The sequence below is a fragment of the Nocardioides sediminis genome (assembly GCF_003047295.1).
GTDB classification, from domain to species: Bacteria; Actinomycetota; Actinomycetes; order Propionibacteriales; family Nocardioidaceae; genus Nocardioides; species Nocardioides sediminis.
Genome location: NZ_PZYZ01000004.1, coordinates 57,672 through 168,332 on the forward strand (window position 1 = coordinate 57,672; position 110,661 = coordinate 168,332).

Consider the following 110,661-nt stretch of genomic DNA (forward strand, 5'->3'; position numbering starts at 1 on the left):
GCCAGCGCCGCCGTCCCCGGCCTGCTCCCGCCCGCCCGGGTCGAGACCGAGTGGGGGGTCGAGCACTTCCTGGACGGCGGCATCGTCAACTCCATCCCGGTCGGCCGGGCGGTCGCCCTGGGCGCCACCCGCGTCTTCGTGCTCCAGGTCGGCCGCGTCGACCGCCCGCTGAGCGTGCCCACACGGCCGTGGGAGGTGGCGCGGGTCAGCTTCGAGGTCGCCCGGCGGCACCGCTTCACCCGCGAGCTCGCCGAGATCCCCGACGACGTGGAGGCACACGTGCTGCCCGCCGCGGGTACCTCGGCCAAGGACGACTCGATGCTCGCCTTCCGCGACTTCTCCTCGGTCCAGCGGCGCATCGACGCGTCGTACGACGCCGCGCTGGCCTACCTCGACGAGCACGTCACGACGGACCCTGCATGACCTGGGTGCTGCGGCGCATGGTGCTCGCGCCGACGCTCGTCGGCCTCACCGCCCTGCTGTGGGTGACCATGCCGCTGTGGGTGATCGGCGCGGCCGCGGTCTCGCCGGTGCTGCCCGGCCGCTGGCGGGCGCTGCGGCTCTTCTGGGTGGCCTTCCTCTACCTGACGGCCGAGTCGCTGCTGCTGCTCGTGCTGCTCGGCCTGTGGCTGGCGTCGGGCTTCGGGTGGCGGATCCGGTCGCCGTACTTCGCCGGCATCCACTACGACCTCGTGCAGTTCACGCTCGTGGGGTTCTTCCGGGAGGCGCGGCGGGTGCTCGCGCTGCGGATCCGCACCGACGGGCCGGCGCCGGACCGGCACCCCGACACCCCGATCCTGGTGTGCTGCCGGCACGCGGGCCCGGGCGACTCGTTCACGCTGATGTACGCCCTGCTGCACTGGTACGGCCGCGAGCCGCGCGTCGTGCTCAAGGACACCCTCGCCTGGGACCCGGCGATCGACGTGATCCTGCGCCGCATCCCGTCCAGCTTCATCTCGCCGAACCCGGCGGCCGGGGAGGACCTCGAGTCGCAGATCGCGGCGCTGGCCAGCGGGCTGGACACCAACGATGCGTTCGTGATCTTCCCCGAGGGCGGCAACTTCACCCCCGCCCGCCGGGACCGGGCGATCGCCCGGCTGCACAAGCTGGGCCTACACCAGATGGCCGAGCGCGCCGAGCGGATGACCAACGTGCTCGCCCCACGCCCCGGTGGCTTCCTCGCCGCGCTCGACGCGGCCCCGGGGGCGGACGTGGTGATGGTCGCCCACACCGGGCTCGACCACCTGCTCACGGTGGGCGACCTGTGGCGGGAGCTGCCGATGGACAAGACACTGGTGATGCGCTGGTGGGAGGTCCCGCGCGCCGAGATCCCCGCCGGCCGCGAGGAGCGGATCGAGTGGCTCTACGGCTGGTGGGAGCACATCGACGGCTGGATCGAGGACAACCGGCCGGTCGCCTGACCGCGGATCCGGCCGGCCGGGTCGAGGTTGGCGCGCGTTCCCGTGGTTTCGCGTGCGCTGCAGCGTGGCCGAACCCACGGAATCACCGGGCGCCCGGTGATTCCCGGCCGGACAGGCCCCGAAAATGCGACGAGCCCCGGACCAGCAGGTCCGGGGCTCGTCGGTGGTGAGGGCTGTGGTCAGTCCCGCTTGCTGTCGGGGATCTCGTCGACCTCGACGACCTCGGCCGGGTTGTCCGGCGTGGTCACGTCGTGCGGGGTCTCACCGGCGTCGCTGAGGGCCTCGCCCGGGTCGCCGCCGCCGGGGTCCTCCACGGTCACCGGGTGGGTGGGGTCGGTCATCGCGGAGTCCGAGGACTCGGCGGCCTCCGCGGCGGTCGGGGTGGACGGGTCGAGCGGCGTCTTGATCGGGTCGGTGAGCGGGTCGCCCGCCGGACCGCTCTTGGGCAGCGGCGACGTCGTCGACGGCGCACCACCGGTGCTGCCCGCCGGAGGCGCCGGGGTGTAGCTCGACTGCCAGTTGTCCTTGGCCGACTGGGACTGGCGCAGCTTGCCGAACACGGCCGCGCCGACGGCGAGCAGGCCGGTGACCAGCAGGAACGTCTTGAGCTTGCTGCGCTTCGGCTCGGGCTCCTGCCGGAGCTCGGCGACCTTGGCCGCGGCCAGGTCACGACCTTCGGCGGCCTTCTCGGCGGCCAGCGCGGCACCCGCGGCGGCCTTTTCGGCGGCCAGGGCCCGGCCCTCGACCAGCACCGGGACGGCGCGGTCGCGGGCGTCCTGGATGAGCGGCACCGCGCGGTCGCGGGTGTCCTGGAGGAGGGGTACGGCGCGGTCGCGGGCGTCGGTCACCAGCGGCACGGCCTTGTCCCGCGCGTCGCTGATGGCGGGCGCTGCCTTGTCACGGGCGGTCTCCAGCGCGGCCTCGAGCTGAGGGATGACGGTGTCGGCGACGGACTCCACGTAGTCGTGGGCCCGATCCATGATCGACTTCTTCCTGCCGATGCGCATGCGTGGCCTCCTTGTGAGTTGTGCACCCATCTCACCATGCCGCCCGAAAGCACCGACAGCCCCGTCCGGGTGAAGGACGGCGGTGCGGGACCACGTGGCAGGATCGACGGCGACACGTGCACGACGTCCACGCGGCGTACGCACTCCTGACACGCGAGAGGCAGACCATGGCTGACCCCAAGGCCACCCTGAAGACCACCAAGGGTGACATCGTCATCAACCTGTTCCCGAACCACGCTCCGGAGACGGTCGACAACTTCGTGGGCCTCGCCGAGGGCACCAAGGACTACAACACCGGCGACGGCAGGACGGGCCCGTTCTACGACGGCCTCGGCTTCCACCGCGTCATCGAGGGCTTCATGATCCAGGGCGGGTGCCCGCAGGGCACCGGCACCGGCGGCCCGGGCTACACGTTCAAGGACGAGATCCACCCCGAGCTCGTCTTCGACAAGCCCTACCTCCTGGCGATGGCCAACGCCGGCCCCGGCACCAACGGCTCGCAGTTCTTCATCACCGTGGGCGCCACCCCGTGGCTCAACCGCAAGCACACGATCTTCGGCGAGGTCGCCGACCAGGCCTCGCGCGACGTCGTCGACGCGATCGCCACCGCCCGCACCGGTGCGATGGACCGACCGGCCGAGCCGATCACCATCGAGTCGGTCACGATCGAGCGCTGAGGCACCCACCCGCATGACCCAGCCGACCTCCGGCGAACCCGCGGCCGGCGTCCCGACCTGTTATCGGCACGCCGGCCGCGAGACCTGGATCCGCTGCCAGCGCTGCGAGCGGCCGATCTGCCCCGACTGCATGCGGGACGCGGCGGTGGGCTTCCAGTGCCCCAGCTGCGTCGCCGAGGGTGCGAGGTCGACGCGCAGCATCCAGGCGCCGTACGGCGGCAAGCGCTCGGCCAACCCCGCGCTCACCTCGATGGTGCTCATGGGCATCAACGCGGTGGTGTGGCTGGCGATCCTCGTGACCGGCCGGGCGCGCAGCGAGCTCGTCGACCTCCTCGGTCTGCGCACCGACGGCGCCTGTGCCCCGGGTGACAGCTACCTCTACGACCTGTCGCGCGCCGCGTGCGACGCCGTGGGCGGCCAGTTCCTCCCCGGCGTGGCCGACGGCGCCTGGTGGCAGCTGGTCACCAGCCAGTTCACCCACGTGCAGCTGTGGCACATCGCGGGCAACATGCTCGCCCTGTGGTTCCTCGGCCCCCAGCTCGAGGCCGTGCTGGGCCGGGCCCGGTTCCTGGCCCTCTACCTGGTCTCCGGGCTCGCCGGGTCCGTGGCCGTGCTGTGGCTCTCCCCGGAGCTGGGCCTGACCGTCGGAGCGTCCGGTGCGATCTACGGGCTGTTCGGCGCCATCGCCGTCGTCGCCCACAAGGTCGGCGGCGACCTGCGCAGCCTCTTCGGGCTGCTGGCCGTCAACCTCTTCATCACCTTCGCCGTGCCCAACATCTCCTGGCAGGGGCACCTGGGCGGACTCGTCGGCGGCGCGCTGATCGCCGCGCTGATGGTCTACGCCCCCCGGTCGCACCGCGCCGCCATCCAGTGGGGCGGCCTCGCCGCGCTGACGACGCTGCTCGTCGCGCTCGCGCTGGTCCGGGTCCTCGCCGTCGCCTGACGTCCCCCCTGCCGGCCCGCGTCCAACGAGACGGCTGCCGGGGTGTCGGACGATCGCCGGGACGTCCGACGGGGTGGCCGCCGCGGTGTCGGACGCTGCCCGGGACCCGTCGGGCCGGGCGGTGTCGGCGCGGGGAGGTATGACGTTCTGCGGTACGTCGTACGACGTGGCGGCCATCGATGCCCTGACGCATCACGTCCGCGCGCCCCGGGGTGAATGACACCGGTGGGGATTAGCCCGTTCGGCTCCCTCCACAAGTGTGGAATCACCTGTGGAGAACTACACGCATGTAGTTCTCCACAGGTTGCTCCCCAGCTGGGGACAAATGACGCCGGCGCCGACCCCCGAACGGGGGCCGGCGCCGGCGTGCGCGCGGAGGGCCGGAGGTCACTCCCAGCGGGTCGCGAAGGTGAACCCGACCGCCATGAAGGCGATGCCGACGGCGAGGTTCCACTGGCCGAGGTCGTTCATGACCGGCAGGGCGGACAGGTCGTCGGAGAAGACGTAGAAGGTGCAGATCCACAGCAGGCCGACCAGGAAGCAGCCCAGCATGCCGACGACGACGCCGCGGCCACGGCCCAGCGGCGTGGACGGGTGTGCCGAGACGGCGAGGCCGAGCATCAGCGCACCGAAGCCGATCACGTAGTTCCAGTCACCGAGGTCGGCGATCGCCTTGGGCGACCCCTCCTCGGCGGGGAAGACCGTCGGGTCGGGACGCACGCCGAGGTAGTAGTAGATGATCCAGCCGATGCCGGCCGCGATGAGCAGCAGGGCGACGATGAACCGCACGGAGAAGACCTTCGACGGGCTGTCGACGAACGTCTCGCTGGACTTGGGCACGACCACTCCTCATGGCTCACGAACTCAGGCGGCGAGCACGTCGGGCGCCCACCGGGGGGCTAGCGTAGTCGCCATGTCCGCCCCGACCGACCCGCGCCCCGACGCGGCCCGCGACGACGCCCCCGACGTCGACGCCGTGCGCGCCCGCCGGCGCACGCTCGCGTGGCGGATCGGGACCCCCGCGATGTTCGTGCTCTGCGGAGCGCTCTTCGCGGTCAGCGCCGACCAGAGCGACGGGATCGACCTGCGCGGAGGCAGCTACACCGACCTCGCGTCGGTCGTGCAGGCCGAGCGCGAGGACACCAACGAGCTGACCGACGAGGTCGCCGACCTGACCGCCGAGATCGAGACCCTCACCGCCGGGCTGGGGGACCGCACGGTCAACCGCTACCAGGACGAGATCGACACCCTGGTCGACCCGGCCGGCCTCACCCCGCGCTCCGGGCCGGCGGTGCAGGTGACCCTCACCGACGCCCCCGCCGACATCATCGCCGCCACCGAGCGCAACCAGAACGACCTGGTCGTGCACCAGCAGGACATCCAGGCCGTCGTCAACGCCATGTGGCGCGGCGGGGCCGAGGCGGTGACCCTGCAGGGCCAGCGGGTCATCTCGACCACGGGCATCAAGTGCGAGGGCAACTCCGTGACCCTGCACGGCGTGCCCTACTCCCCGCCGTACGAGATCGTCGCCGTCGGCCCGCAGGCCGAGATCCTCGCCTCGCTCGAGTCGGACCCGGACGTCTCGGTCTACCGCGAGTACGCCGCCGACCCGACCGGCGGGGTCGGCTACGAGGTGGCCACGGAGGAGCGCGTCACCGCGCCGGGCTACGAGGGCCTCCTCGACCTCACCTACGCGACCCCGATGCCCACGCCGAGCCAGCAGGCCGGCTGAGCCAGGGCCGGTTCGTCAGGCCGGTCCAGCCAGTCAGGCCGGCCGAGTCAGGGCGTACGCCGCGGGGCGGGCGTCGTGGGCTCCTCCGTCGGCACCGTGGGCGTCTCCGTCGGCACCGTGGGCGTCTCGGTGGGCGCCGGCGGGGTCTCCGTCGGGGTCTCGGTCGGGGTCTCCTCGGGCGGGGGCTCCTCGAACGCCGACACGAAGATGATGACCGTGTCGCCGCGGTCGGCCTCGCCCCCCGCGCTGGGGAACTGGTCGACCACGGTCCCCTTGGGCTCGGTGGAGGCCGCGTCGGTGCGGACCTCGACCTCGAAGCCGGCCTGCCGCAGCGTGCGGGTGGCCTCGCCCTGCTTGAGACCCCGCACGTCCGGGACCGACTCGGGCCCGTCGGACACCGAGAGGGTCACGGTCGTGCCCTCGGCGACGGACTCCCCGGCGGCGGGGTCGGTGGAGATGACCTGCCCCTTGGGCTCGTCGGACTCGACCTCGGTGGCGGTGACCTTGAGGCCCGCGGCGCGCAGGGCGTCGCGGGCGGCGGCGCGCGGCTGCCCCACGACGTACGGCACCTGCACCTCCGGCTTGCCCAGCGAGACGACGATGTCGACGTCGCTGCCGGGGTCGACGTAGACGTCGCGGCTGGGGTCCTGGCGGATCACCTCGTCGGTGGGCGCGTCGTCGGACGTCTCCCGGGTGACCTCGCCGACGGAGAGCCCGGCCTCGCCGATCGCCAGCCGCGCCTGCTCCTCGGTGAGCCCGACCAGGGCGGGCACCTGCTCGCGCTGGACCTCCTCCTCGAACATGCTCGGCAGGAGGAACGCCGCGCCGGCGATCGCGGCGATCACCAGCAGGCCCAGGAGCACCATCATGCCGGTGCGCCCGCGCTGGCGGTCCTCGCCCGGCGTCGGGGCGGGACCCGCGGCGGGGAGGGTCGTGGTGGCCGCGGCCACGGGCGGGACCACCTCGGTGGGCGCCGTCGGGGGAGGGATGGCCTGGACGGGGTGGCCCGCGAGGTAGCGCTCGATGTCCTGCCGCATCGCGGCGGCGCTCTGGTAGCGGTCCTCGACCCGCTTGGCCAGCGACTTCAGGACGATGGCGTCGATCTCGGGGTCGAGCTCCTGGTCGTGGTCCGACGGCGGTGCGGGCTGCTCGCGCACGTGCTGGTAGGCGACCGCGACGGGGCTGTCGCCGATGAACGGCGGGCGTCCGGTCAGGAGCTCGTAGAGCAGGCAGCCGGTGGAGTAGACGTCCGACCGGGAGTCGACGGTCTCGCCACGGGCCTGCTCGGGGGAGAGGTACTGGGCGGTGCCGACGACGGCGGCGGTCTGGGTCATCGTCGAGGAGGCGTCGGACACCGCGCGGGCGATGCCGAAGTCCATCACCTTGACGTCGCCACCGGGCGTGAGCATCACGTTGCCGGGCTTGATGTCGCGGTGGATGATGCCGGCCCGGTGGCTGTAGTCGAGGGCGGCGAGCACGTCGCTGGTGATCTCCTGCGCCCGCTCGGGGAGGATCTTGCGGCCCTCGCGCAGGATGTCGCGCAGCGTCCGGCCCTGGACGCACTCCATGACGATGTAGGGCTGGGCGACGTCCGAGCCGTCGGTGGCCATCTCCTCGCCGGTGTCGTAGACCGACACGATCGAGGGGTGGTTGAGGGACGCCGAGCTCTGGGCCTCCCGCCGGAACCGGGCCTGGAAGGTCGCGTCGCTGGCCAGGTCCGTGCGCAGCCGCTTCACCGCGACGGTGCGCCCGAGCCGGGTGTCGCGCCCCTTGCGCACCTCGGCCATGCCGCCGCGGCCGAGCAGCTCACCGAGCTCGTAGCGGCCGCCGATCACGGTCGGCTGGTTGCTCATCGTCGCCCTCTCACTGCTCTGGTCCCGGTCACGGTTCTCGTCGTGCTCATCAGGTCGGACTGTCGGTGGGGGTGGTCGGTGCGGTGGTCGGCTCGAGCGGTGCCTCGGTGGGCTCCTGCGTCGGCTCCCCGGTGGGTGTCCCGGTGGAGGTCTCCGTGGGTGTCTCCGTCTCCGTGGGGGACGGCTCGGTGGTGGGTTCGGTGGCGGTCTCCGTGGGAGTTTGCGCCGGCTCCTCGGTCTGCGTCTCGGCGGGCTCCTCCGACGGGGCCTGCGTCGGCTCCTCCTGCGGGGAGGGGCTACCGGTCCGGGTCGGGGTCTCGCGCGGGGGCGTGTCGTCCGTGGTCGTCCCGTCGTCGCCGAGCGCCTGGACCAGGACGAGCGCCACGACGAGCAGTGCGACACCGAGCAGGGCCAGGGGGACCCAGCGGGGCAGCCCGCCGCGGGGGCGTCGGCCGTCCCCGTCCCCAGCCGACGAGCCTCCGGCGGCAGCGGCGCCGACGGCCGGCGTGGCAGCCGCGGCCGCGGGCACCGGAGCGATGACCTGGGTGCGGGTCGGCTCCTCGTCCGCCGGAGCGGAGGGACCTGCGACGACCGGGGCGACGACCGTGGCCCCGCCGGCTGCCGCGGCGCCCGACGGGTCCCGCAGCGCGGCGGCGAGGGCCGCGCCGTCGGCGTACCGCTCAGCGGGGCCCTTGGCCATCGAGCGGCGTACGACGGCCGCGAGGTCGCCCGGGACCGAGTCGGGGAGGTCGGGCACCGGCTCCCGCAGGTGCGCGATCGCGGTGGCGACGGGCGTGTCGGCGAGGAACGGCTTGCGGCCCGCGAGGCACTCGAAGGCGACCACACCGAGGGCGTAGACGTCGGAGGCGGCGGTGGCGCGCTTGCCCTCGGCCTGCTCGGGCGAGATGTAGGCAGGGGTGCCCAGCACCTGCCCGGTCTCGGTGAGGGACATCCCCTGGGCGGCGCGGGCGATGCCGAAGTCGGTCACCTTGGTGCGACGGTCCGGGGTGACGATCAGGTTGCCGGGCTTGACGTCGCGGTGCACGATCCCGGCCGCGTGCGCGGCACCGAGGGCGTCGGCCGCCTGGGCGAGCAGGTCGCTGACGACCGCGGGGTCCATCGGTGCGTCCGGGCGGAGCAGGTTGGAGAGCGGCTGCCCCTCGACGAGCTCCATCACCAGGAAGGGCCGCGGGGTGGTCGAGCCGTCCACCGGCGCCGCCTCGCCGAAGTCGAAGACCCCGGCGATCCCGGGGTGGTGCAACGACGCGGCGTGTCGGGCCTCGGTCTCGAACCGGGTGCGGAACAGCGCGTCGTCGGCGTACTCCGGCTTGAGGACCTTGATCGCGACCGGACGCGAGAGCACCGTGTCGGTGCCGCGCCAGACCTCCCCCATGCCGCCGGTCGCGATCCGCGAGGTGAGCGCGTAGCGGTGGGCGTCGTCGGCGAAGCGCTCGGGGGCGGGGCCGTTCGACGGGCCGGTGGGAGGAGTGGTCACGGGTTGAGCACCGCCTCCATGACCGCCTTGGCGATCGGGCCACCGAGGGTGCCGCCGGCGATCTCCTCGCGGGCGGTCTCGCTGGCCTGCACGAGCACCGCGACGGCGACCTTGGGGTCGTCGGCGGGCGCGAAGGAGGTGAACCAGGCGTAGGGCGGGCGCGACTCCGTCGACTGTGCGGTGCCGGTCTTGCCGGCGACCCGGATGCCGGGGATCGCGGCGGCGTAGGCCGTGCCGTCGTCGACGGTGGCGACCATCATGTCGGTCAGCTCCTCCGCGGTGCTGCCCGAGACGGCCCGCGAGAGCTCGGACGCCTCGGTCTTGTCGAGCAGCGACAGGTTGGGCGCGCGCACCTCGTCGACGGTGTAGGGGCGCATCACGACCCCGTCGTTGGCGATGCCGGCCGACACCATCGCCATCTGCAGGGGCGTGGCGGTGACGCTGGCCTGGCCGATGCCCGACAGCGCGGTCTGCGGCTCGTCCATCTCGGGGTAGAGCGAGGCCGCCTGGCCGGGGAGGTCCTCCAGGGAGGTGGAGTTGAAGCCGAACTTCTCGGCCTGCTCCATCATCGCCTCGTTGCCGAGCTCGTCGGCCAGCGACAGGAAGGTCACGTTGCACGACACGGACAGCGCCTGGGTCATGGTGATCCGGTTGCCGCCGCAGTTGCCGCCGTCGTAGTTGCCGACCCGGGTCGTGGACTGCGGCAGCTGGTACGACGAGCCGCCGGGGACCATCGACTCGGCGTCGTAGTCGCCGGACTCGATCGCCGCGGCCGCGGTGACCAGCTTGAAGGTCGAGCCGGGAGGCAGGGTCGTGCTGGTCCCGCGGTTGATGAGCGGCTCGGCGGGGTCCTGCTCGAGCTGCTCGTAGGTCTCCTCCACCGACCCGAAGTCGTGGGAGGCCAGGGTGTTGGGGTCGTACGTCGGGTTGGAGACCATCGCGAGCACCTTGCCGGTGGACGGCTCGATGGCCACGACGGCCCCCTGCACGTCCTCGCCGAGGGCCCGCAGCCCGTCGAAGGCAGCGGTCTGCGCCTCGGGGTCGATGGTGAGCTGGACGTTGCCGCCCTTGGGGTCGGTGTTGCTGAGCATGTCGACCAGGCGGGTCACGAAGAGCCGCGAGTCGTCGCCGGAGAGCACGTCGTTCTGCGAGCGCTCGATGCCCGTCTGGCTGTAGTAGGAGAAGTAGCCGGTGAGCGGGGCGTACTTGAACGGCTGCGGGTAGGTGCGCTGGAAGTCGTACTGGTCGTCGCTGGGCACGCTGCGCGCGACCGGGTCCTTGCCCACCAGGATCGCCCCCCGCTCGCGGGAGAACGCCGCGGTGATGACGCGACGGTTCTGCGGGTCCTCGGTGAGCTCGCCGGAGCGGACGTACATCAGGTAGGTCGCGTTGAGCATCAGCGCCAGGAAGAGGACCAGGCAGAAGAGCGAGATCGTGCGGATCGGCTTGTTCACTTGAGCTTCACCACCTGGGTGGACTCGCTGTCGGAGCCGGCGTCGGTCGCGGACAGGCGAGGGACGGGGCGCCGGGCCTGGTCGGAGATGCGCAGCAGCAGCGCGATCACCACCCAGTTGGCCACCAGCGAGGACCCGCCGTAGGACAGGAACGGGGTGGTCAGGCCGGTCAGCGGGATGAGGCCTGTGACGCCGCCGACGACGACGAACACCTGGAGCGCGAAGATGCTGCCGAGGCCCACCGCCATCAGCTTGCCGAAGCCGTCGCGGGAGATCAGGGCGATCCGCAGCGCCCGCTCGACGATCAGGCCGTAGCAGAGGATGACGGCCAGGACGGCGGTCAGTCCGAGCTCCTCGCCGATCGCCGGGACGATGAAGTCGGACTCGGCGTAGGGGATCCGGCAGGGGGCGCCCTCGCCGAAGCCGCGGCCGATGAGGCCGCCCCAGCCCATGCCGAACAGGCCCTCCACGAGCTGCCCGGACCCGGGGTTCTGGTCGTAGTAGGCCATCGGGTCGAGCCAGATGTTGACCCGGTTCTGGACGTGGCCGAAGGCCTGCCAGCCGGCGAACGCACCGGCGGCGAACAGCGCGGTGCCGACCACCAGCCAGCCCGGCCGCTCGGTGGCGACGTACAGCATGATCAGGAAGATCCCGAAGAACAGCAGCGAGGACCCCAGGTCACGCTGGAAGACCAGGATGAACATGCTGACGGCCCACATGCCCAGGATCGGGCCCAGGTCGCGGCCGCGAGGCAGGTCGATGAACAGCACCCGGCGGCCGGCCAGCGCCAGCGCGTCGCGGTGCAGCACGAGGTAGCCCGCGAACGCGATCACCAGCAGCACCTTGGCGACCTCGCCGGGCTGGAAGCTGAACGGGCCGACCGAGATCCAGATCTTGGCGCCGTTGACCGTGTTGCCGATGAACGGGACCATCGGCAGCAGCAGCAGCACGATGGCCGTCAGGCCGGTGGTGTAGGTCAGCCGCTGCAGCAGCCGGTGGTCGCGCAGCAGCGCCAGGGTGGCCACGAAGAGCACCACGCCGAGCGTCATCCAGATGAGCTGCTGGCGCGCGAAGGTGTCGTTGTCGATGCACTGCGCCGTGTCGTCGAGGTCGAGCCGGTGGATGACGGCGAGGCCGAGCCCGTTGAGGGCGGCCACGAGCGGCAGCAGGACGGGGTCGGCGTACGGCGCGAACAGGCGGATCGCGACGTGGGCGACGACGATGAGCGCGGTCAGCCACCCGCCGTAGCCGGCGATGTCGGCGGGGATGGTGCCCTCCATCCCCAGACCCACCGCGGCGTAGGCGCCGATGCCGACCGCGAGGGCGAGAAGGAGCAGGAAGAGCTCCGCGCCCCGGCGCTGCCGGTGCACGAAGTCCATGAGGCTGTGGTTCTGGCTCATCTCAGCCCGCGTCCTGGGTGGTGGGCACGTCCTGACGGGCGGCGTAGTTGTCGACGGTGGCCCGCGCGTCGTCGAGGTCGCTGGCCTCGATGCCCTCGGCCACCTGCTCGGCGTCGATCTCGCTCAGGTTGGAGATGTCGACGTCGGTGACCTCGTAGGGGTGGGAGATGTCGATGCCGGGGATCTCGGCGTTGAGGCCCCGGAAGATCGTGACCTTGCTGTCGGACACGCCGACGTAGAACTGCTGCTGGCTCCAGGACCAGGCGGCGGCCAGGCCGACCCAGACGAGCCCCACCAGCACCGCGAGCGCCAGCAGCCGCTTGAGCCAGGTGTGGCGTGCCGGCGGGCGGGGGGCGTAGCGCCGGGCCTCCGGGTCGATCGGGTCGGAGGGGATGACGTGCATGTCCGAGGGAAGGTCGGCAGGGACCGGCTCGATCTCGCCGGTGTCGCCGGACCGGTGGCCGCGGAACAGGCCGCGACCCGCGACCCCTCCCGTCCCCTTGCGCGGCAGGTCGGCGGCCGCGCCGACGAGCAGCGGCTGCAGCTCGGGGTCGGGCTCGGTGTCGACGACGTCGGCCACCACGCAGGTGATGTTGTCGCTGCTGCCGGCCTCCAGGCTCGCCCGGACCAGCTCGACGGCGGCGTAGTCGGGGGTGCCGGTGGCCAGGATGTCGGCCATCCTGGCGTCCTCGAGCGTGCCGCAGGCGCCGTCGCTGCACAGGAAGATGCGGTCCCCGAGCTCGAGGGGGACCTCGAAGAGGTCGGGCTCCTCGTGCCGGACGCCGTCGAGCGCCTTGAGGATGAGGTTGCGGTGCGGGTGAACCCGCGACTGCTCCTCGGTGATCCGGCCCTCGTCGATGAGGCTCTGCACGAAGGTGTGGTCGTGGGTCAGCTGCCGCAGCTCGCCGTTGCGGAACAGGTAGCCCCGGCTGTCACCAAGGTGCCCGACGCCGAGGCGGCTGCCGTCGAAGAGCGCCACGGTGGCGGTCGTGCTGGTGCCGCTGAGCTCGGGGTCCTCCTCGACGAGCTCGCCGATCCGGTCGTCGGCGCGGTGGATCGCGCCGGCGACCAGGGCGAGCAGGTCGTCGGTCGGCTCGGTGTCGAGCTTGCGCAGCTGCTGCACCGCGGTGCTGCTGGCCAGGTCGCCGCGGGCCGCGCCGCCGACGCCGTCGCAGACCGTGAGCAGCCAGGGTCCGGCGTACCCGGAGTCCTGGTTGTCACGGCGCACGCGACCGACGTCGGAGATGGCGGAGTACGCCAGGCGCAGCGGTCCGGTCATGGGAGGGAGGTCCCTACTTCCGCAGCTCGAGGATGGTCTTGCCGATGCGCACCTGGATGCCGAGGCCGATCGTGGTCGGCTGGGTGATGCGGACCGAGCCGACGTAGGTGCCGTTGGTGGAGCCGAGGTCCTCCACGAACCACTCGTCACCGCTGGACGCCACCCGCGCGTGCCGCGTGGAGACGTAGTCGTCGTCGAGCCTGATCGCCGCGTCGCTGCCGCGGCCGATGAGCAGCGGGGCGTCCTCGAGCTCGGCGCGGGCCCCGGCGTTGTCGCCCTCGACGACGAGGAGGTGGGTCGGCGAGCCGCGGCGACGGGTCGGGGGCTTGGACTTGCCGCGGGTCGGGGCGGCGGCGCCGCGGGCCGTCTCCGGGACGCGTGCGCCGAACATGTCCGAGCGGATCACCGAGATCGCCGACAGCACGAAGATCCACAGGATCGCGAGGTAGGCGAAGCGGATGAGGAACAGGGTGAGCTCGGACATCAGCCGCCCTCGGTGACGCGGACCGTCATGGTGGTGTGCCCGATCTTGACCTCGGTGCCGTCGCGCAGGCCGGCGCGGCCGACCTTGCTGCCGTTGACCAGCATGCCGTTGGTGGAGCCGAGGTCGACGACCTCGAGGTCGTCGCCGTGGACCATGAACTCGACGTGCCGCCGGCTCACGCCGGGGTCGTTGATGCGCAGGTCGGCCTCGGTGCCGCGGCCGACCACGAGGCCGGGGGCGCGCAGCGGGTGGCGGGTGCCGTTGACCTCGAGCATCGCTCGGGCCGCGCGGGTCCGGGTGCGCTGGTCGTTGTCGGTGACGCTCGCCTCGGCGCGGCTCAGGATGCGGAACCGACCCGTGGTCAGGTCGTCGGCGGCCTCGAAGTCGACCTGCACGGGCCCGGTGAAGACGTAGCCCTGCGCGTCGGCGTGGTCCTTGAGCTGGTCGACGAGCTCGCGGCCCATCGCGTCGTCGTACCCCTGGAGGCGCTCGAGGTCGACGCCGGCGAGCTGGACGAGGAAGCGGTTGGGGACCAGGCGCCGGTCGCGACTCATGATCTGGGCGTTGTTGTCGCACTCGCGCTGGAGGGCAGCCGCGATCTCGACGGGCTGGACCGCGCTGCGGAAGGCGCGGGCGAAGGCCCCGGAGATCATCTGCTCGAGCCTGCGCTCGAAGCGCTGCAGTGCGTTCACGTCGTGCGCCTCCTCTCGACGGCCGTCGGGTCCGGACGATCGTACTGTCAGGGCACCGACGCCCTGCGCACCGCCGCAGCGGGGGACCGCGATTGTGACCGCCCTGCGGGAGTGGGTTAGCCTTTCCCTCGCTTCACGCGCGAGTGGCGGAATAGGCAGACGCGCACGGTTCAGGTCCGTGTGTCCGAAAGGACGTGGGGGTTCAACTCCCCCCTCGCGCACCACCATCAACGGCTGGCCCCGGGTCTTCGGATCCGGGGCTTCGTCGTTCTCCGCAGGCGTACCGTGACGAGGTCGCAGCACTGACGTCCCGGAGCAGACATGACCCTCTCGCCCAGCTACCGACTCCTGCGGGTCGCCCTCGTGGTGTTCGGCACGGTGATGGCGCTGCTCTACCCGCTGGCAGCGGTCTGGCCCTCGGGATGGGCGTGGCACGACGGTGCTCCGCACGAGTCCCGCTACTTCATGATGATCGTGGGCCTGTACGCGACCCTGGGCCTGTTCCTCGTCGTTGCCGCGCGGCGGCCCGAGGCGCACCTCAGCCTGATCTGGTTCACCGTGTGCTCCAGCGCCGTGCACGCGGGCATCATGGCGGTGCAGGCCGTCAGCTCGGCCCACCACCGAGGGCACCTCTGGGGAGACGTGCCCGCCCTGCTCCTGGTGGCGGTCGTGCTCACCGTGCTCGTACGGGCCGCAGGGCTCAGGCCCGACGGGCCAGGGACGATCGGCCCGTCAAGCACTGGACGAGGGCCCTAGCCGGGGGGCCGCACCTGGGGTCATCTGGAGAGATGGAGGTCGTCCAGGGGCGGGTCGTGCTCGGGCTGTTCGCTGCCTCGACGCTGCTCCTGTCCGTCGGTGTCCTCCTGTGGCTGCTGGAGAGCCATGGCGCCGCCGAGGTGTCGTGGGTCGTCGGCACGGCCGTCGGCCTGGTCGTCGCCCTCGTCTCGACCGCCGGTGCCGCGCGGCGGCACCGGCCGACGGTCGACGTCATCGCCCTGCTCGCCCTGGGTGGAGCGCTGGCTGTCGGGGAGTACTTCGCCGGCGCCATGATCACCACGATGCTCGCGACCGGCCAGCTGTTGGAGTCCCGTGCCGAAGCGCGCGCGCGTCGCGAGCTGGGCCTGCTCCTGGAGCGCTCGCCACGCACCACCCACCGGAGGGGCGCCGACGGGCTGGTGGAGATCCCCGTCGACCAGGCCGTGCCCGGAGACACCCTCGTGGTGCGCACCGGGGAGGTGGTCCCGGTGGACGGCCGGCTGCTCACCGCGGCCACCCTCGACGAGTCGGCGCTGACCGGGGAGCCGCTACCCGTGGACCAGCCGGCCGGCGGCATCGTGCGTAGCGGGGCGGTCAACGCCGGGACGGCCTTCGACCTGGTGGCGACCGCGACCGCGGCCGAGTCCACCTACGCCGGTCTGGTTCGCCTCGTCGAGCAGGCGCAGGCGTCGTCCGCGCCCTTCATCCGCCTTGCCGACCGGCTGGCGGTGGTCTTCGTCCCGCTGACCCTCCTTCTTGCCGGCGGCGCATGGGCACTGGCCGGCGACCCGGTCCGCGCCGTGGCCGTGCTGGTCGTCGCCACCCCGTGCCCACTCCTGCTCGCGGCCCCGATCGCCTACATCTCCGGGCTCGCACGAGCCACCCGCATCGGGGTGGTCATCAAGGGTGGCGGGATCCTGGAGCGCCTCGCGGCTGCTCGCGTCATCATGTTCGACAAGACCGGAACCCTGACCCGCGGCCGGCCCGAGCTCGTCGGCGTCGTCACGGCGGACGACGACCTCACCGCCGACGAGCTGCTGCGCCTGGCAGCATCGCTGGACCAGATGTCCCCGCACGTCCTCGCCACCGCGATCGTCTCGGCCGCCACGGCACGCGGGCTGGTCCTGGTCCTGCCCACCCACGTGGTCGAGCACCACGGGTCCGGGGTCCGGGGCGTCGTCGACTCACGCGAGGTCGCCCTGGGCAAGCGTTCCTGGGTCGTTCCCGAACCGGCCCCGAGCTGGGCGCAGCGAGTACGGCGCCGCGCCAGCCTGGACGGGTCGATGACCGTGTTCGTCTCCGTCGACGGCCGGCCGGCCGGGGCGTTCCTCCTCGAGGACGTGGTCCGACCCGATGCGCCCCGGATGATCCACGGCCTGCGTGAAGCCGGGATCCGGCGCGTGGTCCTCATCACCGGGGACCGGGAGGACAGCGCCGAGACCGTGGGCCGGATCGTCGGGACCGACGCCGTTCGTGCCGACTGCAGCCCCGCGGAGAAGCTCGCGCTGATCGAGGCGGAGCGTGCGGAGGACGTCGTGATGATGGTCGGCGACGGGGTCAACGACGCCCCGGCGCTCGCCGCCGCCGACGTCGGCGTCGCCCTGGCCGCACGCGGCTCGACCGCCTCCTCGGAGGCGGCCGACGTGGTGCTGACGGTGGACCGGGTGGACGCCCTCGCCGACGCCATCCTGATCGCCCAACGGTCCCGTCGCATCGCCCGGCAGGCCGTGGGCATCGGGATGGGTCTGTCCCTGGTCGCCATGGCCGCAGCCGCAGCGGGCTTCCTGCCCCCGGCGGTGGGCGCCGTGCTCCAGGAAGGCATCGACGTCCTGGCGATCGGCCTGGCCCTCCGGGCGGTGCTGCCCGGTCGGACCCACACCGTGGTCCTCCCTCCGGCGGACGTGACCATCGGCCACGAGCTCCTGGCCCAGCACGAGGCCTCCCTCCCGATCGTGGAGGAGATCCGGGCCGTCGCGGACCAGGTCAGCACCCAGGAACCGGACGTCGCTCCGGTCCGCCGGCTCCTGGTCCGGCTGCGCACCGACCTCCTGACCCACGAGCGCGCCGACCAGTCCCAGCTGGTGCCCCTGGTGGCCCGCGCCCTCGGCGAGACCGCGACGCACGCGCTCACCCGGACCCATGCCGAGATCGAGCACCAGGTCGCGCGACTGGCACGCCTGCTCGACGACATCCCCGGGGACAGCGCCCGACCGGAGGACCTGGTCGAGGTCCGCCGACTGCTCTACGGCCTGTACGGCGTGCTGCGCCTCCACAACGCGCAGGAGGACGAGACCGCACACAGCCTGCTTCCCCCGCGACCGACCGTGCCCCGCGACGGGCGACGTCCGGGAGGTGGAGACGTCCCGTGATCCCCACCCGCCGCAGCCGACGCCGGGCGCTGGCGCTGCTCGACCAGCTGCGTGACGAACGCGGCCGGCAGGTGATGCTGGTGTCGCACTGCCTGCTCAACCAGAACACCCGCTATGCCGGCGGCGCGACCCGCCCGGCCGCGATCACCGAGGCGGTCGACGAGCTCGTCGGCGCCGGCTACGGCCTCCATCAGCTCCCGTGCCCCGAGCAGCGCGCCTGGGGCGGTGTGCTCAAGAGGCACAGCCTGGGGCTCCACCACTCCGAGGGCCGACCACTCTTCGCCGTGCGAGGCGTGCTGCTGGGAGCATTCGCGGCCTGGACCCGCCTCAAGTACAGGCGCCTGGCGCGGCAGGTCGTCCGGGACGTGGTCGACTACCGGCGGTCGGGCATCGACGTGGTCGGCATCGTCGGGATCGGCGCATCACCGTCCTGTGGTGTCACGACCACCCTGGATCTCCACGCGTCGCTGGACGTGCTCGCCGCCTGTCCGGCCGCCGCACTGACTCGCGACGTCATGAACGAACAGGCCGTCCTGGGGTGCCGCCGACCCGGCGAAGGCATGTTCATCCAGGCGCTGGACCGTCGACTGGCACGTCGACGAATTCGCCTGGACGCGTTCGAGCACGACCTCGCCCGCGAGCTGCGAGGCGAGCCCCAGACTCTCCTGACCTCCCGACCCGCACGGACGCTGGGTGCCCCGCCGGGTTGACCTCGGGCGGGGGGATCAGTGGTCGTGGTCCTCCTCGACCAGGTCGACGACCTCGCGACCCGGCGAGACCGAGCCCGGGGTGAGGACCGGACCGTCGGTGCGGGCCTGGTAGCGGCCGCGGTACTTGGTCAGGCAGCCCTTGGACGCGCCCAGTGACCTGAGCCCGGCGAGGTCACCCGCCTCGTAGCGCGAGTAGTAGCCGCCCACGTTGGGCGACCGGTTGCCCGGGTGCATGATCTGGACGTCGTCGGCGAAGTGGTCGAGGCCGAACGCGTGCCCGAGCTCGTGGATCAGGACGAGGCCCATCGGCTCGGTCGTGGGATGGTCCATGACCATCGGGTACTCCGCGCCGTAGGCCATGTTCATGGTCACGCCCGGCTTGGCGATCCGCCAGGTCGGCCGCTTGCTCTTCTTCAGCTGGGCGATCGGGGCCCGGCCGGTCCCACCGACGCCGACCGCGCCGACCAGCGCGGGGTCGAGGTCCTGGTGGGACCACGCGATGACCAGGTCGGTGCCGCTCGGGTGGCGGTCACCGCGGATCGGGACGGCCGTGGTCGTGCCGACGTACTTGGACTTGAAGCCGGTGGCCCGCTCGAGCAGCTTCATCGCCTCCAGCGTGACCGGCACCGCGCCGGGACCTCCAAGGCCGGGGTTGATCCGGTACTTGATGGTCTCGCAGGGGTTCCAGCGGAACGTCAGGCCCTGGCCGGAGAAGGGGAGGTACGCCGAGGTCGAGCCGCGCGGGGTCCACGGGACGCCGACGCTGAACTTCTTGGCCTTGAACGCCTTGGCGCCGAAGCGCTTCTTGCGGGGGACCAGCACGCGGAGCGTGTGCGCGCCGTACCAGTCGAAGGAGCCGGTGAACGTGTACTTGCCCTTGCGCTTGGTCTTCGTCTTGTCGATGGTGTGCCAGCCGTCGGCCCACTTGACCTGCAGCGCGACCTTGCGTCGCTTGGGCCCGGAGGCCTTGCCCTTGATGGCGTAGCCGGAGGTGCCGGCGATCCAGCTGGTGGTGCCGTAGGACACCTTGCCCTTGGTGCGCTTCGCCGCGGAGGCCGGCGAGGCGGCGAGGCTGGTGAGGATCAGGGCGAGCGCGGCGAGGAGTGCCACGCCTCCCAGGCGAGATCGGTGCGTCATGAAGTCCCCTCGTGGTGGTCTCGATCTCCTGCCTTGTGCCACCGGTGCGCGTCGCGCAAACCCCGCGGGCCGATACTGGTCGCCATGTCCGGACCAGCCGACGCCGCCAGGAGGCTGGTGGCGGACCGCCGACGCCTCAAGAACGTCCTGGTCGTGGGCTTCCTCGTGGTGCTGCTCAACCTGCCGCTGGCCCTGTCGTGGTGGACCAACCTGCGCGTCGAGAGGGCCGGGGTCGACGTCACGACGACGGTCACCGCCGCCCGCAACCTGGGCACCGGCGAGGAGCCGCGGTGGTGGGTCAGCTGGCGCTTCCCCGAGGAGGTCGACCCCGAGCAGGGCACCTGGGCCGCCGAGGTCGACCGGACGACCTGGGAGGACGCCGAGCGCACCGGCACGCTGACGGTCCGTGTCCTGGAGGGCGAGCCCTCGCGCCACACCGCGGAGGGAGAGGTACGCAGCCTCGCCGGGCTGTGGACCACGCTCGTCGCCGACGCGGTGCTGCTCGCCGTGCTGCTGCTCGTCCGGCGGTCCCGCCGCCGACCCATCCGGAGCGGCGAGGAGTCCGAAGGAGGGACATGACCTCCCTGGGCGACTTCAAGGCCACCGGCATCGACGGCACCGAGACCGACCTCGCGGCGTACGAGGGACAGGTGGTGCTCGTCGTGAACACCGCCTCCCAGTGCGGGTTCACCCCGCAGTACCAGGGGCTCCAACGGCTCCAGGACGAGTACGGCGACCGCGGCTTCACCGTGCTCGGCTTCCCGTGCGACCAGTTCGGGGGCCAGGAGCCCGGCACCGAGGCGGAGATCGCGTCCTTCTGCGAGCGGAACTACGGCGTCGACTTCCCGCTGTTCGCCAAGGTCGACGTCAACGGCGACGAGGCGCACCCGCTGTTCACGTGGCTGCGCCAGGAGAAGTCCGGGCTGCTCGGCGGTGCGGTCAAGTGGAACTTCACCAAGTTCCTGATCGGCCGCGACGGCCGGGTCGTCGACCGCTTCGGACCCACCACCAAGCCGGAGAAGATCGGCGCCGACATCGAGCGGCTCCTCTGACGCCGTCTCACGGCAGCGAGGTGACTTGCCCGTAACCTCCGCGGGGGGAGAGGGTCGTCCCCATGGCCGCCACCGCATCGTCGTACTCCATCACCATGCGGTTGCACACCGCGCCGGACCACGGCGTCGTGGGCACCGTCGCGACGACCATCGCCGAGGGCGGCGGCGTGGTCACCGCGATCGACGTCGCGGAGTCCCGCCACGACCGCCTCGTCGTCGACGTGACCTGCTCGGCCTCCGACGAGACCCACTCCAAGGAGCTCGTCCACGCCGTGGAGGGCCTCGCGGGCGTCGTGGTGCACAAGGTCAGCGACCGTACGTTCCTGCTGCACATCGGCGGCAAGATCTCGGTCGAGTCCAAGGTGCCGCTCCGCACCCGTGACGACCTGTCGATGGCCTACACCCCCGGCGTCGGCCGGGTCAGCATGGCGATCCACGACAACCCCGACGACGTCCGCCGGCTCACCATCAAGGGCAACTCGGTCGCCGTGGTCACCGACGGCTCGGCCGTGCTGGGCCTCGGCAACATCGGCCCCGGCGCCGCGCTCCCGGTGATGGAGGGCAAGGCGGCGCTCTTCAAGCGGTTCGCCGACATCGACGCCTGGCCGATCTGCCTGGCCACCCAGGACACCGACGAGATCGTGCGTGCCGTCGAGATGATCGCCCCGGGCTTCGGCGGCATCAACCTCGAGGACATCGCGGCGCCGCGCTGCTTCGAGATCGAGCGCCGGCTGCGGGAGTCGCTGGACATCCCGGTGTTCCACGACGACCAGCACGGTACGGCGATCGTCGTGCTCGCCGCCCTGACCAACGCGCTGCGCTGCGTCAAGAAGGACCTCGGCACCGTGCGCATCGTGGTCTCGGGCGCCGGTGCCGCCGGCACGGCCATCGTCACCCTCCTGCTCGCCGCCGGCGCGGGCGACGTCGTGGTGGTCGACCGCGAGGGCGCGCTGTCGGCGGACGACTCGACCCTCTCGCCCGCCCACCGGGAGCTCGCCGCGGCGACCAACCCGCGTCGTGCCACCGGCAGCCTGCACGACGTGCTGGTGGATGCGGACGTCTTCATCGGCGTGAGCGCGCCCGGGATCCTGGCGCCCGAGTGGATCGACGACATGGCCGACGAGGCGATCGTCTTCGCCCTGGCCAACCCCGACCCGGAGGTCGACCCGGCCGAGGCCGGCAAGCGGGCCGCCGTGGTGGCCAGCGGCCGCTCGGACTACCCCAACCAGATCAACAACGTGCTGGCCTTCCCCGGCGTCTTCCGCGGCCTGCTCGACGCCCGGGCGGAGGACGTCAGCGTGGACATGCTGCTCCGCGCGGCCGACGCCATCGCGCGGGTGGTGACCGACGAGGAGCTGCACGCGGCCTTCATCATCCCCAGCGTCTTCCACCCCGACGTCGCCAAGAAGGTCGCCGCCGCGATCAGCGGCAAGGAGTCCTGACCTCGACGCCGAGGGGGTGCGGGTCACTAGGGTGTCCTGACGCCGGCTGACCGGCCGGCGCCCACGGGGAGGACCACATGAGCAACGACGGCACCAGCACGCCCGACGACCCCTACGGCACCGGGCCCACCGGTGGCCAGCCGCCGGCGCCCGGGCAGCAGCCGGGACAGCAGCCGGGCCGGCCCGACTACGGCCAGCCCGACTACGGGCAGCAGGGCCAGTACGGGCAACCGCAGTACGGCCAGCCGCAGTACGGCGAGCCCGCGGCGTACGGGCAGGGCGGGTCGCCCTACGGGCAGCAGCCCTACGGCGCGCCGCAGCCGCCCGCCGAGCAGCCCGGCTCGATCCGCACGGCGGTCATGCTGATGCGCGTCGGGGCGCTGCTGTCGCTGCTCAGCCTGCTGACGACCTTCCTCTTCCGTGACCAGATCCGGGACCAGGTCGAGCAGACCCTGGAGGACCAGGGCACCACGATCACCGCCGACACCGTCGACGCGGCCGTGGCGGTCGGCACGGCGTTCGCCGTCTTCTTCGGCCTGATCGGTGTCGGGCTGTGGCTGTGGATGGCGTGGGCCAACGGCCGGGGCAAGGGCTGGGCGCGGATCGTGGCGACGGTGCTCTTCACGCTGTCCGCCGTGTCGTTCCTCTTCTCCTTCACCCAGCCCCAGCCGCTGCTCAACACGGTCCTCGGGCTGGTCAACCTGGTGCTGGGCGCCGCGATCGTCTTCCTGCTCTGGAAGCGCGAGTCGAGCGCCTACTACGCCGCCATGTCCGGCGCGCGGGCGCGCTGAGCCCGCCGGTCAGGCGCTGACCCGACGGGGCCACCAGAAGCGGTCCCCGAGGGTCAGCGCCAGCGCCGGGACCAGCACCGTGCGCACGACCAGCGTGTCCAGCAGCACGCCGATGCAGATCACCGTGCCCAGCTGGGCGAGGACCACCAGGGGCAGGACGCCCAGCACCGCGAACACCGCGGCGAGCAGGATGCCCGCGCTGGTGATGACCCCGCCCGTGGCGGTCAGCGCGCGCAGCATGCCCTGGCGGGACCCGTGCTCGGCCGCCTCCTCGCGGGCCCGCGTCACCAGGAAGATGTTGTAGTCGACGCCGAGGGCGACCAGGAACAGGAACGCCAGCAGCGGCACCCCGGAGTCCAGTGCCTCGAAGCCCAGCGGCCCGGTGAAGAGCCACCAGGACACGCCCATGCTCGCGGCGTACGTCGCCAGCACCGTCGCCACCAGCAGCACCGGCGCCACGACCGCCCGCAGCAGCAGGAGGAGCGCGCCGAGCACCAGTGCCAGGATGAGCGGGAGGATCAGCTGCCGGTCGCGCTGGGCGCTCTCGCCCTGGTCGATGGCGGTCGCCTCGGTGCCGGTGACGTGCGTGTCGTCGAAGGGCTCGACCGCCTCGCGGATGGCCAGCACGGTGTCCTGCGCCTCGTCGCTGCTCGGCTCGGCGGTGAGCACGGCGTCGATCTGCGCGATACCGTCGCCCTCCTGGCTGATCGCGGCCGTGCCGACGCCGTCGACGCCCTCCACGGCGGAGAGGACCTCGTCGGGGGTGTCGCGGGTGAGGACCTGCGCCGGGTCGGACACACCGGCCGGGAAGGACTCGCCGATGCGCTCGGAGGCGGAGATCGCCTCGGGCTCGACGAGGAACTGGTCGGCCTGGTCGAGGCCGGTGTCGATGCGGAAGACACCGACGGCCATCACGGCGAGCAGCACCAGGGTGCCGGTGACGAAGGCCATCGGGCGCCGGGCCACGCGGGCGCCGACCTTGTGCCAGAGGGAGTCGGTGTCGACCAGGGCAGGCTCCCCGACGTGCGGGACGCGTGGCCAGAAGACCCACCGGCCGAAGAGCACCAGCGCCGCGGGCAGGACGAGCAGCACGAAGGCCGCTGCGATCACGATGCCGATGGCGCACGCGAGGCCGAGGCCGCGGGTCGTCGGGACGACGGAGAGCAGCAGGGTCAGCAGGCCGAGCACCACGGTGGTGGCGCTGGACAGGACGGCCTCGGCGGTGCGGCGTACGGCGACGCTCATCGCCACGTGCCGGGACTCGTGGCGGCGCAGCTCGTCGCGGTAGCGGGAGATGAGCAGCAGGGCGTAGTCGGTGCCGGCGCCGAACACGAGCACCGAGAGGATGCCCACGGTCGACTCGTCCCAGGCGACGTCGAGCACGGCCATGGCCTGGGTCGCCAGCACGGCCGCGAGGCGGTCCGCGAGGCCCACGACGGTGAGGGGGATCAGCCACAGGATCGGGCTGCGGTAGGTGATGAGGAGCAGCAGGGCCACGACCCCCGCGGTCACCAGCAGCAGGTTGGTGTCCGCACCCTCGAAGACGGCCGCGAGGTCGGCCTCGACGGCCGCCGGTCCGGTGACCTGGCTGGTCACCCCGTCCGGACGGTCCGCCTCGAGGGTGGCGCGCAGCTCGGTGACCTTGTCGGAGTTGTCGGTGGCGGAGGTCGACTCGACGGGTACGACGGCGATGGCGGCGGTGCCGTCCTCGGCCACCGTCACCGGGCCCGTCGGTCCGGCGGGGACGGCACCGAGGGCCTCGGCCTGCCGGCCGAGCTCGGCGGCGGCGTCGCGGGGGAGCTCGCCCTCGTCGCTGGTCCACAGCACCACGGCCACCGACGCGTCCTCCTCGGGGAGCGCGTCGCGCAGCTCGGTGCCCAGCGTGCTGTCGTAGCCCTCGGGCAGGTTGTCCAGGCTGGTCCGCTCACGCTCGCCCTCACCGAGGCCGACGATCAGCGCCGCGGCGACGAGGAGGGGCAGCAGGGCGACGAGCCACGCCGTACGACGGCGCAGCAGCGGCGAGACCCGGGACGCCCGCTCGTCCGCACGGTCGCGGTCGCGGTCCCGGTCGCGTGGAAGGGTGGAGGTGGACACGACGATCTCCTTGCTGGCACGGGCGTGGAATAATCGTTCAGAACCTTAGTCGCTAAGTAGGTGAAACAAAATGCCGGACTCCCGGCCCGAGGTCGCACCGGCCACCGCGTTCGCGGACGCCTGGCAGCAGACCGGCAGCCTCGACGCGCTGCGCGAGCTCACGGACGCCGCGGCGCGGGTGCGGCCGGTCGTCGCCCGGCAGGCGCGGCTGAGCGAGTCGGAGCTGTCCGCGCTCGAGCACCTCGTGCGCGGACCCCTCGGCCCGGCCGAGCTCTCGCGGCTGCTCGAGGTCAGCACCGCCGCGGGCACCGGCATCGTCGACCGGCTGGCCGGCCACGGCCACGTCACCCGGGAGCCCCACGAGGGCGACCGGCGCCGGACGCGGGTGATGGTGACGCCGTCCGGGCGCGAGGAGGTGCTGCTGCGGCTGATGCCGATGTTCCGGTCGTTGCAGCGGCTCGACGAGTCCTTCGACGAGCACGAGCGGGCGATCGTGGAGCGCTACCTGCGGGGCGCGACCGAGGCGATGCGGGCGGTGACCGACCCGCCGACCGACCCGCCGACCGACCGGCCGGCGGACGGACCGGCGTGAGCCTCGCCGGGGCGCTGTCATGATCGCGGCATGACCGACGACACCACCGCTCCTGAGCGGTCGCCCGGTCCGGCCTCCCTGGGACCGGTGGCCGCGGGGGCCCTGGTCTTCGGCTCCTCGGCGGCCGTCCTCGTGGTCGAGCTGGTCGCGCTGCGCCTGCTGGCGCCGTACCTCGGACTGACCCTCGAGACCAACACCGTGGTCATCGGCCTGGCGCTCACCGCGATCGCCGCCGGCTCGTGGTGGGGTGGGCGGCTGGCCGACCTGGCGCCGGCGCGGCGGCTCATCGGGCCGCTGCTCCTGGTGTCGGGCGTGACCGTGGCCGCCACCCCGTTCCTGGTGCGCGGCGCCGCCGAGGCGTCGGACGGGTCGGCCCTCCTGCTGGTGGCCGGGCTGTCGGTCTTCGTGCCCGGGGCGCTGCTGGCGGCGATCACCCCGGCGGTGACCAAGCTGCGGCTGGCCACCCTGGAGGAGACCGGCACCGTCGTGGGACGGCTCTCGGGGATCGGCACCGTGGGTGCCGTGGTCGGCACGGTGGTCACCGGGTTCGTGCTCATCTCCCGGGTGCCGGTCACCGGGATCATGGTCGGGCTGGGGCTCGTCCTGGTCGTCGCGGCGGTCGCGGTGGAGGCGCGCCTGCGGGTGGTCCGCGGGGCCGCCGGCGCGTCGCTGGTGCTGGTGGCCCTCGGCGGGGTCGGCGGAGCGGTAGGCCCGGGCGGCTGCGACGTCGAGACGACGTACCACTGCGTCGTGGTCTCCGAGGACCCCGAGCGGCCGTCGGGACGGGTTTTGGTGCTCGACGGCCTGCGTCACTCCTACGTCGACGTCGAGGACCCGCGCCACCTGGAGTTCGACTACGTGCAGGCCATCGCCTCGGCGATCGACACGGCGCTCCCGGCCGGGCAGCCGGTGGAGGCCTACCACCTCGGGGCCGGCGCCCTCACCGTGCCGCGCTACCTCGACGAGGTCCGGCCGGGCTCGCGCAGCGTCGTCTCCGAGATCGACCGCGGGGTGGCCGACGTGGCCGTCGAGCGGGTCGGGGTCGAGACCGGCGAGGCCGTGCAGGTCCGGGTCGAGGACGGTCGCCTGGGACTGCGGCGGCTCGGTGACGACACCCGCGACCTCGTGGTGGGGGACGCGTTCGGCGGGGTGAGCGCGCCCTGGCACCTGGCGACCCGCGAGGCCGTCGCCGAGGTCGACCGGGTGCTGCGCGCCGACGGGGTGTACGTCGCCAACCTCATCGACCACGGCGCGCTGTCCTTCGCCCGGGCCGAGCTGGCCACCCTGGCCGGGACCTTCGAGCACGTCGCGCTCGCGGCCGAGCCCGCCACCGTCACCCGGGCCGAGGACGCCGGCGGCAACCTGGTCGCCCTCGCCTCGGACCGGCCCCTGGACACGGCCGCGTGGCAGGACCGCATCGACGAGCGCGGCACCGGCTGGCGGGTGATCGCCGGACGCGAGCTGGCGGCGTGGGTGGACGGGGCCGGGGTGCTGACCGACGACCTCGCGCCGGTGGACCAGCTGCTGACGCCCTACCCGACGCGCTGAGGCCTCACGCCTCCGTCGCCGCCCGGGTGGCGACCAGCGCGGCGCCGATGATGCCGGCCTTGTTCTGCAGCGTCGCCGGGACGATCTCGGTCCCGATGTCGATGAGCGGGCCGAACTTGTCCCAGCTCTTGCTCACCCCGCCACCGACGACGATCAGCTCGGGGGAGAAGAGGCGCTCCACGGTCCGGTAGTAGGTGGTGAGGCGGCCGGCCCACTCCTCCCACGACAGGTCCTCGGCCTCCCGGGCGCTGTTGGCCGCCCGGGACTCCGCGTTGTGTCCCTCCACCTCGAGGTGGCCGAGCTCGGAGTTGGGCACCAGGACGTGGTCGTGGATGAGGGCCGAGCCGATGCCGGTGCCGAGCGTGGTGACGATGACCAGGCCGCGGTGGCCGCGCGCCGCGCCGTACTCGACCTCGGCCAGGCCGGCCGCGTCGGCGTCGTTGACGACGTGCACCTCGCGGCCCAGGGCCTCGGTGAAGACGGCGTCCGCGTCGGTGCCGATCCACGAGTCGTCGATGTTGGCGGCCGAGCCGACCACGCCGTGGTGCACGACGGCGGGCACGGTGACCCCGACCGGCGAGGTCGAGACCGGGAACCGAGAGACGAGCTCGCGGAAGACGGCGGCGACCGCCTCCGGGGTCGCGGGCCGGGGCGTGGCGATCTTGGCGCGGTCGGCGGCGAACGCGCCGGCGTCCAGGTCGACCGGCGCACCCTTGATGCCGGTGCCGCCGAAGTCGATGCCGAGGGGGAGGTCAGTCATGGGCCAACCCTGCCCCAGCGGGTCGGTCCCCTCAACGGCGCCTCCCGGCCGGTCCGTTCAGTCGCCCACGAACGCGAGCAGCCGGGCGTGGAACGCCTCCGCGGCGGCGGCGTCGTACTCCCCTCGCAGCGACGGCTCGTTGAAGAGGTGCCCGGCGCCGGGGTAGGTGAAGAACTCCGGCTCGACACCCGCCCTCTTCATGTCGGCGGTGAACTCGGCGCGGACCTCGGGGCCGTCGTCGAAGGCGTCCTCCTCGCCGACGTGCTCCTGCACCGGTACGCCGGACGGCCACTCGCCGCCGCCGACCCACTGCAGCGGCATGGCACTGCCCATCACCACCACCCCCCGGGCGTCCTCGGGGCGCCGGAGCGCCACGTGCTGCGCCAGCGCGCCCCCGGCGGAGAACCCGACGGTGACGAAGGGGCCGTCCACGACACGGGACCGCCGCAGGGCCTCGGCCTCCAGCGCCTCGCCGTCGAGCGACTGCCGGTGCGCCATGGCCGGCTCGTAGGAGTCGAAGGTCCGCCCGTCGAGCAGGTCGACGACCTCGACGCGGTGCCCGGCCGCGCGGAGCCGCTCGACGGTGTCGGTGATGCCGGGGCGCACACCGAGGACGGAGGGAAGGACGAGGATGTCGGTCATGGCGCCCACGCTAGGGCGCCGCGGGGCCGCGGAAAACCACGAGCGGACGCGTCCCGTCCTCTGTCACCGTGGCGGCATGACGAACTCGTCCGGACCTCCGAGGCTCGGCGTCCCGCGCCACCTCGAGGGGCTCCGGGAGGCGGTGGTCGCCCTCGTCCGGAGCGCCGAGCGCGCCGGGCTGCGCGCGTCCGTGCCGACCACGCCCGACTGGACCGTGCGGCGCCTCGTCGCCCACCAGGGCATGGTGCACCGCTGGGCGGCCGCGACGATCCGGGGCGCCACCGCCGATCCGGACGCGTGGGAGCAGGAGGGCATCGACGCCACCGACCCGCTGGAGTGGCTGGAGGACGGCGCGATCGACCTGGTCGGGGCGATCGCGCAGGCGCCGGAGGACCTGGAGGCGCCCGTGTTCCTGCGGGACGCGCCGCCGCCGCGGGAGTTCTGGGCTCGGCGCCAGTGCCACGAGACGACGATCCACGCGGTCGACGCGTTGGCGGCCGCGCTCGGCCGGTTCCCCCGCGCGGCCGACGCCGGCTGGATCGCCGAGGAGGTCGCGCTGGACGGGATCGACGAGCTGCTCACCGGCTTCGTCACCCGACCCCGGTCCCGGCTGCGCTCCCCGGAGCCGCACCGCATCGTCGTACTCCCCGAGACCGGTGACCGGGGCTGGACCGTCGACGTCGGGCCCACGCCGGCCGTGACGACTCGGCTGGGTCCCGGCGAGCACCCCGACGGTGACTCGCTCCTCCGCGGCTCGGCCGTCGCGCTCTACCTGACGCTGTGGAACCGCAGCGACGAGGTCACGCCCTGCTCCGACGACGACTGGGACGCCACCTGGCGCGGCGGGGCCGGCATCACCTGGGCCTGAGGGACAGGTTTACAACCGCGCACCGCTTGTCAAGGCGCTTTACAGATCCTATGGTCTTGTAAACCCTCGACGGAAGGTGTCGACCATGAGCCCCGAGCAGTCGTCCGCCGGCACGGTCCCCCCGGGATCGACCGACGGCTGGACGGACAAGAAGCGCTACCTGTGGCTGATCGGGCTGGTGGTGCCGAGCCTGGCGTTCCTCGGCATCGGGCTGCACCGACTCACCGGCTGGGACGTGTGGTTCTGGCTGGGCCCGATCGTGATCCTCGGCGTCGTCCCGGCCATCGACCTCGTCGCCGGGCTCGACCGCTCCAACCCGCCGGACGACGTGATCGAGGCGCTGGAGAAGGACCGCTACTACCGCTGGATCACCTACCTCTTCCTGCCGATCCAGTACGCCGGGTTCGTCGGCGCGTTCTGGCTGCTGGCACACCCCGGGGCGGTCGGCGGCCTCGACACGCTCGACAGGATCGGGCTGGCGGTCTCCATCGGGTGCATCGGCGGAATCGGCATCAACACCGCCCACGAGCTCGGCCACAAGAAGGAGGCCAACGAGCGCTGGCTCTCCAAGATCGCGCTCGCCCAGGTCGCCTACGGGCACTTCTACATCGAGCACAACCGCGGCCACCACGTCCGCGTCGCCACCCCCGAGGACCCGGCCAGCAGCCGGCTCGGCGAGAGCTTCTACGCGTTCTGGCCGCGCACGGTCCTGGGATCGCTGAGGTCAGCCTGGCGGATCGAGAAGCGGCGCTACGCCCGCCGGAAGCAGCACCCGTTCCGGATCGGCAACGACGTGCTCAACGCGTGGCTGATGACCGCCGTCCTGTGGGGCGCGATGGTCGCGTGGCTCGGCGCCGGGATCGCGCCCTACCTCCTCCTCCAGGCCGTCGTCGGCTTCTCGCTCCTCGAGGTCGTCAACTACATGGAGCACTACGGGATGCTGCGCCGACGCGTCGGCGTCGGCGAGCGCCGGCGCTACGAGCGGGTGCTGCCGAGCCACAGCTGGAACTCCAACAACATCGCGACCAACGTGCTGCTCTACCACCTCCAGCGCCACAGCGACCACCACGCCAACCCGACCCGGCGCTACCAGGCGCTGCGCGACTTCGAGGAGTCGCCGGTGCTGCCGACCGGGTACGCCGGGATGATCGTGCTCGCCGTCGTCCCCGCGATCTGGCGCCGGGTGATGGACCCGCGCGTGGTCGCGCACTTCGGCGGCGACGTGAGCCGCGCCAACATCAGCCCGCGCCACCGGGAGCGCTACCTCGAGCGGTACGGCGCCCTCTCGGTCCACGTCGCCGGGGAGCGGGAGGACGTCGCGCCGGGACTCGTCGAGGAGGTGCTCGCCGCGCGCTGCCCCGGCTGCGGCTACACCTACGAGGTGGCCGCCGGCGACGAGCACGAGGGCTTCCCTGCAGGCACGGCGTGGGCCGAGGTGCCCGCTGACTGGTGCTGCCCCGACTGCGGGGTCCGCGACAAGGCCGACTTCGTGCCCGTCGACCCCAGCCGCGAGGTGGCCCCTACATAGACTCAGGCCCATGCCCACCCTGCGCGACCGGATCGTGTCCTCTGCCGTCGCGATGACCACCGAGGTGGGGTGGGCCAAGGTCACCATGGGCCGGCTGGCCGCGGCGTCCGGGGTGAGCCGGCAGACCGTCTACAACGAGATCGGCACCAAGGACGCGCTCGCCGAGGCGATGATCCTCGCCGAGCTCCAGCGCTTCCTCTCCGCGGTCGACGACGCCTTCGCCAGGCACCCCGGCGACATCGCCGAGGCGATCGAGGCGGCGGCGTACGACGTGCTGGTCCTGGCCAAGGACAACCCGCTGCTCAAGGCGGTGGTCAGCGCCACCCACGGCGCCGACACCGAGCTGCTGCCGCTGCTGACCACGCACGCCGGCACCCTGCTCGCGACGGCCAAGGCGGTGATCGAGGAGCGGATCGAGGCCTTCGAGCTCGGCCTGCCGCCGCAGCGGGTGGCCCCGGCGATCGACATGGTCGTGCGGGTCGTGCTGAGCCACATCATGCAGCCGTCCGGCTCACCGGGGGAGACGGCCGCCGACCTGGCGTGGATCTCCCGGCAGGTGCTCGGGGTCTGATCGGCCTCCGGTGCCCTAGCCTGCAGGGCGTGGGGGCGCCATCGGTCGAGTGGGGTACGCCGCGTGGCCGCGCGGTCGTCGCCGCCGCGACGCTCGGCTCGGGGATGACGTGGCTCGACGGCTCGGCCGTCAACGTCGCCCTCCGCACCATCGGCGAGGACCTCGACGCCTCGCTGGCGCAGCTGCAGTGGATCAACAACGGCTACCTGCTCATGCTCGCCTCCCTGATCCTGCTCGGCGGCTCCCTCGGGGACCGCTTCGGCCGGCGCCGGGTCTTCGTGGTCGGCACCGTGGTCTTCGCCGGCGCCAGCGTGCTGTGCGGGCTGGCACCCAACGCAGAGGTCCTCGTCGTGGCCCGGATCCTGCAGGGCGTCGGCGGCGCGCTGCTGACCCCGGGCAGCCTGGCGATGATCCAGGGCTCCTTCCGCCCCCGCGACCGGGCCAAGGCGATCGGCGCCTGGTCGGGGCTCGGCGGCGTGGCCGGGGCGGTGGGTCCGTTCGTCGGCGGCCTGCTGGTCGACCAGGCGAGCTGGCGCTGGATCTTCCTCATCAACCTGCCGCTGGCCGTGCTCACCGTGGTGATCGCGGTGCGCTGGGTGCCGGAGACGCGGGACCCCCACGCCCCCACGACCTTCGACTACACCGGCGCCGTGCTGGCCTCGCTCGCGCTGGGCGGGACGACGTACGCGCTCATCGAGTGGGGCGGGGCCGGCGCGCCGTGGGCAGCGGCGGCGGGCGTCCTCGCGGCCGTGGCCTTCGTCGCGCTGGAGCGCCGGGAGACGGCGCCGATGGTCCCGCCGGCCCTCTTCCGCGACCGCACGTTCAGCGCGAGCAACGCGATGACCTTCCTGGTCTACGCCGCCCTCGGCGCCGTGCTGTTCTTCCTCGTCATCCAGCTGCAGACCGTGAGCGGGTACGGCGCCCTCCAGGCCGGGCTGGCGACCCTGCCGATCACGGTGTGCATGCTCCTCCTGGCCGCCCGCGGCGGCGAGCTGGGCACCCGGCTCGGCCCGCGGATCCCGATGACGGCCGGGCCGCTCGTCATGGCCGTCGGGACCCTGCTGGTGATGGGGGTCGACGCCGACGTGAGCTACTGGGTCGACGTGCTGCCCGGCCTCACCGTCTTCGGCCTGGGGCTGGCGCTCATGGTCGCGCCGTTGACCGCCACGGTGCTCGCCGCCGCCCCCGACGACAACGCCGGCATCGCCAGCGGCATCAACAACGCCGTCGCCCGCGCCGGCTCCCTCATCGCGGTCGCCGCGCTGCCGGTCGCCCTCGGCCTCGGGGGCGACGCGTACGCCGACCCGGTCGCCTTCGACGCGGCGTACGGCGACGCGATGCTGGCCTGCGCGGCGCTCCTCGCGCTGGGCGGCCTGGTCTCGTGGTTCACGATCCCGCGGCGGCTGCCGGGGTGACCGGCCGGCGACCGGCAGGACTGGGACGGCGGCCATACCCTGAGACCCATGGGAGGGGAGCCATGACGCGAGTACGCCGCCTGCGCGGCGCAGCAGCGTCCGTCGCGCTCGCCCTCGCCCTGACCACCGCCTGCACCACCGGCGACCCGGTCGACGCCGCCGGCGAGCCGGAGGGGACGAGCAGCCCCGGGACCCGCCCCGCCGGCGAGACGACCGCCACCGACACGCCCGCCCCCGTCGCCGACCCCGATCACGCGGTCGACCCGCCGGGGAGGCGGACCGGCACCCTGGTCGGCCCGGACCTGCGCATCTACTCCAAGGAGCCCCTGAGCGACGAGCTGGTCGAGCGGATCGAGGGAAACCGCCGGGTCGAGCGCGTGGAGCGGATCTCGCTGGGTGACTTCGGCGTGCCGAACGGCGTCATCACCGTGGCGGCCGTCGACCCGGCGACCTACCGCAACTACACGCCGTACGCGAGCGCGGAGCTCCAAGAGGTCTGGGACCGGGTCGCCGGCGGCGAGCTGGCGATCGACAAGGCCGTCGGGCGCCGGCTGCAGGACGACGAGGGCTACCTCAAGCTCGGCAACGACAAGGACGCCGCCGAGCTGCACATCGGGGCCTTCGCCCCGCAGGTGCCGCAGGTCGACGCCGTGGTCAACGAGAAGTGGGGCGAGGACCTGGGCATCGAGTCGGGCAACGCGCTGCTCGTCCACACCGGCATCCACTCCCCGCGCGAGGTCCGCAAGGACCTCGTCCGGCTGGTCGGGGACGACGCGTCGGTGACGATCCTCGGACCCAACCTCAACCCGGGTGCCACCCAGACCGCGGTGCTCACCGGCGGCTCGGTGGCGGAGGCGGTCGGCACGTTCCGCTACACCGTGCTGGGAGCGGGGAGGATCGCGCCCGAGCAGTCGTGGGTGGACGCCAACATCCGCACCGAGCCGGTGCCCGTCCTCGGCTCGATGACCTGCCACCGCGTGGTCTTCCCGCAGCTGCGGGCCGCCCTGCTGGAGATCCAGCAGCGCGGCCTCGCCGACGAGATCAACCCCGACGAGTACGCCGGGTGCTTCTACCCGCGCTTCATCGCGGGCACCCAGCAGCTCTCGCTGCACTCCTTCGGCATCGCCTTCGACATCAACGTGCCGGGCAACCAGCGCGGCACCGTCGGGGAGATCGACCGCGACGTGGTGAGCATCTTCAAGCGTTGGGGCTTCGCCTGGGGCGGCGACTGGAGCTGGACCGACCCGATGCACTTCGAGATGAACGCGATCGTCGACCCCGAGTAGCCGGCGCTCAGTCGCGCAGCGGGTGCGCGACCTCGTCGGCGGGGAGCCGCGCCCACAGCACGGCGACCACGGCGACCACCACGGGCACGGTGCCGGCGATGAAGAAGGTGTTGCGCAGGCCGATGGCGTCGGAGACGGGGCCGGCGAGGGCCATCGAGACCGGCATCAGCGAGACGCTCACGAAGAAGTCGAGCGAGGCGACCCGGCCGAGCAGGTGCGGCGGCACCCGGCGCTGGAGCAGGGTGCCCCAGATGACCATCGGGAAGGAGAACAGCGCGCCCATCACGAGCGCGGCGGCGACGACGACCCACACCGACTCGGCCAGCGCGATCACCACGAAGGGCAGCGCGCCGACGCCCCAGCCGAGGTTCATCACCGTCAGGTAGCGGCGCGGCATCCGCACCGACGCCATCGCCAGCGAGCCGAGGGCGCCGCCGATGCCGAAGGCGGCCAGCACGTAGGAGTGGTCGCTGGGACCGCCGCCGAGCCGGTCCTTGACCAGGAACGGGATGAGCACCTCCAGCGGGCCCATCATCACCAGGATCATCAGCGAGGCGAACAGCAGCGTCGCCAGCAGCCACGGCGTGCGGACCATGTAGGAGAAGCCCTCGCGCATGTCGGCGACGGCGGCCCGCACCGGGTGGCCGGCGTGCGCCTCGTCCAGCGTGCGGCGTACGGGGGTCGAGGGGACCCGGCCCAGGAAGACCAGCGCCAGCGCGGACGACACGGCCGCGACGGTGAAGGCCGCCCCGGGCGAGGCCGCGGCGACGACGGCGCCGGCGACGGCCGGGCCGATCGCCTGGCCGATCGTGGGGCGCACCATCCCCTCGAAGCCGTTGACCGCCTGGAGGTCGGACTCGGGGATGAGCGCGGGCAGCCACGCGGAGTAGGCGGGGTAGTAGAAGGCCATGCCCATGCCGGTCACGAAGGTGACGCAGGCGAGCATCCACACGGCACCGAGGTCGGCCGCCGAGAGGAAGGCGACCAGCGCCATGCCGGCGGTCTCGACGAGCGCGACCACGAGCAGGATCGTCTTCTGCGGGACCCGGTCGGCCACGACGCCGGCCAGCAGGGCCGGGACCAGCACGCCGACGGCGCTGGCGGTCATCACGGTGGACAGCTGCCCGGGCCCGCCGTCGAGGCGGATGACCTCCCAGACGAGGGCGACGATCCACACGCCGCTGGCGAACGAGCTCGCCGCGAGTGCCAGCGCGAGCCAGCGATAGGCCGGGGTCCGGAAGGGCGTGAGGGCGCGCGGCAGCCGCCGGCCGACCTGCTGGTCGCCGACCGTGTCCTGCACCTGGTCGATCAGCGGGTCCGGCATGTCGCACAGTCTGACGGGAGGCACCGGCAGCGGACCACGCATTTCTTGCTGCACTGATTGCTCACGACCGGATGCTCGGCCCTCACGTGCACGTGAGGTCAAGGGGGATTCGTGCCCGGCGCCCAAGGACCGCGCGGGGCCCGCCCGCTAGCCTCCACGACCATGCGCGCAGTCCAGGTCGTCACGCCCACCGGTCCCCTCGACGTCGTGGTCAACGACGTCCCCGAGCCGACGCCCGGCCCCGACGACGTCCTCGTCGAGGTGCACAGCGTCGGGGTGTCGTTCCCCGACCTGCTGCTCAGCCGCGGCGAGTACCAGATGAAGCCCGAGCCGCCCTTCACCCTCGGCGTCGACTTCGCCGGCGAGGTCCTCGACCCGGGCAGCAGCGACCTCGCCGTGGGCCAGCGCGTCGCCGGCGTGTCCGGCTGGGGCAACGCCGCCGAGCGCGTGGCCTCGCCGAAGGCCTGGACGTTCCCCCTGCCCGACGTCTCGTCGTACGACGAGGGGGCGGCGCTGCCGATGAACTACCTGACCGCGCAGTTCGCGCTCCGGGACCGCGGCGGCATCCGTGAGGGCGAGACCGTGCTGGTCCACGGCGCCGCCGGCGGCGTCGGCACCGCGACCATCCAGGTCGCCAAGGGCTACGGCGCACGCACCATCGCCGTGGTCAGCACCGAGGAGAAGGCCGAGGTCGCCCGGGCCGCCGGCGCCGACGACGCGGTGCTGGTCGACGGGTTCAAGGACCGGGTCAAGGAGCTCACCGGCGGCCGCGGCGTCGACATCGTGCTCGACGTCGTCGGCGGCGACCTCTTCACCGACTCGTTGCGCTCCCTGGCCGAGCTGGGCCGGCTGCTGGTCGTCGGGTTCGCCGCCGGCCAGGGCATCCCGGAGGTCAAGGTCAACCGGCTGCTGCTCAACAACGTCGACGTCCGCGGCGTCGGCTGGGGCGCCTACGCGATGACCCGCCAGGACTTCATGCAGCGGCAGTGGGCCGAGCTGGTGCCGATGATCGAGAGCGGGGTGGTCCGCCCGCCCGTGGGCGCGACGTACGCCCTCGAGGACTTCGGGCAGGCGCTCGTCGACATGGACGAGCGGCGCACGCTGGGCAAGAGCGTCGTCCGGGTGCGCTGACCCGGTCCGGACACGCGGGCCGGGCTCGGTCGTCGGCCGCCGCGTTGACGGCGCCGGTTAGGGTCGGCTCCGTGAGCACCCTCGACGACGCCCGCCCGGGCATGAACCCTGACATCCGTCCCCAGGACGACCTGTTCGGCCACGTCAACGGGCGCTGGCTCGACGAGACCGAGATCCCCAGCGACCGCTCGAGCTGGGGTCCCTTCGTCCAGCTGGCCGACGCCGCCGAGCAGCAGGTGCGCGACATCATCACCTCGCTCGCCGAGACGCCGGCCGACCGGCTCGACGAGGACGCGCGCAAGATCGGCGACCTCTTCGCCTCCTTCATGGACGAGGAGCGGATCGACCGGCTGGGCACCCGGCCGATCCAGCCGCTGGTCAAGGCCGTCGAGGGCCTGCGCGACGTGCGCGACCTCGCCGCCTTCCTCGGCGAGTTCGAGCGCATCGGCGGTGCCGGCCTCTTCGGTTCCTACATCGACACCGACGACCGCAACTCCGACCGCTACCTCTTCCACATCACCCAGGGCGGGCTCGGCCTCCCGGACGAGAGCTACTACCGGGAGGACAAGTTCGCCGAGGTCCGCGAGGCGTACGTCGCCTACCTGACCAGGCTCCTCGGGCTCGCCGAGACCGAGTGGCTGGGCGACCCGGCGGCGGCCGCGCAGACGATCCTCGAGCTCGACACGCGCCTGGCCAAGGGCCACTGGGAGCGCGCGGAGACCCGCGACGTCCAGAAGACCTACAACCTGATGACCCTCGACGAGGTCAAGGAGCTCGCCCCGGCCTTCGACTGGGACGCCTACGTCACCAACCTCGGCGGCAGCAGCGAGACGATCGCCGAGTCCTGCGTCCGGCAGCCCTCCTACCTCGCGCACATGTCGACGGTGCTCGAGGAGGTCGACATCGAGCAGTGGCGTCCCTGGCTGCTCTTCCACGTGCTGCGCTCCGCGGCGCCGTACCTCCCGGACGCGTTCGTGCAGACCAACTTCGACTTCTACGGTCGCACCCTCAACGGCACCCCCGAGCTGCGCGAGCGCTGGAAGCGCGGTGTGGCACTGGTCGAGGGCGCCATCGGCGAGGCCGTCGGCAAGGTCTACGTCGAGCGGCACTTCCCGCCGGAGTCCAAGGCGATGATGGACGAGCTGGTCGCCAACCTGCTCCAGGCCTACCGCGTCTCCATCGAGGCGCTGGACTGGATGACCGAGGAGACCAAGCAGCGGGCCTACGAGAAGCTCGACACCTTCCGGCCCAAGATCGGCTACCCGGAGAAGTTCCGTGACTACAGCAACCTGCGGGTCAGCCCGGACGACCTGATGGGCAACGTGGCGGCGTCGGCAGCGTTCGAGACCGACCGCGAGCTGGCCAAGATCGGCTCCCCGGTCGACCGCGACGAGTGGTTCATGCTGCCGCAGACCGTCAACGCCTACTACAACCCCGGCACCAACGAGATCTGCTTCCCCGCGGGCATCCTGCAGAAGCCGTTCTTCAGCCCCGACGCCCACCCCGCGGAGAACTACGGCGGCATCGGCGCGGTCATCGGCCACGAGATCGGCCACGGCTTCGACGACCAGGGCGCGCAGTACGACGGCGCCGGCAACCTCAACGACTGGTGGACCGCGAACGACAAGTCCGCCTTCGAGGTCAAGTCCAAGGCGCTCATCGAGCAGTACGACGGCTTCGAGCCGCGCGCGCTGCCCGGCGAGAAGGTCAACGGCGCGCTGACCGTCGGCGAGAACATCGGCGACCTCGGCGGCCTCACCATCGGCCACAAGGCGTTCGTCATCGCTGCTCAGGCGGCGGGCGGCGAGGCCTCGGTCGAGGACCGGCGCAAGGTGTTCCTCAACTGGGCCTACTGCTGGCGCACCAAGCGGCGCAAGGAGCAGGAGCAGCAGTACCTCACCATCGACCCGCACTCGCCGCCGGAGTTCCGCGCCAACATCGTGCGCAACCTCGACGAGTTCCACGAGGTCTTCGAGACCGGGCCCGAGGACGGGCTGTGGGTCGAGCCGGACCAGCGGGTCCGCATCTGGTGACCGTGTCGTCGCCGTACGGCGTCCGCGGGCGGCGTGCGGCGACGGATCGGCCGGTCACGGACTGGCGCGCGCCCCTATGCTGACCTCCATGCGAGAGAAGGTCACCATCGACGGCGGGATCCTGGTCGGACACGACGGATCGAAGGCCTCGAGCGAGGCGGTGGCCTGGGCCTCCCGCCACGCCGCGCGGCTCGGCGTGCACCTGCACGTGCTGCGGGCGTGGAGCCTCACCAACGCACCCCGGCCGGCGAGCATGAAGCCCGGCTACGTGCCGCCGGAGAAGGACTTCGAGGAGGCGGTCCTCGCGCAGCTCGCCCGCGACGTGGAGGCGCTGCACCTGCCCCCCGACTGCACGGTGGACCTGCACGCCGCCCACGGGCAGTCCTCGGCCAAGCTCCTCGAGGCGGCCGAGGGCGCCGAGATGCTCGTCGTCGGACGCCGGGGCGCCGGGGGCTTCCGCGGCCTGCTGACGGGTTCGACCGCCGACCAGGTGGTGCGGCACTCGCCGTGCCCCGTTGTGGTCGTGCCGGTCAAGAACGGCGACTGACCCCGCGGTGGCCGGGCTCGACCTCAAGCCGGGCCACGACCAGGCGTCGTACGCCGTCCGCTGCGAGTGGGGGCCGGTCGGCGCCACGGCCGTGCCCGCCGACGTCGCGGTGGTCGTCGACGTGCTGTCCTTCACCACCACGGTGGCGGTCGCGGTCGAGAGGGGGATCGACGTCCTGCCGTTCCGCTGGCGGGACTCCCGCGCCGTGGAGCACGCCGCGTCCCGCGACGCGCTGCTGGCCGTCGGCCGTCTCGAGGCCCGCGAGCAGGCCGGGCAGGTGAGCCTCTCCCCGGCCGCGATGGCCGGGGTGCGCGACGTGGAGCGGGTCGTGCTGCCCTCGCCCAACGGCTCGACGATCACCTGGGCCTTGGCCGGCACCGGCGCCCGGGTCGTCGCGGGGTCGCTGCGCAACGCCGCTGCGGTGGCCGACCACCTGGCTCCGCTGCTGCGCGGGGGCGCCACCTGCGTCGTCGTACCGGCGGGGGAGCGGTGGCCCGACGACACCCTGCGTCCCTGCGTGGAGGACCTGTGGGGCGCCGGCGCGATCCTGTCCGCGCTCGCGGACCGCGGGGTCGAGGGACTCAGCCCCGAGGCCCGGGCGGCGACGCACGCCTGGGCGGGCGCCCGGCTGCCGGTCGACCTGCACGACTGCGCCGGGGGACGCGAGCTGGCGGCGGCCGGGTTCGCCGACGACGTGTCGATGGCGGCGGAGGTCGACGCCGCAGACGTCGTGCCGGTGCTGGAGGGCGAGGTCTTCAGGGACGCCCGCCACTGACCGGGACCCGCGTCCCCGATCCGGGCGACGTACGTCGAGAGCCCCCACGAGCCGCGCCGGTCGCCCTAGGATCGTCGCCGACAAGGGGGGAGTCGGCGCCGTGATCCAGGTCCTCGGGCCGCTGCAGGTCCTGCGCGACGGCGCACCGGTCGAGATCGGCTCGCCCCGCCACCGCGAGGTGCTGGCCGCCCTGGTGGTCGACGTCGGCCGGGTGGTGTCGACCGAGGCCCTCCTCGAGCGGGTCTGGGGCGACGTCGGCCGCGGCGCCAGCACCTCCAACCTGCACGCCGTCATCTCCCGGCTCCGCGCCCGGCTCCGGGTCGAGGACGGCGCGATCGGCATCGCGACGGCGTCACCGGGCTACCGGCTCGACGCGCCCGGTGCGGTCGACGCCCTCGCGTTCCAGGAGCACGTCGCCGCGGCCCGGCGGCGCGTGGCGGCGGGGGACCCGGCCGGGGCGCGTGCCGCGCTCGAGGCGGGGCTCGCCCTGTGGCGGGGCCCGGCCTACGCCGACGTGCCGCTGCCCTTCGCCGAGGTGGAGGCCGCCCGGCTCGACGGCCTCCGGCTGGCCGCCCTCGAGCTCGTCGTCGAGGCCGAGCTCGCGCTCGGGCTGCACGCCGACGCCCTGGACCGGCTGCCCGCCCTGGTGGCCGACCACCCCCTGCACGAGGCCTTCCGCGGCCAGCTCATGCTGGCGCTCTACCGCGCGGGCCGGCAGGCCGAGGCGCTGGACGTCTACGCCGAGGTCCGCGAGCGGCTGTCCGAGGAGCTGGGCATCGACCCCGGCCCCGAGCTGCGCGACCTCCAGGTACGGATCCTCGCCCAGGACCAGGACCTCCTGGCGCCGGAGGCGGGAGCCGCGCCGGGCGGCGTACCGGTGTCCGCCGACCCCGTCGCCGGCTCCGCGGACGCCGGTCCGGACGCGTCGTGGCACTCCGAGGTGGTGGTGCCCGCGGACCGGCTGGTGGGCCGCGAGCACGCCGTCGACTACCTGCGGGACCTCCTCGCCACGTCCGCGCAGCGGCTGGTGACCATCACGGGCGTCGGCGGGGTCGGCAAGACGCGGCTGGCCCACGCCGTCGCCCGCGCCTGCCGCCCCGACTTCCCCGACGGGGTCGCGGTCGTGTCACTGGCGCCGCTCGCGGACCCCGAGCTGGTCCTGCCGGCCGTCGGGCGCGCGGTCGGGTTGAGCGCGGTGGAGGGGCTCGACCCGGTGGGCGTCGTCGCGCAGCACCTGCGGGACCGCCGGACGCTGGTCGTGCTCGACAACGCCGAGCACCTGCTCGACTCGGCCGCCGGGATCGCCCGGCTCGTCGCGCTCTGCCCGCGCCTGAGCGTCGTCGTCACCAGCCGGACCACGCTGCGCGTGCGAGGCGAGCTGCAGTACCAGCTGACGCCGTTGGCGGTCCCCGGCGACGGGGAGGACCCGGGGCTCGTCGCCGAGGCGCCGGCCGTGGCGCTCTTCGTCGACCGGGCTCGCGCGGTGCAGCCGGGGTTCGGGCTGGACGCGGACAACGCGGCCGCCGTCGCCGGGATCTGCCGCAGGCTCGCGGGCATCCCGCTCGCCATCGAGCTGGCGGCGGCCCGCTCGCACCTGATGTCCCCGGCGGCCGTGTGGGAGCACCTCGACCGGGTCATGGCGGGCTCCGGCGCGCGCGACCTCCCGCCACGCCAGCGGACGATGCGGGCCGCGATCGACTGGAGCTACCAGCTCCTCGAGCCCGAGCAGCAGGCGCTGTTCCGGCGCCTCGCGGTCTTCTCCGACGGGTTCACCCTCGACGCGGTCGAGGCCGTCGCCGGCGGCGCACCCGGGCCGACCGGTGACGCCGACGTCCTCGCGCTGCTCGAGGAGCTCGTCGCCCACTCGCTCGTCCTCCGCGACCCCGACCACCCCGGCGTCGTCCGCTTCCGCCTGCTCGAGCCGGTCGCCCAGTTCGCCGCCGACCTGCTCGCCGACGACGAGGAGCAGGCCGTCCGCGACGCGCACCTCCACCACTTCCTGCGCCTCGCCGAGGACACCGAGCCCGGCTACCGCGGGACCCGCACGACCGAGGCGCTGACCGTCACGCAGCGCGAGCACGCCAACCTCGTCGCCGCGCTGGAGTGGGCGCTGGCGTCCGGCAGGGGCGACCTCGCCGGGAGGATGACCTGGGCGATGTGGCTGTTCTGGTGGCTGCGCGGCCACCTGCTCGAGGGGCGGCGGCTGGTGCAGGCCGTGCTCGCCCAGGAGCTCCCGGACCCCGTCCGGGTCCGCGCCCACGCGGTCATGGGGGCGATGACGTTCGCCCAGGGCGACACCGTCCTGGCCCGGCACTGGTGCCGCGGTGTGGTCCTGGCCCGCCGGATCGGGGACCTGGAGGGCGAGGCCCACAACCTCGCCGGTGAGGGCCTCGTCGCCCTCGCGGAGGACCACCTCGACGAGGCCGAGGTGCGCTTCGTCGAGACGGTGCGGCTGACCGAGGAGGCCGGACTGGCCGGCGAGTGGCTGTGGACCCTCGCGCACGTCTGGCAGGCGACGGTGCGCCTGCTCCTCGGCTTCCCCGGGCACGCGGTGCCGCTGCTCGAGCGCGCGCTCGAGGCGGCCCGGCGCCGGGACGACCCCCTGGCCATCTACATCGCCCTGTTCACCTCCGTCCAGGTCCGGCTGGTCGACGGCGACCTCGTCACCGCCCGCGCCCAGCTCGCCGAGGGCGTCCGGCTGAGCGTGGACACCGGCGACATGGCCAACCTCGCCTACTTCCTGGAGGCGCTGGCGGTGGTCGAGGCCCGCGAGCAGCACGCCCACCGGGTGGCCCTGCTGCACGGCGCCGCGCGGCGGCTGCGGGACACGGTCGGGGCCAACGTCTACGGCTACTACCAGCCCGACGAGCAGGCACTCGCCGACGCGCTCGCGGCCTCCCGCGACGTCCTCGGGGCGTCGTACGACGACGTGGTCGCGCAGGGACGTGCCCTCACGGTGGAGGAGACGGTCGCCCTCGCGACGGACCCCGCGACCGACTAGGTCGGGGCCCGGGCGGCGGTGGGCCGCGGGCGGGCGGCTCCCGACGCTGGAGGCCGGCGCGGCACGAAGGGCCGCAAGGACGCCGCGAGGCCGGCCGAGCTGCGGCAAGGCAACCGCAGGGCGACCGCAAGGCCGCCACGGCAGCGTGTGTGCTCCCGACGGACCTGTCGGGAACCACGACCGCCGGGAGACGCCCATGACCACCGACAGGACGGCCGACACGTCCGCGGAGCCTGACGCCACCTGCTGGCTGCCCGCCGGGTGGACCCACCCGGCGCACGTCCCGGTCGGAGCGGGGCACCACCTCCGACCGCTCCGCGCCGGAGACGTCGACCTCGACCTCGTGGCCGTGCTCGGGTCGCGTGAGCGCCTGTGGTCGGTCTACGGGCCCGCCTGGGGCTGGCCGCCGGCCGGCCTGACGCGCGAGCAGGACCTCGACCAGCTGGTCCGCCACGAGGCCGAGACCCGGGAGCACGAGTCCTTCAACTACGGGCTCTTCGACCGGGACGAGACCCGGCTGCTGGGCTGCCTCTACGTCGATCCACCGGAGAAGGTCGGCGCCGACGCCGAGATCTCCTGGTGGGTCGTCGACGAGCTGGTCGGCAGCCCGCTCGAGGCCGAGCTCGACGCGCTGGTCCCCGCTTGGATCGCCGCCGACTGGCCCCTGACGCGACCGCGCTACGTCGGCCGCGACCTGTCCTGGGACGACTGGCTCGACCTGCCCGACGCGGTCCCCGGGGGCGCCCCTGGGTGACACCCGGCCAGCGTCCCCGCACGACACCAGCACGACACCCCAGCCACGAAAGGCACCGCCATGAACAAGCTCCACCTGGCCCTGGTCGCGATGCTCGCCATCGCGCTCGGCCTGCTCTCACCGGCCCCGGTGAGCGCGACCACCACGACGTGGAACGACGGCTTCCACGACGAGGACCAGATCATCGACTGCATCACGAGCAAGCCCTCCACCGGCGTCAGCGCCAACGTCGGCTGGTCCTCGCCCTCCGGACAGGTGCCCAAGGTCGGCGAGAAGTTCTACCTGCGCGGGTACGTCGGCCTCGTCGGCCTGCCGTGCAGCGGCAAGGTCGGCATCCTGCCGGAGATCCTCGTCCCGGCCGGGATCGAGTTCGTCGAGGAGGACGTCCGCTGGGACCTCACGCCGGCCGGCCAGCAGCAGGTGCTGACCACCGACCCGCTCGCATTCGACCACGGGGCGAACGGCGGCATCCTGATGGGCAACGCCGACTACTCGCCGTTCACGCTGCGCCAGGGCGACGTGCTGGAGTTCCAGTTCCCCGTCCGGGCGACCCGGGAGCTCAAGGGCCCGGCCACCCAGCAGCCGCAGTGCCAGTCGCGCCTCGACGGTGACGCGCCCTGCCCGATCAACCAGGCCGGCGACCACCTCCAGATCGCCTTCACCGTGACCGGGCACGGCGGGGACAAGTACTACGTCACCCCGTTCGTGGGCCTCTTCGCCTCGCCGTCGAGCACCCCGACGCCCACGACGCCGGCACCGACGACGCCCACCAGCCCGGCGCCCGCACCGGCCCCCGGCGGCTCCCAGCAGCCGGGTGCCGCCCAGGGCAAGGCGGCCTCGACCACCACCGCGACGTGGCGTGCCTCGACCGCCCGGCGCGGCAGGGCCAAGGTCGTCGTCGCCTCGGCGACCGCGCCCACCGGCAAGGTCGTGGTCCGCGACAAGGGCCGCACGATCGCCCGTGCCACCCTGCAGGCGTCCCACCAGGGCCGGATCACCGTGCGGCTGCCCAGGCTGCGCAAGGGCAAGCACGTCCTGGTCGCGCAGTACCTCGGCTCGCCGACGGTGGCGGCCTCGTCCTCGGGCAAGCGCACCCTCCGGCTGCGCTGAGGCACCTCGTTCCGCAGCACCGCCCGGACGCCGTGACGCGTCCGGGCGGTGCTGGTGGGGCTTGGGACTACTTCACCTCCGAGCGGAGGACGGCCCGCAGTCCGACCAGGGCGGGGAGGACGAGCCACAGGACCGCGGTGACGGCGACCTGGGCCCACTGCTCGCCCTGGGGCGGGCCCTCGAAGAGGAACGACCGGGCGAGCTCGGCGTCGACCCACGGCTGGACGTCCACGAAGTCCGGCTGGTTGGTGGCCAGGATGCCGAACAGGGTGGGGAGCACGAGCGTCATCACGAAGTAGGTGACGAGCGCGGCCGGCGAGCTCCGGAGCAGCATCCCCAGCATCGTCCCGGTCAGCAGGCACAGCAGGCTGCCGATGACGATGGTGCCGAACTGGGCGGCCGAGAGGTCCCACACCAGGTCGGTGCCGGTGATGGCCGTGCCGACGACGTTGCCGACGACCCCCACGACGAGCGCCACCAGCATGGCCCCGACCCCGACCAGGACCGACGAGACGGTCTTGGCCAGCAGCACCCGTCCGCGGTGCGGCACCAGGGTGAAGGTCGTCAGCCCGGTGCGCTGGCTCCACTCGCCGGTGATCGAGAGGATCGCGATGATCGGCAGCACGATGGTCATCGGGAAGCCGATGGCCGCGGCGAAGGTGTTGTGGGTCAGCTGGTCGTCGGGGGCGAACAGGATCGTCCCGACGGTGGCGAGGACACCCACGATCACCAGGCTGGCCATCAACCAGAACCCGGAACGGGTGTTGAACATCTTGCGCAGCTCGACGCGGACGACGCGCCCCAGGGGGATGCCGGGGACCGGTCGGTGCTGCTCGTGCACGCCGGTGACGGCGGCGGTGGTGGTGGTCATGCTGCTTTCCTCTCTCGGTTCTTGCCTTCTCGCTGGTGGTCGGCGGTGAGCTCGAGGAACATGTCCTCGAGGCCGCCCTCGGTGTGCCGCAGCTCGGTGAGGACGACGCCCGCGGCGAACGCGACCTGGCCGATCCGCTCGGGCTCGCCGTCGGTGGCCACGGAGCCGTCGTCGGACACGGTGGTGTCCATCCCGGCGGCGTGGAGGGCCGCGCGCAGCGCCCTGGTGTCGGTGGCCCGGGCGACGCTGCCCACACCGCGCAGGAGGTCGGCCTTGGACCCCTGGCAGACGATCCGGCCGCGGCCGATCATGACGATGTCGTCGGCGATGACCTCGACCTCGCGGAGCAGGTGCGAGGACAGCAGGACCGTCCCGCCGCCGTCGGCGAAGTCGCGCAGCAGGTCGCGCATCCAGCGGATCCCGGCCGGGTCGAGGCCGTTGGCCGGCTCGTCGAGGACGAGCACCCGCGGGTTGCCGATGAGCGCGGTGGCGAGCCCGAGCCGCTGGCGCATGCCGAGCGAGTAGCTGCCGACGCGACGGTCGGCCTCGGTCGGGCTGAGGCTGACGAGGTCGAGCATCTCCTCGACCCGCCGGCCCGGCACGCCGGTCGTCCAGGCCGCGATGGTCAGGATCTCGCGGCCCGTGCGCCCGGCGTGCTGGGCGGACGCGTCCAGCATCACGCCGACGTCGAGGCCCGGGTTGGGCAGGTCGGCGAAGCGGCGGCCGGCGATGGTTGCCGTACCGGTCGTGGGCTTGGTCAGGCCGACCATCATCCGCATGGTCGTGGACTTCCCGGCCCCGTTGGGGCCCAGGAAGCCGGTGACCCGGCCGGCCTCGGCGGTGAAGTCGATGTGGTCGACGGCGACGGTCGAGCCGTACCTCTTCGACAGGTTCTCGACGGTGATCATGTGGGTTCCTCTCGTTGGTCGGGGAGTGCCTCCGACGCTAGGTACGGCGAGGGGTCGGCCGCGTCGTCGCGAGGTCGCGACCGCCGTGCGAGGAACGGACGACGGCGGGTCGTCCTCAGGTAGGACCCCGGGTGTCGGGACGACGCCGTCAGGACGCGTCGAAGAGCCCGGTCTGGTAGGCGAGCACGATCGCCTGGGCGCGGTCGCGCAGCCCGAGCTTCTGGAGCAGCCGGGTGACGTGCGTCTTGACCGTGGTGTCGCTGATGAACAGCTCCCGGCCGATCTCGGCGTTGGAGAGCCCACGGGTGATGAGCTCGAAGACCTCGAGCTCGCGCGAGGTGAGGGTCGAGACCTCCGGCGGGGGGACGCGCACCTGCGCCTGGGCGAAGTGCCGGATCACGCGGCGGGTGACCGCGGGGGAGAGCAGCGCCTCGCCGGCGGCCACCGTCCGCACCGCCGCGAGCAGCTGCTCCGGTGGGTCGTCCTTGAGCACGAACCCGCTCGCCCCGGCTCGCAGGGCCTCGAAGACGTAGTCGTCGAGGTCGAAGGTGGTGAGCACCAGGACCCGGGCGGTGCCGTCGGCGGCCAGGATCCGGCGCGTGGCCTCCAGCCCGTCGAGCTCGGGCATCCGGATGTCCATCAGGATCACGTCGGGGTGGAACCGTGCGGCCTGGGCGATCGCGTCCCGCCCGTTGCCCGCCTCGGCGACCACCTCGATGTCCGTCTCGTCGGCGAGCAGCAGCCGGAAGCCGGCGCGCACCATCGACTGGTCGTCCACCACGAGCACCCGGATGGTCACGGCGAACCTCCCCCCACGGGCAGCCGCGCCCGGACGAGGAACCCGCCGCCGGGCGCCGGCCCGGCCGACATCTCGCCACCGAAGATCTTGACCCGCTCGCGGATGCCGACCAGCCCGTGGCCGTGACCGTTGACCGTCGTACCGGCCCGGCCGTCCCGGTCGCCCGGGTCGCGCACCTCGAGCCGCAGCGCCTCGGGCTCGTAGGCCACCACGACCTCCGCCCGGCCGGCGCCGGAGTGCTTGAGGCTGTTGGTGAGCCCCTCTTGGACGATCCGGTACGCCGAGAGGTCGAGGCCCGCGGGCAGCGGGCGCGGCTCGCCGTCGGTCCGCACGGTGACCTCGAGCCCGGCGGCGCCCACGTCGCGGACGAGGCGGTCCAGGTCGGCCAGCCCGGGGTGGGGACCGAGCTCGGCCTCGTCGCCGTCCTCGCGCATGGCGTTGAGCAGGCGGCGCATCTCGGCCAGCGCCGTCCGGCCCGCCTCCTCCACGTTGCGCAGTGCCTCCCGGTCGGCCCCCGCCGACTCCGGCATCCGGTGCCGCACCGCCCCGACCTGGAGCACGATCACGCTGACGGCGTGGGCGACGACGTCGTGCAGCTCGCGGGCGATGCGGGCTCGCTCCTCGGCCACCGCCACCCGGGCGGCGGCCTCCCGCTCCCGCTCGGCACGGGCCGCCCGCTCCTCGGCGGCCTCGGTCCGCTCGGTGCGCTCACGCAGCGCCCAGCCGACCAGCCAGCCGAGGGCGAACATCACCGGGACCGAGATGAGGTCGTCGGTCGACGAGCTCGGGCCGTTGCGCACCACGACGAGCGACCCCGCCAGCACGATGACCAGCCCGAGCCGCGACAGCGACGCGTTGCGCTGGCTGCCCAGCAGCACGGCGGCGCCCATGCCGGCGACCAGGATTCCCGCCCCGTTGACGATCAGCTGCCCGTCGAGGAAGGACAGGGCGGCGCACACCAGCCAGGTCGCGGCCGGGGCGGCGAAGGGGAACCGGCGGCGGGCCAGCAGGACCAGCACCGCGAAGGTGATGCCGACGAGGCCGAGCGCGAACAGCGGGCCGCTCGGGTTCTCCAGGTCGTCCCGCAGCACGGTCGCCACCGCGGTCACGACCGCGGTGACGACGACCAGGAGGTCGAGACCATGCCTGGTGAGGAACAGCCGGACCCGGCTCACCTCGTCACCGTACGACGCCCCCGCACCACGCGGCGTCCGCTAAAAGGAGGACAACGGCTCGTCGTCCGGTACCCCCCGGGAGGAGGCCTTCCGACGACGCGCTCCGGCACCGACGCGCCTAGCGTCGCTGGCATCTTCCTTCCACTGCTTCCCACCCAGGAGATCGTCATGAACACCGAGCACGAGCAGGGCACCTTCGTCCGCACCCGGTCCCGCCACAACGGCTACTACGCCGGTGACTTCAGCAACCAGCCGTTCCCCTCGCGGCACCAGCTGGACCAGCTCCTGCACCTGCGCCGGCCGGCTGTCGGCACGGCTTGGTAGACAGGGACCCATGACCACGGTGACGACGGACGACGTACGACGCGAGGCACGGGACGCCGCCGAGCGCCACCTCCGCGCCCTGGTGGGCCGCGAGGACGCCGTCCTCCGCGAGGACCAGTGGGCGGCCATCGAGGCCCTGGCCGTCGACCGTCGCCGGGCGCTGGTCGTCCAGCGCACCGGGTGGGGCAAGTCCGCGGTCTACTTCGTCGCCACGCTGCTGCTGCGCTCCGCGGGAGCCGGCCCGACCGTCATCGTCTCGCCGCTGCTGGCCCTGATGCGCAACCAGATCGAGGCCGCCGAGCGCGCCGGCATCCGGGCGGTGACGATCAACTCCACCAACATCGAGCAGTGGCAGCCGATCAACGACGCCATCAACGCGGGCGAGGTCGACGTGCTGCTCGTCAGCCCGGAGCGCCTCAACAACCCCGGCTTCCGTGACGAGGTGCTGCCGCGGCTGGCCGCCACGTCGGGGCTGCTGGTGGTCGACGAGGCCCACTGCATCTCCGACTGGGGCCACGACTTCCGCCCCGACTACCGCCGCATCCGCACCCTGCTCGGCGACCTTCCCGACGGGATCCCGGTGCTCGCCACCACCGCCACGGCCAACGCGCGGGTGACCGCCGACGTCGCCGAGCAGCTCGGGGGCGGGCTGGACCCGGCCGCCGACGAGCGGTCCGGCGTGCTCGTCCTGCGCGGGTCCCTCGACCGCGAGTCGCTGCGGCTGGGGGTGATGCGGCTGCGGACCGCCGAGCAGCGGCTGGCGTGGCTGGCCGACCACCTCTCCGAGCAGCCGGGCTCCGGCATCGTCTACTGCCTGACCGTCGCCGCGACCCAGGAGGTCGCGGCCTACCTGCGGGAGCGGGGGCACGAGGTCGCTGCCTACTCCGGCCAGACCGACCCCACCGAGCGCCAGGCGCTCGAGGCCGACCTGGTGGCCGGGCGCGTCAAGGCGCTCGTCGCCACCTCCGCCCTCGGTATGGGGTTCGACGCGTCCCTCGGCTTCGTCATCAACCTCGGGGCGCCCCAGTCGCCGGTGGCCTACTACCAGCAGGTCGGTCGCGCCGGCCGCGGCACCACCGAGGCCAGCGTGGTGCTGTTGCCCCAGCTCGAGGACCGCGACATCTGGGCCTACTTCGCCGGGCTGTCCTTCCCGCCCGAGCAGCTCGTGCGGCAGACGATCGACGTGCTCGCCGGCTCGGACCGCCCCCTGTCGACCGCGACCCTGGAGACCTACGTCGACCTCGGGCGCAACCGCCTCGAGGCGATGCTCAAGGTGCTCGACGTCGACGGCGCCGTCCGCCGCGTCCAGGGCGGGTGGGAGGCCACCGGCCGCGAGTGGGTCTACGACGCCGACCGTTACCAGCGCGTGCGCGAGGCGCGCGAGCGCGAGCAGGCCGCCATGCTGGCCTACCTCGACACCGACGCCTGCCGGATGCGCTACCTGCGCGAGCAGCTCGACGACCCGGAGGCCGTCGACTGCGGCCGCTGCGACAACTGCGGCGGGCTGACCCTCGCGGCCACCGTCTCCGACGAGGCGGTCGCCTCGGCCAGCGCGCGGCTCTCGCGCCCCGGCGTGGCGATCGAGCCGCGCAAGATGTGGCCGACCGCCCTGGCCAACCTCGGGCTCGACCTCAAGGGCAAGATCGCCGCCGGTCCCGACGAGGGACGGGCGATCGCCCGGCTGACCGACCTCGGGCACGGCCAGGCCCTGCGCGAGCTCTTCGCCGAGGGCGTCGCCGACGGCCCGGTCCCGCCCTCCCTGGCCGCGGGCCTGATGACGGTGATGAAGGACTGGTCCCAGGAGTGGGCCGAGCGCCCCGTCGCCATCGTGCAGGTCGAGTCGGCCACCCGTCCCCAGCTCGTCGCGGACCTCGCCGCGGGCCTCTCCCGGGTGATGCAGCTGCCGGTGGTCGGCCACTGGGCGATCGCGGACACGTCCGTCGATCCCGGGCGCGGGGCCACCAACTCCGCCCAGCGGGTGGCCGCCGTGACCCGCCGCTACGAGCTGCGCGCCGACGTCCCCGCCGGTCCGGTGCTGCTCGTCGACGACCTCGTCGTCACCGGCTGGACCCTCACCGTCGCGGCCGCTGCGCTCCGCGACGCCGGCGCCACCGCCGTGCTCCCCGTGGCGCTCGGCACCCAGGCCTGACGTTCGCCGCGCCCGGCGCCCCCGGGCCCGCCGGGCTGCGCGCCGGAGCGGTGCAGCAGCCACATTTCCAGTGACCCGGAAGGTGGCAGGTCCACCGCCCGTCGTACGACGACGGCCCGCCCCTCGAAAGGAGGGACGGGCCGCGGACGCCGGACGTGCGGGGAGGCTCAGTGGCCCAACATTGCCGTGGCGTCGACCGGGGCGACCTTCTTGCGGGGCAGGAAGGCGGCCGGGATGAGGCAGCAGGCGACCAGGATCGTGGCCACGACGAAGACGGTGGCGAACGCGTCGGCCATGTCGGCGGGCACCTGGGCCAGCACGGCGTTGAGCTGGTCGGGGCTGAGCCCGAACTGCTGGAGCAGCGCGGCGACGGCGCCCTGGTCGTCACCGGCGGCCTGGACGGCGCCGGCGATCGTGACCGACTCCTTGTTCTTGAGCTCGTTGGTGAGGATCACCGAGAACAGCGCCGTGCCCATCGAGGCGGCGACCTGCTGGGTGATGTTGAGCAGCGTGGAGCCGCGGGCCACGTTGTGCGCGGTCAGCGTGGCCAGTGCCGCGGTCATGATCGGCATCATCGTGCCGCCCATGCCGAGGCCCATCACGAACAGGGCGCCGAGGATGAACGGGTAGGAGGTGTCCGCGCCGATCTGGGTGAACATCGCCATGCCGACGGTGATCACCGAGATGCCGGTGAGCACGATCTTGCCGGGGCCGATCCGGTCGGCCAGGATGCCCGCGATCGGCATGGTGATCATCGCGCCGATGCCCTGCGGGGCGAGCAGCAGGCCGGCGCCGAGGGCGTCCTCGCCGCGCACCTGGATGAAGTAGAGCGGGAAGAGCAGCGAGGCGCCGAAGAACGCGATCGCGAAGAGCATCATGGCGATCACGGCGACGGTCATGTTGCGGTTCTTGAACAGGCGCAGCTCGACCAGCGGGTGGATGTTGCGGCGGTTGAGCGCCCACGGGACGAACGCGACGATCAGCACGATGCCGAGCACCATCGGGACCAGCACCTCCGATGCCAGCGCGGTGCCGTGCTCGGGGATCGAGCTGACGCCGTAGAGGAACGCGGCGAGGCCCGGCGAGAGGAGGAGCATGCCCAGCCAGTCGAAGGTCTCCGACGGCTCGACCTCGTCCTTGGGCAGCACCACCCAGGCGTAGGCGATGGCGGCGATGCCGATCGGCAGGTTGATGAGGAAGATCCAGTGCCACGAGGCGCTGTCGATCAGCGCGCCACCGAGGATCGGGCCGAAGATCGGGCCCAGGAGCATGGGGATGCCGAGCACGGCCATCACGCGGCCGACCCGCTCGGGACCGGCGGCGCGCGTCAGGATCGTCATGCCCAGCGGCATCAGCATGCCGCCGCCGAGGCCCTGGAGGACGCGGTAGAGCACCAGCATCTCCAGACTGGTGGCGGTGGCGCACAGCACCGAGCCGGCGGTGAACAGCAGCACGGCCAGCAGGTAGAGCCGCTTGGTCCCGAAGCGGTCCGCCGCCCAGCCGGTGAGCGGGATGACGCTCGCCAGGGCCAGCGTGTAGCCGGTCATCGTCCAGGCCACCTCGGCGGCGGTCGCGTCGAACTCGCGCTGGAAGGTCTCGAGCGCCACCGACACGACGGTGATGTCGAGGATGGACATGATCGCGCCGAGGACGACGACGCCCGCGACGAGGAGGACGCCCCGGTCGAGCTTGTCGGAGTCGCCCGCCGGGGTGCCGGCAGGCTGCTGCTGGATGTCTGTGGTCACCGGAGAATGGTGACAGTTGCCACCGACAACCACGTAATCCTTTTCGACGTGCTCCGGGTCACCCCGAAGCAGGGCCGTCGAGGTCCTCGATGCGCGCGAGGCTCGGCGCCCGACGTTGCCGGATCTCGCGCGCGCCCGACTCCACGTCGCGCATGACCCGGAGCACGTTGCGGCAGGTCAGGCGGGCCAGGTCGTCGGCGGACCAGCCCCGGTCGGCGAGCGCGGCGAGCAGCGCGGGATAGCCCGTGACGTCCTCGAGCCCCCGCGGCAGCACCTCCACCCCGTCGTAGTCGCCGCCGAGCCCGACGTGGTCGATCCCGGCGACCTCCCGGACGTGCTCGCAGTGGGCCACGACGTCGGCGAGGTCGGCGACCGGCTCCGGGTGGGCGGCGCGGTAGGCGGAGTAGAAGGGGGAGAAACGGGCGTTGTCGGCCTCCGCGATCCCCTCGGCGGCCGCCGCCTCGACGGCGCCGCGGTGCCAGTCGGCGCACGCCTGGTTCACGAACTTGGGCACGAAGGTCACCATGCAGACCCCGCCCTGGTCGCGCAGCATCTCCAGCACGTCGTCCGGGGCGTTCCGGGGGCTGTCGGTCACCGCGCGCGCCGAGCTGTGGCTGAAGATCGCGGGCACCTCGGCCACCGCGAGGGCGTCGCGCATGGTGTCCGCCGAGACGTGGGACAGGTCGACCATCATCCCGAGCCGGTTCATCTCGCGCACGACCTCGCGGCCGAACGCGGTGAGCCCGCCTGCCACCGGGCGGTCGGTGGCGGAGTCGGCCCACGGGGTGTTCGCGTTGTGCGTCAGCGTGAGGTACTGCACCCCCAGCGCGTGCAGCCGGCGCAGCGTCCCGAGCGAGCAGTCGATCGAGTGGCCGCCCTCCGCGCCCATGAGGGACGCGATGCGACCGTCGGCCCAGGCGGCCTCGACGTCCTCGGCGGTGCGCGCCAGCACCAGCCGGTCGGCGTACCGCTCGGTCAGGGCGTACGCCGCGTCGACCTGCTCCAGCGTCGCGCTCACCGCGTGGTCGCCGGTCAGCCGGGTCGGGACGTAGACCGACCAGAACTGCGCGCCGACCCCGCCCTCGCGCAGTCGCGGCAGGTCGGTGTGGGTGGGCGTGCCCCCGGCGCCGACGTCGAGTGCCTCGAAGTCGTAGCCGGCCTCCTCGCGGGCGGTCCACAGCAGGTCGTTGTGTCCGTCGACGACGGGGTGCTCGGCGAGCAGTGCGCGGACGTCCACGTCAGGCGAGCAGGGCCTCGACGCGGTCGACCACCTGTGGGTCCTGCGGCTCGACGACGGGGCTGAACCGGGCGACCACGGCGCCGTCGGCGTCGACGAGGAACTTCTCGAAGTTCCACTGCACGTCCCCGGCCTCGCCCTTCTCGTTCGGCGTGGCCACGAGGTCGCGGTAGACCTCGTGGCGGCCCGCGCCGTTGACCTCGACCTTCTCGCTCATCGGGAAGGTGACGCCGTACGTCGCGGAGCAGAACTCCGCGATCTCCTCCGACGTGCCCGGCTCCTGGCCCCCGAACTGGTTGCACGGCAGGCCGACGACGGTGAAGCCGCGGTGGCCGTACTTCTCCTGGAGCTCCTCGAGGCCGGTGTACTGCGGGGTGAGCCCGCACTTGCTGGCGACGTTGACCAGCAAGGCGGGCTGCCCGCCGGTCAGGTCGCGCAGGGTGCCGGGGGTGCCGTCGAGGCGGGCGAGGGTCGCGTCCAGGATGCTCATGGGGCACGACGCTAGCGTGGGCGGGTGAGCTTCGTCCCGGTGAGCGGTCCCGCGACGTTCCGGGCGGCGGCGCTGCCCCGCGAGGGGACGGTCGAGTTCACCGACGTACGCCGCACCGTCAGCCTGCCGGTCCGTGGCGCGCTGCCGGTGCTCACCCGGGCCCACGCCCGGGACGACGTGCACCCCAGCGTGGCGCTGCTCAGCGGCGCCGCCCTGCTCGGCATGAGGCTGGTCGCGGCGGGACGGTTCGGTCCGGACGAGACGGGCACCAGCTGGCGGGTCGCCGGCCTCGACGCCGCGGACGAGGACCGCATCGTCCAGCTGGCCCGGGCCCGGGCGGACGAGGGTCTCGAGGTCGCGACGGCGGAGGGCATCGTCCGCGCCGTGCTGGACGCGGTGGTCGACGCGATGCCGCGGGCGGCGCCCCTGGCGACCCGGCGCAGCCCGGCCCGGGCCGGGCCGGAGCCGCACCGGGTCGACCCCGACTTCACCCGCCGGCTCGAGGAGCGCATCGCGCGCGCCCGGGCCCGCGGCAACGACGACCGCCCGCAGCTGGTCGACGTCGCGCTGCGCGTCGAGGCCGACGAGGAGGAGCTGGTCGCGGGCGCCGTACGCCTGGTCCTGCAGGTCGTGGCCGCCGACAACCCCGCCCACGTCGCCGACGCCGCGCTGCTGTGGACCGAGGCCGACGAGCCGGGCAGCGGCCACGGCTTCGGCGACCGGGCACGCACCCACGCGTCGATCGCGCTGCGGGCGGCCGCCGTGGCGTGGCCGGTGCTCGACCGGCTGCTCGCGCTCCGGGTGCCCGACCAGATCACCCTGGACAGCGACGAGCTGCTCAGCCTGCTCGACGAGGGGGTGGCCGCCCTCGACGCGATCGGCGTGCAGGTGCTGTGGCCGCGCTACCTCGACCGCGACGTGACCTCGCAGGTGGTGCTGTCCGGCCCACCGGCGTCGCGCGAGGAGCCGCTCCAGACGGGGCTCTTCGGGCCGGACGCGCTCTTCGGGTTCTCCTGGCAGCTCGCGCTGCACGGGGACGCGCTGACCGAGGAGGAGATGGACGACCTGTCGCGGGCGGCGACCCCGATCATCAAGATCCGCGACAACTGGACCATCGTCGACTCGGCCGTGCTCGCGCGCGCCCGCAAGCGGCTGATCCGGCGGGTCGCGCCCGCCGCCGCCCTCGCCGCCACGCTGACCGAGGTCGTGCAGGTCGAGGACGTCGAGCACCAGGCGGTGGTCGGGGCCTCGCTGCTCGCGGTCCGCGACCGGCTGCGGACGGCCGCGGTGGGGGAACCGGTCGAGGTGCCGTCCGGGCTGGCGGCCACCCTGCGCGACTACCAGCGGCACGGGTTCTCGTGGCTCGCCGAGCTCACCTCGCTCGGGCTCGGGGCGTGCCTGGCCGACGACATGGGGCTCGGCAAGACGGTCCAGCTCATCGCGCTGCACCTGCACCGGCACGAGGAGGGCGTCGATCGAGGCCCGACGCTGGTGGTGTGCCCGGCGTCCCTGCTCGGCAACTGGGAGGCCGAGGTACGCCGGTTCGCGCCCGGCGTACCCGTCCGGCGCTTCCACGGCGGCGCGCGCACGCTGGAGGGGCTGGAGGTCCTCGGCGACCCCGGCTTCGTCCTCACGACGTACGGGACGATGCGCAACGACGCCGATCTGCTGGCCACCGTGCCGTGGGGCCTGGTCGTCGCCGACGAGGCGCAGCACGTCAAGAACGCCCGGTCCTCCACGGCCCGGGCGCTGCGCACCATCCCGAGCGCCGCGCGGGTCGCGCTCACCGGCACCCCGGTCGAGAACGACCTCACCGAGCTCTGGGCGATCCTCGACTGGGCCATCCCCGGCCTGCTCGGCAGCCGCAACGCCTTCCGCAAGGTCTGGGCGGCGCCCATCGAGTCGGGGCTGGAGCCGACCAAGGCGAGGCAGTTCGCCGACCTGATCGGCCCGTTCCTGCTGCGCCGCCGCAAGTCCGACCCCGGCATCGCCCCCGAGCTCCCGGCCAAGACCGAGACCGACCACCTCATCGGCCTGACCCGCGAGCAGGTCGTGCTCTACGAGACCTACGTCCGCGACTGCATGCGCCGCATCGAGGAGGCGGACGAGGACACCCGCCGGGGCCTGGTGCTCAAGCTGCTGACGGGCCTCAAGCAGATCTGCAACCACCCCGCGCACTTCCTCAAGCAGGCCAACCCGCGGCTCGGCGGCCGGTCGGAGAAGCTCGACCTCCTCGACGAGCTGATCGGCACGGTGCTCGCCGAAGGTGGCGCGGCACTCGTCTTCACCCAGTACGTCGCCATGGCGCGGCTGCTCGAACGGCACCTGTCCCGCGCCGGGGTGCCCCACCAGTTCCTCCACGGCGGTACCCCGGTGGCCGAGCGGGAGGCGATGGTGGCCCGCTTCCAGGCCGGTGAGACGCCGGTCTTCCTGCTGTCGCTCAAGGCGGGCGGCACCGGGCTCAACCTCACCGCCGCCGACCACGTCATCCACGTCGACCGCTGGTGGAACCCCGCGGTGGAGGAGCAGGCGACCGACCGCGCCTACCGGATCGGGCAGACCCGGCCGGTGCAGGTCCACCGCTTCGTCACCCAGGGCACGATCGAGGAGAAGATCGCCGAGCTGCTCTCCCGCAAGCGCGCCCTCGCCGACACGGTGCTCGGGCGCGGGGAGGCCGCCCTGACCGAGCTCAGCAACGACGAGCTGCGCGACCTGGTGGCGCTGCGGGACCCCGACGCCGGCAGCCCGGGCGGCCCGGGACCGTCGTGACCGGCGAGCACACCGTCACCCACCCGCGCCTCGCGCCCCGCCGCGGAGGCGGGCCCGGCACCTGGTGGAGCAAGGCGTGGGGGCGGGCGGTGGAGGAGTCGGCCTTCGCCGTCGCCGAGCTCCGCCGCGGTCGTGCCCTCGCGCGCGCCGGGGAGGTCGGGGCGATCGCCGTCGACTCCGGCTCCGCGCTCGCGGCCGTCTCGGACGGCGACGACACCTGGACCGTCACCGTCAGCGTGCCCGTGCTCGACGAGCGCGACGCGGCCACCTTCGTCGAGCTGGTCGCCGCCGAGTCGGGGCGGGTCGCCGCGCTGCTCGCCGGTCAGCTGCCGCACGCCCTGCTCGAGGCGGGCGAGGAGGCCGGCATCGAGCTCCTGCCGTACGCCGGAGAGCTGGGGTCGACCTGCGGCTGCGACGCGTGGCTGGACCCGTGCCCGCACGCGCTGGCCGTGCTGACCCAGCTGGGGTGGCTGCTGCAGGGCGACCCGTTCGTGCTGCTCCAGCTGCGGGGGCTGTCCCGGGAGGCGCTGCTGGCGGGGCTGCACGAGCTCGCGACCCGCGCGGGTGGGAGCGGTGACGAAGGTTCGGGGCGCGCCGACGAGGACGACCCGGCGGCCGAGGACCTCGCCGTGGCCGAGGACGCCGCCCTGCGGGCCGCGCGGATGCTGGCGGCGCTCGACGCCGACCCGGAGGTCGACCTCGCGCGCTGGTGGTGAGGGTCCGAGCAGACGCGAGCGCTCAGGCGGCGGTGCGGTCAGGCCTTCGCCTCGGTGGTGGAGGTCGGGCGCAGCCCGAGCTCCTCGTCGAGGCGCAGCAGGCCGGGGCCGTCGTCGTCGATCATCACGACCCTCCCCACGATCTCCTTGACCGTCGCCTCCTCCTCCACCTGCTCCTCGAGGAACCAGTTGAGCAGCGGGCGGGAGTCGAGGTCGCCCTCGGCCTCCGCGGTCCGGTAGAGGTTGCGGATCGACTCCGAGACCCGCTCCTCGTGCGCCAGTGCGGCCCGGAACGCGTCGAGCACGGAGCCGACGGCGACGCTGGGCGCCGTGATGGCGCCGATGACCGGGTGGTTGTCGCGGTCGGCGACGTGGTCGATGAACTTGTTGGCGTGGACGATCTCCTCGTCGGCCTGGTGGCGCAGCCATGCGGCCATGCCCGGGAGGTCCATGAGCTCGAGCTCGATGGCCAGCTGGCGGTAGACGAGGGACGCCTGGAACTCCAGCGTGATCTGCGCGTTGAACGCGGCCTCGAGCCGGTCGGAGAGCTTCATGGCCCCACCCTAATGGGGGGAGAGCAGGGCTCCGAGGGCCATGTCGTGGAGCAGTCCTTGCATCTGCTCGTCGGGCAGGAGGCCGCTGTGCGGGGTGGAGTTGATGAGGCCGAAGGCCACGTGGGCCATCGCGCGGGCGCGGTCGAGCGTGAGCCCGGGATGGACGCGACGCAGCTCGGCGGCCCACACGTCGACGTACTCGCGCTGCAGCGCCCGGACCCGCTCCCGGGCGTCGTCGGCCAGCGAGGACCAGTCCCGGTCCTGGACGACGATCAGGGCCCGGTGCGCCAGCGCGAACTCGACGTGCCACTCGACCAGGGCCTCGAGCGCCTCGGCCGGCGTCGCCGCGGCGCTCGCCCGCGCCCGCCCGACGGCCAGGAGCTCCTCGCTGATGGAGACCAGCATCTCTGCCAGCACCGCGTCCTTGGAGGGGAAGTGCTTGTAGAGCGCCGGGCCGGACACGCCGCACGCCGCCCCCAGGTCGGCCACCGAGACGCCGTGGAAGCCGCGCTCGGCGAAGAGGTCGGCGGCGATGTCGAGGATCTGCTGGCGCCGCGGGCTCACCGGCCAAGGTTAGCGTCCGCTAACCGGTGGGCCGGGCTGCTGTCCACGAGCAACGGGGCTGCGCACGCGCGCAGGTATGGACACCGTGTCCGGGTCGAGGTCGCCCACGTGCGCAGGAGTGACGCACCTGCGCGAGCGCGGGTGCTGACCGTGGGCCATTCCTGCGCACGTGGGCGACCGGCGACGGCGGCCGACTGCCATTCCTGCGCACCTGCGCCAGACCTGTGGATGACGAGATGAGCCACCGGGGACCCGGGTAGGAGGGTCCCATGAGGACTCCCAGCTACTCCTACGACGTCGCGGTCTACGACGCCGCCCAACGGATCATCCTGCGGTCGGGCTGCGGCGCAGCCACGGTGCGCGCGGTCGCGGCCGAGAGCGGCGTGAGCCCGAGCACCGTGCGGTACCACTTCCGAGACCAGTCCCACCTGCTCGCGTGTGCGTTCACCGCCGTGGACGACCACTTCTCCCACAGGGACATGTGGCGCGCCGCGCCGCTGCACCGTGTGGAGGTGCTCGAGGTGTCGGAGGCAGTGCAGATCATGATGGCTCGGCTGCCGGCGGACGGTGAGAGCCTGGAGCAGCTCCGTCTCCTGCACGCCTATCGGGCGTGGGCACGGCACGACTGGACCATGGCGATCTCGATGTCGGGATTCGATCGGAGGCTGCTCAACCTCTGCCAGGTCGTGCTCCAGCGGCTCGGGCTGCCGCCGGCGCACGTTCGCCGGCAGGCGCGGATCCTGAGGGTGGTGATCGGCGGGCTGGCCGAGGAGATCGTCACGCTGTGCGAGCCGCCCGAGGGCGAGCGTCGGTTGGCGCTGGCCGACCGCATCACCGACCGAGGGGTGCGAGCTTTCCTCACCGAGCACCTCGACGCCGTGCTGGCCCGCGCTGTGGCCCCGCACGTCTGCGCACCGACGGCGGACGAACCGCCGGTCGACAGAGCAGGTTAACGATCGCTAACCTGTGCCGGTGACCGACGCCACCACCGACCCGGGGACCACCCCCGCGGGCAGCCCAGCCGACGCCCCCACGATGCGCGACCTCGTCGCCACTGTGCCCATGCGCGACCTCGTCGCCGACCTCCGCGAGCGACTGGCCGTCGTACGACGAGGTGGCAGCGAGGCGGCGCGGGCCAAGCACACCGGCCGCGGCAAGCTGCTGGTCCGCGACCGGGTGGACCGGCTGCTGGACCCGGGGAGCCCGTTCCTGGAGCTGTCCCCGATGGCGGCGTACGGGATGTACGGCCGCGACGCCGACGACGTCAACGCGGTGCCCAGCGCGAGCATCGTCACCGGCATCGGGCGGGTCAACGGTCGCGAGTGCGTGGTGATCGCCAACGACGCGACGGTCAAGGGCGGCACCTACTACCCGATGACGGTCAAGAAGCACCTGCGCGCGCAGACCGTCGCGGCCGACAACAACCTGCCGTGCATCGCGCTGGTCGACTCCGGCGGCGCGTTCCTGCCGATGCAGGACGACGTGTTCCCCGACCGCGAGCACTTCGGGCGGATCTTCTTCAACCAGGCCAACCTGAGCGCCAGGGGCGTCCCGCAGATCGCCGCGGTGATGGGCTCCTGCACCGCCGGTGGCGCCTACGTCCCCGCGATGTCGGACGAGACGGTCATCGTCAAGGAGCAGGGCACGATCTTCCTCGGCGGCCCGCCGCTGGTGAAGGCCGCGACCGGCGAGGTCGTCAGCGCCGAGGACCTCGGCGGCGGCGACGTCCACGCGCGCACGTCGGGGGTGGTGGACCACCTGGCCGAGGACGACGCCCACGCGCTCGCGATCGTGCGCAGCATCGTCGACACCCTTCCGGCGACGAGCGGCTACCCCCAGCCGGGGCGCCGGATCGAGCCCGGCCCGGTCGAGGACCCGCACGAGCCCCCGGAGAGCCTGTACGACGTCGTCCCCACCGACACCCGCACGCCGTACGACGTGCGCGAGGTGATCCGCCGGATCGTCGACGGCAGCCGGATGCACGAGTTCAAGAAGCTCTACGGCGAGACGCTGGTGACCTGCTTCGCCAAGATCCACGGCTACGACGTCGGGATCATCGCCAACAACGGGATCCTGTTCAGCGAGTCGGCGCTCAAGGGCGCGCACTTCATCGAGCTGTGCAACCAGCGCGGGATCCCGCTGGTGTTCCTGCAGAACATCACCGGCTTCATGGTGGGCCGCGAGTACGAGAACCGCGGGATCGCCCGCGACGGGGCCAAGCTGGTGACCGCGGTGGCGTGCAGCGTGGTCCCGAAGTTCACCGTGGTCATCGGCGGCTCGTTCGGCGCCGGCAACTACGGGATGTGCGGCCGCGCTTACGACCCGCGGTTCCTGTGGATGTGGCCCAACGCCCGGATCTCGGTGATGGGCGGGGAGCAGGCGGCCAGCGTGCTGGCCACCGTCCGCACCGACCTCGAGACGCCAGCGCAGGTCGAGGCGTTCAAGGCGCCGATCCGCGAGCAGTACGAGACCCAGGGCTCGCCCTACTACTCCACGGCCCGGCTGTGGGACGACGGCGTGATCGATCCCGCCGACACCCGTCGGGTGCTCGGCATGGGCCTGGCGGTGGCTGCCAACGCGCCGGTGCCCGACCCCTCCTACGGCATCTTCCGGATGTGATTTCGTTGACCTCGCTGAGCGGCGCTCGCCGCATCGACACCGTCCTGGTCGCCAACCGCGGCGAGATCGCCCTGCGCGTCATGCGCACCGCACGGGCGATGGGCCTGCGCACTGTCGCCGTCCACACCGCCGCCGACAAGGACGCGCCCCACGTGCGTGCCGCAGACGACTCCGCGGAGGTGTCGAGCTACCTCGCGATCGAGGAGATCGCCGAGGCCGCCCACCACCGCGGCGCCCAGCTCGTGCACCCCGGCTACGGCTTCCTCTCCGAGCGGGCCGCCTTCGCCCGCGAGATCGAGGGCACCGAGCCGCTCGCCCTCGTCGGCCCCAGCTCGGGGGTCATGGAGGCGATGGGCAAGAAGGACGCGGCCCGCGACATCGCCGTGGCCGCCGGCGTCCCCGTCGTGCCGTCGTACGACCTCGACGTGGACCCGGGCGACTTCGCCTACCCCGTGCTCGTCAAGGCCGCGGCCGGCGGTGGTGGCAAGGGCATGCGCATCGTCCGCTCGCGCACCGAGTACGACGCCGCGCTGGCCGCCGCCCGCCGCGAGGCGCTCGGCGCCTTCGGGGACGACACGATCCTCGTCGAGAAGTACGTCGAGCGCGGCCGGCACATCGAGGTGCAGGTCCTCGCCGACCACCACGGCAACGTCGTCCACCTCTTCGAGCGCGACTGCTCCACGCAGCGCCGCCACCAGAAGGTGCTCGAGGAGGCGCCGGCGCCCACCGTCACCGACGCCCAGCGCGAGCTGGTCACCTCCAGCGCGGTGGCCCTGTGCCGCGAGGTCGGCTACGCCAACGCCGGCACCGTCGAGTTCCTGCTCGACAGCGACACCGGCGAGGTCTACTTCCTGGAGATGAACACCCGCCTCCAGGTCGAGCACCCGGTGACCGAGGAGGTCGTCCGCGTCCGCGGCGAGCGCATCGACCTCGTGGAGCTGCAGCTGCGCGTCGCCGCCGGGCAGCCGCTGGGCTTCACCCAGGCCGACGTCACCCTCGAGGGCCACGCGGTCGAGGCGCGGATCTATGCCGAGGACCCCTACCACGGCTTCCTGCCCCAGGCCGGCACCGCCGAGCTCGTCCGCTGGCCGGCGGAGCCCTTCGGCGACCCGGCCCGGCGCGACGGGAGGGTCCGCGTCGACGCCGCCCTGGAGTCCGGACAGGTCGTCAGCTCGTCCTTCGACCCGATGCTGGGCAAGGTCATCGCGTGGGGCGAGGACCGCGAGGCCGCCCGGGAGGCGCTGGTCGACGCCCTCGACAGGACCGCCGTCCTGGGGCTCACCACCAACACCGGCTTCGTCCGGGAGCTGGCCGCGGGCGCTGCGTTCCGCGACGCGACCATCGACACCGCCTGGCTGGACCGGGCCGAGATCCCGGCCCCGGACGCCGAGGTCGCGCTGCTCACCGCCGCGTGGGTGGACGCCGTGCTGCACAGCCCCCGCTTCTCCGACCGCCCGGGCGACCCCTTCGCCACCGACGGGTGGCGGGTCGCGGGCGAGCCGGCCCGCACCCTGGTCGCGCTGGAGACCCCCGAGGGGCGCCGCGAGCTGCGCGTCGACGTCCCCGGCCACCGGGTCGACGACGTGTTCGTGCAGGAGCACCGGCTGGCCGACCACCGGGCCGAGCTGTCCCTCGACGGCCGCCGCGAGACGGCGTACGTCAACGCGACCGCCCGCAAGGTCGAGGTCGCGCACCGCGGCCAGCGCTACGGCTTCGAGCGACCCGACGCCTTCGCCGACCACGGCCCGGCCGCCGGCGACGGCACGCTGGTCGCTCCCATGCCGGGCACGGTCCTGGACGTCCTGGTGACCCCGGGCCAGCGGGTGGACGAGGGTGAGACGCTGGGGGCCATGGAGGCGATGAAGATGGAGCTCGCCCTCACGGCGCCCTTCGCCGGGACCGTCACCGAGGTCAACGTCGCCGCCGGCGAGCAGGTCCCCCTCGGGGCCGTCCTCCTCGTCGTGGAGGCGGAGGCCTCCGATGGCTGACCTGCGAACGGCGCGAGCCACGACAGCGCTGCCCGAGCGCGTCACCATCTACGAGGTCGGCCCCCGCGACGGCCTCCAGAACGAGCAGGCGATCGTCCCCACCGAGGACAAGGCCGAGTTCGTACGCCGCCTGGTCGCCGCCGGCCTGCCCGTCGTCGAGGCGACCAGCTTCGTCCACCCGAAGTGGGTGCCTCAGCTGGCCGACGCCGCCGACCTGATGACGATGCTGGGGGAGGAGGGGCGCGCCCACCCGGTCCTGGTGCCCAACGAGCGCGGCCTGGACCGCGCCCTCGACCTCGGGATGCGGCACATCGCGATCTTCGGCAGCGCCACCGAGACCTTCGCGCAGAAGAACCTCAACCGCAGCCTCGACGAGCAGTTCGCGATGTTCGAGCCGACCGTGGCCCGGGCCCGCGAGGCCGGCCTGGACGTCCGGGCCTACGTGAGCATGTGCTTCGGCGACCCGTGGGAGGGGGCCGTGCCGATCGACCAGGTGGTCTCGGTCGGCAAGCGGCTCTTCGACCTCGGCGCCAGCGAGCTCAGCCTCGGCGACACCATCGGGGTGGGCACCGCCGGGCACGTCAAGCAGCTCGTCGCCGCCTTCGTCGAGGCCGGCATGGCGACCGACCAGCTGGCGATGCACTTCCACGACACCTACGGCCAGGCGCTGGCCAACGCCTTCTCCGCGCTCCAGGAGGGCATCACCACCTTCGACGCCAGCGCGGGCGGGCTCGGCGGCTGTCCCTACGCGAGGTCGGCGACCGGCAACCTCGCCACCGAGGACCTCGTCTGGATGCTCACCGGCCTCGGCATCGAGCACGGGGTCGACCTCGACGCGGTCGTGGCGACCAGCACGTGGATGGCCGGACGGCTCGGGCGCCCCAGTCCCAGCGCCGTCGTACGCGCGCTGGCCCGGACCTGACGGTGCCCTCGCAGCGCTGCCGCGCGCTTCGGGCACAATCACCCCCATGAGCCGCGTCGTCTACCTCCACATCGGCGCCCCCAAGACGGGGACGACCTACCTGCAGGACCGGCTGATGCTCAACCAGGCGTCGCTGTCCCAGCACGGGGTGACGATCCCGACCAAGAACCGCTTCGTCGACGCCGACCTCTTCCACTTCCGCGCGGCCCTCGACCTCCTCGAGCAGGACTGGGGCGGCACGCCCGGTCACGCGAAGGGCTCCTGGGAGACGATGGTCAAGCGCGTACGCCGCGCCAGCGGCACCGTCGTCATCTCCCACGAGATCCTCGCCCCGGCCAAGCCCGACAAGATCGCCCGGGTCATGAACGACCTCGAGGGCAGCGAGATCCACGTCGTCTACTCCGCGCGCGACCTCGGCCGCCAGCTGCCCGCCGCCTGGCAGGAGAGCATCAAGCAGGGTCGCAAGTGGACCTTCAACCGGTTCCTGACCAAGGTCGAGCGCGGCCAGACCTGGTTCCGCAGCGCGATGGACCTCCCGGTCGTGCTCGGCAGCTGGGGCGCCAAGCTGCCGCCCGAGCGGGTCCACGTGGTGACCGTCCCGCACGACCGCGGGCCGACCGGCAACGAGCTGTGGTTCCGCTTCTGCCGGGCCTTCGGGATCGACCCGGCGTGGGCGCCGCTGGACTCCGAGCGCGCCAACCGCAGCCTCGGCATCGCCGAGACCCAGCTGCTGCGTCGGCTCAACCGCCGCCTCGAGCTGCCGATGTACCGCGACGCGACCTACGACTCCCTCATCCGCGAGCTCCTCGCCCAGGAGGTGCTGGTCAGCCGCGACTCGATCCCCGTGCGGCTCGCGCCCGAGCGGTTCGACTACGCCGAGGCGCAGGCCGAGCGGTGGATCGACTGGATCAAGGGCAGCGGCGTCGACGTCGTCGGTGACATCGAGGACCTGCGCCCGCGCCGCCCCGACCCCGAGGCCCGGTGGCGCAACCCCGACCGGGTCAGCCCCAAGCTCCAGCTCGGCGCCGCCCTCGACGCGCTCACGGTGATGACCCGCGAGGCGGCCGAGCGCACCGACGCCGACAGCCCCGTGCGCCGCCTGCGCCACCAGGCCCGCCGGCTGCGCGAGCGGTGAGCCACGCCGCGACCGCTCCCGGTGCCGTGACCCCCGGCGCCGCACGCGCGTGGGGATGGGTCGCGCACCTGCGCGACGGCGGTACGACGCCTTGGGTGGCGTGGACCGTCGAGGCCCAGCCGAGCGGGCGCGTGCTGCCCGGTGCCCAGCAGCTCGAGCTGCTCCGGCGGCTCAACCTCGCCGCCTCCGCGCGACCCCTGGCCCCTGGCCTGGCCGACCGGGTCCTGACCGCCGCCGCCCCCGGCCGCGGGAAGCCGGACCTGGCCCTCGTCGGGGTGGCCGGCACGGGCTACGGGCCGCTGCCGGTGGACCCCGCCAACCTGCCCGCCGACGAGCTGGTCCGGGTGGCCACCAGTGTCCTCGCCGAGGACGTGGTGCGCCTCGGGGTGCCGCGCGAGCGACGCGGCCTGCCGCGGCCACGGCCCCACCGGCACCGCGTGGCGGGCGACCCCGTGCTGGCGACCGCCGCCCGCGAGGCGCTCGGGCCCCGCCGCCTCGGCGCCGGGCCGATGGTCGTCATCGGCGCACCGCTCGACCAGATGCTCGCCGACGTGTGGACCCGCCGCTGCTTCGAGCGCGGCTCGGGTGCGTGGCTGGAGTGGCTGCGGTTCTGGCAGCAGCGCGGGCAGCTGCCCCCCCGCGTCGACCTCCCCGCGGTCGCCGACCGGCACGCCGGGTCGCCCGGCGGGGTGACCGTGGTCCTCGACCCGACCGCGCTGCCGGACGCCCTCGGCGTACGCCGCGTGCCCGCGGCCCGGCGCCCCGGCGCGGACGCCGCCGAGCTCGCGCGCCGCATCGCCACGGTCGTCGGGCTCCTCGTGCCGCCCGACGAGCGGGCACGACTGATGTCGCGGACGGTGTGGCCTCGGATCCCGCTCACCTCGATGCCGCCGGTCAGCGTGCCCGACGAGCACCGGGAGTGGGTGACGCGCGCCGCCGAGCGGATGACCCGCCGGCTCCGGCGGGCTGGCTACCCTGTCGTCGGCGACCCCGCCGCCGTCGCGCCCGTCCTGACAGGGCAGACGCCGGCGCCGGAGCGCCCGGACGCCGCCGTGCTCGAGCTCGCGGTGCGGATGCTGGTGGACGAGGACTGGACGAAGGAGACGCGGTGAGCACACCCCCGACTCCGACGACCGACCCCACGACCGACGCCACGACCGGCGCGGCGGCCCGCAAGCGGGTGCTGCTGCACGTGGGCACCCCCAAGACCGGGACGTCGTACCTCCAGGACGTGCTGTTCCGCAACCGCGAGGTGCTGCGCGGGCACGGGATCCTCTACCCGGCCGACCGCTTCGACGGGCACTTCCTGGCCGCGCTCGACCTGATGCGCCTGACGTGGGGCGGCTTGGAGACCCAGGCCGTCGGCGCGTGGGACCGGCTGGCCGAGCAGGTCCGCGCCTGGCCCGGCACCTCGATCATCAGCCACGAGATCCTCTCCACAGCCTCGCCGACCCAGGTCGACCGGGCGCTCACGTCCTTCGGCGAGGGCGTCGAGGTGCACGTGATCGTGTCGGTGCGCGACCTGGTGCGCCAGGTGCCGGCGGAGTGGCAGGAGAACGTCAAGCACCGCAGCCTCGTCTCCTACGCCCACTTCCTGGAGATGATCCGGGACCCGGCGCGCGACACCCGGATCGGCTCGTGGTTCTGGGGCGCCCAGGAGATCCCCGACATCCTCGACCGCTGGGGCGCGATCCTGCCGCCCGAGCAGGTCCACCTGGTCACCGTGCCCCGGCCGGGTGCCGCCCCCGACGAGCTCTGGCGCCGCTTCAGCCACGCCTTCGGCCTCGACGGCATCGACCTCGACCTGACCCCCGAGCGCGCGAACCCCTCGCTCGGCGTCCCCGAGACGGCGCTGCTCCGGCTGGTCAACAAGCGGGTCACCCCGGTCGTCGACCCGCCCGACTACCGCCCGCTGGTGCGCGAGCTGCTGGCCCACCAGACCCTCTCGCGCCGCACCGGCAGCGCCCGCCTCGGCCTCCCGCCGGACACCCACGAGTGGGTCCAGGAGCTCTCGCGGTCGTGGGTCGCCGAGGTCGAGAAGCGCGGGTACGACGTCGTCGGCGACCTCGCCGACCTGGTCGGTGCCCCGTCGGGGACGTTCGTCGACCCCGACACCGCCCCGGCCGAGGACCTGCTGCCCGCGGCCCTGGACGCGATCACCGCGCTGCTCGTCGAGGGCTCCCGGCTGCGGGAGGTGGAGGCCAACCTCGCGCGCGAGCTCGAGGAGACGCGCCACGAGCTGGTCCTCGCCCGGCGCAGCAACGCCGAGCGGGCGGTGCAGGCGCTGGAGGCCAGGCCGGCCGGGCGCCGGGCGCTGGGCATCTACCGCCGCGTCCGCGGCCGCCACTACTGAGGGCTCGTCGCCCGGTCGCTCAGGGCCGCGTGCGCGGCAGCAGCTCGCGGTCGGCGTACCGCCCGACCCGCCAGGTGTAGTAGCCGTCGGCGCCGGCGCCCACCACGCCGCCCACCACCGGGACCCGGCGGCCGACCGTGGTCGCGATGCGCTTGCCGGCCATCCGGGCGACCAGGTCGCCGGCCACCACCGCGGCGAGGGTGGTGTCCAGGGCGGGGTCGTGGGCCGGCGCGGTGGCGATGGCCATCGGCGGCGCCGGGATCTTGCGCTTCTCGACGAGCTTGGCGATGTTCTCCTCGCCCAGCAGGGTCACCAGGATCGCGTTGCGGACCCGCGGGTCGTCGAGGTCGTGGCCGCGCAGGTGCGCGATGCCGGCGATCATCCGGCACTGGAGCAGCGTGAGCCCGGTGATGTTGGCGGGGATCGCGACGGCCGCGGTGATGAGCCCACCGACGTTGGTGATGAACCCCTGGGCGCCGGCGAGTCGGACGTGGTTCTCGATGACCTCGTGGACGGCACGCTCGACGTGTCCCCCCTGCTCCTCCAGCTGCTTGTCGGCCGCCGCGGCGGCGGGCGGCAGCGGGCCGACCCCGTCGATGGCGCGGTTGAGGGCCTCGCGCACGAAGGAGGAGGTCACCCCGGGCGCCAGCTCGGAGACCTTGGGCACGAGCAGCCTGCCGACGGACCCCTTCACACTCATGTCTCGATCCTACGGAGGGGGTCCGCGTCTCAGACCACCCGCAGAGGCCACCAGCCGACCACCCGGGGTGGCCGCCGCCTCGTCGGGGCCAACCAGCTTCCGGTCGGGTCCCGGCCGTGAGCTGGTCGCGCACGTGCGCAGGAAAGGAGGCGACGCGGCGCCGTCGGTCGCGCACGTGCGCAGGAAAGGAGGCGACGCGGCGCCGTCGGTCGCGCACGTGCGCAGGAATGCGGCGCGCACCCGGCGACCGGTGGTGCACCTGCGCAGCTGCGCTACCCGCGCCCGCGGTCGGTCCCGATAGTTGCGCAGCTGCGCGACCCGCGCCGGGACCCGGTCGCCATACCTGTGCACGTGCGCAACCCGCGCCCCGACGCACGCTCCGGATCTGCGCACCCGCGCCACCACGCAGCGCGTGCCCGCGAGGCGCCGACCGTCAGCGCCGTACCTCGCAACGACGCGCGCGCTCCACCGCGACGCAGGTGTCCCGGGCGCTGCTGCCGTCGGCCCGGTCCCGGCCGGGGCCGCCGTGGAGCAGGTCGCGGCCGCCGGTGCCCATCAGGTCGTCGTTCCCGGCCTTGGCGAAGGCCCGCAGGGAGCGCCCGCCCTGGATCCACACCCGCTCGGCGGCGCGGGTGCCGATGAAGGTCCAGTGCGCGTGGCCGCCGCTGCCGTGGAGCTGCTCGACCTGGAAGTACCCGAGACGCGTCGAGGACCCGGTCACGGTCATCCGGTTGCGGGGCCGGTCCACGCGGACCTTCTCGCCCTTGCCGAACGCGCGGCTGAGCTTGATCGTGAGGCGGTCGCGCCCCCCGTCACCGTCGATCTCGGTGCGGGTGCCCGGCTCGAGCCGGTAGTCGATCTCGTCCCTGCCCGCGCCGGCCGACACGTCGACCTGGCCGAGGGCCTGCAGGCGGTCCTTGCCGGGGCCGCCGTGCAGGGATCCCAAGGAGATGGAGGAGGTGGTGAGGAAGTCCTTGCCGCCGTCCCCCGAGAGCCGGTCGGTGCCACCGCTGGACACCAGGATGTCCCGACCCGCGCCACCGCGGGCGACGTCGTCGCCCCCGTCGATCGCCGGGAGGGCGAAGGTGGTGTCGGCGCCGCCGTCCACGACGACGTGGTCGTTGCCGCCGCGGGCGTCCACGACGTCGTCACCGCCGCCGGCCTGGATCAGGTCGTCGTACGGCGACCCGGTGATGCGGTCGCCGAAGGCGCTCCCGACCACGCCGGCCGGACCGGCGACGACGATGGTGTCGGTGCCCTCGCCCGTCGCCGTGCCGGCGGTCAGGTCCACGACGACCGGACCGGCGGCGTCGGCGTAGACGACCCGGTCGAGGTAGCCGAAGTCGACCGGGTGGATGTCCAGCGCCTGCGGGTCGGCGCCGAGGTCGACGTGGTCGTCGCCCGGGCCCGGCGCGATGAGGTCACCCGTGTAGCCGTCGTCGATGGAGTACTCGCCGTCGAGGCCGCCGAAGAGGCGGTCGTCGCCCTCGCCGCCCGAGATCGTGTCCGGCCCGTCCAGCCCGCAGATGACGTCGTTGCCGCCGGCGCCGTCGATGGTGTCGCGACCCGGCGTGCCGACGATGACGTCGTCGCCGGGCGTGCCCGTGACGGGCGCGGTCACGTACCCGGTCGCCGGCACCTCGATGGTGGCCGCGCGTCCGTCGCACGTGGGGGCGGCATGGGCAGGCACGCCGGTCAGGGCGCCGAGGACGAGCGTGCCGCCGAGGACGGCCGTCGTGAGTGCAGTGGTCTTGCGGGCGGTGGTCTTGAGGGCGGTGGTCTTCATGGTCTCTCCCGAGGTCAGGTTGCCGGTGTGACGCCCCGGCTGGGCGAGAAGTTGTCGCGGTCCCGGCTACCGTGCCCAACGTGCCCCCCGTCCACCCTCCCGACACCCCGTGGGTCTTCCCCGAGCCGCACCTGTGGGACCCCGAGGACGACCTCGTCGCGGTCGGCGCCGACCTCGAGCCCGGGACGCTGCTCCGGGCCTACTCGCGCGGGCTCTTCCCGATGCCCATCGGTCCGCCGCAGGACCCGATGGGCTGGTTCTCGCCCGTACGGCGCGGGGTGCTGCCGTTGGACGGGCTCAAGGTCTCCCGGTCGCTGCGGCGCTCGGCGCGGGAGTTCGAGATCCGGGTGGACACGGCCTTCGACGAGGTCATCGCCGCGTGCGGCGACCGGCGCCGGCCCGACGGCTGGATCACCCGCGAGGTGCGGGCGGCGTACACCGAGCTCCACGAGCTGGGCTGGGCGCACTCGGTCGAGGCGTGGCGCGACGGCCGGCTGGCCGGCGGGCTGTACGGCGTGGCGATCGGCGGGCTGTTCGCCGGCGAGTCGATGTTCCACCGCGAGCGAGACGCGTCCAAGGTGGCGTTGATGGGTCTCGTCTCGCTGCTCTCCGACGAGCACGCGCACGACCGGGTGCTCGACGTGCAGTGGCAGACCCCGCACCTGGAGACCCTGGGCGTGCAGGAGCGGTCGCGGTCGACCTACCTCGCGGACCTGCCCGTGGCCCTCCACCTGCCGCTGCCCGCGGCGTTCGAGGGCGTCCCGGCTGCCGACGACCCCGGGGAGGGCGTGGATCAGGCGCGATAGGGCAGGCTGGACGCGCCAGGAGCCGCCACCCGTCAGGAGAGCCCCGATGAAGTCTGCCCTGCTCGCCGCCTCGCTCGTCCTCGTCGGCGGCACGGCGTTCGGCTGCAGCGGGGGGAGCGACGGCGCCCCGGCCGACGCGAGCCAGGACGACTACTGCACGAGCTACCGGACCCTCTTCGCCGACATGTCCACGATGACCGAGGCCACGGACGCCGAGATCATCGCCAAGATCAAGGACTGGGGGGCGACGATGCAGGAGACCGGCACGCCCTCGGACATGCCCGACGACGCGCGCGCGGGCTTCGAGACGACCCTGGCCTTCATCGACGACCTCGCCGAGGACGCCACGGCGGAGGACTTCGAGAAGATGGACTCCGACCTCAGCGAGGAGGAGACCAAGCAGGTGGCTGAGTTCGACACCTACACGACCGAGACCTGCGGGTCGCCCCTGGACAACATGGAGGCGCCCGAGATGCCGACCGAGGCGCCCACGCAGTGACCGCGCTCGCGCCGCGCGGGCTACTTGAGCAGCCGGCTCATCCGGCGGTCGGCCAGCGGCTTGCCGCCGGTCTGGCAGGTCGGGCAGTACTGCAGGCTGGAGTCGGCGAAGCTCACCTCGCGCACGGTGTCGCCGCACACCGGGCAGGGCTGTCCGGTGCGGCCGTGGACGGCCAGGTTGCTCTTCTTCTCGCCCTTGAGCTCGCTGGCGGCCAGGCCCCGGGACCGCTCGACGGCCGCGCCGATGACGGTGCGGATGGCGTCGTACAGCGTCTGCACCTCGGCCTCGTCCAGCGAGCTGGCCGGCTTGTACGGCGACATGCGCGCGGCATGGAGGAGCTCGTCGGAGTAGGCGTTGCCGATGCCGGCGATGGTGCCCTGGTGGCGCAGCACGCCCTTGATCTGCTTGCGCCCCTCGCTCTGGAGGATCCCGGCGAGCACGTCGATCGTGAAGGACTCGTCGAGCGGGTCCGGTCCGAGGCGCGCGATGCCCTCGACCTGCTGCGGGTCGCGGACGACGTAGATGGCCAGGCTCTTCTTGGTGCCGGCCTCCGTGATGTCGAGGCCGGGCTGGGTCTCCAGGTCGGGGTCGTCGATGACCACGCGTGCGGCCAGCGGGCTCTTGGAGCTGGGCCGGGCCGGCAGGGCGGGCACCTCGTCGCGCCACCTGATCCAGCCGGCCCGGGCGAGGTGGACGATCAGGTGCGTGCCGCTCGCGGTGATGTCGAGGAACTTGCCGTGCCGGGTCACGTCCTCGACCAGCGTCCCGTGCAACGACTGCAGCGGCGGGTCGAAGGTCTTCAGCGCGCTGAACGCCGCCAAGTCGACGCGGGCGATGGCACGGTCGACCAGCCGGCCCCGGAGGTCCTGGGCCAGCGCCTCCACCTCGGGCAGCTCGGGCATGCGGCGATCATAGGCAGTGACACCGACTTGTGGGGCAGGTCACAATGGACCATGCCCGCACCACGACCGCTGCCCCGCACCGGGGGCGTCTTCCTCGACCCGCGGGGCGAGGACCGGTCGCTGCGCGTGTCCTGGCACCCCGAGGCCGACGTCGTCGTGCTGTCGCTGTGGCGCGACAACCTGTGCGCCGGGACGTTCCGCCTCGCGGTCGACGAGGTCCCCGACCTCATCGAGCTGCTGCGCGCGGGGCTCACCGAGGCGTACGCCGTGGCGCGCGACCGCGCCGAGCGGGGTGGCGCCCTCCCGGGCGACGGGCAGCAGGCCGGCTGACCGTCGTACGGGCGGCGCGGTGACCCCGGCCCCGGCGACACGATCGCGGACTCTCGCGACATCTAAGGATTCGGCTAGACAGCCCGATACCGTCGCATCGTGGACCCCATCCGGAACCCCTACGCCCCCGGCGCCGGCCAGCGCCCGCCCGAGCTCGCCGGCCGCGACGAGCAGCTGGCGGCCTTCGACGTCGTGCTGGAGAGGGTGGCGCGGGGCCGTCCCGAGCGCAGCCTGGTGCTCACCGGCCTGCGCGGCGTCGGCAAGACGGTGCTGCTCAACGCGCTGCGCAGCGCCGCCGTGCGCCGCCAGTGGGGGACAGGCAAGCTCGAGGCCCGGCCCGACCAGGGGCTGCGGCGTCCGCTGAGCGGCGCCCTGCACCAGGCTGTGCGCGAGCTCGGCCACCGCGACGCCGACAGCGTCGACCACGTGCTCGGGGTGATCAAGGCGTTCGCTCACCGCGACGCCGGCCCGGCCGCCAAGCTCAAGGACCAGTGGAGCCCCGGCATCGACGTCCCCGCCGTGCGCGGGCGGGCCGACTCCGGTGACATCGAGATCGACCTCGTCGAGCTCTTCACCGACCTCGGCGGGCTCGCGGCCGACAAGGGCAAGGGCATCGCGATCTTCATCGACGAGATGCAGGACCTCGGTCCCGACGACGTGTCGGCGCTGTGCGCGGCCTGCCACGAGATCAGCCAGTCGGGACTGCCGGTGATCGTGGTCGGCGCCGGGCTGCCCCACCTGCCGGCCGTGCTGAGCGCCAGCAAGTCCTACTCCGAGCGGCTGTTCCGCTACCAGCGCATCGACCGGCTCACCCGCGAGGCCGCCGACCTCGCGCTCACGGTCCCCGCGGAGGACGAGGACGCCCTCTTCGAGGCCGCGGCGCTGGAGGCGATGTACGCCGCGACGGGCGGCTACCCCTACTTCATCCAGGCCTACGGCAAGGCGGTGTGGGACCGGGCGCCGCGCTCACCGATCACTGCCGCCGACGTCGAGGTGGCGGCCCCGGAGGCCGACGCCGAGCTCGCGGTCGGGTTCTTCGGCAGCCGCTACGAGCGGGCCACGCCGGGCGAGCGCGACTACCTCCGCGCCATGGCCGACGTGGCCGGCACCGAGCCTGACGCTCCCGACGCCGTGCCCACCGCCGACGTGGCGGCGGCCCTGGGCAAGAAGCCGCAGTCGCTCAGCCCGGCGCGCGACTCCCTGCTCAAGAAGGGGCTCATCTACTCGGGCGAGCGCGGCCGGATCGCGTTCACGGTGCCGCACTTCGGCCGCTACCTGCGCGAGCACGCCAACTAGCAACGGGTGAGGCTCAGCGGGCCCAGGCGGGCAGCCGCTGCACGACGGCGTACGTCCCGACGCTGACCGACGCGGAGAGGAACATGCCCCACGCGATGTCGATCGGCACCAGCCCGGCGGGCCAGTCGGCGAGCACGGCCCAGTTGGTGAGCTCGTAGACGCCGTAGACGACGAGGCCGAAGAACGCACCGACCCCCAGCGCCCGACGCCACGACCCGGCCTCGACGGCCGGGGCGATCACGAAGTGCACGAGCCCCGCCAACAGCACCACGTAGACCAGCACGGCCGCCCCGACGTGCGGCGACTCGGCGCGCAGGTCGCCGAGGTAGTGGTCGTAGAGGTCGGTCGCGACGGTGCTCAGCCACAGCACGTCGACGATGCTGAAGACGACGGCGGCGACGAGGAACTGGGTGAGCAGCGCGGTGGGTCGCATCCGCACAGTATGGGGGCCTCGCAGCGGACAGGCCCTGTCCGCCATGCGCGGGAGAGTGGTGCACAGACCGACCGCCGACCGAGGGAGACCGCCGTGCTCGAGCCCACCACCCACTCCGAGTCCGCCGCCCTGGCCGCCTTCCTGCGCGAGCAGGTCGTCGCCGCGCGCACGGCCGCCCACGGCCTCACCGACGAGGAGGCCCGGCTGACGCCCACCCGCTCGGCGCTGAGCGTCGGGGGCATCCTCAAGCACCTCACCACGTCGTGGGTGACCTGGCAGCGCCGCGAGGCGCAGAACCGCGGGGAGCGCGGCTGGGACCTCACCGAGGAGGACTACGGGACCTTCTACGGCAGCTTCGCCCTCACCGACGAGGAGACCCTCGAGCAGGTCGTCGAGCAGTACGACGCCGCGACCGGCGCGCTGCTGGCGGCCGTCGAGGCGCTGGACCCGGCCGCCGAGCTGTTCGAGGCGCCGGCGCCGTGGTTCGGCCGGCACGAGCCGACGCCGGTGACCGGGCGGGTCCTGGCACTGCACCTCATCGAGGAGTTCGCCCGGCACGCCGGCCACGCCGACATCGTCCGCGAGCAGCTCGACGGCGCGCAGGCAGGGCAGCTGACCATGGCGGTGGAGGGGATCGAGGGCAACGACTTCATCCAGCCGTGGCGCCGGGAGCCCGCCACCGCCTGACGCGGTCAGCGTCAGCGGTGGCCCACCCGCGACGTCCGGGTCACCCAGTAGGGCGTGTCCGGCGCGGCCGGCGTGCTGAACCGCGCGTTGGGCAGGTAGAGCCAGCGACCGAACGCCGCCACCGTGGTGGGGACGTCGACCTCCGCCTCGAACTCGTCGATGACGTGCACGAGCCGGGCGGAGCGGCCGTCCCGGGACACCTTCAGCACCGACACCTGCTCGAGGAAGTTCTGGACGACGTACAGCGTCCGCCCGCGCAGCAGCATCCCGTCACCGTTGGTGAGGGCGGCCCCGCCCGTGTCGACCAGCCGCGCGTCGCCGGTGGCCGGGTCGACGCGGTACAGCACGCCGGCGTTGACCACGAGCAGTGCCTCGCCGTCGGGGGTCTCGGTCAGGCCGTTGGCGCCGAGGCCGGGAGCGGGCGGCTGCACCCACTCGCCGGTCAGCGGGACGGTGATGACGTCGTCCTGCGCCGGGAGCGCGCCGCGCCGTCCGAGCGGGAGCCCGAAGAGGCGCGCGCTGCGGGAGTCGGTGAACCACACGGTCCTGCGGGTCACCAGCGAGTCGTTGATGAAGGCCGCCTCCGGAGCCGGGACGAGCTCATAGCTCGTCACCTCGCCGCTGCGGGTGTCGACGACGCGTGCGTCGCCGCCGGTGCCGCCGGAGACGAAGAGCCGACCGCGCCGATCGACCTTGAGGCCCACCGACGGCGTGCCCGGGCCCTCGCTGATCGTCTCGCCCGCGCCCGTGCGCAGGTCGACCTCGTAGATGTCGCCGTCCCGGCGCGAGCCGAACCAGGCCGTCGCTCCCCGCCCGATCGTGATGCCCTCGGGCATGAACCCGTCGGGCAGCTCGATCCTCGGTGGGAACGAGTGGGAGTGGGAGGGGTGGCCCGCGGTGGCGACGGGCACGGCGACGAGGGATGTGGCGAGCGTGGCGGCCAGGACGGCGGCGAGGGCGCCGACGCGACGGTGCGGGCTGGACATCGCGGCTCCAGGGGTCGGGCGCCGGCCGTCTCGCCGGCGCGAGGTGTGGGTCCCGCCAACGTACGCCGCGGTGTGTGACGCGTCACGGGGGTCGCCGCCCCCTACGCTCGTCGCATGAGGCCGCAGGTCGTCGCCCACCGGGGCGCCAGCCACGACAACGCCGAGCACACGCTGCGCGCCTACACCCGCGCCATCGACCTCGGCGCGGAGGCGCTGGAGTGCGACGTGCGCCTGACCGCCGACGGCCACCTGGTGTGCGTCCACGACCGCGACCTGCGGCGTACGACGTCCTCCCGCGGCCTGGTCTCCACGATGAACCTCGCCGACCTCGACGAGCTGGACTTCGCCCGGTGGAAGAACCCGTGGGCCGACATGGACGACGAGGCGCCCGACCTCGACCCGGCCGACGGCAAGGTGCTGACGCTGCGCAAGCTGATGGAGACGGTGGCCGACGCCGACCATCGGGTGGAGCTGGCGATCGAGACCAAGCACCCGACGCGGTACGGCGGGCTCGTGGAGAAGCGGGTCGTCGAGCTGCTGTCGGACTTCGGGTGGGACCGCCCCGGCAGCCCGGTGCGGGTGATGAGCTTCTCGTTCACGGCGCTCCAGCGGACCAAGCGGCTGGCCCCGGACGTCGACGTGGTGATGCTCGTGGAGAAGGCCCACCACTGGCCCATGCTGCGCCGGGTGATCGGTGACGACTGGATCGTCGGACCGGGCATCGACGAGCTCCGCGAACACCCCGGGCTGGGCCGGTCGCTGCGCCGCGCGGGCCGCGAGGTCCACGTGTGGACGGTCAACACCGACGACGACCTCCGGCTCTGCCTGGACCTGGGGGTGACCGCCGTCATCACCGACCACCCGGCGCACATCCTGGAGCTCCTCGACGGCTGACCCGTCCGGCCGGTCACCCGTCCGGCCCGTTGGATAGCCTCGCCCCATGGCGAAGAAGTCCCGCACCAAGGCCCGTGACACCGCTGCTGCCGGAGAGGGCTCGGCCGACGCCGTCGGCCCCCGCCAGCCCTGCCCCTGCGGCTCGGGCAAGCGCTACAAGGCCTGCCACGGCGCAGCCGGCGGCGCCGCCCCGGCGTTCGTGGCCCGTCCGTTCGAGGGCATGCCCGGCGAGTGCGACGTCATCGCGCTGCGCGAGCTCGTCCCCGCGGCCACCGTCCCGCTCGACGTCAAGGGCACCGACCGTGAGGTCCGCCTCTGCACGCTGCTCCCGATGGCCGCCCCGGCGATGGTGCGCGACTCGGGCGCGATCTGGCTCGGCCTCCAGGTCGCCCACCAGTACGGCGACCCGGCCCGCGACCTCGGTGCCGTGCTGGAGAAGGCGCTGGCCACCGAGGAGCCCGGCATCATCGGCCTCACGGAGGCGCCCGGCGAGGGTCCCCGGCTGCAGGACCTCATCAACGACACCGAGCTCGACATCACCGTGCACGACGGCTTCGGCTACTGGATCGACGACGTCGAGGACCAGGACGCGTCCATGCAGGCAGCCCTCGAGCAGGCCGACCAGGCGGCCACGCCGACCACGCGCCTGAGCAGCGTCGAGGCGGCGTACTGGACCAACGTCGGCACCAAGGAGCACCTGCGCTGGGTGATGCCGCACCCCGAGGACGCGCTGCTCGACGCGCTGGCCCGGCTGCACGCGGCCGGTCGCGACAGCATCGCCGAGGGCTCGCGCTTCGTCGGCATGTTCCGGGCGCACGGCCTGCTCGCCCCCGTCTGGGACCTGCCCGTCGGCACCGGCGCCGAGGTCCTCGAGGAGCCGGCCGCCCGTTTCGCCGCGGACCTGCAGGAGGCGCTCGCCGACACCTCCGACCTCACGCCCGAGCAGCGCTCGGCGCGCGCCGGGCTCGCCAACCGGCAGGTCACCATCCGCTGATCCCTGCCCGATTTGGCCCAAAGCCTTGTCGGCGGTTGCGACCGGAAGGTAAGTTTCGGGGCGCCCGGTCGTTGTTGTTTCCCCCGTCAACAGCGGCCGGGCTTCCAATTTCTCCGACGCCTCGACGCGTGCCGTTCCGCGTCGGCCCGGACTGGCATAGGTCCGAGGAAGTGGCAGCAGCCGGAGCGTCAGTCGTCGCGTGGGCGGCGCAGGCTCCAGGCCTCGAGCCGGGAGTAGCCCTTGACCGAGACCCGGCGCAGGCGCTTGAGGCGGTACGCCGGAGACGCGGACGCGCCGTCCGGCGCGCCGTCGACGTGGGGAGCCTCGTCGCCCTGCGGGCCGCTCAGGCCGTCGTCCGGAGCGTCGGCGTCGGCCTCGGCGTCGCTGTCGGGGTCCGGGGGCGCCGGCGGTCGGAGCGCGTCGTGCATGCCCCGGTCCACCACGACCGTTCCGGGGCGGGCCACGGAGGTCAGCCGGGCCGCGACGTTGACCGTCGGGCCGAAGACGTCACCCAGCCGGCTGACGACCGGCCCCCAGGAGAGCCCGGCGCGCACCGCGGGGAAGGGGTCCTCGTCGTCGAGGCCGCGCTCGACGAGGACCAGCGCGATCTCGGCCGCGGCGACGGGGTCGTCGGCGGTCACCAGGATCTCGTCGCCGATCGTCTTGATGACCCGGCCGCCGCGGTCGACCGCGATGCTGGTGGCCTCCTGCTCGAAGCCCTCGATCCACTCGACCAGCTCGCCCTCGGCGAGGTTCCTGCTCTGTGCGGTGTAGCCGACGATGTCCACGAAGCACACCGCCATGTCGGTCTCCGCGGCGCCGGTCGACTCGACCGAGAGCAGCCGGCTCGCCGCGCTCGCGAGGTGCCGACGCCACACGTAGGACTGCAGCGCCTCCACGCGTGGGAGCACCCCGGCGGCGAGCTCGGCCATCCGGACGTCCGGGTCGGGTCCCTCGACGGCCAGGCCGGCGAGCAGGCTGGTCTGCCACTCCGCGAGCCGGGCATAGCTGCGGCCCCAGGTGCGCACCAGGGCCGCCTGCGAGTCCTCGCCCAGGATGCCCATCCGCACCAGGTCGACGGTCAGCTCGAGCGCTCGCACGTCACTCTCGGTGAACGCGACGGCGTCGTCGGTCCGGTGGGCGAAGCCCAGCAGCCGCCACAGCTCGGTGGCCAGCTCGAGGGGTACGCCGGCCCTGTCGGCCACCTCGATCCGGGTCAGGGTCGGCGCCCCGCCGAGGAGGAAGGCCTCGACGTCGCCGTAGGCATCGGCCAGCGCGGCCGCGGCGGGCGGGTCGGCGGCCGGTGACACGTCGCCTGACGGGTCCGCGGGGGGCGTCATGTCGGAGCCCGGAGCCTCCTCGTCGGTCAGGACTGCCCCTGCCGCTCGGCGGTCGCCGACCGCACTGCCTCGCCGAAGGCCGGGACCTGGTCCACCAGCCGCTCGAGCACCTCGCCGGTGAAGTGGATGACCCGCAGAGGCGTCAGGGAGACCACGCTGGCCGAGCGCAGCGAGCGGTTGAGGATCGCGGCCTCACCGATGATCTGCCCGGGGCCGAGCACGGCGACCTCCTCGCCGCGACGGCGTACGGACACCTCGCCCTGCTCGATGATGTAGGCCTTGTCGGCTGGCGTCTGCTCGGAGATGGGGGACCAGCCCTGGGGGAGGGTCAGCGTGGTGCCGGCGGACCGGATGCGGGTCACGTCGGCGGGGGACAGGCCGTCGAAGATCGAGGAAGTCATGGGTTGCCTCTCTGGGTGCACGCGCGGGGTCGCTGCCCGGTCAACGAGCGAGCGACCCCGACGTGATGTGTGACCTCCGCCGCTGTGGCCCAGGGCGTGACCTCAGGCGCTCGGGAGCGGGTCGCGCGCGATGGGGCACGACATGCAGCGCGGACCGCCGCGACCCGACCCCAGCTCGGAGCCCGCGATCCGGACCACCTCGATGCCGGCCTGCTCGAGCCGGTCGTTGGTCTCGTCGTTGCGCTCGTAGGCCACCGCCACGCGCGGCGCCAGCGCCAAGGTGTTGTTGCCGTCGTCCCACTGCTCGCGTTCGGCGGTGACCGGGTCGAGGCCGGTGTCGATCTGGTGCAGGGTGTCGATCTGCATGGCCTTGGCCGCCGCCACGAGGAACGGCTCCGGCTCGGCGACCTCGAGGACCAGGTCGACGTCGGCCGAGCCCCAGTCGCCCACGGTGACCGAGATGGCGGTGAGGGTGTCGGCGACGTTGGGGTACATCACGACCTTGTCGACGTCGACCATCGTGCAGACGGTGTCGAGGTGCATGGTGGCGCGCTCCTGGGCGATCGGCACCGCCAGCACGGTGTGCGCGAGGTCCGCGTCGAAGACCTGGCGGGCGAGCCGCTCGACCCCCGCCGGCGTCGTGCGCTCCCCGACGCCGACCGCGATGACGCCGGGGGCGAGCAGCAGCACGTCACCGCCCTCCACGTGCTCGTTGTGCCAGCCGTGGATCTTGCGGGTCTGGCCGGCGAAGCGCGGGTGCTCGGTGTAGATCAGCTCGGTCAGCTGGGTCTCGCGCTTGCGGGCCGGCATGGCCAGGCTGGTGATCGCCACCCGGTCGCGGACCCACACGCTGGAGTCGCGGGTGAAGAGCAGGTTGGGGAGCGGGTCGATGAGGAAGTCGTAGGGGCTCAGCAGGCTGGTCACCAGCCCGTGGCCGCCGCGCACCTCGTCGTTGCGGATGCCGGCCGTCAGCACGGCGGTGAGCTCCTCCGGCGAGGAGTCGCGCAGCGCGGAGGCGAGGTAGCGGCGCAGGGTGTCCCCGAGGTGCAGGCCGCTCAGGGCCGAGGTGATCGCGTGGTTGCGGGCGCTCTCGCTGGCCAGGGTCTCGGTGAGGAGCTCGGTCAGGTAGAGCACCTCGACACCGCGCTGGCGCAGCGTGTCGGCGAACGCGTCGTGCTCGTCCTGCGCCCTGCTCACCCACGGGATGCCGTCGAAGAGGAGCTTGTCGTTGTTGCGCGGCGTGAGCCGCTTGAGCTCGGGCCCCGGCCGGTGGAGCATGACGGTCTGGAGCGTGCCGACCTCGCTGTCGGCGCCGTGGGTTGCAGGCATGGGCTGACTCTAGTGGCCTCGCGGGGACGGGCCCACCGTTCAGGTCGTACGACGTGCGGACCACTCGTCGGCGAGCAGCGCGTACTCCAGCGTCGGCGTCCACTCGCCCTTGGACCAGAAGTCCGCGCGCTTGTCGCACTCCAGGCGCATCCCGAGCCGCTGGCACACCGCGGCCGAGCGGACGTTGCGGCCGTCGAGCGTGGCCACCACCCGGTGCACGCCGTAGTGCTCGAAGGCGAGGGCGAGGACGGCGCGGGCCGCCTCGGTGGCGTAACCGTGGCCCGCGTGGGCCGGCAGGACGGTCCAGCCGATCTCGGCCTGCGACCAGCCGGTGCCCTGGAGGAAGAGCACCGTGTCGCCGACCGGCTGGCCGTCGTGCTCGACCACGAGGCCGAGGGTCCGGTTGCCGGGGGTGGGGGCCATCCGCCGCCGGATGGTCTCGCGGACCTCCGAGGCGTTCATGGTGCCGGTGAGCAGGTGGCGGGCGTAGTCCTCGTCGGCCCAGGCGGGGGCGAACGCGGCGGCGTCCTCGAGCCGGCGGGCGCGCAGCACGAGCCGCTCCGTGCGCAGCGGCAGCGAGGGCAGGGCGAAGGTGAAGAACTCCTCGCGCGGGGCGTCGACGAGGCGCTCGCGCAGGGTCTGGCCGCCGTACCGCGCCCGGTCGTAGGAGCACATCGGGCGGAGCAGGGCGTCGAGGCCCGGCACGGCCGGCACGCCGTCGACGCACTCGCCGAGTTGGCCACGGGCCACGTGGTCGCGCGGGTCCTCCCGCAGCCGGGCCATGGCGCGCTCGGCCAGCCCGACGGCGCGCTCGGTGCGTCGGATCGTCACGGGGCTCACCTCGACGAGGTGGGCGTACCGGCCGGCGAGGTAGTGCTCCCAGGCCTCCTCGCCGGCAGCGGCGTCCTCGGTCCAGAACGCCACGAACCAGTCGTGGAGGCGCTCGACGCCGCCCGCGACCCGGGCGAGCTCGTCGTGGTCGGCAGGGACCATCGCCGTACCGTCGGAGAGGAGGTACGACGGCAGGGGCATCCGTCCCGCGGCCATCTGGGCCAGCTGATCGTCCGTGGCGGGCACGAAGCCGGCGCGCACGGAGGCGTCGTCCACCGGGGTCATCGGGTGGTCGCCGTTGACCGCGAGGTAGCGGTCCCGGACGATCAGCGCCGTGTGGTCCCGGACGGTCAGCGCGTCATCTCCCACACGGTCAAACCTGCCATGAGGAGGCACACGCCCGCACCCAGGTAGTGGAGCACGTGGAGCTTGATCCGGCTCAGCAGCACGCGGCCCACGATGACGGCGAGGCCGCTCACCGCGAGCAGCGCGCCCCAGGCGCCGACGAACACGCTCACCGGGTCGTCGTACTTGGCGACGAGGGAGAGGGTCAGCAGCTGCGAGAGGTCGCCCCACTCGGCGGCGAAGAGCACCAGGAAGCTGGTGAGGATGACCTTGAAGCCCTGCGCCTCGCCGGCCTTGGCGGCGAAGTCGGCCTCCTCGTCCTCCTCGGCCGCCTCGTGCGAGCGGGCCTCGCGGAGCAGGATCACTGCGCCGACGAGGAACATCAGGGCGGCGGCGACGTGGACCACCGTGTCGGGCAGGAAGCTCGCCGCCTTGCCGAGGGCCACGGCGATGAGGGTCTGGACCATGAAGGCCAGCCCGACGCCGATCCACACGAAGAGCGGTCGGAACTTGGTGGAGAGCACCAGGGTGGCGATGAAGGTCTTGTCGGGGAGCTCGACGACGAAGATGGCGGCGAAGGTGAGCGCGACGACGAGGATGTCCACCCCAGAAGCCTAGGGACGGGGCGTCAGCGCAGGAGCGCCCGGGTGGCCGCGATGGCGTCGGCGAGCACGTCGTTGGCCGGGCGGCCCAGGGCGGTGGCGGCGCGGGCCACGTCCTCCCACTCGGGCTGGGCGTTGACCACCTCGCCGCGGTGCCGGGCCAGCTTGACCGCGATCCGCTGGCCCGCGACCTCGACGGCGACCATCTCCCGGTCCAGCGTGTGCTTGGCCAGGCGGACCTCCCGGACGCCGATCGTCGAGGTGTGGCGCCACAGCGCCTCGCGGACGGCCGGGGCGGCCGCGGCGGAGGTCAGCACCGAGAGGGTGTGGGCGGGCCGGCCCTTCTTCATCAGGATGGGCGTCAGCCACGCGTCGCTGGCTCCGGCGGCGAAGAGGGCGCTGATCACCGACGGCCACACACGGGGGTCGAGGTCGTCGATGTTGGACTCGACGAGCAGCGGCGAGGCGTCGGCGGCCGGGGCGCTGCCGGTGAGGATCCGCAGCACATTGGCGTGGGTGTCGGGGTCGCGACCACCGGCGCCGACGCCGATCCGGTCGACCGTCATCGCGGGCTGCGGGCCCCACTCGTCCGCGAGGGTGGTCAGCAGGGCGGCCCCGGTCGGGGTGCAGGACTCGGCGTGGCCGGGACCGGCCAGGGACGGTACGCCGCGCAGCAGCTCGGCCACGGCAGGCGGCGGCACCGGCATGGAGCCGTGCGCCCCACGCACCGTGCCGGACCCCACCGCCACCGGCGAGACCGTCACCGGTCCGCCGACGTGGGCGGCCAGCCAGGCGAAGCCGGCGCACACCCCCACGACGTCGGCGATCGCGTCGAGCGCCCCGACCTCGTGGAAGGCGACGTCGAGCGGGTCGGCCCCGTGGACCGTGGCCTCGGCGACCGCCAGCCGCTCGAAGGCGCGGACGGCCAGGTCACGGACGTCCTCGTCGAGGTCGGCGCGCCCGAGCAGCTCGCGGACGTCCCGCCAGCTGCGGTGGTGCTCCGAGTCGGGGATCTCCACGTGGCAGCGGGTGGCGGCGAAGCCGTTGCGGGAGACCGTCCCGGGCTCCAGTGCGACGGGCTCGGGGGCGACCGCGTCGACGGCTGCGCGGACGACGTCGAGGGGCACGCCGGCGCCGAGCAGGGCGCCGAGGAGCATGTCCCCGCTCGCCCCCGCGGCGGCGTCGACCCAGACGGTCATCGGGCGTCCGCCCCGACCCGCCGGGCGATGCGCGCGGCGGCGACGCCGGCGCCGTACCCGTTGTCGATGTTGACCACGGTGACGCCGGGCGCGCAGGAGTTCAGCATGCCGAGGAGGGCCGCGAGGCCGCCGAAGGAGGCGCCGTAGCCGACGCTGGTCGGCACCGCGATCAGCGGCGTGCCGGTGAGGCCGCCGACCACCGAGGGGAGCGCGCCCTCCATGCCGGCGACCACCACGAGGCAGTCCACCTCGTCGAGCCGGTCGCGGACCGCCATCAGCCGGTGCAGCCCGGCGACGCCGACGTCGCGGATCTCGACCGGCTCGCTGCCGTGGCAGGCGACGGTGAGCGCCACCTCGGCGGCGACCGGGGCGTCGGAGGTGCCGGCGCTGACGACGCCCACGGTCCCGCGCGCCGTCGGGAGCGGCCCCAGGGTGGCGGCGCGGGCGGTGTCGTGGATCGTGGCGCCGACGGTGCGGGCGGCGTCCAGCGCCTCGGGGGAGAGGCGGGTCGCCAGCACGGCACGCTCGGGGTGGCTGGCGTGCAGCGTCGTCAGGATGGCCGCGACCTGCTCGGGGGTCTTGCCGGCGCCGTAGACCACCTCGGGGTCGCCGGTGCGGGCGGCGCGCTCGAGGTCCACGCGCGCGAAGCCGAGGTCGGCCGTGCGCTCGTCCGGCCCGGGTGTGTGCGTCACGCCCGCAACGCTAGCGCCGCGTCGGACGCCGTCCTACTCGGCCCGGAAGGGGTCGGCCGGGTAGACGCCGAGCACCTTGACCTCGGTGGTGAAGAACGCCAGCTCCTCCAGCGCGTTGCGCACCCCGGGGTCGTCGGGGTGGCCGTCGACCTCGGCGAGGAACTGGGTCGCGGTGAAGTGGCCCTCGACCATGTAGCTCTCGAGCTTGGTCATGTTGACGCCGTTGGTCGCGAAACCGCCCAGCGCCTTGTAGAGCGCGGCGGGCAGGTTGCGGACGTTGAAGATGAACGTCGTGACGACCGGCCCGTCGCCACGCGGCGCCTCCTCGTAGTCGCGCGAGAGCACGATGAAGCGGGTGGTGTTGTGCTCCTCGTCCTCGATCTCGTGGCGCAGCACCTCGAGGCCGTAGATCTCCGCGGCGAGCGGCGGAGCGATCGCCGCCTGGGTCGGGTCGGCCGCCTCGGCCACCTCGCGGGCGGCGCCCGCGGTGTCGCCGGAGACGATCGGCTTGAGGCCGAGCTCGCGGATCACGCCGCGGCACTGGCCCAGGGCGTGCACGTGGCTGTGCACCGTCCGCAGGCCGTTGACGTCGGCACCGGGCGTGGCCATCAGGGAGAACTGGATGCGCAGGAACCGCTCGCCCACGATGTGCAGGTTGCTCGTCGGCAGGAAGTGGTGGATGTCGGCCACCCGGCCGGCGATCGAGTTGTCGATCGGGATCATCGCGAGGTCGGCCTCGCCGGTCTCGACCGCGGCGAAGGCGTCCTCGAACGACGCGCACGGCAGCGCCTCCCAGTCCGGGTAGGCCTGCCGGCACACGATGTGGGAGTTGGCCCCCGGCTCACCCTGGTAGGCGATCCGGCGTGTGGTCGGGCTCCCGGTCGGGCGTGCAGAGGTGGACGTCACGGCTCGGAGTCTGGCACGCGGGCCCGTGTCGCGACCGGCTCGTCTCAGCCGCCGTCCTAGGGTTCGGTCTCGTGTGGATCCTCGCCTCGGCCGCCCTTCTCCTCGCCCTCGTCGCCGCCGTGCTGGCGGTCGTCGCGCTGCGTCGTACGGCGTCCGCGTCGCGCCGCCCGCAGGCCGACGCCCTGCCCGAGGACGTCCACGGCCTCCGGCAGGAGGTCGCCGCCCTCAAGCAGGAGGCGGGCGACGCCCTGCGGCACCTGTCGGTGGTGCGGTACGACGCGTTCGGCGACGTCGGCGGGCACCTCAGCTGGAGCCTGGCGCTGCTCGACGACGCCGGGCACGGGGTCGTGCTGACCTCGATCCACGGGCGCAGCGAGGCGCGGACCTACGCCAAGAACATCACCGGCTGGACCTGCGAGCAGCAGCTCTCGCCGGAGGAGGAGGAAGCCATCGCCCACGCCCGTGGGTGAGGCGCCCGCAACCCTCGGCGGCGGGGCGAACCGCCTCTCCACCCTCCGGCGGCCCACCTGGTTCGCCGCGCCCACCGTCCGGTATCCGGTGGGAGAATCGGTCAAGACCTGCGACAGGTTCGGAGGCGCCGTGATCGATGGACGACTGGTGGCGGGCTACCTGCGCCTCGCCACGCCGGGACACACCGTCGCCCCGGGCGGTGCGGTCGACGACCTGGTCGCCCGGCTCCGCGAGCTGGTCCTGGCTCGGGTGGGTGAGGCGGCTGCGGCGGCGCTCGAGGACGAACGGGCCGGTCCGGAGGCCTGGTCGAGGGTCGCGCGTGCGATCGAGGAGGCGGGACGCCGCGATCCCGCGTTCGCGCGCGAGGCCACCCGCCTCTGTGACGAGCTCGCGCGACGAGGGGCGCAGCCGGTGCCCTGGCCCGCCGAGTCCGTCACCTGCCCCCAGTGCGGTCACCTCACCCGCTCCGGACACGCCTTCTGCGACCACTGCGGGATCTTCCTGGAGTGGGCCTCCTCCTCCGTCCCGGCACCGACCGGTTCACCAGCACCCCCAGCCCACCGCAGCGAGCCGCCGGCCCCCGTCGAGGCGTCCGCCTCCACGCTCGAGATGAGCGGAGGCGACGAGTCGGGCCGGCGGGTCGCGCAAGCGATCATCGACCAGGCCCTGTCGACCTATGTCCAGCGAGGGCGGCTGCTGTTCAACCCGCCGGAGCAGATGCGCCAGGGCCGGACGGAGCGAGTCAGGGTGGCCATCGCGCAGCACGGCGGTCTGGACCCGCAGCTGCGCGCGCTCGCTCCGGGCACGGAGGACGCCCTCATCGAGGACCTGGAGACGACGCCGTTCATGGAGGTCGACCTGCAGGGGCCCGCGTTCTCCATCGTGTCGCTGCAGGCCGGGGACACCGCCGAGCAGCTGCTGCGGCCCACGGCGCTGTGGCAGTTCGACGTCACCCCGGAACGCGGAGGCACGCACTCCCTCCACCTGCGCGTGGCGATGCGCGTCCCGCTGCCCGACCGGGACGAACGCGTCTCGCTCCCTGCGCTGGAGCGGACCGTCCGGGTGCGAGTCGACCCGGCGTACGGCGGACGGCGCTTCATCCGTGCGCACTGGCAATGGGTCCTCGCCACCGCCGCCGGACTCGGCGGCGCGGTCGGCGCGTGGATCAGGCTCTTCCAGGACTGACTGCCGCGCCGAGCCGCGGTCAGCCCTTCGTCGCAGCGGACGTGTCGACGCAGACGACGCCCCTGTTGCCGTCCTGGTCGGCGATCACGGTGAGGGAGGGCGCGTCGCTGTCGTCCACCACGGTCCCGCCCGCGGCGACGGCGGCGGCGATCCGCTGCCCGGCCACCTCGGGCGCCACGTAGACCTCGACGTGAAACCGCTGGCCCGGACCATCGGGCTCGTCCCCGAACCACAGGTTCGGGACCCGCACCGTGGCGTCCCGGATCTCGTCGCCGGGCGTGCCGCGGCCCCGGGACCCGGCGTCCCCGGTCAGGAGGGCGGCCCAGACCGGCGCGATGGTCGCGGAGTGTGCCGTGTCGAGGCCGAGCTCGACCTCGCTGACCGAGGCAGGGTCGGCGTCGAGCCCGTGGTCGGCCGCGATGTCGCTGATCCGCCGCGCGAGGTCGACGTCCTGCTGGGTCACCCACTCGACGACGTGCTCGGTGCCCTCGTCGTCCCGGTAGACGGCGTCGGCGGTGACCAGCTCGAGGTCGACGTACCCCGTGCCCATCGACACGCGGGGGTGGTGTCCGAGCGAGTCACCCGCCTCGCCCACCGCTGCGACGAACCGCGCGCCCGCGCCGAAGTCGTCGACCAGGTAGCGCGCGTGCAAGCCCTGGGCCAGCTTGCGCCAGTCGGTCAGGCCGGCCTCGGCGATCTGCTCGCCCCTCAGGATGTCCATGGACGGGGACGCTATCCCTGATTCAGCCCGACACGCAGGCGTCAGCTCCCGTGGGTGCACCGGCTCGGACCCGCGCTGATGCCGGCTCCGTACGCGACGGGGACCGCGTCCGCGAGCCGGTCCTCGCATCGACACGGAGGAGAATGACCGGATGGCTGTCGACGTCATAGTGCTGAACGGGGGGTCGAGCTCGGGCAAGACGAGCATCGGCCGGTGCCTGCAGGAGCTGCTGCCCCGACCGTGGCTCCTGCTGGGCGTGGACGGTCTCATCGACGTCGCGCCGCCGTCGTTGGTGTCCTACGGGCCGCAAGGAACGGTCGTCCTCGGTGACCAGTGGCGTGCGCTCGAGGCCGCGTGGTCGCGAGGAGTCGCCGCGATGGCAGGAGCCGGTGCTGGAGTGATCATCGACGACGTCTTCCTCGACGGCGCGATCTCGCAGCGGCGGACCAGCGACCACCTCGAAGGTCTGGAGGTGCTGTGGGTCGGCGTGCGTTGCGCCGCCGAGGTGGCGGCGGCGCGAGAGCGGGAACGAGGGGACCGACCGGCCGGGATGGCAGCCGGGCAGGCGGAGACGGTTCACCATGGCGTTGCCTACGACCTCGTGCTGGACAGCAGCTCCGCCTCCCCCGAGGACTGCGCGCGCCTCATCGCGGCACGAGTCACGTGACAAGCGTCGGCCACGGAAGCGGCCGACCCGCGATCACGCCTCCCAGTCGAGCACTGCGTCCAGCAGCTCGTGCCGGCTCGCCGCGCTGTCGAGCCGGAGCACGGGCTGGTCCCGGTCGGCCAGCCACTTCTCGTGGACGACCCGGCTCCGCCCGTCGAACGCCGGGTCGTCGTAGCCGCGCGCCCAGTCCAGGAACGCGTCCCACGCATCGGGGTCGAACGACCGGCCCGCCCGGCGGTGGACCTCGCGCGCCTCGAGGCGCCGGAGCCGCTCCGCAGGGTCGAGGGTCAGGAACACGATCGCGTCGCACTCGTCGACGACCGCCTCGCCCCAGCCCACCATCGACCCCGACAGCACCCACGCCTCGCGGGGGACGAACAGGTCCCGCATCAGGGACAGCCGGTCGCCCTCGGGTCGCTTCTCGACGTACGGCGGGTCGCTCGGCACCCAGAAGTAGTCGTCCGCGTCGGCGTGCGGGACCGACCAGTGGTCGGCCAGCGCCCGGGCGAGCGTCGTCGTCCCGGATCCGCTGGCACCCATCACGTGGACCCGGCACCGTCGCATGCCGTCATTCAACCGGGTACGACGGACAGGCGGCCCGCCTCAGCGCGGGACGCGCACCAGCAGCCGCCCGTGCACGCAGGACATCCGCAGCTCGCGACCGGCGCCGATGGAGTCGCCGTCGAGCTGCCGGGGCGTGTCCGTCGAGGCGCGGAGGACGACGCGTTGGCCGGTCATCCGGTTGATCAGCTCGTCGGTCTTGGTCGCCCGCGACAGCACCCGGAGCGCGAGCGGGATCCAGGAGACGAACCGCTGCGGGTGCAGGATCACCACGTCGAGCAGGCCGTCGTCGATGGCCGCGTCGGGGAGCAGCGGCATGCCGGCCTGGAGGTGACCGACGTTGCCCACCACGACGGTGCGCGCCCGGTGGACGGTGGGCTCCTCGTCGTCGATCTGGATCTCGACCTTGACCGCCGGGAACATCAGCGACCGCAGGCCGGAGACGACGTACGCCAGCCAGCCCACCCTGGCCTTGATCTCGTCGTTGACGCCCTCCATGAGTGCGGCGTCGAAGCCCATGCCGGCCATCACCATGAAGTGGGTGTCCTCGATACCGTCGCCGCTGACGTCGACGAGGTCGATGGCCCGGTCCTGGCCGTTGAGGGCCACGTCGATGGCCGAGCGGATGTAGAGCGGGATGCCCAGGTTGCGGGCCAGCAGGTTGCCGGTGCCGGCGGGGATGATGCCGACCGGGATGCCGGTGCCGGCCAGCTCGGCGCACACCTCGCGCACCGTGCCGTCGCCGCCGCAGACGAGCACGAGGTCGGCTCCCTCGACCGCGGCCTTCTCCGCCATCCCGGTGCCCGGGTCCTCGATGGTGGTGTACTGCCAGGTCGGCTCGGACCACCCGGACTCCAGCGCCATGGAGCTGACGATCGAGCGGAACTGGCCCACGTCCTCGACCTTGATCGGGTTGAGGATCACCGCCAGCCGGCGCTGGCTGCCGAAGACCTCGGGCAGCGGCTCCTCCTTGACCGCGTGCGGGCGCGGCAGCGGGTTGAGGAAGGCGATGAAGAACAGCGTCACGGACAGGCCCAGCAGCGAGCCGCCGATGGCGTCGGTGGGGTAGTGGCGTCCGAGCAGCACCCGGTCGGCCCAGGTGACGACGACGAGCAGCACGCACCCGGCGTACGCCCACCGGCGCAGGCCCGAACGGCGGACGAGCATCAGGGCCAGCACCGCGAGGACCGCCGCGAACGCCGTCACCGACGACGCGTGCCCGGACGGGAACGACTTGGTCTCCAGGAAGTCCGCCGACGCCTGCCACTCCGGGCGGGACCGCGCGAGGTTGAGCTTGACCACGGTCGTGATGAGCGACGTGGTGAGCATGACGAGCACGGTGAACAGCGCGGCCCGTCGGTGCTTGTTCCAGAAGAGCGCGGCGGCCAGCAGCACCGTCAGGATGGTCATGCCGATGGTGCTGAAGGTGTGCTCGACGACGCTGAGGAACCCCAGCAGCACGTCGTGGTCGTCGGCCCAGTCCTCCGCGTCGCGGCCCCACCTGTCGAGGCCGTCGAGCGGGGAGCGGTCCTGCTGGGCGACCATCCAGGCGATCACGGCGAAGGCGATCCCGAGGCCTCCGGCCCAGAGCAGGGTCACGTGGCGGGGGCGGTCGAGCACGGGCGCCAGTATGCAGGGTGGCCTCCCGATAGCCTTGCATCGTGATCCCACCCCACGACCAGCCTCGCTGCGCTCCCCTCGCCGCAGGGACCCCGGCATGATCGACCCCCGCCTGCTCCGAGACGACCCCGACCGCGTGCGCGCCGCCCAGGCCAAGCGCGGCCTCTCCGCCGACGTCGTGGACCGCGCGCTCTCCGCCGACGAGGCCCGCCGCAGCGCCATCACGGCGTACGAGCAGAAGCGCGCCGAGCAGAAGGCGATCGGCAAGCAGGTCGCACAGGCGCAGGGCGAGGAGAAGCAGGCGCTGCTCGCGCAGGTCAAGGACCTCGCCGCGGCCGTCAAGGAGCTCGAGGCCACGCAGAACGCCGCCGAGCAGGAGTGGGACGACGCGCTGCGCTCCATCCCCAACGTCGCCGCCGACGAGGCGCCGGCCGGTGGCGAGGACGACTTCGCGACGATCGAGCACGTCGGTACGCCGCGCGAGTTCGACTTCGAGCCCCGCGACCACATCGAGCTCGGCAGGATGCTCGGCGCGATCGACCTCGAGCGCGGCGCCAAGGTCTCGGGCTCGCGGTTCTACTTCCTCACCGGCATCGGTGCGCGCCTCGAGCTCGCGCTGGTCAGCATGGCGATGGACCAGGCGCGCGAGGCCGGCTTCACGCAGGTGATCGCGCCGTCGCTGGTCAAGCCGCGCGCGATGGAGGGCACCGGCTTCCTCGGCCAGGCCGCCGACGACGTCTACCGCATCGAGGGCGAGGAGATGTACCTCGTCGGCACCAGCGAGGTCGCCATGGCGGCGTACCACTCCGACGAGATCCTCGACGGCGACTCGCTGCCGCTGCGCTACGCGGCGTTCAGCCCGTGCTTCCGCAAGGAGGCCGGCTCGCACGGCAAGGACACCAAGGGCATCATCCGGGTCCACTGGTTCGACAAGGTCGAGATGTTCGTCTACACGACGCTCGAGGAGTCCTACGCCGAGCACGAGCGGCTGCTCGCCTGGGAGAAGGAGTTCCTCGACAAGCTCGGCCTCGCCTACCGCGTCATCGACGTGGCCGCCGGCGACCTCGGCCTCTCGGCGATCCGCAAGTTCGACTGCGAGGTGTGGATACCCACCCAGGGCAAGTACCGCGAGCTGACCTCGACGTCCAACTGCACCGACTTCCAGACGCGCCGCCTCGACACCCGCCAGCGGACGGCGGACGGCACCAGGCCGGTCGCCACCCTCAACGGCACGCTCACCGCGATCACCCGCACCATCGTGGCGATCCTTGAGACCCACCAGAACGCCGACGGGTCGGTGACCGTCCCCGAGGCGCTCCGGCCCTACCTGGGCGGCCTCGAGGTCCTGGAGCCCCTGGAGCGCACCGCGTGAGCGACTGGCAGCCCAAGCTCGTCGCGCTCGACATCGACGGCACCCTGCTCGCCTGGGTCGAGGGGTCGGGGCAGACCTACGAGCGGATCGCGCCCGCCCTGTACGACGCCGTCCAGGCCGCCCGGGACGCCGGCGCGCACATCGTGCTCGCCAGCGGGCGCTCGCCGCACGGCATGACCCGGGTCGCGGACCTCCTCGACATCCACGACGGGCGGCGGGACCCGCTGTGGGTCGTGGCGTCCAACGGCGCCGTGGTCTTCCGCTACCCGCCCGTCGACGTCGTCCACGAGGTGACCTTCGACGCCGCCCCGGCCGTGGCCGCCGTGCTGGAGCACCACCCCAACGCCCTCGTCGCGGTCGAGGAGCGCGGCCGCGGCTACAAGGTCAACCGGCACTTCCCCGACGGCGAGCTCTCCGGCGAGATGATCATCACCGACCTCGACGACATCGTCGGCGAGCCGGTCAGCCGTGTGATCATCCGCGACCCCGACGCCACCGCCGAGGACTTCGTGGGCCTCGCCGAGAAGCTGGGCCTGCACTCCATCGGCTACGTCGTCGGCTGGACCGCCTGGCTCGACCTCTCCCCGCAGGGCGTCCACAAGGCATCCGGCCTCCAGCACGTCGCCGCCGAGCTCGGCGTGGAGGCGAGCGACGTGCTGGCCATCGGGGACGGCCGCAACGACATCGAGATGCTCCGCTGGGCCGGCCGCGGCGTGGCCATGGGGCAGGCCGTGGAGGAGGTCCGCGAGGTCGCCGACCACGTCACCGGCACGGTGTACGACGACGGGGCCGCCACCGAGCTCGGCCGGTGGTTCCCCAACGGTGCCCGAGGTTGACGTGAGACCCCGCCTGGTCGCCACCGACCTCGACGGCACCCTGCTCCACACCGACGGCACGGTCACCGAACGGACCCGCGCGGTCCTCACGGCGCTGGACGAGCTCGGCGTACCCGTCGTCTTCACCACCGGCCGCCCGATCCGCTGGATGGAGCAGCTGTGGGAGGAGGTCGGCGGCCACGGCCTGGCGATCTGCAGCAACGGCGGGATCGTGTACGACGTCGCGCGCCGCGAGGTCCGCACCGCGCGCACCATCCCGGTCGAGGTGCTGCTTGCCGTCGGCGCCGCGATCCGCGACGCGGTCCCGGGCTCGGTCTTCGCCCTGGAGAAGACCGGCGGCTTCGCCCGCGAGCACGACTTCATGCCGCGCCTCAAGGTCAATGCCACCTCCGACGTCCCCACCGGGGACCTGGAGGAGATCGCCGACGACACGGTGGTCAAGCTGCTCGCCCGGCACGAGGACGTCGGTCCCGAGGACTACTGGCGGCGGGTCGAGGAAGCCGTGGGCGCGCAGGTGGTGTCCACCTGGTCCTCGGTCGGCACCCTCGTCGAGATCAGCGCGGCCGGGGTCACCAAGGCGTCCACCCTGGCGACGCTCGCCGCCGAGCTGGGGGCCGGCCCGGACGAGGTGATCGCCTTCGGCGACATGCCCAACGACCTGCCGCTGCTGGAGTGGGCGGGGACGTCGTACGCCATGGCCAACGCCCACCAGACCGTCATCGACCTGGCCGACCACACCGCCCCGCGCAACGACGAGGACGGCGTCGCCGCCGTGCTCAGCCGGGTGTTCGACCTCTCGATAGGGTGACGCGCATGTCCTTCCGCCTCCCGTCCGTGCTGCGCGCCCTGCTGGCCGGCATGCTCGTGGTCGGCGGCCTCGTGCTCGCCGTGCAGGCTCCGGCCGCCGCGTGCACCTGCCAGCCCGCCGACGCCGAGCGGCAGACGTCGCGGGCGGACGCGGTGTTCATCGGGACCGTCGACGGGGTCACCCAGGTCGACCAGCAGCTCGAGATCGCGGTCACCGCGACCCGGTCCTACAAGGGGACGGTGGACCGGAGCACGACGGTCACCACGGCCCGCCAGACCACCGCCTGCGGCATCGGCGAGCCCGAGCAGGGCGCCGACTACCTCTTCATCGTCCGCGGCGACGCCCCGCCGTACGTCGCCAACAGCTGCGACGGCACCGGCCGCCTCGACCCCGACCGGGTCGCGCAGGTCGAGGGCATCCTCGGCGCCGGCCAGGCGGTCGAGCCGCCCCCGCCGCCCACCGCCACCCTCACGAGGGTCGAGGACTCGCCGCCCGCGTCGATGGCGCGGATGGCCGCGCCGGGCGGCGCGCTGGTCATCGTCGGCCTGCTCGGCCTCGTCGTGGTCGGACGGCTGGGTCGCCGGGCGTGACCACGCTCGCCCGGCTGCTCCTCGTCGTCCCGGCGGTCGCCGCGTGGCTCGTGCTCACGGCCGGTTCGGCGTCCGCGCTGGACCAGGGCCTGACCCACGACCAGTGGCGCACCGGGCGGCTCGTCCTCGGCGTCGTCGGGCTGACGTTCCTGGCGTTCCTCGCCTACCGCGCGCTCCGCGGCCGGCTCGGCCGCCGGGGCGACCGCTAGGACTGCGCACGGCGTCGGCAGCTCGTGCGTCAACGGGGCTCGTCGAGCGTGGGCTCCGCGCTCCCGAGCGCGAGCTGCCCGCGTCGTGCTCGCCTCAGAGGTACATCCCGCCCGACTCGCCGGGGGCGGGAGGCTCGGGCGTCGGCGCGCCGGGAGCGGCCTGCGCCTGGGCCGGGCCGTGACCCTCGACGTGCATCCCGGGCGGCAGGGCGCGGCGCATCTGCTCGAGCTGGCCGCGGGCGGCCATCTGCTGGGCGTAGATCGCCGTCTGGATGCCGTGGAACAGGCCCTCCAGCCAGCCGACCAGCTGCGCCTGGGCGATCCGGAGCTCGCCCTCGGACGGCGTGCCCTCCTCGGTGAAGGGGAGCGAGAGCCGCTCCAGCTCCTCGACCAGCTCGGGCGCCAGACCGGCCTCCAGCTCCTTGATGGACGCGTGGTGGATGTCCTTGAGGCGGTTGCGGCTGGCCTCGTCGAGCGGGGCCGCCTTCACCTCCTCGAGGAGCTGGCGGATCATCGAGCCGATGCGCATCACCTTGGCGGGCTGCTCGACCAGCTCGGTGATGTGGCGCTGGCCCTCGTCGTCCGAGTCGTCCCCGTCCGCCTCCTCGCGCGTGGGCAGGGCGCTGACCGGGATGGTCCCGACCGGTCGCCCGTCGGGACCGACCACCACGACCTGCTCCTCGGCGTGCTCGCCGCCGGAGCCGTCCGGCCCGGGCGTCTGCGGGGTGCCCTGCTGCTCGCTCATGCCCGCCACCCTAGTCGCGCGGCCTGACGCCCCCGCCAGGGTGGCGTGGCCGGGTCAGAGCGTCAGCACGATCTTCCCGATGTGGTCGCTGGACTCCATCAGCGCGTGCGCGGCCGCCACGTCCTCGAGCGGCATCGTCGTGTGCACGATCGGCCGCACCGTGCCGTCGGCGACGAGCGGCCAGACGTTGTCGACCACGGAGGCGCAGATGGCGGCCTTGTCGGCCAGCGGCCGCGAGCGCAGCGAGGTGGCGATGACGGCACCGCGCTTGCGCAGCAGCGCGTTGATGTCGAGCTCGCCCTTGGACCCGCCCTGCATCCCGATGATCACCAGCCGGCCCTCGGTGGCCAGGGCGTCGACGTTGCGGCCGAGGTACTTCGCCCCCATGTTGTCGAGGATGACGTCGGCGCCGCCGTCGGCCTTCAGGACCTCGGCGAAGTCCTCCTCGCGGTAGTTGATGGTCACGTCGGCGCCCAGCTCCGCGCAGGCGGCGAGCTTGGCGGCGCTGCCGGCCGTGGCGAACACCTTCGCGGACAGCGCGCTGGCGAGCTGGATCGCCATGGTGCCGATCCCGCCGGACCCGCCGTGCACGAGGAAGCGCTCGCCCGGCTGGAGGCCGGCGACCATGAAGACGTTGGACCACACCGTGCAGGCGACCTCGGGCAGCGCGGCGGCCTCGACGAGCGAGACCCCCGCCGGCACCGGCATGACCTGCCCGACCGGCACCACGACGTACGACGCGTAACCGCCGCCGGCGAGCAGCGCGCACACCTCGTCGCCGACCGCCCACCCCTCGACGCCCTCCCCGAGGGCCGCGACGGTGCCGCTGCACTCCAGGCCGATCACCTCCGAGGCGCCCGGCGGCGGCGGGTAGAAGCCCTGCCGCTGGAGGGTGTCGGCCCGGTTGACCGCCGTCGCAGCAACGGCGACGAGCACCTCACCGGGACCGGGGGTCGGGTCGGGCAGCTCGCCCACGGACAGGACCTCGGGACCTCCGGTGGAGGAGGCGATCACGGCACGCATGGGTCCACCCTGCCAGCCCCGCGGCGAACTTCAGTCCTCGAACTCCTCGTCGCTGTGGTCCACCTCGGAGTCGTCGGGGACCTCGTCGTTGATGTCGTCGGGGTCGGGGGCGCCGGCCGGACGCTCCCACCGCTCGGCCAGGCCCTGGGCGAGCGCCGCGAGCCGCTCGGTCTCCTCGGGGTCGGCGTCCCGGGCGCCGACGGCCACGCCCAGGAGGTAGGCGGTGATGGGGGCGGACGTCTTCTGCACGTTCCTCGCCGACGTGCGCGCCAGGTCGAGGACCAGGCCCTCGTCGACCTCGGTCTCGACGTCGAGCACGTCGCACAGCTCATCGATCCAGTCGTGGAGGTTCACCCGATCAATCTCCACCCGCAGGGATGGGGCGTGCAAGTACCTCGCGTCGTGTCAGCGAGGTGTCACCGACTCCCTGTCAGCCCTGCAGGTCGCGCCAGTCGGCCCAGGTGTCCACGTCGCGCGACTCCGCCCCGTCGGCCGGGACGTCGGCCAGGTCGAGGGGCGCGAGGAGCGCGCGCAGGGACATCCCGTGCTGGTGCTCGAGGTCGGGTCGCACGGCCGCGAGGCGGTCCGCCGACAGGACCCCGGCCAGCTGGCGCCGTCCGTCGCCGTCCACCAGGAAGGCGCCGTCCCTCGCGGACCCGCCGGTCGCGGCCTCCCGCAGGCGCCTCATCGTGGACGCCGTGACGTGCGGCATGTCGACGGCCAGCACGCCCACGAGCGTCGGCGTCCGCAGCAGCGCGTCGACGCCGGTGAGCAGCCCGGCGACCGGACCGCCGCGGGGCGGGTCCTCCCGGGTGAAGGTCACCGGCCGCGCGGTGCGCACCGTCGGGGGACCGACCACGACCACCTCGTCGGCGTCCACGAACGCGTCGATCGACCACTCCAGCAGCGTCCGCCCGCCGAGCTCGAGCCCGGCCTTGTCGATGCCGTCCATGCGGGCCGCCGTGCCGCCGGCCAGCACGATCCCGCAGAAGCCGCCGGCGCCCAGGTCCTGTGCCATGGGGGCAGTCTCCCAGCGGGCACCCGCGCCCCCATCGCCTGTAGCCTTCGGGCCGTGTCTTCCCCGTCCCGGGGCCCCGCCAAGGGCCGCCGCATCGCCGACAAGCCACCGTCGCGGTGGTCGCGCGGTCGGTCGTCCGGCGTCCGGGACGAGCGACCGGCCACACCGGCCGGAGAGCCGCGCAGGACCCCACCACGTGCCGCGGCCGGGACCCCGGCCCAGGCCCCGCGGGACACCCCGCGCGAGGCCCCGGCCGAGACCCCACGCGAGGCCGCGGCCGCCACTCCGCCCGGGACCGGGCGGGAGACCACCCCGGCCGAGCCGTCCCGGACGCCGCCCGAGGTCGTGCTCCCACGCGACCCGCTCCCCGCGACCTCCTCGCGGACCCGGTCGATGCTGTGGGTGCTCGCCGGCGTCGTGCTCGTCGCCGGCGTCGCCGCCCTGGTGGCCGCGGCGTTCGGCGCGGGGCCGGCCTGGATCGACGGGGTCGGCGCCGTCGCCGTGGCCACCGTCCTGTCCTGGGCGCTGGCCGCACGCACGGGCGGCCGCACCTGGGTCACCGCCGGCGTGGCCCTCGCCCTCGGCGTGACCGCGATCGCCGTCGACACCCCCGTGCTCCGCACCGGCGCCGCCGTGATGACCACCGTGACCGGCGGCGTGCTGGCGGTGATGCTGACGGTCCCCGCCGTGAACTACTGGCGCGCCTGCCGCGAGGTCCTCATCGCCACCGTGCTCGCGGGGGTCACCGCGCTGGCCGCGGTCGGGTTCGAGCCGACGGTCACGGTGCCGCGCTTCGACTACGCCTCGCTGCTCCTCGGCCTGGTGCTGGTCTTCGCGCTCGTCTACCGGCTGGGGGCCGGCCTCCACGGGCTCGGCCGCCGGGGCCTGGTGGCGGTCCTGGTGGGCGCCGTGCTCCTCGTCCTCACGCTCGCCTACGCCGAGCTCCTGCGACGGTACGGCGCCGGGTCGGTCGTGCAGTCCGTCCTCGACTTCGTCGACTGGACGACCGAGCGGATCGGCGCGTTCCCCCGCCCGCTGGTGGTGCTGCTCGGCATCCCCGCGCTCGTCTGGGGCACCCACATGCGCGCCCGCCGCCGCCAGGGCTGGTGGGTGTGCGCCTTCGGCGTCACGGCCACCATCCCGCTCGCGCAGGGCCTGCTCGACCCCGACGGCAGCTTCCTCGAGGCCGGCCTGCGGGCGGCGTACTCGCTCGTCCCCGGGCTGGTCCTCGGCTACCTCGTCGTGCGCGCCGACCTGGCCCTCACCGGCCCCCGCGGACGCCGCGGCCGCCGCGCCGAGGAGGCGGAGGCGCACCGGCCCGAGCCCGCCCGCCTCGCCGAGCTCTGACTACGCCCCGGTAACGGCTAGCGTCACCACCATGGCTCGTTCCCAGTCCACCGAGATCCTCGCCGAGATGGTGGCCAACGTCCTTGTCGTCTCCTGCGAGGTCGGCGACACCATCGCCGCGGGCGACACCGTCATCCTGCTCGAGTCGATGAAGATGGAGATCCCCGTGCTCGCCGAGCGCGCGGGCACCGTCACCGCCGTCAAGGTCACCGCGGGCGACGTGGTCCAGGAGGGCGACCCGCTCGTGGTGCTCGACTGACGCACGCGTCCGTGCGGCAGAGTGGGCCCATGCTGATCCGCGGAGCCGTCCTGGAGTCGATCGGCGCCCCGCGCCCCTACGCCGACTCCCGCCCGATCACCATCAGCGAGCTCGAGCTGGACCCGCCGGCTCCCGGCGAGCTGCTCGTGCGGGTCGAGGCCGCCGGCCTGTGCCACTCCGACCTGTCGGTCGTGGACGGCAACCGGGTGCGCCCGGTCCCGATGCTGCTCGGCCACGAGGCCGCCGGCCGGGTCGTCGAGGCCGGACCGGGTACGACGGTCGCCGTCGGCCAGCGGGTCGTGATGACCTTCCTGCCGCGGTGCGGCCGGTGCGAGGCGTGCGCCACCGACGGCCTCGCGCCCTGCATCCCGGGCAGCGCCGCCAACAACGCCGGCCACCTCGTGGGCGACGGACAGCGGCTGCACCGCGACGGCGAGGACGTCTTCCACCACCTCGGGGTGTCTGGGTTCGCCGACCACGCGGTGGTGCACGAGACCTCCGTCGTGCCGGTGGGCGACGACGTGCCGCCCGAGGTGGCCGCCGTGCTGGGCTGCGCCGTCCTCACCGGCGGCGGCGCGGTGATCAACGCCGGACGACCGGCACCGGGCCAGACCGTGGCGGTGGTGGGTCTCGGCGGCGTCGGCATGGCCGCCGTCCTCACCGCGCTCGCCCAGGACGGCGTACGCGTCGTCGGCGTCGACACGGTGCCCGACAAGCTGGAGGCGGCGCGGCGCCTGGGCGCCGACATCGCCCTCACGCCCGACGAGGCGACCGAGCAGGGGCTGCGGGCCGAGGTCGTCATCGAGTGCGTCGGTCGCGCACGGGCCTTCGAGGCCGCGATCGGCCTGACCGCGCCCGGCGGGCGCACCGTCACCGTCGGCCTCCCCGCCCCCGACGACCTGGCGACCATCTCGCCGCTGGCGCTGGTCGCCCAGGGCCGCACGATCATCGGCAGCTACCTCGGGTCGGCCGTCCCGAGCCGCGACATCCCCGTCTTCGCCGACCTGTGGCGGGCCGGCCGGCTGCCGGTCGAGCACCTGGTCTCGTCCCACATCGCGCTGGACGAGATCAACGAGGGCATGGACCAGCTCGCCGACGGGCGCGCCATCCGGCAGGTCATCACCTTCGGCTGACCGGCCCGGTCAGTCGGCTGACAGCGGGCCCGAGCCCGCTGCTGACAGCGGGCCCGAGCCCGCGATGCACTTCCACGCTGATGCGTGGGATACAGGCGCCGAGCGGCGTCGCGACCCGGACCTCCGCGCAGGTGCGTGGAAGTCCAGCAGACGGGCCGGTGCGGGACCGACGCGCCCCCGAGGTGCCGCGCCGGCGCCCGGTCAGTCGGCCGCGACCTCCGGCCGGTCCGGCTCGGCCCACCGCGTGTGGAAGCTGCCCTCGCGGTCGACCCGCTCGTAGGTGTGCGCGCCGAAGTTGTCCCGCAGCGCCTGCACGAGCGCGGCGGGCAGCCGCTCGCGCCGCAGCCCGTCGAAGTAGGCGAGGGACGAGGAGAAGGCCGGCGTCGGCACGCCGGCCCGCGCCGCGGTCGCCACGACCTCGCGCCAGGCGTCCACCCCGGCCTTGACCGCGTCGGCGAAGTAGGCGGTGGTCAGCAGGGTGGTGAGGCCGGGCTCGTCGTCGTACGCCTCCTTGATGCGGTCGAGGAACTGCGCCCGGATGATGCAGCCGCCCCGCCAGATGGTGGCCAGCTCGCCGAGGTCGATGTCCCAGCCGTGGGCATCCGCCCCCGCGGCGACCTGGTCGAAGCCCTGGGCGTAGGCCACGACCTTGGACGCGTAGAGGGCCGCGCGGACCTGGTCGACGAAGGTGTCGCGGTCCACCTCGACCCGCTGCTCCTCCGGGTCGGTGGCGAAGACCTCGCGGGCCGCCGCGCGCTGCTCGGTGTGCCCCGACAGCGACCGGGCGAACGTCGCCTCGGCGATGCCGGTGACCGGTACGCCGAGGTCGAGGGCGGTCTGGACGGTCCAGCGTCCGGTGCCCTTCTGCTCGGCCGCGTCGCGCACCACGTCGACGAAGGGCCGTCCGGTCTCCGCGTCGGTGTGCCGCAGGACGTCCGAGGCCACCTCGATGAGGAACGACTCGAGGTCGCCGCCGTTCCAGTCCTCGAAGACGTCCGCCACCTGCGCGGGCTCGAGCCCGGCAACGGTCCGGAGCAGGTCGTAGGACTCGGCGATGAGCTGCATGTCGGCGTACTCGATGCCGTTGTGCACCATCTTGACGAAGTGTCCGGCGCCGCCTGGACCCACGTGGGCGGCGCAGGGGGTGCCCTCGACGACGGCCGCGATCGACTCGACGACCGGCCGCAGCCGCTCCCAGGCGTGGTCGGACCCGCCGACCATGATCGACGGCCCGTTCAGCGCCCCGTCCTCGCCGCCCGAGACGCCCATGCCGACGAAGTGCAGGCCGTGCCCGGCCAGCGCCTCGTCCCGACGGACCGTGTCGGCGAAGTGCGCGTTGCCCGCGTCGACGACGATGTCGTCCTCGTCGAGCAGCGGCACCAGCTCGTCGATGACCGCGTCGGTGGCCTCACCCGCCTTGACCATGACGACGACCACGCGGGGCCGCGCGATCGCGGCGACGAGCTCCTCGAGCGTCTCGGCGCCGACGAGGTCGCCCTCGTCGCCGTGCTCCTCGAGCAGCGCGGTGGTCCGCGCGGTCGTGCGGTTGTGCACCGCGATGGTGTGGCCGTTGCGGGCGATGTTGCGGGCCAGGTTGCGGCCCATGGTCGCCAGCCCGGTCAGGCCGATGGTCGCTCGAGCGTGCTCGGTGGACATGCTCGGGCCAACTCCGTCGCGCGGGTCGCTATTCCACCCCGCGAGGCACCGGTGGCTACCATCGGTGGGGAGCCGACCCGGCTCGCCGGACGAGGGAGCCGTACCCGGACAGCGACAAGACGGCCTCACGGAGGTTCGTCATGGCATGGCTCGTGCTCGTCGCGTCCGGGGTCCTGGAGGCCGTCTGGGCCGTCGCCCTCGGCCGGTCCGAGGGGTTCTCCCGGTTGGTCCCCTCGGTGGTCTTCGTCGTCGCCCTCGTGCTGAGCATGGGCGGTCTGGCCTTCGCGCTGCGCACCCTCCCGGTCGGGACGGGGTACGCCGTGTGGGTCGGCATCGGCGCCGGCCTCGCGGTGGCCTGGGGGATGGCGACCGGCACCGAGAGCGTCAGCGTGGCCAAGGTGCTGCTGCTCCTCGGCCTGGTCGGGTGCGTGGTCGGTCTCAAGCTCGCCCACTGACCCGTCGTACGACGTGGCGGTCAGGACCCGAGCACGTCCTTCATCGTCGCGATCTCGGCCTCCTGGGCGTCGATGATCGTCCCGGCGAGCTCGACGGCCGGCGCGTAGCGACCGTCGTCCTGCTGGTCCCGGGCCATCTCGACGGCTCCCTCGTGGTGCTCGACCATCATCTCGAGCCACATGTCCTGGAACTCCGCGTCCGGGGCGTTCTCCAGCTCCTCGAAGTCCTCGGCGGTCATCATGCCGGGCATGTCGGACTCCATCCCCTTCATGGAGTCGGCCATCCCCTCCATGTCGTGGCCGGCGTTGGAGTGGTCGCGCATCGTCGCGGGGACCTCCTCGTCCCACTCCTGGAGCCAGTCGGCCATCTGCTCGATCTCGGGGCCCTGCGCGTCCCGGACGTCCTGGGCCAGCTCCTGCACCTCGGGGTCCAGGTTGCGCTCGACGGTCAGGTCGACCATCGACAGGGCCTGGGCGTGGTGCTGGATCATGTCGGTCGCGAACGCGACGTCGGCGTCGTTGTGCTCGGTGTCGGACACCTCGGCGGAGGTGTCGTCGGCGGACTCGTCGCCGCCGCACGCCGAGAGCGTGAGGGCCAGCCCGAGGGTCAGTGCGCCGACCAGTCGTGGGGTACGACGAGCGCGCCCGATCGTGCGGTGCTGCATGCGTGTCTCCTGTCCGCGGTCTCGTGTGGAGGACGCCGATATCCTCACCAGCATCTCGCGGTGGCTCTCGGCGTGACGCAAGGGGACCTGCATGGCTGGCATCCGGGTGTGGTCGATCGTGGTGGGCGTCGTCGCCGTCCTCGTGGGCTGGACGTTGCTGTTCCGCCCCTTCGCGTCGCTGACCGTCCTGCTCCTCCTCGTGGTCGTGGGCCTCCTGGTGATGGCGGGCAGTCGGCTCGCCGAGCTCGAGCGGCCGTGGGCGGCGCTCGACCTCGTGCCGGCGACGGCGTACCTCCTCGCCGCGGTCGCGGTGCTGGTCTGGCCCGGGTCGGCGGTCGTCGTGCTCGTCTGGGTGGTGGGGCTGTCACTGCTGGTCGACGGCGTCGTGGCCCTGGTGCACGCCGTGCGCGACCGCGGCCCGGGCCGGATCACCTCGGCCCTGCGCGGCACTGCCACGGTGGTCCTCGGCGTCCTCGCCCTCTCCTGGCCCGACGTCACCAGCATCGTGGTCGCCGTCGTCTTCGGCATCCGGGTGCTGTGGACCGGGCTGGAGCTGGTCTGGCAGGGAGTCCGCGGACGCACGGCCGGACGGCCGACCGGACAGCCGGCCCCGGCCGGCCCGCGGCCCTGGTGGCGTCGCAGCCTGTCCTTCGTCGCCGCCGCGGCCACCCTCGTCCTCGCGGTGGCCCTCGCGGGGGTCGGGTCCCTCGTCAGCAACAGCACGCCCGTGCCCGACGACTTCTACACCGCGCCGGAGGACGTCCCCGGCGAACCGGGTGCGCTGCTCCGCACCGACGACTTCGACCGGGCGATCCCCGACGGGGCGCGGGCCTGGCGCATCCTCTACACGACCACGGCCCTGGGCGACGAGCCCGCGCTGGCCAGCGCGATCGTGGTCGTCCCCGACGACGCCGGCGCCGCCCCGCTGCCCGTGGTCGCCTGGGCGCACGGCACGACCGGGGTCGCGGAGGGCTGCGCGCCCTCCCTGCTGGCCGACCCCTTCGAGGCGGGCGCCATGTTCACCCTCGACGAGGCCATCGGCAACGACTGGGCGGTCGTGGCCACGGACTACGTCGGCCTGGGCACCGAAGGACCCCACGCCTACCTCGTCGGCGAGCCCGCCGGCCATGCGGTGCTGGACGCGGTGCGGGCCGCGCGCGCCGTCGAGGAGATCTCGCTCGCCGACCGGACGGTGGTGTGGGGACACTCGCAGGGCGGGCACGCGGCCCTGTGGGCCGGCATCCTCGCGGAGGATCACGCCCCCGATGCCGGCGTCGTCGGCGTCGCCGCCATGGCGCCGGCCAGCAACCTCACGGGCCTGATCACCAACCTCGACGAGGTGCCCGGCGGCAGCATCTTCGCGTCGTACGTCCTCGACGGCTTTGCGAGCACCTACGACGACGTGGACGTCGACGACTACGTCCGCGGCGCGGCCGAGGTGCAGGTGGAGGAGATGGCGACCCGGTGCCTCTCGGGTCCCGGCGCGCTCGTCAACATCGCCGAGTACCTCGTCCAGGACACCTCGGTCTTCGACACCGACCCGACCTCGGGGGCCCTCGGAGCGCGGCTGGAGGAGAACGTCCCGGCAGGCCCGATCGCCGCCCCGCTGCTGCTCGCCCAGGGGGAGACCGACCCGCTCGTCATCCCGTCCGCCCAGCAGGAGTACGCCGACCAGCGCTGCGACTCCGGCGGCGGTCCGGTCGACTACCGCACCTACCCCGACCGCGACCACGTCGGAGTCGTCGCCGACGACTCCCCGCTGGTGCCCGACCTGCTGGAGTGGACCCGGCAGCGGTTCGCCGGTGAGGAGGCGGCCGACACCTGCGGCTGACCCCCGCGGCGCCGGGGCTCCGGACCGGGCACTCACCGATTTCGGACGATGACGACCGCGGCGCGGGGTGGCTACCGTGGACGCACGGGTCGTCGGGTCGGCGCGACGTCCGCGACAGGAGGCCCCCGATGAGTGCCGCGACACCTGACCAGCACCCCGTGGTCCTGCCCACCGCACCCGTCCTGGCGGCCGTGCTCGGCGGCGCCGTCTCGGTGGTGCTCGGCGTGCTCGTGCTCGCCTGGCCCGAGGTCACGCTCAAGATCGGCGCGGTCCTGTTCGGCATCCAGCTCGTCGTCGTCGGCGCGGTGCGCGTGGCGCTCGGACTCCTCATCGGCAGCGTCGAGGGCTGGGTCCGGGCCGTGTACGTCGTCAGCGGCGTGCTCGTCGCCATCGCCGGCATCGTGTGCATCCGGCAGCCGGTCCTCTCGGTCGCCGTGATCGTCCTGGTGATCGGCGTGGGCTGGCTGGTCGAGGGCGTCGCCCTCCTCGCCGCCGGGGCCGGCGCCGAGTCGGGCCGCTGGCCGGCACTGGTGGCAGGGGGCATCAGCGTGGTCGCCGCGGTGGTCCTGCTCGCCTACCCGGTGGAGACGACCGAGCTCATGCTCTCCCTCGGTGGCTGGCTCCTCGTGCTGATCGGGATGATGACGATGATCGGGGTGCCGTGGCTGATGCGGGAGTCCCGTCGAGCACGCGACGTCGACGCGTGACCGGCTGACATGCCAGACACCTCGTTCCCCGTCCTGGCCGCCATCGCGGGAGCCGCCGTCGTGCTCCTCGACGTCGGCATCCGCGTCGCGGCGCTGGGCATCATCCCGGCCGGGCGGAAGCCCTCGACGGGTGTGGCGTGGTTGCTGCTGGTCCTGCTCGCGCCGATCGTCGGCCTGGTCGCGTTCGGGCTGTTCGGCAGCCCGCGGCTGGGCCGCAAGCGCGAGGCCGAGCTGCGCCGGATCAACGCCACCATCGCCGAGCGCACGGCCCCGCTGCACACCCGCGAGCCGGACGCCTCGGCGCCGCCGTACGTCGTGTCCGCCGTCCGGCTCAACCACCGGCTCGCGTCGCTGCCGTTCTCGCCCGACAACAACGTCACGATGATCGAGGACTACGCCGGCTCGATCGAGGCGATGACCGAGGCGGTCGGCCGGGCCGAGCGCTACGTGCTCGTCGAGTTCTACATCACCGCGCTGGACGACCTGACCCGCCCGCTCCTCGACGCGCTCGCGGCCGCGGCCGATCGGGGGGTGACCGTGCGGCTGCTCCTGGACCACCTCGGGTCCCGCGGCATCCCCGGCTGGCCCGACCTGCGGCGGCGGCTGGACGCGTCGGGCATCGAGTGGCACCCGATGCTGCCGATCGCACCGCTGCGGGGGAAGTTCCGCCGTCCCGACCTGCGCAACCACCGCAAGCTCCTCGTCGTCGACGGACTGGTGGGCTTCACCGGGTCGCAGAACCTCACCGAGCCCGGCTACAACAAGCCCAAGAACCACGAGCTCGGCCGCGAGTGGGTCGAGCTGATGGTGCGGCTGCGCGGCCCGGTGGTCGCCTCCCTCGAGGCGGTGTTCGCCTCCGACTGGGCGCTGGAGACCGGGGAGGTGATCGGCGTGGTGCCCAGCCCGGAGGCCGGCCCGGCTGAGCCGGGCGAGCTCACCGGGGCGAGCTGCCAGGTCGTGCCCAGCGGCCCGGGCTACTCGGCCGAGAACAACCTGCTCCTCTTCACCACGCTCATCTACGGCGCGACCCGTCGCCTCTCGCTGACCAGCCCCTACTTCGTCCCCGACGAGTCGCTGCTCTACGCCGTGACGACCGCCGCCCGCCGCGGCGTCGAGGTCGAGCTGTTCGTGAGCGAGCTGTCCGACCAGTTCATGGTCGGGCACGCCCAGAACTCCTACTACAAGGCGCTGCTCGAGGCCGGCGTGCGGATCCACCGCTACCCGGCGCCGTACATCCTCCACTCCAAGCACTTCTCCGTGGACGACGACGTGGTGGTGATCGGGTCCAGCAACATGGACCTGCGCTCCTTCGCCCTCAACTTCGAGGTGTCCCTGATGATGACCGGCGACGAGGTGGTGGCGGCGATGCGCCGCGTGGAGGACCGCTACCGCGAGCTCTCCCACGAGCTCACCCTCGAGGAGTGGTCGCAGCGGGGGCCCGGCAAGAGGTACGTCGACACGGTGATGCGGCTGACCGCGGCCCTGCAGTGACGGCAGCCTCAGGCGGCGGCCCGCGGGGCATACATGATGACCGCGACCCCGACCAGGCACACCAGCGCGCCGACGACGTCGTACCGGTCGGGCCGGAAGCCGTCGACGACCATGCCCCAGGCCAGCGAGCCGGCCACGAAGACCCCGCCGTACGCCGCCAGGATGCGGCCGAAGTCGGCGTCCGGCTGGAGCGTGGCCACGAACCCGTAGAGCCCCAGCGCGATCACGCCGGCGCCCATCCACAGCAGGCCCTTGTTCTCGCGCACGCCCTGCCACACCAGCCAGGCGCCGCCGATCTCGGCGAGGGCGGCCACGAGGAACAGCAGGACGGAGCGGGTCACGGTCATGGGAGTCATCCTCCCAGCGCGGTCGCCGGGCCTTCCGGGCCGGGACGCCTCGCCCTAGCCTGAGGTCGCGGTTGTGGCACGGCTGGGGGTGGAGGGTGGTCACGATGGCGCGACGGCGCGGACCGGGCGGACGGGCGGCGGAGCTCGCGGTGCTCGGCGCGGTCGGGATGGGGGTCCGCGGACTGCGACGGGCGTCGCTGCGCTGGGGGGCGACGTACGACGAGTCCCGCGGTCCCGTGGCGGGCGACGACGTCGTCCCGGTCCCGGACTACTGCGCGACCAACGCCGTGACCGTGCGCGTGCCGCCGGAGCAGGTGTGGCCGTGGCTGGTCCAGATGGGTGGCTACACCCGGGCCGGCTGGTACTCCTTCGACCGGCTCGACAACGGCGGGGTGACCAGCGCGTGGGAGATCCGCCCGGAGCTGCAGCACCTCGAGGTGGGCGACCTGCTGCCGACCGACCGGGACGGGACCGGCTTCGTCGTCGAGCGGCTCGACCCGCCGCGCTTCCTCGTGATGACGATCCGCCATCAGGGCACCGTGACGTCGTCGGCCCTCGATCTGCGGCCGCTGGGGGCGGACACCCGGCTCCTGTGCCGCCTGCGGCTGACCGCGCCGCTCACCGTGCCCGGCGTCCGCTACCGCATGCTCATGGAGCTCGGCCACGTCCCGATGACCCTGGCGATGCTGCGCGGGATCCGGCGCCGGGCCGAGCGCGTGTGGGCCCTCCCCGCGCTCGACGCAGCACCGATCGGCTGAAGGAGCCTGCTCATGTCACTCGTCCGTGTCCACAACTTCTCCATCTCCCTCGACGGCTTCGGCACGGGGGAGCCCCAGTCGCTCGAGGCGCCGTTCGGCCATGCCGGCGAGCGGCTGCACCGGTGGATGTTCGCCACCCGCTTCTGGGGCGAGGGCGGGAGCTCCGGGGTGGACGACGCCCTCGCCCAGCGGCACAGCGTCGGCATCGGCGCCGAGATCATGGGGGCCAACAAGTTCGGGCCGCCGGGCTGGCAGGACGACCCCGACTGGACGGGCTGGTGGGGCCCCGAGCCGCCGTTCCACACGCCGACGTACGTGCTGACCCACCGTCCGCGGCCCCCGCTCGAGATGGAGGGCGGCACGACCTTCCACTTCCTCGACACCACGCCCGCGGAGGCCGTCGAGACCGCCAGGGCGGCGGCCGGCGACCTCGACGTGCGCCTCGGCGGCGGTGCGTCGGTCATCCGGGACTTCGTCGCCGCCGGGCTCGTCGACCACCTGCACCTGGTGCTGGTCCCGATCGTGCTCGGCCGCGGGTCCCGGGTCTGGGACGGGCTGGAGGCACTGGAGGACGAGTTCGACGTCGAGGCGGTCTCGTCGCCGAGCGGCGTCACGCACCTGACCTTCACGCGGCGGAAATGAGCGACAGCCGGACCCCTCGGGATCCGGCTGTCGACTGGCGGTGGCGGTGGGATTTGAACCCACGGTGGGTTTGACCCCACACATCATTTCGAGTGATGCACCTTCGGCCGCTCGGACACGCCACCGCGGGGAAGGTTACCGGACGGCGTGCGCGGCGCTAAATCGACCTCTGCCCCGCGAAGAAGTCCTCGAGGAGCCTGGTCGACTCGTCGGCGAGCACCCCCGCGACCACCTCCGGCCGGTGGTTGAGCCGGCGGTCGCGGACGACGTCCCACAGCGAGCCCACGGCGCCGGCCTTGTCGTCGTACGCGCCGAAGACGACGCGGCCGACGCGGGCCAGGACGGCCGCACCGGCGCACATGGTGCACGGCTCGAGGGTGACGATCATGGTGCACCCGGTGAGGCGCCACTCGCCCAGCGCCCGGGCGGCGGCCCGGAGCGCGACGACCTCGGCGTGCCCGGTGGGGTCACCCTCCGCCTCCCGGACGTTGCGGCCTCGTGCGACCACCTCGCCGGACGGATCGAGGACGACGGCGCCGATGGGGACGTCACCGGTCGCCAGTGCGCTGCGCGCCTCGTCGAGAGCGAGGCGCATGGCGTCGTCCCAGGTCATGCAGACGTGAGCCCGACGGCGTCGTCGAAGAGCTCGCCGAAGCCCAGGCGCCGGGCGACGTCGGAGAGCATCTCGTCGGGGTAGAGCTCGACGTCGTCGAGCAGCACGGCGAGGTCGACGGCGTGCATGCCGAGGTCGCCGAGGAGGTCGAGGTCGCCGGCGGGCACCTGCTCGTCCTCGTCGTCGTCGGCGGGCAGGCCGAGGAAGTCGACCGCCGAGCGCGCCAGCTCCCACTCCTCGGCGGCCGTCACGTCGGAGAGCAGCACCCGCGTGGCGGAGCCCTCGACCCGGACGATGACGAAGAAGTCCTCGTCGACGGCCACCATCCCGACCGCGCCCCCCTCACCGGGGAGCCGGCGCAGCGCGTGGGCGAGGGAGTCGACGGACTCGAAGGCGGGCGACGCGATCTCCTGCAGCTGCCACTCGCCGTCCTCGCGGAAGGCGGCGAGGGCGAAGTCGACACCGCCTGCCTGCTCAGACATGCCAGCCCCTTCCCGTGCCCGCACCACCGTGCGTCCAGCGTCGCAGAAAGGCGACCCGGCGCCAACCCTGAAAGCCCGCCCGACCACTAGGGTCTGCACCATGCGCACCCACGTCGTCGACCACCCGCTGGTGTCCCACAAGCTCACCACCCTCCGCGACGAGGGCACGGACTCCCCGACCTTCCGCCGCCTGACCGACGAGCTCGTGACGCTGCTGGCCTACGAGGCCACGCGGGAGGTCCGCGTCAACGAGGTCACCATCCAGACGCCGGTGGCCCAGGCGACCGGCGTCAAGCTCGCGACGCCCAAGCCGCTCGTGGTGCCGATCCTGCGCGCGGGCCTCGGCATGCTCGACGGGATGATGCGCCTCCTGCCGACCGCCGAGGTCGGCTTCCTGGGCATGATCCGCAACGAGGAGACGCTGGAGGCCTCGACGTACGCCGAGCGGCTCCCCGAGGACCTCTCCGGGCGCCAGTGCTACGTCCTGGACCCGATGCTGG

110 protein-coding genes, 2 tRNA genes and 1 riboswitch (2 of these 113 running past the window's edge) are annotated in these 110,661 nt (G+C 73.3%); of the genes, 63 read left to right on the forward strand and 49 right to left on the reverse strand.

Annotation, left to right across the window (positions count from 1 at the left end):
* Positions 1–423, forward strand: partial view of a patatin-like phospholipase family protein gene (locus tag DAI17_RS10970; RefSeq protein ID WP_107772974.1) — the 3' end only. 426 nt of this gene lie to the left of the window's left edge; the window shows 423 of its 849 coding nt (coding positions 427–849); the start codon falls outside the window, past its left edge; its stop codon occupies positions 421–423.
* Positions 420–1,421: a lysophospholipid acyltransferase family protein gene (locus DAI17_RS10975; RefSeq protein WP_107772975.1), complete on the forward strand. Its 1,002-nt coding sequence runs from the start codon at positions 420–422 to the stop codon at positions 1,419–1,421. The genes DAI17_RS10970 and DAI17_RS10975 overlap by 4 nt, the downstream gene beginning before the upstream one ends.
* 179 nt (positions 1,422–1,600) lie before the next feature.
* Here the strand turns inward: DAI17_RS10975 and DAI17_RS10980 are convergent, their stop codons facing one another.
* Entirely contained in the window at positions 1,601–2,428 is an 828-nt protein-coding gene (locus DAI17_RS10980; RefSeq protein ID WP_107772976.1) for a hypothetical protein, read from the reverse strand.
* A gap of 167 nt (positions 2,429–2,595) precedes the next feature.
* Between DAI17_RS10980 and DAI17_RS10985 the strand changes: the two genes are divergently transcribed.
* Complete coding sequence (locus DAI17_RS10985; RefSeq protein WP_107773305.1) at positions 2,596–3,105, forward strand: peptidylprolyl isomerase; 510 nt, start codon at positions 2,596–2,598, stop codon at positions 3,103–3,105.
* Positions 3,106–3,118: 13 nt separating this feature from the next.
* The gene (locus DAI17_RS10990) at positions 3,119–4,048 is read left to right on the forward strand and encodes a rhomboid family intramembrane serine protease (protein ID WP_107772977.1); all 930 of its coding nucleotides are present in this window, start codon (positions 3,119–3,121) and stop codon (positions 4,046–4,048) included.
* Positions 4,049–4,435: 387 nt separating this feature from the next.
* Here DAI17_RS10990 and DAI17_RS10995 read toward each other — a convergent pair whose 3' ends face one another.
* The gene (locus DAI17_RS10995) at positions 4,436–4,888 is read right to left on the reverse strand and encodes a cell division protein CrgA (protein WP_107773307.1); all 453 of its coding nucleotides are present in this window, start codon (positions 4,886–4,888) and stop codon (positions 4,436–4,438) included.
* A gap of 73 nt (positions 4,889–4,961) precedes the next feature.
* On the opposite strand from DAI17_RS10995, the gene DAI17_RS11000 reads away from it, so the two are divergent.
* A complete protein-coding gene (locus DAI17_RS11000) occupies positions 4,962–5,780 on the forward strand; it encodes a DUF881 domain-containing protein (protein WP_234412447.1) in 819 nt (272 codons plus the stop codon).
* A 47-nt stretch (positions 5,781–5,827) separates the two neighbouring features.
* Here DAI17_RS11000 and pknB read toward each other — a convergent pair whose 3' ends face one another.
* From pknB to DAI17_RS11035, 7 genes are read right to left on the reverse strand one after another with little or no spacing between them, the layout of a single operon-like run.
* The gene (gene pknB, locus DAI17_RS11005) at positions 5,828–7,633 is read right to left on the reverse strand and encodes a Stk1 family PASTA domain-containing Ser/Thr kinase (protein ID WP_107772978.1); all 1,806 of its coding nucleotides are present in this window, start codon (positions 7,631–7,633) and stop codon (positions 5,828–5,830) included.
* Between the two features lie 49 nt (positions 7,634–7,682).
* Complete coding sequence (locus DAI17_RS11010) at positions 7,683–9,128, reverse strand: serine/threonine-protein kinase (protein WP_107772979.1); 1,446 nt, start codon at positions 9,126–9,128, stop codon at positions 7,683–7,685.
* On the reverse strand, positions 9,125–10,582 hold the full coding sequence (locus DAI17_RS11015) for a peptidoglycan D,D-transpeptidase FtsI family protein (RefSeq protein ID WP_107772980.1): 1,458 nt from the start codon (positions 10,580–10,582) through the stop codon (positions 9,125–9,127). Before DAI17_RS11015 ends, DAI17_RS11010 begins: the two co-directional genes overlap by 4 nt.
* Positions 10,579–11,982 (reverse strand): FtsW/RodA/SpoVE family cell cycle protein, encoded by a 1,404-nt coding sequence (locus DAI17_RS11020; protein WP_107772981.1) that lies wholly within the window; start codon positions 11,980–11,982, stop codon positions 10,579–10,581. Before DAI17_RS11020 ends, DAI17_RS11015 begins: the two co-directional genes overlap by 4 nt.
* A gap of 1 nt (position 11,983) precedes the next feature.
* Positions 11,984–13,261, reverse strand: a complete 1,278-nt coding sequence (locus DAI17_RS11025; RefSeq protein WP_107772982.1) for a PP2C family protein-serine/threonine phosphatase — start codon at positions 13,259–13,261, stop codon at positions 11,984–11,986.
* Between the two features lie 13 nt (positions 13,262–13,274).
* Positions 13,275–13,745 (reverse strand): FHA domain-containing protein FhaB/FipA, encoded by a 471-nt coding sequence (locus DAI17_RS11030; RefSeq protein ID WP_107772983.1) that lies wholly within the window; start codon positions 13,743–13,745, stop codon positions 13,275–13,277.
* A complete protein-coding gene (locus DAI17_RS11035) occupies positions 13,745–14,437 on the reverse strand; it encodes an FhaA domain-containing protein (protein ID WP_107772984.1) in 693 nt (230 codons plus the stop codon). The genes DAI17_RS11030 and DAI17_RS11035 overlap by 1 nt, the downstream gene beginning before the upstream one ends.
* Before the next feature lie 137 nt (positions 14,438–14,574).
* On the opposite strand from DAI17_RS11035, the gene DAI17_RS11040 reads away from it, so the two are divergent.
* From DAI17_RS11040 to DAI17_RS11055, 4 genes are all read left to right on the forward strand, one after another.
* Positions 14,575–14,661 (forward strand) — tRNA-Leu (locus tag DAI17_RS11040).
* A 97-nt stretch (positions 14,662–14,758) separates the two neighbouring features.
* A complete protein-coding gene (locus DAI17_RS11045) occupies positions 14,759–15,193 on the forward strand; it encodes a DUF6632 domain-containing protein (protein ID WP_107772985.1) in 435 nt (144 codons plus the stop codon).
* 32 nt (positions 15,194–15,225) lie between these two features.
* Positions 15,226–17,562: a heavy metal translocating P-type ATPase gene (locus DAI17_RS11050; protein ID WP_107772986.1), complete on the forward strand. Its 2,337-nt coding sequence runs from the start codon at positions 15,226–15,228 to the stop codon at positions 17,560–17,562.
* Positions 17,559–18,272 (forward strand): 2-thiouracil desulfurase family protein, encoded by a 714-nt coding sequence (locus DAI17_RS11055; protein WP_107772987.1) that lies wholly within the window; start codon positions 17,559–17,561, stop codon positions 18,270–18,272. The genes DAI17_RS11050 and DAI17_RS11055 overlap by 4 nt, the downstream gene beginning before the upstream one ends.
* Before the next feature lie 15 nt (positions 18,273–18,287).
* On the opposite strand, the gene DAI17_RS11060 is transcribed toward DAI17_RS11055, so the two are convergent.
* On the reverse strand, positions 18,288–19,409 hold the full coding sequence (locus tag DAI17_RS11060) for a zinc metalloprotease (RefSeq protein ID WP_159081484.1): 1,122 nt from the start codon (positions 19,407–19,409) through the stop codon (positions 18,288–18,290).
* Positions 19,410–19,493: 84 nt separating this feature from the next.
* On the opposite strand from DAI17_RS11060, the gene DAI17_RS11065 reads away from it, so the two are divergent.
* From DAI17_RS11065 to DAI17_RS21720, 4 genes are all read left to right on the forward strand, one after another.
* Positions 19,494–19,988, forward strand: a complete 495-nt coding sequence (locus DAI17_RS11065) for a hypothetical protein (protein ID WP_159081485.1) — start codon at positions 19,494–19,496, stop codon at positions 19,986–19,988.
* Positions 19,985–20,461 carry a glutathione peroxidase gene (locus DAI17_RS11070; RefSeq protein WP_107772990.1) on the forward strand — a complete coding sequence of 159 codons (477 nt, stop codon included), beginning with the start codon at positions 19,985–19,987 and terminating at the stop codon, positions 20,459–20,461. The genes DAI17_RS11065 and DAI17_RS11070 overlap by 4 nt, the downstream gene beginning before the upstream one ends.
* Before the next feature lie 62 nt (positions 20,462–20,523).
* Positions 20,524–21,903: an NAD-dependent malic enzyme gene (locus DAI17_RS11075; RefSeq protein ID WP_107772991.1), complete on the forward strand. Its 1,380-nt coding sequence runs from the start codon at positions 20,524–20,526 to the stop codon at positions 21,901–21,903.
* A 77-nt stretch (positions 21,904–21,980) separates the two neighbouring features.
* Positions 21,981–22,694 (forward strand): hypothetical protein, encoded by a 714-nt coding sequence (locus DAI17_RS21720; RefSeq protein ID WP_199905074.1) that lies wholly within the window; start codon positions 21,981–21,983, stop codon positions 22,692–22,694.
* Between the two features lie 9 nt (positions 22,695–22,703).
* Here DAI17_RS21720 and DAI17_RS11085 read toward each other — a convergent pair whose 3' ends face one another.
* Complete coding sequence (locus tag DAI17_RS11085) at positions 22,704–24,788, reverse strand: MMPL family transporter (protein WP_234412449.1); 2,085 nt, start codon at positions 24,786–24,788, stop codon at positions 22,704–22,706.
* A 70-nt stretch (positions 24,789–24,858) separates the two neighbouring features.
* Between DAI17_RS11085 and DAI17_RS11090 the strand changes: the two genes are divergently transcribed.
* A complete protein-coding gene (locus DAI17_RS11090) occupies positions 24,859–25,380 on the forward strand; it encodes a MarR family winged helix-turn-helix transcriptional regulator (protein ID WP_107772992.1) in 522 nt (173 codons plus the stop codon).
* A 30-nt stretch (positions 25,381–25,410) separates the two neighbouring features.
* The gene (locus DAI17_RS11095) at positions 25,411–26,928 is read left to right on the forward strand and encodes a fused MFS/spermidine synthase (protein ID WP_107772993.1); all 1,518 of its coding nucleotides are present in this window, start codon (positions 25,411–25,413) and stop codon (positions 26,926–26,928) included.
* A gap of 4 nt (positions 26,929–26,932) precedes the next feature.
* Here DAI17_RS11095 and ppgK read toward each other — a convergent pair whose 3' ends face one another.
* Entirely contained in the window at positions 26,933–27,688 is a 756-nt protein-coding gene (gene ppgK / locus DAI17_RS11100; RefSeq protein ID WP_107772994.1) for a polyphosphate--glucose phosphotransferase, read from the reverse strand.
* Positions 27,689–27,745: 57 nt separating this feature from the next.
* Entirely contained in the window at positions 27,746–28,330 is a 585-nt protein-coding gene (locus tag DAI17_RS11105) for a dienelactone hydrolase family protein (protein WP_107772995.1), read from the reverse strand.
* Between the two features lie 76 nt (positions 28,331–28,406).
* Between DAI17_RS11105 and DAI17_RS11110 the strand changes: the two genes are divergently transcribed.
* The 5 genes from DAI17_RS11110 to DAI17_RS11130 all read left to right on the forward strand — a co-directional run bounded on the left by DAI17_RS11110 (position 28,407) and on the right by DAI17_RS11130 (position 33,998).
* A complete protein-coding gene (locus tag DAI17_RS11110) occupies positions 28,407–29,198 on the forward strand; it encodes a maleylpyruvate isomerase family mycothiol-dependent enzyme (protein ID WP_107772996.1) in 792 nt (263 codons plus the stop codon).
* 85 nt (positions 29,199–29,283) lie between these two features.
* Positions 29,284–30,726, forward strand: a complete 1,443-nt coding sequence (locus DAI17_RS11115) for a fatty acid desaturase (RefSeq protein WP_107772997.1) — start codon at positions 29,284–29,286, stop codon at positions 30,724–30,726.
* A gap of 10 nt (positions 30,727–30,736) precedes the next feature.
* Positions 30,737–31,297: a TetR/AcrR family transcriptional regulator gene (locus DAI17_RS11120; protein WP_107772998.1), complete on the forward strand. Its 561-nt coding sequence runs from the start codon at positions 30,737–30,739 to the stop codon at positions 31,295–31,297.
* Between the two features lie 29 nt (positions 31,298–31,326).
* Entirely contained in the window at positions 31,327–32,712 is a 1,386-nt protein-coding gene (locus DAI17_RS11125; protein WP_199905075.1) for an MFS transporter, read from the forward strand.
* Positions 32,713–32,774: 62 nt separating this feature from the next.
* Entirely contained in the window at positions 32,775–33,998 is a 1,224-nt protein-coding gene (locus tag DAI17_RS11130) for a M15 family metallopeptidase (RefSeq protein ID WP_107772999.1), read from the forward strand.
* A 7-nt stretch (positions 33,999–34,005) separates the two neighbouring features.
* Here DAI17_RS11130 and DAI17_RS11135 read toward each other — a convergent pair whose 3' ends face one another.
* Positions 34,006–35,322, reverse strand: a complete 1,317-nt coding sequence (locus tag DAI17_RS11135; RefSeq protein ID WP_107773000.1) for an MFS transporter — start codon at positions 35,320–35,322, stop codon at positions 34,006–34,008.
* 162 nt (positions 35,323–35,484) lie between these two features.
* Between DAI17_RS11135 and DAI17_RS11140 the strand changes: the two genes are divergently transcribed.
* The 7 genes from DAI17_RS11140 (at position 35,485) to DAI17_RS11170 (ending at position 44,673) form a co-directional block, all read left to right on the forward strand.
* A complete protein-coding gene (locus tag DAI17_RS11140) occupies positions 35,485–36,453 on the forward strand; it encodes an NADPH:quinone oxidoreductase family protein (protein ID WP_107773001.1) in 969 nt (322 codons plus the stop codon).
* A gap of 71 nt (positions 36,454–36,524) precedes the next feature.
* Positions 36,525–38,486, forward strand: a complete 1,962-nt coding sequence (locus tag DAI17_RS11145; protein WP_107773002.1) for a M13 family metallopeptidase — start codon at positions 36,525–36,527, stop codon at positions 38,484–38,486.
* Positions 38,487–38,574: 88 nt separating this feature from the next.
* Positions 38,575–39,033: a universal stress protein gene (locus tag DAI17_RS11150; protein ID WP_199905076.1), complete on the forward strand. Its 459-nt coding sequence runs from the start codon at positions 38,575–38,577 to the stop codon at positions 39,031–39,033.
* A gap of 7 nt (positions 39,034–39,040) precedes the next feature.
* Positions 39,041–39,808, forward strand: coding sequence for a 2-phosphosulfolactate phosphatase (locus DAI17_RS11155; protein WP_107773004.1), 768 nt, complete (start codon positions 39,041–39,043; stop codon positions 39,806–39,808).
* Between the two features lie 100 nt (positions 39,809–39,908).
* Positions 39,909–42,809 (forward strand): BTAD domain-containing putative transcriptional regulator, encoded by a 2,901-nt coding sequence (locus DAI17_RS11160; protein ID WP_107773005.1) that lies wholly within the window; start codon positions 39,909–39,911, stop codon positions 42,807–42,809.
* A gap of 196 nt (positions 42,810–43,005) precedes the next feature.
* A complete protein-coding gene (locus DAI17_RS11165) occupies positions 43,006–43,563 on the forward strand; it encodes a GNAT family N-acetyltransferase (RefSeq protein ID WP_107773006.1) in 558 nt (185 codons plus the stop codon).
* 60 nt (positions 43,564–43,623) lie between these two features.
* Positions 43,624–44,673 carry an Ig-like domain-containing protein gene (locus tag DAI17_RS11170; protein ID WP_107773007.1) on the forward strand — a complete coding sequence of 350 codons (1,050 nt, stop codon included), beginning with the start codon at positions 43,624–43,626 and terminating at the stop codon, positions 44,671–44,673.
* A gap of 67 nt (positions 44,674–44,740) precedes the next feature.
* Here DAI17_RS11170 and DAI17_RS11175 read toward each other — a convergent pair whose 3' ends face one another.
* From DAI17_RS11175 to DAI17_RS11190, 4 genes are all read right to left on the reverse strand, one after another.
* Positions 44,741–45,544, reverse strand: coding sequence for an ABC transporter permease subunit (locus tag DAI17_RS11175; protein WP_107773008.1), 804 nt, complete (start codon positions 45,542–45,544; stop codon positions 44,741–44,743).
* Positions 45,541–46,452 carry an ABC transporter ATP-binding protein gene (locus tag DAI17_RS11180; RefSeq protein ID WP_107773009.1) on the reverse strand — a complete coding sequence of 304 codons (912 nt, stop codon included), beginning with the start codon at positions 46,450–46,452 and terminating at the stop codon, positions 45,541–45,543. Before DAI17_RS11180 ends, DAI17_RS11175 begins: the two co-directional genes overlap by 4 nt.
* Before the next feature lie 148 nt (positions 46,453–46,600).
* The gene (locus DAI17_RS11185) at positions 46,601–47,251 is read right to left on the reverse strand and encodes a response regulator (protein ID WP_107773010.1); all 651 of its coding nucleotides are present in this window, start codon (positions 47,249–47,251) and stop codon (positions 46,601–46,603) included.
* A complete protein-coding gene (locus tag DAI17_RS11190) occupies positions 47,248–48,426 on the reverse strand; it encodes a sensor histidine kinase (protein ID WP_107773011.1) in 1,179 nt (392 codons plus the stop codon). The genes DAI17_RS11185 and DAI17_RS11190 overlap by 4 nt, the downstream gene beginning before the upstream one ends.
* A gap of 168 nt (positions 48,427–48,594) precedes the next feature.
* Between DAI17_RS11190 and DAI17_RS20975 the strand changes: the two genes are divergently transcribed.
* Both DAI17_RS20975 and DAI17_RS11195 read left to right on the forward strand, forming a co-directional pair.
* Positions 48,595–48,750: a hypothetical protein gene (locus tag DAI17_RS20975; protein ID WP_159081486.1), complete on the forward strand. Its 156-nt coding sequence runs from the start codon at positions 48,595–48,597 to the stop codon at positions 48,748–48,750.
* A 10-nt stretch (positions 48,751–48,760) separates the two neighbouring features.
* Complete coding sequence (locus tag DAI17_RS11195; RefSeq protein WP_107773012.1) at positions 48,761–50,899, forward strand: RecQ family ATP-dependent DNA helicase; 2,139 nt, start codon at positions 48,761–48,763, stop codon at positions 50,897–50,899.
* A gap of 167 nt (positions 50,900–51,066) precedes the next feature.
* Here the strand turns inward: DAI17_RS11195 and DAI17_RS11200 are convergent, their stop codons facing one another.
* From DAI17_RS11200 to DAI17_RS11210, 3 genes are read right to left on the reverse strand one after another with little or no spacing between them, the layout of a single operon-like run.
* The gene (locus DAI17_RS11200; RefSeq protein WP_234412450.1) at positions 51,067–52,644 is read right to left on the reverse strand and encodes a DHA2 family efflux MFS transporter permease subunit; all 1,578 of its coding nucleotides are present in this window, start codon (positions 52,642–52,644) and stop codon (positions 51,067–51,069) included.
* 58 nt (positions 52,645–52,702) lie between these two features.
* Positions 52,703–53,881 carry a dipeptidase gene (locus tag DAI17_RS11205; RefSeq protein WP_107773013.1) on the reverse strand — a complete coding sequence of 393 codons (1,179 nt, stop codon included), beginning with the start codon at positions 53,879–53,881 and terminating at the stop codon, positions 52,703–52,705.
* A gap of 1 nt (position 53,882) precedes the next feature.
* A complete protein-coding gene (locus DAI17_RS11210) occupies positions 53,883–54,371 on the reverse strand; it encodes a glutathione peroxidase (protein WP_107773014.1) in 489 nt (162 codons plus the stop codon).
* 24 nt (positions 54,372–54,395) lie between these two features.
* Between DAI17_RS11210 and DAI17_RS11215 the strand changes: the two genes are divergently transcribed.
* Together DAI17_RS11215 and DAI17_RS11220 are read left to right on the forward strand one after the other, a co-directional pair.
* A complete protein-coding gene (locus tag DAI17_RS11215) occupies positions 54,396–57,140 on the forward strand; it encodes a DEAD/DEAH box helicase (protein WP_107773015.1) in 2,745 nt (914 codons plus the stop codon).
* Entirely contained in the window at positions 57,137–57,856 is a 720-nt protein-coding gene (locus DAI17_RS11220) for an SWIM zinc finger family protein (RefSeq protein ID WP_107773016.1), read from the forward strand. The genes DAI17_RS11215 and DAI17_RS11220 overlap by 4 nt, the downstream gene beginning before the upstream one ends.
* Positions 57,857–57,894: 38 nt before the next feature.
* On the opposite strand, the gene DAI17_RS11225 is transcribed toward DAI17_RS11220, so the two are convergent.
* Both DAI17_RS11225 and DAI17_RS11230 read right to left on the reverse strand, forming a co-directional pair.
* Positions 57,895–58,410 (reverse strand): ferritin, encoded by a 516-nt coding sequence (locus DAI17_RS11225; protein WP_107773017.1) that lies wholly within the window; start codon positions 58,408–58,410, stop codon positions 57,895–57,897.
* Positions 58,411–58,419: 9 nt separating this feature from the next.
* The gene (locus DAI17_RS11230; protein WP_107773018.1) at positions 58,420–58,974 is read right to left on the reverse strand and encodes an SACE_7040 family transcriptional regulator; all 555 of its coding nucleotides are present in this window, start codon (positions 58,972–58,974) and stop codon (positions 58,420–58,422) included.
* Between the two features lie 269 nt (positions 58,975–59,243).
* Here DAI17_RS11230 and DAI17_RS11235 point away from each other — a divergent pair, with 269 nt between their 5' ends.
* Genes DAI17_RS11235 through DAI17_RS11265 form a run of 7 tightly spaced genes read left to right on the forward strand, consistent with a single transcriptional unit; the run spans position 59,244 to position 67,991 of the window.
* A complete protein-coding gene (locus DAI17_RS11235; protein WP_107773019.1) occupies positions 59,244–59,927 on the forward strand; it encodes a TetR/AcrR family transcriptional regulator in 684 nt (227 codons plus the stop codon).
* A gap of 19 nt (positions 59,928–59,946) precedes the next feature.
* Positions 59,947–61,593, forward strand: coding sequence for a carboxyl transferase domain-containing protein (locus DAI17_RS11240; RefSeq protein ID WP_456093751.1), 1,647 nt, complete (start codon positions 59,947–59,949; stop codon positions 61,591–61,593).
* A 5-nt stretch (positions 61,594–61,598) separates the two neighbouring features.
* Entirely contained in the window at positions 61,599–63,581 is a 1,983-nt protein-coding gene (locus tag DAI17_RS11245) for an acetyl/propionyl/methylcrotonyl-CoA carboxylase subunit alpha (protein ID WP_234412451.1), read from the forward strand.
* Positions 63,574–64,503 carry a hydroxymethylglutaryl-CoA lyase gene (locus DAI17_RS11250; protein WP_107773020.1) on the forward strand — a complete coding sequence of 310 codons (930 nt, stop codon included), beginning with the start codon at positions 63,574–63,576 and terminating at the stop codon, positions 64,501–64,503. The genes DAI17_RS11245 and DAI17_RS11250 overlap by 8 nt, the downstream gene beginning before the upstream one ends.
* Positions 64,504–64,549: 46 nt before the next feature.
* Positions 64,550–65,638 carry a hypothetical protein gene (locus DAI17_RS11255; protein ID WP_107773021.1) on the forward strand — a complete coding sequence of 363 codons (1,089 nt, stop codon included), beginning with the start codon at positions 64,550–64,552 and terminating at the stop codon, positions 65,636–65,638.
* The gene (locus tag DAI17_RS11260) at positions 65,635–66,750 is read left to right on the forward strand and encodes a hypothetical protein (protein WP_159081487.1); all 1,116 of its coding nucleotides are present in this window, start codon (positions 65,635–65,637) and stop codon (positions 66,748–66,750) included. The genes DAI17_RS11255 and DAI17_RS11260 overlap by 4 nt, the downstream gene beginning before the upstream one ends.
* The gene (locus DAI17_RS11265; RefSeq protein WP_234412452.1) at positions 66,747–67,991 is read left to right on the forward strand and encodes a hypothetical protein; all 1,245 of its coding nucleotides are present in this window, start codon (positions 66,747–66,749) and stop codon (positions 67,989–67,991) included. Before DAI17_RS11260 ends, DAI17_RS11265 begins: the two co-directional genes overlap by 4 nt.
* A gap of 19 nt (positions 67,992–68,010) precedes the next feature.
* Here the strand turns inward: DAI17_RS11265 and DAI17_RS11270 are convergent, their stop codons facing one another.
* Positions 68,011–68,691, reverse strand: a complete 681-nt coding sequence (locus DAI17_RS11270) for an EcsC family protein (RefSeq protein WP_107773023.1) — start codon at positions 68,689–68,691, stop codon at positions 68,011–68,013.
* Between the two features lie 433 nt (positions 68,692–69,124).
* The gene (locus tag DAI17_RS11275) at positions 69,125–70,477 is read right to left on the reverse strand and encodes a calcium-binding protein (protein WP_107773024.1); all 1,353 of its coding nucleotides are present in this window, start codon (positions 70,475–70,477) and stop codon (positions 69,125–69,127) included.
* An 80-nt stretch (positions 70,478–70,557) separates the two neighbouring features.
* On the opposite strand from DAI17_RS11275, the gene aat reads away from it, so the two are divergent.
* Positions 70,558–71,283, forward strand: coding sequence for a leucyl/phenylalanyl-tRNA--protein transferase (aat, locus tag DAI17_RS11280; protein WP_234412453.1), 726 nt, complete (start codon positions 70,558–70,560; stop codon positions 71,281–71,283).
* Between the two features lie 46 nt (positions 71,284–71,329).
* The gene (locus DAI17_RS11285) at positions 71,330–71,782 is read left to right on the forward strand and encodes a hypothetical protein (RefSeq protein ID WP_107773026.1); all 453 of its coding nucleotides are present in this window, start codon (positions 71,330–71,332) and stop codon (positions 71,780–71,782) included.
* A gap of 20 nt (positions 71,783–71,802) precedes the next feature.
* On the opposite strand, the gene DAI17_RS11290 is transcribed toward DAI17_RS11285, so the two are convergent.
* Positions 71,803–72,684 carry an Fpg/Nei family DNA glycosylase gene (locus DAI17_RS11290; protein WP_107773027.1) on the reverse strand — a complete coding sequence of 294 codons (882 nt, stop codon included), beginning with the start codon at positions 72,682–72,684 and terminating at the stop codon, positions 71,803–71,805.
* Between the two features lie 51 nt (positions 72,685–72,735).
* Between DAI17_RS11290 and DAI17_RS11295 the strand changes: the two genes are divergently transcribed.
* Together DAI17_RS11295 and DAI17_RS11300 are read left to right on the forward strand one after the other, a co-directional pair.
* Positions 72,736–73,014 (forward strand): hypothetical protein, encoded by a 279-nt coding sequence (locus tag DAI17_RS11295; RefSeq protein ID WP_107773028.1) that lies wholly within the window; start codon positions 72,736–72,738, stop codon positions 73,012–73,014.
* 99 nt (positions 73,015–73,113) lie between these two features.
* Positions 73,114–74,310 (forward strand): ATP-binding protein, encoded by a 1,197-nt coding sequence (locus DAI17_RS11300; protein WP_107773029.1) that lies wholly within the window; start codon positions 73,114–73,116, stop codon positions 74,308–74,310.
* 13 nt (positions 74,311–74,323) lie between these two features.
* On the opposite strand, the gene DAI17_RS11305 is transcribed toward DAI17_RS11300, so the two are convergent.
* Complete coding sequence (locus DAI17_RS11305; RefSeq protein WP_159081488.1) at positions 74,324–74,743, reverse strand: DUF2177 family protein; 420 nt, start codon at positions 74,741–74,743, stop codon at positions 74,324–74,326.
* Positions 74,744–74,836: 93 nt separating this feature from the next.
* Here DAI17_RS11305 and DAI17_RS11310 point away from each other — a divergent pair, with 93 nt between their 5' ends.
* Positions 74,837–75,430, forward strand: coding sequence for a mycothiol transferase (locus tag DAI17_RS11310; protein ID WP_159081489.1), 594 nt, complete (start codon positions 74,837–74,839; stop codon positions 75,428–75,430).
* Positions 75,431–75,441: 11 nt separating this feature from the next.
* Here DAI17_RS11310 and DAI17_RS11315 read toward each other — a convergent pair whose 3' ends face one another.
* Positions 75,442–76,416: an NHL repeat-containing protein gene (locus tag DAI17_RS11315; protein ID WP_107773032.1), complete on the reverse strand. Its 975-nt coding sequence runs from the start codon at positions 76,414–76,416 to the stop codon at positions 75,442–75,444.
* A 114-nt stretch (positions 76,417–76,530) separates the two neighbouring features.
* Between DAI17_RS11315 and DAI17_RS11320 the strand changes: the two genes are divergently transcribed.
* Entirely contained in the window at positions 76,531–77,310 is a 780-nt protein-coding gene (locus DAI17_RS11320) for a glycerophosphodiester phosphodiesterase (protein WP_107773033.1), read from the forward strand.
* A gap of 46 nt (positions 77,311–77,356) precedes the next feature.
* Entirely contained in the window at positions 77,357–78,304 is a 948-nt protein-coding gene (locus DAI17_RS11325; RefSeq protein ID WP_107773034.1) for a DUF5926 family protein, read from the forward strand.
* A 188-nt stretch (positions 78,305–78,492) separates the two neighbouring features.
* Here DAI17_RS11325 and DAI17_RS11330 read toward each other — a convergent pair whose 3' ends face one another.
* From DAI17_RS11330 to DAI17_RS11365, 8 genes are all read right to left on the reverse strand, one after another.
* Positions 78,493–79,644, reverse strand: coding sequence for an adenylate/guanylate cyclase domain-containing protein (locus DAI17_RS11330; protein WP_107773035.1), 1,152 nt, complete (start codon positions 79,642–79,644; stop codon positions 78,493–78,495).
* A 26-nt stretch (positions 79,645–79,670) separates the two neighbouring features.
* Positions 79,671–80,045 carry a cyclic nucleotide-binding domain-containing protein gene (locus tag DAI17_RS11335; RefSeq protein WP_107773036.1) on the reverse strand — a complete coding sequence of 125 codons (375 nt, stop codon included), beginning with the start codon at positions 80,043–80,045 and terminating at the stop codon, positions 79,671–79,673.
* Between the two features lie 102 nt (positions 80,046–80,147).
* On the reverse strand, positions 80,148–81,374 hold the full coding sequence (locus DAI17_RS11340) for an arginine deiminase (protein ID WP_107773037.1): 1,227 nt from the start codon (positions 81,372–81,374) through the stop codon (positions 80,148–80,150).
* Between the two features lie 39 nt (positions 81,375–81,413).
* Positions 81,414–82,574, reverse strand: coding sequence for a GNAT family N-acetyltransferase (locus tag DAI17_RS21270; RefSeq protein WP_199905077.1), 1,161 nt, complete (start codon positions 82,572–82,574; stop codon positions 81,414–81,416).
* The gene (locus DAI17_RS11350; protein ID WP_107773038.1) at positions 82,556–83,155 is read right to left on the reverse strand and encodes a TMEM165/GDT1 family protein; all 600 of its coding nucleotides are present in this window, start codon (positions 83,153–83,155) and stop codon (positions 82,556–82,558) included. The genes DAI17_RS21270 and DAI17_RS11350 overlap by 19 nt, the downstream gene beginning before the upstream one ends.
* Before the next feature lie 23 nt (positions 83,156–83,178).
* A complete protein-coding gene (gene larC, locus DAI17_RS11355) occupies positions 83,179–84,351 on the reverse strand; it encodes a nickel pincer cofactor biosynthesis protein LarC (protein ID WP_107773039.1) in 1,173 nt (390 codons plus the stop codon).
* On the reverse strand, positions 84,348–85,043 hold the full coding sequence (gene larB / locus DAI17_RS11360) for a nickel pincer cofactor biosynthesis protein LarB (protein ID WP_107773040.1): 696 nt from the start codon (positions 85,041–85,043) through the stop codon (positions 84,348–84,350). Before larB ends, larC begins: the two co-directional genes overlap by 4 nt.
* A 33-nt stretch (positions 85,044–85,076) precedes the next feature.
* A complete protein-coding gene (locus DAI17_RS11365) occupies positions 85,077–85,949 on the reverse strand; it encodes a prephenate dehydratase (RefSeq protein ID WP_199905078.1) in 873 nt (290 codons plus the stop codon).
* 71 nt (positions 85,950–86,020) lie between these two features.
* On the opposite strand from DAI17_RS11365, the gene DAI17_RS11370 reads away from it, so the two are divergent.
* Both DAI17_RS11370 and DAI17_RS11375 read left to right on the forward strand, forming a co-directional pair.
* Positions 86,021–86,419 carry a DUF4446 family protein gene (locus tag DAI17_RS11370; RefSeq protein ID WP_234412454.1) on the forward strand — a complete coding sequence of 133 codons (399 nt, stop codon included), beginning with the start codon at positions 86,021–86,023 and terminating at the stop codon, positions 86,417–86,419.
* Positions 86,420–86,549: 130 nt separating this feature from the next.
* Positions 86,550–87,605, forward strand: a complete 1,056-nt coding sequence (locus tag DAI17_RS11375) for a zinc ribbon domain-containing protein (protein ID WP_159081490.1) — start codon at positions 86,550–86,552, stop codon at positions 87,603–87,605.
* Positions 87,606–87,624: 19 nt separating this feature from the next.
* On the opposite strand, the gene DAI17_RS11380 is transcribed toward DAI17_RS11375, so the two are convergent.
* The gene (locus DAI17_RS11380) at positions 87,625–88,326 is read right to left on the reverse strand and encodes a 4a-hydroxytetrahydrobiopterin dehydratase (protein WP_107773042.1); all 702 of its coding nucleotides are present in this window, start codon (positions 88,324–88,326) and stop codon (positions 87,625–87,627) included.
* Positions 88,327–88,477: 151 nt separating this feature from the next.
* On the opposite strand from DAI17_RS11380, the gene DAI17_RS11385 reads away from it, so the two are divergent.
* Positions 88,478–88,993: a chloramphenicol phosphotransferase CPT family protein gene (locus tag DAI17_RS11385; protein WP_107773043.1), complete on the forward strand. Its 516-nt coding sequence runs from the start codon at positions 88,478–88,480 to the stop codon at positions 88,991–88,993.
* 33 nt (positions 88,994–89,026) lie between these two features.
* On the opposite strand, the gene DAI17_RS11390 is transcribed toward DAI17_RS11385, so the two are convergent.
* The gene (locus tag DAI17_RS11390) at positions 89,027–89,557 is read right to left on the reverse strand and encodes an AAA family ATPase (protein WP_107773044.1); all 531 of its coding nucleotides are present in this window, start codon (positions 89,555–89,557) and stop codon (positions 89,027–89,029) included.
* A gap of 39 nt (positions 89,558–89,596) precedes the next feature.
* On the reverse strand, positions 89,597–91,174 hold the full coding sequence (locus DAI17_RS11395) for a YegS/Rv2252/BmrU family lipid kinase (RefSeq protein WP_234412455.1): 1,578 nt from the start codon (positions 91,172–91,174) through the stop codon (positions 89,597–89,599).
* Positions 91,175–91,271: 97 nt separating this feature from the next.
* Here DAI17_RS11395 and serS point away from each other — a divergent pair, with 97 nt between their 5' ends.
* From serS to DAI17_RS11420, 5 genes are read left to right on the forward strand one after another with little or no spacing between them, the layout of a single operon-like run.
* Positions 91,272–92,546 (forward strand): serine--tRNA ligase, encoded by a 1,275-nt coding sequence (gene serS / locus DAI17_RS11400; RefSeq protein WP_107773045.1) that lies wholly within the window; start codon positions 91,272–91,274, stop codon positions 92,544–92,546.
* The gene (locus DAI17_RS11405; RefSeq protein ID WP_107773046.1) at positions 92,543–93,382 is read left to right on the forward strand and encodes an HAD family hydrolase; all 840 of its coding nucleotides are present in this window, start codon (positions 92,543–92,545) and stop codon (positions 93,380–93,382) included. Before serS ends, DAI17_RS11405 begins: the two co-directional genes overlap by 4 nt.
* 1 nt (position 93,383) lies before the next feature.
* Complete coding sequence (locus DAI17_RS11410; RefSeq protein WP_107773047.1) at positions 93,384–94,190, forward strand: Cof-type HAD-IIB family hydrolase; 807 nt, start codon at positions 93,384–93,386, stop codon at positions 94,188–94,190.
* 5 nt (positions 94,191–94,195) lie between these two features.
* Complete coding sequence (locus DAI17_RS11415) at positions 94,196–94,780, forward strand: hypothetical protein (protein ID WP_107773048.1); 585 nt, start codon at positions 94,196–94,198, stop codon at positions 94,778–94,780.
* Complete coding sequence (locus DAI17_RS11420) at positions 94,777–94,989, forward strand: hypothetical protein (RefSeq protein ID WP_107773049.1); 213 nt, start codon at positions 94,777–94,779, stop codon at positions 94,987–94,989. Before DAI17_RS11415 ends, DAI17_RS11420 begins: the two co-directional genes overlap by 4 nt.
* A 94-nt stretch (positions 94,990–95,083) precedes the next feature.
* On the opposite strand, the gene DAI17_RS11425 is transcribed toward DAI17_RS11420, so the two are convergent.
* From DAI17_RS11425 to mobA, 4 genes are all read right to left on the reverse strand, one after another.
* Positions 95,084–95,734, reverse strand: a complete 651-nt coding sequence (locus DAI17_RS11425) for a bacterial proteasome activator family protein (RefSeq protein ID WP_234412456.1) — start codon at positions 95,732–95,734, stop codon at positions 95,084–95,086.
* A 54-nt stretch (positions 95,735–95,788) separates the two neighbouring features.
* On the reverse strand, positions 95,789–96,757 hold the full coding sequence (locus DAI17_RS11430; RefSeq protein ID WP_107773050.1) for an NAD(P)H-quinone oxidoreductase: 969 nt from the start codon (positions 96,755–96,757) through the stop codon (positions 95,789–95,791).
* Between the two features lie 30 nt (positions 96,758–96,787).
* A complete protein-coding gene (locus DAI17_RS11435; RefSeq protein ID WP_107773051.1) occupies positions 96,788–97,111 on the reverse strand; it encodes a DUF6457 domain-containing protein in 324 nt (107 codons plus the stop codon).
* A 76-nt stretch (positions 97,112–97,187) separates the two neighbouring features.
* The gene (gene mobA, locus DAI17_RS11440) at positions 97,188–97,775 is read right to left on the reverse strand and encodes a molybdenum cofactor guanylyltransferase (protein WP_107773052.1); all 588 of its coding nucleotides are present in this window, start codon (positions 97,773–97,775) and stop codon (positions 97,188–97,190) included.
* 54 nt (positions 97,776–97,829) lie between these two features.
* On the opposite strand from mobA, the gene DAI17_RS11450 reads away from it, so the two are divergent.
* The 3 genes from DAI17_RS11450 to DAI17_RS11460 are packed head-to-tail and all read left to right on the forward strand — an operon-like array spanning position 97,830 to position 100,514.
* The gene (locus DAI17_RS11450) at positions 97,830–99,122 is read left to right on the forward strand and encodes a hypothetical protein (RefSeq protein WP_159081491.1); all 1,293 of its coding nucleotides are present in this window, start codon (positions 97,830–97,832) and stop codon (positions 99,120–99,122) included.
* Positions 99,123–99,153: 31 nt separating this feature from the next.
* A complete protein-coding gene (locus DAI17_RS11455; protein ID WP_107773055.1) occupies positions 99,154–99,381 on the forward strand; it encodes a biotin/lipoyl-binding carrier protein in 228 nt (75 codons plus the stop codon).
* A 29-nt stretch (positions 99,382–99,410) separates the two neighbouring features.
* Entirely contained in the window at positions 99,411–100,514 is a 1,104-nt protein-coding gene (locus DAI17_RS11460; RefSeq protein ID WP_107773056.1) for an alcohol dehydrogenase catalytic domain-containing protein, read from the forward strand.
* Positions 100,515–100,715: 201 nt separating this feature from the next.
* Here the strand turns inward: DAI17_RS11460 and gndA are convergent, their stop codons facing one another.
* The gene (gndA, locus tag DAI17_RS11465) at positions 100,716–102,170 is read right to left on the reverse strand and encodes an NADP-dependent phosphogluconate dehydrogenase (RefSeq protein ID WP_107773057.1); all 1,455 of its coding nucleotides are present in this window, start codon (positions 102,168–102,170) and stop codon (positions 100,716–100,718) included.
* 65 nt (positions 102,171–102,235) lie between these two features.
* A riboswitch (guanidine-III (ykkC-III) riboswitch) is annotated at positions 102,236–102,299 on the forward strand.
* An 11-nt stretch (positions 102,300–102,310) separates the two neighbouring features.
* Here gndA and DAI17_RS11470 point away from each other — a divergent pair.
* Entirely contained in the window at positions 102,311–102,625 is a 315-nt protein-coding gene (locus DAI17_RS11470; RefSeq protein WP_107773058.1) for a DMT family transporter, read from the forward strand.
* 20 nt (positions 102,626–102,645) lie between these two features.
* On the opposite strand, the gene DAI17_RS11475 is transcribed toward DAI17_RS11470, so the two are convergent.
* Positions 102,646–103,290, reverse strand: a complete 645-nt coding sequence (locus DAI17_RS11475; protein WP_107773059.1) for a DUF305 domain-containing protein — start codon at positions 103,288–103,290, stop codon at positions 102,646–102,648.
* A gap of 91 nt (positions 103,291–103,381) precedes the next feature.
* Between DAI17_RS11475 and DAI17_RS11480 the strand changes: the two genes are divergently transcribed.
* The 3 genes from DAI17_RS11480 (at position 103,382) to cls (ending at position 107,319) form a co-directional block, all read left to right on the forward strand.
* Positions 103,382–105,121, forward strand: coding sequence for a lipase family protein (locus DAI17_RS11480; protein ID WP_107773060.1), 1,740 nt, complete (start codon positions 103,382–103,384; stop codon positions 105,119–105,121).
* A 128-nt stretch (positions 105,122–105,249) separates the two neighbouring features.
* A complete protein-coding gene (locus tag DAI17_RS11485; RefSeq protein ID WP_107773061.1) occupies positions 105,250–105,828 on the forward strand; it encodes a DUF308 domain-containing protein in 579 nt (192 codons plus the stop codon).
* 9 nt (positions 105,829–105,837) lie between these two features.
* Entirely contained in the window at positions 105,838–107,319 is a 1,482-nt protein-coding gene (gene cls, locus DAI17_RS11490; protein WP_107773062.1) for a cardiolipin synthase, read from the forward strand.
* An 8-nt stretch (positions 107,320–107,327) separates the two neighbouring features.
* Here cls and DAI17_RS11495 read toward each other — a convergent pair whose 3' ends face one another.
* A complete protein-coding gene (locus tag DAI17_RS11495) occupies positions 107,328–107,666 on the reverse strand; it encodes a YnfA family protein (protein WP_107773063.1) in 339 nt (112 codons plus the stop codon).
* A gap of 104 nt (positions 107,667–107,770) precedes the next feature.
* Between DAI17_RS11495 and DAI17_RS11500 the strand changes: the two genes are divergently transcribed.
* Positions 107,771–108,424, forward strand: coding sequence for a hypothetical protein (locus tag DAI17_RS11500; RefSeq protein WP_159081492.1), 654 nt, complete (start codon positions 107,771–107,773; stop codon positions 108,422–108,424).
* A gap of 12 nt (positions 108,425–108,436) precedes the next feature.
* Positions 108,437–109,066 carry a dihydrofolate reductase family protein gene (locus tag DAI17_RS11505; protein ID WP_107773065.1) on the forward strand — a complete coding sequence of 210 codons (630 nt, stop codon included), beginning with the start codon at positions 108,437–108,439 and terminating at the stop codon, positions 109,064–109,066.
* Positions 109,067–109,101: 35 nt separating this feature from the next.
* On the opposite strand, the gene DAI17_RS11510 is transcribed toward DAI17_RS11505, so the two are convergent.
* The 3 genes from DAI17_RS11510 to DAI17_RS11520 all read right to left on the reverse strand — a co-directional run bounded on the left by DAI17_RS11510 (position 109,102) and on the right by DAI17_RS11520 (position 110,161).
* Positions 109,102–109,191, reverse strand: a tRNA-Ser gene (locus tag DAI17_RS11510).
* Positions 109,192–109,223: 32 nt separating this feature from the next.
* Positions 109,224–109,679: a nucleoside deaminase gene (locus DAI17_RS11515; protein WP_107773066.1), complete on the reverse strand. Its 456-nt coding sequence runs from the start codon at positions 109,677–109,679 to the stop codon at positions 109,224–109,226.
* The gene (locus DAI17_RS11520; RefSeq protein WP_107773067.1) at positions 109,676–110,161 is read right to left on the reverse strand and encodes a tRNA adenosine deaminase-associated protein; all 486 of its coding nucleotides are present in this window, start codon (positions 110,159–110,161) and stop codon (positions 109,676–109,678) included. The genes DAI17_RS11515 and DAI17_RS11520 overlap by 4 nt, the downstream gene beginning before the upstream one ends.
* A gap of 100 nt (positions 110,162–110,261) precedes the next feature.
* On the opposite strand from DAI17_RS11520, the gene upp reads away from it, so the two are divergent.
* Positions 110,262–110,661, forward strand: the 5' portion of a protein-coding gene (upp, locus tag DAI17_RS11525; protein WP_107773068.1) for a uracil phosphoribosyltransferase. It continues 242 nt past the right edge of the window; the window shows 400 of its 642 coding nt (coding positions 1–400); it begins with the start codon at positions 110,262–110,264; its stop codon lies beyond the right edge, outside the window.

What these genes read in the sequence shown, in the direction of transcription:
- DAI17_RS21720 (WP_199905074.1), top strand. Translation starts at nt 21,981, where the DNA reads ATGAGCAACGACGGCACCAGCACGCCCGACGACCCCTACGGCACCGGG.
- DAI17_RS11415 (WP_107773048.1), top strand. Translation starts at nt 94,196, where the DNA reads ATGTCCTTCCGCCTCCCGTCCGTGCTGCGCGCCCTGCTGGCCGGCATG.
- DAI17_RS11120 (WP_107772998.1), top strand. Translation starts at nt 30,737, where the DNA reads ATGCCCACCCTGCGCGACCGGATCGTGTCCTCTGCCGTCGCGATGACC.
- DAI17_RS11285 (WP_107773026.1), top strand. Translation starts at nt 71,330, where the DNA reads ATGAAGTCTGCCCTGCTCGCCGCCTCGCTCGTCCTCGTCGGCGGCACG.
- DAI17_RS11235 (WP_107773019.1), top strand. Translation starts at nt 59,244, where the DNA reads ATGAGGACTCCCAGCTACTCCTACGACGTCGCGGTCTACGACGCCGCC.
- DAI17_RS11255 (WP_107773021.1), top strand. Translation starts at nt 64,550, where the DNA reads ATGAGCCGCGTCGTCTACCTCCACATCGGCGCCCCCAAGACGGGGACG.
- DAI17_RS11130 (WP_107772999.1), top strand. Translation starts at nt 32,775, where the DNA reads ATGACGCGAGTACGCCGCCTGCGCGGCGCAGCAGCGTCCGTCGCGCTC.
- DAI17_RS11495 (WP_107773063.1), bottom strand. Translation starts at nt 107,666, where the DNA reads ATGACCGTGACCCGCTCCGTCCTGCTGTTCCTCGTGGCCGCCCTCGCC.
- DAI17_RS11150 (WP_199905076.1), top strand. Translation starts at nt 38,575, where the DNA reads ATGCGAGAGAAGGTCACCATCGACGGCGGGATCCTGGTCGGACACGAC.
- DAI17_RS11070 (WP_107772990.1), top strand. Translation starts at nt 19,985, where the DNA reads ATGACCTCCCTGGGCGACTTCAAGGCCACCGGCATCGACGGCACCGAG.
- DAI17_RS11210 (WP_107773014.1), bottom strand. Translation starts at nt 54,371, where the DNA reads ATGAGCATCCTGGACGCGACCCTCGCCCGCCTCGACGGCACCCCCGGC.
- ppgK (WP_107772994.1), bottom strand. Translation starts at nt 27,688, where the DNA reads ATGACTGACCTCCCCCTCGGCATCGACTTCGGCGGCACCGGCATCAAG.
- DAI17_RS20975 (WP_159081486.1), top strand. Translation starts at nt 48,595, where the DNA reads ATGAACACCGAGCACGAGCAGGGCACCTTCGTCCGCACCCGGTCCCGC.
- DAI17_RS11425 (WP_234412456.1), bottom strand. Translation starts at nt 95,734, where the DNA reads ATGAGCGAGCAGCAGGGCACCCCGCAGACGCCCGGGCCGGACGGCTCC.
- DAI17_RS11095 (WP_107772993.1), top strand. Translation starts at nt 25,411, where the DNA reads ATGACCGACGACACCACCGCTCCTGAGCGGTCGCCCGGTCCGGCCTCC.
- DAI17_RS11030 (WP_107772983.1), bottom strand. Translation starts at nt 13,745, where the DNA reads ATGTCCGAGCTCACCCTGTTCCTCATCCGCTTCGCCTACCTCGCGATC.
- DAI17_RS10990 (WP_107772977.1), top strand. Translation starts at nt 3,119, where the DNA reads ATGACCCAGCCGACCTCCGGCGAACCCGCGGCCGGCGTCCCGACCTGT.
- DAI17_RS11065 (WP_159081485.1), top strand. Translation starts at nt 19,494, where the DNA reads ATGTCCGGACCAGCCGACGCCGCCAGGAGGCTGGTGGCGGACCGCCGA.
- DAI17_RS11315 (WP_107773032.1), bottom strand. Translation starts at nt 76,416, where the DNA reads ATGTCCAGCCCGCACCGTCGCGTCGGCGCCCTCGCCGCCGTCCTGGCC.
- DAI17_RS11330 (WP_107773035.1), bottom strand. Translation starts at nt 79,644, where the DNA reads ATGACGCCCCCCGCGGACCCGTCAGGCGACGTGTCACCGGCCGCCGAC.
- DAI17_RS11165 (WP_107773006.1), top strand. Translation starts at nt 43,006, where the DNA reads ATGACCACCGACAGGACGGCCGACACGTCCGCGGAGCCTGACGCCACC.
- larC (WP_107773039.1), bottom strand. Translation starts at nt 84,351, where the DNA reads ATGACCGTCTGGGTCGACGCCGCCGCGGGGGCGAGCGGGGACATGCTC.
- DAI17_RS11140 (WP_107773001.1), top strand. Translation starts at nt 35,485, where the DNA reads ATGCGCGCAGTCCAGGTCGTCACGCCCACCGGTCCCCTCGACGTCGTG.
- DAI17_RS11520 (WP_107773067.1), bottom strand. Translation starts at nt 110,161, where the DNA reads ATGTCTGAGCAGGCAGGCGGTGTCGACTTCGCCCTCGCCGCCTTCCGC.
- DAI17_RS11295 (WP_107773028.1), top strand. Translation starts at nt 72,736, where the DNA reads ATGCCCGCACCACGACCGCTGCCCCGCACCGGGGGCGTCTTCCTCGAC.
- mobA (WP_107773052.1), bottom strand. Translation starts at nt 97,775, where the DNA reads ATGGCACAGGACCTGGGCGCCGGCGGCTTCTGCGGGATCGTGCTGGCC.
- DAI17_RS11180 (WP_107773009.1), bottom strand. Translation starts at nt 46,452, where the DNA reads ATGATCACCGTCGAGAACCTGTCGAAGAGGTACGGCTCGACCGTCGCC.
- DAI17_RS11020 (WP_107772981.1), bottom strand. Translation starts at nt 11,982, where the DNA reads ATGAGCCAGAACCACAGCCTCATGGACTTCGTGCACCGGCAGCGCCGG.
- DAI17_RS11025 (WP_107772982.1), bottom strand. Translation starts at nt 13,261, where the DNA reads ATGACCGGACCGCTGCGCCTGGCGTACTCCGCCATCTCCGACGTCGGT.
- DAI17_RS11335 (WP_107773036.1), bottom strand. Translation starts at nt 80,045, where the DNA reads ATGACTTCCTCGATCTTCGACGGCCTGTCCCCCGCCGACGTGACCCGC.
- pknB (WP_107772978.1), bottom strand. Translation starts at nt 7,633, where the DNA reads ATGAGCAACCAGCCGACCGTGATCGGCGGCCGCTACGAGCTCGGTGAG.
- DAI17_RS11505 (WP_107773065.1), top strand. Translation starts at nt 108,437, where the DNA reads ATGTCACTCGTCCGTGTCCACAACTTCTCCATCTCCCTCGACGGCTTC.
- DAI17_RS11045 (WP_107772985.1), top strand. Translation starts at nt 14,759, where the DNA reads ATGACCCTCTCGCCCAGCTACCGACTCCTGCGGGTCGCCCTCGTGGTG.
- DAI17_RS11175 (WP_107773008.1), bottom strand. Translation starts at nt 45,544, where the DNA reads ATGACCACCACCACCGCCGCCGTCACCGGCGTGCACGAGCAGCACCGA.
- DAI17_RS11195 (WP_107773012.1), top strand. Translation starts at nt 48,761, where the DNA reads ATGACCACGGTGACGACGGACGACGTACGACGCGAGGCACGGGACGCC.
- DAI17_RS11305 (WP_159081488.1), bottom strand. Translation starts at nt 74,743, where the DNA reads ATGCGACCCACCGCGCTGCTCACCCAGTTCCTCGTCGCCGCCGTCGTC.
- DAI17_RS11110 (WP_107772996.1), top strand. Translation starts at nt 28,407, where the DNA reads ATGACGAACTCGTCCGGACCTCCGAGGCTCGGCGTCCCGCGCCACCTC.
- DAI17_RS11475 (WP_107773059.1), bottom strand. Translation starts at nt 103,290, where the DNA reads ATGCAGCACCGCACGATCGGGCGCGCTCGTCGTACCCCACGACTGGTC.
- DAI17_RS11325 (WP_107773034.1), top strand. Translation starts at nt 77,357, where the DNA reads ATGGCGAAGAAGTCCCGCACCAAGGCCCGTGACACCGCTGCTGCCGGA.
- gndA (WP_107773057.1), bottom strand. Translation starts at nt 102,170, where the DNA reads ATGTCCACCGAGCACGCTCGAGCGACCATCGGCCTGACCGGGCTGGCG.
- DAI17_RS11515 (WP_107773066.1), bottom strand. Translation starts at nt 109,679, where the DNA reads ATGACCTGGGACGACGCCATGCGCCTCGCTCTCGACGAGGCGCGCAGC.
- DAI17_RS11480 (WP_107773060.1), top strand. Translation starts at nt 103,382, where the DNA reads ATGGCTGGCATCCGGGTGTGGTCGATCGTGGTGGGCGTCGTCGCCGTC.
- DAI17_RS11320 (WP_107773033.1), top strand. Translation starts at nt 76,531, where the DNA reads ATGAGGCCGCAGGTCGTCGCCCACCGGGGCGCCAGCCACGACAACGCC.
- DAI17_RS11455 (WP_107773055.1), top strand. Translation starts at nt 99,154, where the DNA reads ATGGCTCGTTCCCAGTCCACCGAGATCCTCGCCGAGATGGTGGCCAAC.
- DAI17_RS11050 (WP_107772986.1), top strand. Translation starts at nt 15,226, where the DNA reads ATGGAGGTCGTCCAGGGGCGGGTCGTGCTCGGGCTGTTCGCTGCCTCG.
- DAI17_RS11380 (WP_107773042.1), bottom strand. Translation starts at nt 88,326, where the DNA reads ATGGACATCCTGAGGGGCGAGCAGATCGCCGAGGCCGGCCTGACCGAC.
- DAI17_RS11060 (WP_159081484.1), bottom strand. Translation starts at nt 19,409, where the DNA reads ATGACGCACCGATCTCGCCTGGGAGGCGTGGCACTCCTCGCCGCGCTC.
- DAI17_RS11250 (WP_107773020.1), top strand. Translation starts at nt 63,574, where the DNA reads ATGGCTGACCTGCGAACGGCGCGAGCCACGACAGCGCTGCCCGAGCGC.
- DAI17_RS11105 (WP_107772995.1), bottom strand. Translation starts at nt 28,330, where the DNA reads ATGACCGACATCCTCGTCCTTCCCTCCGTCCTCGGTGTGCGCCCCGGC.
- DAI17_RS11485 (WP_107773061.1), top strand. Translation starts at nt 105,250, where the DNA reads ATGAGTGCCGCGACACCTGACCAGCACCCCGTGGTCCTGCCCACCGCA.
- DAI17_RS11000 (WP_234412447.1), top strand. Translation starts at nt 4,962, where the DNA reads ATGTCCGCCCCGACCGACCCGCGCCCCGACGCGGCCCGCGACGACGCC.
- DAI17_RS11470 (WP_107773058.1), top strand. Translation starts at nt 102,311, where the DNA reads ATGGCATGGCTCGTGCTCGTCGCGTCCGGGGTCCTGGAGGCCGTCTGG.
- DAI17_RS11115 (WP_107772997.1), top strand. Translation starts at nt 29,284, where the DNA reads ATGAGCCCCGAGCAGTCGTCCGCCGGCACGGTCCCCCCGGGATCGACC.
- DAI17_RS11270 (WP_107773023.1), bottom strand. Translation starts at nt 68,691, where the DNA reads ATGAGTGTGAAGGGGTCCGTCGGCAGGCTGCTCGTGCCCAAGGTCTCC.
- serS (WP_107773045.1), top strand. Translation starts at nt 91,272, where the DNA reads ATGATCGACCCCCGCCTGCTCCGAGACGACCCCGACCGCGTGCGCGCC.
- cls (WP_107773062.1), top strand. Translation starts at nt 105,838, where the DNA reads ATGCCAGACACCTCGTTCCCCGTCCTGGCCGCCATCGCGGGAGCCGCC.
- DAI17_RS11135 (WP_107773000.1), bottom strand. Translation starts at nt 35,322, where the DNA reads ATGCCGGACCCGCTGATCGACCAGGTGCAGGACACGGTCGGCGACCAG.
- DAI17_RS11460 (WP_107773056.1), top strand. Translation starts at nt 99,411, where the DNA reads ATGCTGATCCGCGGAGCCGTCCTGGAGTCGATCGGCGCCCCGCGCCCC.
- DAI17_RS11290 (WP_107773027.1), bottom strand. Translation starts at nt 72,684, where the DNA reads ATGCCCGAGCTGCCCGAGGTGGAGGCGCTGGCCCAGGACCTCCGGGGC.
- DAI17_RS11275 (WP_107773024.1), bottom strand. Translation starts at nt 70,477, where the DNA reads ATGAAGACCACCGCCCTCAAGACCACCGCCCGCAAGACCACTGCACTC.
- DAI17_RS11390 (WP_107773044.1), bottom strand. Translation starts at nt 89,557, where the DNA reads ATGCGACGGTGCCGGGTCCACGTGATGGGTGCCAGCGGATCCGGGACG.
- DAI17_RS11075 (WP_107772991.1), top strand. Translation starts at nt 20,524, where the DNA reads ATGGCCGCCACCGCATCGTCGTACTCCATCACCATGCGGTTGCACACC.
- DAI17_RS10975 (WP_107772975.1), top strand. Translation starts at nt 420, where the DNA reads ATGACCTGGGTGCTGCGGCGCATGGTGCTCGCGCCGACGCTCGTCGGC.
- DAI17_RS11090 (WP_107772992.1), top strand. Translation starts at nt 24,859, where the DNA reads ATGCCGGACTCCCGGCCCGAGGTCGCACCGGCCACCGCGTTCGCGGAC.
- DAI17_RS10985 (WP_107773305.1), top strand. Translation starts at nt 2,596, where the DNA reads ATGGCTGACCCCAAGGCCACCCTGAAGACCACCAAGGGTGACATCGTC.
- DAI17_RS11430 (WP_107773050.1), bottom strand. Translation starts at nt 96,757, where the DNA reads ATGCGTGCCGTGATCGCCTCCTCCACCGGAGGTCCCGAGGTCCTGTCC.
- DAI17_RS11500 (WP_159081492.1), top strand. Translation starts at nt 107,771, where the DNA reads ATGGCGCGACGGCGCGGACCGGGCGGACGGGCGGCGGAGCTCGCGGTG.
- DAI17_RS11340 (WP_107773037.1), bottom strand. Translation starts at nt 81,374, where the DNA reads ATGCCTGCAACCCACGGCGCCGACAGCGAGGTCGGCACGCTCCAGACC.
- DAI17_RS11170 (WP_107773007.1), top strand. Translation starts at nt 43,624, where the DNA reads ATGAACAAGCTCCACCTGGCCCTGGTCGCGATGCTCGCCATCGCGCTC.
- DAI17_RS11225 (WP_107773017.1), bottom strand. Translation starts at nt 58,410, where the DNA reads ATGAAGCTCTCCGACCGGCTCGAGGCCGCGTTCAACGCGCAGATCACG.
- DAI17_RS11385 (WP_107773043.1), top strand. Translation starts at nt 88,478, where the DNA reads ATGGCTGTCGACGTCATAGTGCTGAACGGGGGGTCGAGCTCGGGCAAG.
- DAI17_RS10980 (WP_107772976.1), bottom strand. Translation starts at nt 2,428, where the DNA reads ATGCGCATCGGCAGGAAGAAGTCGATCATGGATCGGGCCCACGACTAC.